This is a genomic window from Flintibacter porci (assembly GCF_041925195.1).
In the GTDB taxonomy this organism is placed as follows: domain Bacteria; phylum Bacillota; class Clostridia; order Oscillospirales; family Oscillospiraceae; genus Lawsonibacter; species Lawsonibacter porci.
This window is the reverse complement of the sequence record NZ_JBHEVB010000002.1, coordinates 226784-329989: the sequence shown is the minus strand read 5'-3', so window position 1 is coordinate 329989 and position 103206 is coordinate 226784. Positions and strand designations below refer to the sequence as shown.

The following is a 103206-nucleotide window of genomic DNA, read 5'->3' as shown; positions in this document are numbered from 1 at the left end:
ACCATCATTATGGAGAATTTCCGAACTACTTCAATTAGCTGTCTATATTGGGGTGGCCGTTAGGCCGCACAGCGGCCGCTGAGCTCCGCAACCGTGGCCGCTGGCCACCGCCGTATGCATTAAATGGGCAAACCTTTAGGCACATATAGCACCGGACACACTTTTCACTGTTGATTTTTGGATACAGGAATCCCTCATTATCCTCGATCATACCAATCGCCTCCTGCGGGCAAGCTGCGTAACATGCAGCGCATCCACAGCATTCTTCCTTATTCAGATATAAAGTAGGAATCTTTTTCATTTGAATTCTTTCCTATTCTTGGAGGTTGCGTCTTCGTTCGTGCGTGATTTCGATTGGGGATCTCTTGCCACACATCTACTTCTTTTGAGACAATTTAGAAGGCAGTGACTTCCGAATCCATTTCACAATTGCCTTCTTGATCTTCTGTTTGATTGGAATAGGTGTCGGCACGCTATACTTTCGAGCAAGGCCACTGAAACTCATGGCGGACATATCTTCGAAGAAATGATCTCTCTCATGTGGACGAGCTGTTGAACTGTAGTCAGCGCGATTCTTTCGCACACCATCTTCATAGTTCACTGTCACATAGGTAGTGCGTTCTGCAATGCAGTCAAAAAAAGCCTTTCCCTTTTCCGTCCGGACGATGACAAGGGACACTCCTTTCCCGTCGTCCATTCCTGGAATCACGCGATTGATTCCCCAAAAATCTGCCAGAGTTAAATCTGATCGTTTATGGTTTTTGGCAACGCATTTGTAGCAAGAGGGGCGTAAACAATAGTTTCTCAGAAACATCAACAGAAAGGGATCTTTATCTTTAGACAGATAAGTAGAGACATGATTGCTGTCCACTCTTTTGATTCCAAAATCATACCAGCTATCATCCTTACACCGGAAGTTCACTGAAACCATATTTGCGTTTGACTGTTCTTCGAAAAACTGAACGTACTCTTTCCACAGCTTGGGTGAAGGGGTGCCGTGACAAATTACATCTACGCAATACAGGTTTTCAAAGTCTTTCCCAAGAAAAAGCTTCAGACCATTCACCTGACAAACTGTGCCGGAAAAGAGCACTTGCATACCGGATTCAAGATCAGCTCTAACCTGTTGATATACTTTTCCTACCCTGGCCTGTAGATACTTTGACCCTCGGAGCTTAGCAAGATCCTCACGACTAATAATGCGGATGAACTCAGCAGATTTACAGTCATGCGTCATCGCTACCCCATATACAGAGCCGTTTCGACACAAAATAGATTCTGCAAGCAACGAAAAAATCGCCCCCGATGAGCTGCTGAGTCTCAACTCATCGTCTTTGGCGCACGCCGCATATGTGCAAAGTACATTGTCCATTCTAATCTCCGCTATCGACTTGGCGTGTGACTGGTTCTCGCCGAAAGTGTATGGTTGTTCTACAGCAGTTCTTAAGAAGTTCATTGAGAGTGATTTTCTGTGTTCAAATTCCTCCATTTCTTTGCAGAAAGGTGATTCTACATATGACAGGTGCAGCGGATCTACAAGCCGGTCATCCAGCCCAAACATATGCAGCAAAGAAAGTATCCGTGAATTCATTTTTTGTTTGGCTGAGCCTACAGTGCGCTCCAAAACAACAAACTTCTTATCATAGATAATGGAGAAGACAGCAGCATGGAAGGAGTCTGTAATCACATATTCCGCTTGTTGAATCAAATATATAAACTGTCCTGGAGAGACATCGTATAATTCCAAATCTGCAAAACCAGCATCAACCGCACGATAGTGTCCAGCAATGTGGGGAAAACTCACTATCTTCAGGCCCTTTGCTCGGGCAAACACCTTTACTGCTGTCCGCTGCTCTTTACTGTTGCCCAGAAAATAAGCAAGGATGTATTTCCCGCCTATCTCGTATTTTTGGATTACTTTGTCCCATTCAGCTTGCGGCAGAAGCAATGTGGGATCTAACGTCCACTCTACCGGCAGCTTTATCCGCTGCGACAAAAGCTCCTGCGCCAAACTCTCTCGCACTGAGATAGCATCAAAAGTAGATAGCGCATCAGATATATATTGCAGCTCTCGTTCAGACAGAGAATCCCTTCCAATACTTGCCGCATAGGACATTTTCCCTTTGCCTTGGGCGACAAATCGCAAAAGATATTCATCCCTCAGTTGGTCTGGATTCCATATTTGATCGCTTCCACAAATGAAAAGGTCAAATTCCTTGTTCAAGGCTACAATGGTCGAGTGTGATACAACCTCTGTGTGTGGAATTTCGTCCTCAAATTGGACGAAAGACTTATCTCGCTGGGCAAGTTCTTTTTGTATGGCCTGATCTTTCATGCTTGTCCAGTATCTGAGGTGGGCTTTCTTAACGGTATTTGTCGCGGAGTTGACCACAAAGACAACAGGATTGTTTTTTAATCTTGCTTTTCTTGGCAGAACCAGTGGGTTTTTGCAAGAGGTGCGTTCAAAGGAAATCTGTTTTGCGTCAGCGCCCATCTCCCGAAGTACGGATACCAGAGCATATGCCTGGAGCAAGCCCCCATAGTTTTTATTTTGGTGATATAGTGATATGATGCCAATTCTTTTCATTCGGGTTTGCCCCCCATCAGTTTTGAAATACGCTCAGAGCCAATCGACAGATTGGGGTTGCAGCTATTGATTCTTTTCATGAGACAACACATCGCATATTTTTTGAAGCCGCCCACCGAGCATATGGTCTGCCAAGCGAAGACATTGTGCAAATTCCGGCAGCCGATGGCAGAAGAGAAAGAAAATAAGGTTTGCACATAGGCAGCACACCACGAGCCGGACAACAACGGTACCGATCAGCGGCAAGTGAATCAAGCCGCAGGCAAGATAACTGCTCATAACGGCAAGAGCTGACACAAGCACATAGTAGCCCAGACGTTTCAGGAAAGCAGAGACATTTTTCAGCCCGAAAATCAAGCGAAAAAGATTGCTGATAAGCCACGGCCCAACAAACAGCATCGACAAAATTGTGCTGAGCACGATGCCGTATAGTCCGATATATTGCACCAGAAATATATTCAGACCAAGATTGATACCTGCGCTCACCAAAGGACGAAATCGGTCTTCGTGCCACATACCAGATGCATCTTTATAGGAATTCAGGAAGTTGTTCAGGCAATTTACAAAAAAGTAGATGACCATCAATATGACAACCCCAAAATCGAGCAATAGATCCGGCCCGACCCACAGTTCCATAAACGGCTGATAGAGGCAGAGGAAGCAGGCACTGCAAAAACCCGCCAGCCATGTGATGATGAGCATAAATGTCTGAAAATCCGAGAATACCTTTTCTCGGCTGTCTATAATCAGGCTATTACCGAGTCCTGCTCGAACAGATGTGAAGATAATGGTAATCAGCGACGTTACAGCAGTAAAAAGATAATAATAATTCTGATATACCGCCAGCGCCGTTAGTCCGAGAAAGGCGGAGATTACAATCGTGTCGGCCGAATATACAACAACTGTGCCGATCTTGGCGGTAAACAAATCGCGGATTCTATGATTGATAGATTTTTGTTCCTCTCTGGGTAATACCCCAATTGCCTTGCATTCTGGATACATGCGCTGTGCAAAAACCGCCGAGAGTATGTTGTTGAATATCTGCGCCAATAAATTGACCAAGACATACAGGTAGTAACTGTGAAAAATGGCAAGCACGATAAACTGGAGGCCATATTTCAAAGTTTCCGAAATCAAAGTTGCTTTGCTGATTACATCGGTCCGTTGATATGCCTGCAATATGCTGCTTTTATAGGCAAAAAGCCAATAGCTGAGCACCGTTATAGACAGATCAAGCAGATATAAGACATATATATTAATGTCGGCAGGGACATCTCCACTGATTAGGTTGGGGATAAAAGGAAGCAGGAGCAGGCCGAGTGCGCAAACAACGATACCGATGATACGGTAGTAGATTTTATAGAGGCGCATCAGCGCACAGATCTTTTCAATATCATCCTCGACAATCGGCTTGTACATGGAGTAGACCATCGCTGATCCTACACCAAGTTCAGCAAGGTTGAGCACAGATAAGACAGATGTAAACAAACTGTTGAGACCGAGATATTCTACGCCTAATAAGTAAAGTATCACCGTTCTCATAACGAACGGGATGACTAGTTTTACAATTTGCAGAGCGGTCCCATATACCATGTTGCGCGATGCGTTTTTGACCCGTTCTATACGCATTTCGCTTCCTCCACGCGAATATAAATTCTACCGAATCAGCAGTTTCATTTTGTCTGAATGGAGCATTTGAAGAAAAGGAACAAAACATTTGTCCATCCATGCCGTAGTAGCAGACAAGCAATCCGTTTATGAATCGCAATCTGGGAGCAGCACAAGTCATATGCACTCCAAAACGCATGATCCCCTTTGATCTGTTTTGCCAGAGATTCAAAGTCACGAACTGTATCCGATTTCATTAGAACTCTGCGAGCTGTTGAGTACAGACAACTGATTCCAAACTCGACTTTGTTCTTGCTGTATAAATAGTTATAGTTGTTGACACCCAGTTTACATGACAGCGCTCTTATTTCAGACAGCACAGTTGCCATATCCTGATAGTGCCTTAGCCCGAGGCTATGAGACAGACTGTCTCGCGAGATATGATACTCATATAAAGCATCTGCGATATACACTGCCTTGTTCGAATTGCCTATTATTTGTAAGGAAAGCAGCTTGTCTTCGCCAATGATTAACCGCCCATATTGGCGAAATGTCTCCGCACCCTGAAGAAGTTCACGGCGCGCACACTTTTGCCACAGAGCGTTGAGACTGGAGCCCGTCACCGCATCCTCCAACAATCTTGATAGCGCGGTGCCTTCAAACATTTGCCTATTGCCATATGCGGGCCTATTGTTATTCTTGGTTCCATCAGACAGCACTCGAGTATGGTTGAATAGCACCATATCTGCCTGGGTCGTCTGAATCACTGTTCGTAATCGGCGAAATATGCCAGGTAAGTATCTGTCGTCTGAATCCAGAAACATTACATACTGCCCGGTGGATGCCTGTATGCCGTCAAGCCGTGCAGCCAGCGGCCCCTCATTTCGCTTGTGAAGGACCGTGACCAATGCAGGAAACCTATCATGGTACGAATCACAAATCGCACTGCTCTGATCCGTGGCACCATCGTCTACCAAAACGATTTCAAGACTTTCCTCCCCCTGAGTAAGAACTGATTCCACACAGGCGTTTATTGTGCGTTCGCATTGATATACCGGGATAATAACAGAGAAGAACGGACAATCCTTTTTATTCATCAAAACCAAACCTTACTTCCTGCAATATGCGGTTCATCTCTTCTTTCTCTGCATCACTTTTATCCGTATAATAAGTGTCCCAGGTGTTTTTCTCCATCATTTGTCCTTTGCATTTGGCAATGTAGTCTTCGGTGGAACATACAAAACGTGCCGGATTTCCTGCTACAACACAATTGTCGGGTATGTCTTTTGTCACAACGCTTCCAGCCTCGACGATAGCATGCTTGCCTATCTGGACACCAGGAAGGATAATCGCCCCTGCACCAATAAAAGAATAGTCTCCGATCGTCACCTGTCCGACCTTGCTGTAGCCCAAATAACGTTTTGTGCTGGCATCATGGGTCAACATTCTTGCATTGGATATGGTGACATGATTGCCGATATGAATGAGAAAGCCGTGAGCCAAGTCGATATGCTTAGTTCCGATATAGCAGTCTTCTCCTACATGGACACCATGCGCCCTGAGTTCTTCCACAGAGTAGGCTCCTCCGTGTAGCTTCCGCAGCACTTTTTTTAAAAAAGACTCCACATTTTCATCCATCTCCGATTTTTGCCTACCTATTTGGCAACTTGCCGCTGGGCATGATTTCAGTTGCCAAGATTGCCAAATATAGCATGACGTAAGTAATTGAAAAGGTCATCCCTTGAAGGGTACAAAACAACAACAGAAAGACCACCAAAACCGCATAACGGAACATTCCGTTGGGGTTTGCTCTATTTCGATCAAGATTTTCTGTAACCAAGTGCAGGAGCGATAAGGTATATGCAGAAATCAAAAGGAACCCAACCAACCCAAAGTAGTAGATAATTTCCAGGAACAAGTTGTGAGTACCTCGTTCCAAAATACTTGCCGACAAACCTGCCCCGAAGAAAAATGAGCTGACAGATTTTGTGATTTCAGCAAAATACTCAACTAGAAGTTCGCTGCGGCCTGTTGTCAAATCATACAGGTTGTTTGTACTCGTGATACGATAAATGGTCACGGCAAATACCGTGTCGGAGAGTACAATACCTACTAATGCAATCACTAAAACACTGCCAAGACCAACAAGGTAGTGGCCCCCGCGAAAAAGCCTGATGATAAAGAACGCCGTAAAGGCCATCAGTACAACAATGAAGGTTTTACTGTATGTCAGTGCGCCAAGAAGCACCAAAATGCCTGTAGCCACGATGAACACCTTGCGCGTGATGTGCTGATTCATAAACAAAACCGCCAGCAAAGCAATCGAGACAAGTAGCAAAGTCATATAGTAATTCGGATCACGGAACAGGCCTTGGAAGCGGGTCAGAGAACTTCCCCAGTATGCATGGACCTCGTTTCCAAGCAAAGTTCTGATTGCAGCAGATTCACGAAAAACCAGTGCGTAGATGGATGAAAGAATCACATTCCCGCAAAAGGCTAAGGCGCTTGGGACAATCCCGGATTTTTTCTGCGTAGATAGCAACACAAATAGCAGAAGCAATTGGCTGAAGCATAACACAAAATCATTGATTGCAGTGCCTGTTCGGAGGAGCATATAATCAAACAAAATGAGCAGCAGAACAAACGATGTGTTTCCCTGTGCTCCATTTTTAATGATGTGCCATACTGCAAAAATGATACTAAGCCAAGCCAGAAGCGAAACGCGCCCCGTGGTCAGGAAAATATAAGAAACGCCAGCCAAAACACAGTAGTCGATTGCAAAAACGGACTCATCGTACCGAACAAATCTATAAATACATACAGCAAACGCCAAATAATTCAGCGCCAGAGAAACAAAAGGGGACAGATATATTAAGAGCAGGCAAATCGCCATAGACCCCACAGGATATTCCATATGAGCAATTTGAGTTTGAGGGTCCAAATCACGTCGTCTAATCTTCATTGTGCTCCCCGATCATCAATTGGAATCGCTCCATTGCAACCAAGTTTTCCGGTTTGGCGGCCGCTAAACGGGTCTTAACTTGCTCAAGAACAGATATATCTGTCAATATTTGAACCAAAGACTCGTTCAATGCCTGTTGCGTATTTTCGCATACCCAGCCAGCATTGCTATCGGTCACCATTTCCTTGCTGGATGTAGTTTCAACTGTCAAAACGGGAAGCCCTATGGCACGGGCCTCATCTATGACCATTGGTGCAGCCTCATGATATGAGGTGACAAGAAGTAGATCTGCATTCTTCATATATCTGTAGGGATTAGGCTGTTCTCCACAGAAATGAACATGATCCTGGATGCTCAATTCAGATGCCAGTTGTTTGATAGAGTCCATCCTGTTTCCGTCGCCTACCACATACAGAGAAATTGCAATCCCATGATTGATTCCATGTGCAACGGCACGAATTGCCCGGTCAACCGCTTTCTCATGTGCTAGACGCCCAACAACAAGGAGATTGAACCGGCCCGGCTCATAGGTTATGGGAGACTCTTGCGCCAAAGCCCGAATCAAATGATACCTATGGAAATTAGGGGCGGTCATACACTTGTCTTTCAGCTCTGGAATGGCTGCAAGGAAAGATTTTCTGCACCCATCCGAACACGCTGCAATCAAATCAAAATTGAGGTAAATCTTGTTGTTTTTCCTGTTATTAGCTCCACAATTGCAATAGTCACAATGGAGATAGGCGATTTTTCGTTTCGCTTTGATTTTAGTCAATACAAACTCATTGACACCGCCATAAAATGATTTAATGTTCCCATTATGCAAATAAGAGATTGCTACATCATATTCTTCAGACAGAGTTTTCTGGCTGAGAGATATGAGCCGGATCACGAAGGGGCGTCCAAATATTTTACATAGGGCAGCAAGGCTTCCTCGTATTAGCCTGTCATGAAGCCTGTTATGGCACTCTCCTTGGCTTACTCCCAAATAGCGAAACAGTGATGGACACGAAACAATCTTGACCGATTCTGGCAATTCGTCTATGTACGCTCCTGTCTTGCTAAACAGATATAAGGTGATGTCATATTGACCGGCGATCGACCACAAAAGGTTATATAAACTCTTTTGGACCCCGCCAACTTTCATATTGTTATTGACGATCACGATTCTTTTCATGTTCTTTTGTCCAGCTTTCATAAGAAATCAGAGCAGGAAAGTGTTGATAACCTTGCAACAGGAAATAAAGTTTCTCAAAAAAACTCAGTTCTGAGTCCAGCTTTTTTCCAGCCATACGCAGCATATAAGGAAAGGCCATCAATCCCAAAGAATGTCTGGCAAGTGCTCCTTTGTCAAAATAGTATTTCTCCCCGTATCCGGTATAGCAGGTAGATATGTCCTTGCTGGTTGTTGCGATAATTGCCCCATAGGAATAAATCTTCATATGCTTTTTGTAGCACTGTACGATAAAATCCGTATCCTCACCGTAAGAATACAAGCAGCCGCCTCCAAAAAGTTCAGAGAAGCGAAGATTATATTTCAAGACAGATGTCCTGCGAACAGCGATTGCATATGTACCATATTTCAAGGCATTCAAGAATGGCAATCTACCCGTTTTTGGCAGGCGGGTTTTGTACACGGCTCCATTTTTCGTATACCGTGTGCCAAATACGATCAACTCGGCGTCGGGAAGCTCCCGAAAGGCACTCTTGACAATCTCTGCTACTCCAGGTTCATATTGCAGATCATCATCTGAAAACAGTAACAGATCCTTTGATGCCAATGCGAGCGCGAAATTTCTGTTTTTCCCAACGCCTCTAGTCGCTGTTGTAAGCATTCTCACGCGGTCGTCTCCTATTTCTTGCTCGGAATATACGTAGGAGTCCGCTTGGTTTGCAAATATTACATCGCAATTACTGATATGCATCTCCTGATACTTAGAAAGGTCTGACTGATGCATCGTTGCACATAGGATTTCAATTTTTCTCTCATCAGCCATACATATCACCAATTGCCATATAATATAGGTGGCAGTCCTTCTGCGCGGGCAAATGCCCGCGCAGAAGGTATACTGCCGATGTTGAGTTACTCCAGAATCATTTTGCCATCGTCCGCAAAGACGTACTGGCCGGAGGGCAGCAGACCGTTGGTCACAGTGACCCAGTAAGTCCTGCCGTGGACCACTTCACAGTTGGAAGTCTTCACATAGTAGTAGTCCCCGTCAATCTGAATCAGGCCAGCGGCGGTACGAACGCCGTCTACATAGTAGTAGAGGCTGCCGTTTTCCTCCACGATGCCGTTCTTCACTTCGGGTTCCGGCTCAGAAGGATCTGTAGAAGGAACATTAACCATCTTACCGGATTCATCGAAGGTGTAGACACCGCTGGGAAGCAAACCATTGGTTACGGTGACCCAATAGTCTCTGCCGTGAACCACTTCACCGGTGGAGGTTTTCACATAGTAGTAATCCCCATCGATCTGGATCAGGCCTGCTCCGCAAATCGCACCGTCTACATAGTAGTAGAGGCTGCCGTTCTCCTCCACAATGCCGTTCTTCTTCTCAGTCTCCTCCGGGAAGACGATTTGACCTTGCTCGTTAAAGGTATAGATCCCCTCATCCAACAGGCCATTGGTCTTCGTGATCCAGTACGTCTGACTGGTCACGAATGCGCCGGAGGAAGTCCTGGCGTAGTAATAGTATCCATCTACCAACATCAGGCCATTGGCGATGATCACACCATCCACGCAGAAGTAGTAATTGGAGGATGCTTCATCAAAATAGATGCCGTTGATCGAAGTGTCATCAAAGTGCTTGATCACTCCGTCCGCGCCGAACACATAGTTGTTTCCGGCGGGCAGTCTCAGATCGTTGTTCTTTTCAACGAGATAGTGATCCTGCTCCTCGGTGCCTTTATAGGCTTTGCCGTCTGCAGCGAAGTAGTAGTAGTTAACCTCGCCGCTGTCCAGGACAACCCGAACCAGTCCGGCATCCTTAATTGCCGTACCGTTCTCTACCCAATAGGTATCCGCCCCGGAATCATGGAGGCCGTTCTTGTCGCTCAAGAATACGCCGGTAGAATCATCAAAGACGAACAGAGCGGTTTCGCTGCCGTCCTGGGAAACTGTCTCGTAAACGCCCTTGGCAATGTAGCCATCTTCCTTAAAATAGTATGTGCTACCATCAATGGTTTCCCACTGACCAGCAATCCTCTCTCCGTCGCGGATATAACCGGTGCCAATCTCATCAGTGAACCAGCCCTCTCCATACTGCCACTGAGCATAAAGAGTGATGTTCCCAGTAAGGGCAATCAGGGAAACACCATCCGCATAGTCCACACCGCTGCCGTCTGCGGCGGTATTCCATCCAATGAACTGGTAGCCTTCACGCGTAAAGGTGTTGGGGGTCAGAGGGGTGTCTACACCCTGAATGAAGGTCTGCGGTTCCATTGTTCCCTCACCGCCGTTGGCGTCAAAGGTCACAGTGTAGCGGACAATGGGAGTTGCGGTAAAGGTCGCTGTATAGGTGATGTCACCAGTGACAGCAGAAATCTCTGGTGTCCAGCCGCTGAAAGTATAAGAATTGCTTTCATCCGCAGCCTTGGTGGGCGTCTCGCCGTTGTACTCGGGCATAGTGCCAGCGGCCACGTTTTCATCCGTCTCAAGGATAGTGCCATCCTCGTCCACCCATGTGACGGTGTAGGAGGCGACGTTGGGGGTCCACTGGGCATAGAGCGTAGTGCTCTCGCTCAGGTTGACGGTAGCGCCATCGGCATAAGCTGTGCCGGTGCCGTCCGCAGTGGTATTCCAGCCGGAGAAGGTATAACCCTCATGGGTGAATATGTTGGCGGTCAGCACAGTGTCGGTTCCGCTCTCGGTGGTCTGGGCATCCATCATGCCCTCACCGCCATTCGCGTCAAAGGTAATTGTGATCGTCTCGGAAGCGCCTTGCAGTTTCCACATGCTATCGGAGGTATCCCAGTAATAGGTACTGCCAGCCGCAGCATCGTTGGTTGTGGTGTACTCTTCGTCAGTGCCTACATACTGGCTGCCGTTGTGAAGCTTGGCGGAGGTAATGGGAATAGTGTCGTAGTCGGTCGTGTAATCCTTGTACATGTAGGTGGCGGTGTTGGTGCCAGCGCCGTTGGTCAAAATGAACCTGCCCGTGCCTTGGCTGCTGGTAATATCCGCGCCGCCTGCGGTGGTATAGACTGCGCCGTCAGAGAGCAGGGTCCCGTTTACATCAATTCGGACATCCACCAGGTCGTTGTTGGTCCGGGTGTAGGTCCGGGTGGGCGAATAGGGTACCCGCTTGAATTTGGCGTTAGAGGCGTAGTTAGCCTGGGTCCACTCATCCTGATCATAGACATAGAGAGAACTGCCCTGGGTGATTTGAACCGTTGCGCCCTCAGCAATATTAACTACTGAGCCAGCCAGCAGGGCTACGTCCTGGGTGATCTGGGTCGTACCAGAGACCACATTCAACGTCATACAGTTGTTGATGGGCAGCACATAGTTGGCAGAGGTGACGCTCATGCCGGAGAGGGACAGTGTCAAGCTGTTAATCCGGGCATCCCCGTCTACGGTGATCTCCATCCGGTCTTGGTCGGGAAGATACTGCTTGGTAAAACTGCCGCCCTCGCTGACCGAGAACATGGCATCTGTATTGCCGATGAAGTGAACTGCCGTAGAGGTGGACATACTGGACGCATAAATTGAAGTATAGATGTATTCGTCCGCCCCGGATTCCAGAACCAGTTTCGCCTCAATGTTCTGGATGAAGTACTGGTTCAAGGGGAAAATCTTTTGGGAGTTATTATACATCCCCATTGTTGCAGAACCGCCCCGGAAGTCTGCGATCTGCATATTCTCGTATACGGTAGCCCCAGACTTAGCAGTAACGGTTCCGTTACCAGAGACATAGCCATAGACATACATGGCTCCGCCGTCGTTGATGGTGATGGAACTGCCATCATTCATGTAAATATAGCCATACTTACCATCGGGGGCACCTGCCGCACCGCCCTGGCTGTAGGCGTAATGTTTGGCGCTGACACTGATAGAGCCATCTACTGTGATGGATGCCCCTGTTTCCATAGTCAGCCGCTTGTAAACCGATGGGGTCGTCCTGATATTACCGGTTGTCGCGGGGGCAGTGGTATAACAGGTGTATGCGTCGTCAAAGGGGATCAGCAAAATAACTCCACTAGAAATAGTGTAATCACCACTGGCTAAAACACCGTCCGAGATCAGAGTGATTTTTTCAATGCCATTGGAACTTGCATACTCATTGGCATCGTTCAAATCCGTAAATTTAGCTCCAGCCACATCAAAAACCGGATTGCTCTCTTCGGTAAACACCGCTGTGATAGTCTGATCGCTGTCGAAATTCAGGGAAGCCGAGGTGTCGGTGGAAAGATAGGTGTTATTTGTTACACTGTACCAGCCCACAAACTTGAAGCCGCTGTCCGCAGTCGCACTCAAGTTGTAGGCGGTAGTAGATTGCTGGGTCTTTACCGTCTCTTCCGTGACCGCCTCACCATCCACTGTATAGCTGCCATTCTCCGCAGGCCGGAAAGTGGTGGTGGCTTGGACGTCGGCGATCAGATTCAGATTGGTAATGTCAATAGTAGTGGCATTATCGGTACTGCCAGATCCAATATAAATATTGATAGATGAACCTGCTTCAATGGTAGCCGAATAACTGCCGTTTGCTGTGACAGTGGTACCAGCCACCTGGATGCTACCGCTATTTTGGGCGATGGCGTAGTCAAAAGACAAAATTGCCGCTGTAGGCTTGTTGTTCGTGATCGTCAGCGTGGTATTGTAATGGCTGCCACTACACATACCGGCCGTTCCGATTACACTGCCGCTGATAGAGTTACCTCCAGTGACCGCCCAGCTGGAATTTGCTCCATCGTCAGTACCGGTATAGGTAGCTATAATGTCTGCGTTACTCAGGCCGGTCAGCGTACCGCTAACCGCTGCATAGGCCGGCATTGGGTAGGCTGCAAAGAAGGACAGCAACATTACCGCCGACAGCAGCAGAGAGGTGAATCGTTTCCAGATTCGTTTGATCATTCTCTCTCATCTCCTTGATTTTTTCTTGTTGCGGAGTTCTGCGTAAATACTCAGGCCGAGGCAAAGGGATAGCAGGGCCCAGAGGTGCGAAATGTGAAAAATACCGAACTGATGGTCGGAGTGCCGGAAGAATTCAACAACAAACCGGAATCCTCCATAGGCCGCCATGTAGATTGGATAAGCGGTCCCGCTGGTCTTCCGCGCAAGCACCATCCGGCCAAGCAGGAATAGCAGGATCAAGTAAAACAGGATCTCCAGTTCTCTGGTTGGCCAGCGCACTCCAGTGAGCCCAGGAATCGGCAAGCCAACACAACATCCGGCTATGATACAGTTGATGCGGGCGCACATAAGGGTAAAAATCATGCAGATTGTGAAGATGTCAAATACGTCCGCCATCTTTCGTTTGCTCAGCTTGGCACCCAACCAGTAGGCCAGAGGCATGAAGAACACGCCACCGAAGAGACTCATATTGCCCAGGCTGTTCGAGTCAAAACCCGTTTCCAGGAAAGCAAACACCGTTACCGTCAGCACACCATAGAGAGTATGACAGATGGAAATAGGCAGGGCCGCATACCACTTCATATGTAGCCTATCGTCCAAAAAACAGAGCCATGCGAAGGTGAACAGAGTGCCTGCACTTAAAAGAATCACCAGTGCGTGTTCTGCAAGGATATTTATCGTCTTGATCACCCCCCAGGTCGGGCGTATTGTTGCATGATGTCCCCCCCCCCGGGAGACCGGCTCTAGGCCAGTCTCCCCAGGGGGCGTTTTGCGTTATTCGAGAATCATCTTGCCATCATCGGCAAAGGTGTACTGCGCAGAGGGCAACAGGCCATTCGTTACGGTAACCCAGTAGGTGCGACCGTGGACAACTTCACAGTTGGAGGTCTTAACATAGTAGTAGTCCCCGTCAATCTGGATGAGACCTGCCGGAGTGAGCGTACCGTCCACATAGTAGTATAGGCTGCCGTTCTCTTCTACAATGCCATTCTTCACCTCAGGCTCGGGATCAGGATCAGGGTCAACTGTGGGAGGATTGATCATTTTACCGCTCTCGTCGAAGGAATACTGACCGGAAGGCAGCAGGCCGTTCGTTACGGTAACCCAGTAGGTCCGGCCGTGGACAACTTCACAGTTGGAAGTCTTAACATAGTAGTAGTCCCCGTCAATCTGGATGAGACCTGCCGGAGTGAGTGTACCGTCCACATAGTAGTATAGGCTGCCGTTCTCATCCACGATTCCATTCTTCACCTCAGGCTCGGGATCAGGATCAGGGTCAACTGTGGGAGGATCAATCATTTTGCCGGTCTCGTCAAAGGTATACTGGCCGGCGGGCAGCAGACCGTTGGTCATGGTGATCCAGTAAGTGCGGTCCTTCACGGCTGTACCGGTGCTGCTTTTGAAGTAGTAGTACTCCCCGTCAACCTGGACGAGACCCACACCTCCCAACACATAGCCGCCTTCAATGAGATAGATTTCGCCATCTTCATCGGTATAGAGCCCAGAGTAGTTCTCCTGCCATACTGCCGTTTCCTGATCGAAGAGGCAAAGGCTCATCTCGGTCTCGCTGCCATACTTATGGATGCGAGTGTGGAGGTCGGTCACGAAGTAGCCATAAGGCTGCTTTCCTGCATAATACTTGTTGCCGTCGATCTCCACCCAACTGTTCATGACCCACTCTCCGGCCCACTTATAGTGGTAGCCGTTTTCCGTCAGGATCAGGTCGCCACGGGTCAGAACACGGTTTGTAAAGGTGTAGTGGTAACCGGCGATGGTCTGTTCTCCATCCACCGCTTTTCCGGTAGCGGGATCGAAATAATAATACTGATCCACGCCGCCGACCGTAATCATGCGCCAACCGGTCATCAAGTTCCCGTTGACCGCGTAATACAGTTCACCTTCGATTTCGAACAATCCGGTCACTTTGCCCTGGCACACACCGTTTTCGTCGAAGCGATATACACAGGACACGGTTTCATCCTCATAGTTGGGTACGATCTGAACGCCGGTCACAGGGATGTTATCTCTGTAATAGTAAAGATTGTCGCCAGCGGTCCTCCATCCCTGCCAGATGGACTTGTCCAGAGTAAAGGTGTCCTCGAAAGTCTTGTAGGTCGTGGCGAAGTGGCCGCCCTTCTCGCTCTCATTATCGGGATTCACATAGGGATAAATGCCGTAGGTCTCCTGTGTGGAAGTCTGGCTTGCCACGTTGTAGAGGGTGCTGGAGCGCAGATAAATGTCGTAGCTCAGATCACCGGAGTTTGTAATTGTCAGGCAGTTGTTTTCGTCCCAGGCAGCGTCAGCTTTGGGAGTTGCCTTGATTCCACTGAGAATGCAGATGGGGTTTGCTGTGTCCGCTTCAATCGCAGCAGTCTGCTTCTTCCAGTTGAAGGTGACGGTGAGCGTGCTGGTCTCCGCGTCAAACTGCGTACTGGTCAGCGTGAAGTACTCATTGACCAGGGTCAGTTCTGAATAGTCGATCTCCAGAGTGGGGTCAACATTCAGCGTCACTGTCACGGTTGTCATGGTGCCTACTCGCTCTGCCAGCTGGAGCAGCAGATCCCAGGCACGGACGTTCTCCACGTCACCGCCTGCAACGAGCCCCAGCAGAGGCTTGATCCGGTCGGGAACAGGCACAGCGGTCATATCCAGCGCGAAGATATAGGAGATGTCGATCGCCTGCTCAGGATCGGTAATGTGGTAGTAAACCTCATCCGTGGTAGTAGAGTTGGTCACATCCCGATTCCAGGCGAACGAATCATCGCCTGCCATAGCCGTATCGAAGTCAAAAATCGCTTCGCCGTTTTTATAGAGCGCAATCGTCATCGTGTCGCTGATGGAATAGTCTTTGGTCAGCATGGCGGTCACAGTCACATTGCGAACGCCAGAGGATTCATCGCCCACAAAGACAAATCCCTCAATGGTTCCAGCGGTTGTGGTGCTCAGTTCAAATGTGATGTCATTTGCGCAGATAGCAACTGGATTGCCGCTGTAGGTTGCCTCGATAGGCAGAGCTACTTCAGAGCCGTATACGGCGTTGATGCCATCCTTGGTGAAATTCAATCCATCAGGCTCCACGACCTGTACCGTTTTGCTGCCCAAAACCGTCCCGTCGAGCTCCAGAGCGATTGTCAAAGTGCCGAGAGACACACCGGTGAGAATACCATCCTGCAAGGTGGCTACCGATTCGTCCGAGATGACCAGAGCTGCACCTGCGGGCAAATCTGCGGCATTGCCAGAAGCACTGACACCCAAGGTGGATACACTGACGCTAGCGCCAACCGTCAAATAGTCTGCATCAGTGGTGATCAAGGCATGGTCGAATTCTGTGGAAGACTTTGCTGTAGAGACCACCATGAGCGAGGAGCTGACCGAGCGCTCATAACCATCCGAAGGACGGTTGACTACCGTCACCTCATCCGCACCCTCTTGCTTGGCTGCATAAGTAGTGGAACCGCCGCCATCCAGGTTGATTGCAGTAACACAGCCCGCTTCCAGCATGATTTGGGCAATTTCTTCCGCGCTTCCGCCAACTGAGAACGGGAATTGACGCCCATCCAAAACCATCAGCACTACCTTGCCATCGGCGGTAATACCTACGCAGGTGCGGGATGCCCGAGAGTTATAGTAGTCAGCCGATGCGTTGACAGCAATCTCACCGTTGCGAACCAGGTAAATGCTACCGCCCACGGCTTCTTTGATTTGATCTTTATACGCCGCGTAGTCCGAAGGTCCGCCAATCATAGCAGTTCCGTCGTTCAGAATGGCAAAGAAGTTCTCGCTGCCAACGCCATGGTACTCTACGCCCTCCATAACCAAGGCACCCGCTGGAGCACCGGTGCTCATGTTATAGAAATCGGCGTTCACGCCTACAATAGGGGTAAAGTTCTCAATATACCGGTCGCTGGTGGGGTCAGAATAATTGGCCTTAGCGGCCGCCATCTGGTCGGTTACGCGGGCCATCCCCCAGGAGGAGCCATCGTTATCCTTATAGTTGGCATAGATGCTGATATCATCTCTGCTGATGTCCACGGTAGCAGTATAGAATACGATCTGCTTTTCATCCGCAGTCAGCGCATAGGAGATGTTCTGCTCAATGCCGGGGGCCAGGGTGGAATTCTCAGAGTCGAACACAGTGTAATAGGGATTCTCGGCCTCCGGGGTCTCCAGCTGCTCTTTTGCCAGCTCAAAGAGATAGTCGGCAAAAGCATAGCAGCAGGCCGTGCGCAGATCACTGTCATCCGACAATCCCCGTTCAGCCTCCAGCAGCCCCGCACCGGAATTCTCAGCGTATGCCGTATAAACTGCTTCACGGATGCTCTCCTGGGTCACAGATCCGGAAAAACGGTTTGTCAGGAAATAGACCGCCCGATCTGTATCCGAGAGCGAACTTGTATAATAGGCTTCCATCAGTCCGCTGAGGGTCGCGCTGCCGGAAAGTTTGCTCATGAAGTAGAAACTGTCCAAATCAGCATAGATGTCCAGGTAACCGAAGGAATGTGCGTCCTCGTCGTCTACGCCGAGATAGGTCGTGCGGATCTCCTGCGCCATAGCCTCTACATCTGTGGACGTAAGCTTGCCCTTGCTGTAGTCCATCAGATCACAGATGTCTCCGGCCCAACTGCCAAAGTCTGCGGAGGTCTGAGCGTTGCTGTTGTAGTAAGCGATATTCATCGCACCAAACATATGGGCAAATTCCACCGTTTGACCATTAGGAGTCTGGAACGTGCCAATTCCACGCAAAGCCTGAGCGGTCGTTGCGTTAGCGGTATCCTGCTCAACCACATAGGAAACAAACGCAGTGTTCTCTGATCCGGCAAGAATCGCCCAACTATCCGTGTTGTATTTCTCTATACCAGTGCGGACGTAGTTAATGACCAGTTCATTGGCATCCAGGCTGTTCATTGCCGCATAGTCACTGGCATACTGCTCCAGCACTTTGAGCGCCGCAAGGAAAGAGTCATAGTCGGACGCTACAGCGATTGCCGGATCAGTGATGATCTCGGCATCGGCATCCGTCCCAGTGCCAGCGTCTGTTCCGGTGCCGGTGTCTGTCCCGGTGCCGGTGTCCGTCCCAGTTCCGGTATCCGAATTGTCGGTTGAGCTTGTGTCTTGCGTTTGGGCAGAAATATTCTCTTCATCCTCTTCCGAGACTTCTGTCGCATATACTGTAGCCGGGGCCAGCATACTCAACATCATCACGGCAGAGAGGAGCGCAGAAAGAAATATACTGCCTTTCTTCTTGCTTCTCATGTCGTACCCTCCTCACTTTTATGCAAGGTGATCAATTAGATAGTTCAGATCCTCTTGCATTGCATACAATCGTTGCTGCTCTTCATCCGAAAGCATATCGCTTGGTTCTATCTCAAACACGGACATATACACGTTCCTCTTCGTTCCAGAACTATCGGTCAGTTCCCCAACTAATGCGTCCTCACTGTTGCCGATTGTTACCTGAAACATCGGGAACTCGGTCTCTCCAATCATTGCAGAGAAAGAAACAATGACAGAATCGTTTTCTACCTCCTGATTGGTCTTCAAGTAATCGCTCCATTGTTCTGGATAACACAAATCGCCGAACTCTGTGCTGATTGTGATGTATTCTGGCACCGAAGTCGCGATGCTATTTTCCTGCCCAGAAGCATCCTGACTGCCATCGGCAATCTGGGTTTCCCCCTGTTCAGTATCGTCTGGTGTGGATTGAGCATTGTTATCAATTGAATCGGATGGGTGTGGGTTGCTGACAAAGAAACCGATTGCGATACCAGCAATTAAAACAATTACGAGCAACAGGACAATAATCGGCGAAGATTTTTCTTTTTTGGTGTGTTTTCCTGACATGATTCACGCTCCAATCTGTTCAGATATAGGGTGGTTACCGTATGCTTCGAGTATACTCATCAATGATCAAGTGTTCCTGCACGTCTTTATATTCTGTGTAGGAATGCTCTAAATCCACAATCTCACCATGCGCCTTTTGCCCCCTCTCTTTCGGCGGTGTAGGAACTGTGTAGTCCCCATATAATTGAGTCAAAAACTCATGGTACGGTAGTGGAGCGGGAAAAAGATGGCCCTCGAAGTGAATCGGAACAGTTTGGAGGAACCACTCCCGTGGAAAAATATTTTTACTGTACTTTGATGATGCAGCAAAAAAGGTATGGACCATTTTTGTGCTTCTCCCACCTCTATGTATGGCTAACTTCAAAAGAAGTTGCTTTGGCATAATGTGAGAAACCGCAATAAAGGCTTTTTTTGCATTGCTGTTGGTTTCATAGCCCCGTTCATCCAACGCCTTGGCGATTACGACCTTGGAAGCTAAAAATTGCATATAACGCAGCAGTGAGTTGTCATAGAGATTGTCGCACGGGAAAATATCTATATATATGCCCATATGTGTGTCAAAGTCTTTGGGCCTATATCTTTCGATACAGGCGGTTCCATTTCTTCTCAGCTTAGAAAAGAACATAGGCCAATGGGGCGAAAACTCACTTTGAACATAGTACAGTTCCTTGTTTACCTCGTCTCTGGCGACCTCTAAAAAGCGGTCATATTCGGGACGAAGCATAAGGATATCTAAGTCATCATCCCAAGGAATAAATCCTTCGTGCCTGACTGCTCCAAGAAGTGTTCCAGCAAAGAGCATATATTTTATGCCATGTTTCGCACAGATGCGGTCTACCTCTGACAGCATCTCAAGCATCATGAGCTGATGCGCTCTTAGATTTTGTTCCATTCAATCCGACCTATCTGAACCGCGCCGAATGCGCGCGTATTTCTGCAAATTACGCCATGCGTATGCAGTAAAATAACGAATGGAATCTAGCCGCTTGATTCCAACAACCTTGTAGGTGTTCCATTGCATCTTTGCCGCGCGGAGTTTATTGCCCGATTTGCTGTGCTTTCCGATGCGGTAAATTAACAGTGGTTCATCAATTCCAATTGCGTATGGCTCTTCCTTTAGTATCTTGAGCCATGTCGCATAATCCTCATGAATCATAGGGTCGCTTATCATGGGATGAAGCAACAGCGTTTCTTTTTTAGCCAACACTGATGAGCAGGAAATGAGATTCTGCCTTAGAAGTTCCTCATAACCGATGCGTTTGGGGACGGGAAGCGTGTACTGGTAGAAATGGTCATTCTCATCAATGAAGGCTGATCCGGTAAAGCAAATTGAGCAGGCTGGAGCCTTTTGCAGTGCTTTATATTGTTTTTCAAGTTTGCCTGACTGCCACATATCGTCACTGTCCAGAAAGGCAATCAAACTGCCCAGAGATGCTTCAACACCATGATTGCGGGAACAAGACACTCCAAGATTGCCCACATTTTCGATAATGCGAATTCTAGGGTCTTGTTTTGCATATGCTATAGCAATCTGCAAGGTGCGATCCGTGGATGCGTCATCCACAACAATCAATTCCAGCTTTTTATAAGTCTGGCACAAAACAGACTGAATCGACTGCGCAATGGTTTTCTCTGCGTTGTATGCAGGCATCACAACGGATACCAAAACATCCTCCCGAATATGTTCGCCCATTTTACCGAGCCCCTTCGTGAGTAAAAACCAATTTGACTGTTTTGAAAATACACCATAAGTCCATTAAAACTGATTGTTTTTGGATATACTCTATATCATAGACAATTTTCTCTTCTGGCTTTAATTCATACCCTCCATTGACCTGTGCATAACCAGTGAGTCCGGGTTTAACCAGCAACCGTTTGCTAAAGCCATGAATGTAAGTCTCAAATTTTTCGTAAAAGCACGCGCGCTCCGGCCTGGGCCCCACAAAGCTCATCTCGCCTTTCAAAATGTTCCACAGCTGTGGAATCTCATCTAGACGCGACTTTCGGAGAATCCTTCCGAGCTTTGTGCATCTGGGGTCATCTTTGTCGGCCCACTGCGGTCCGTTCTTTTCGGCGTCCACTCGCATCGAACGAAATTTGAAAATTGTAAACGGCCGTCCATCCTTCCCGAGCCGTTCCTGCCGGAAAAGTGCTGGACCAGGAGAATCAATACGAATAAGGAGGGCAATAATCAACATAGGAATCGCCAGTAAGGCCAGTACTACCAATGACATGACAACATCAAATGTCCGCTTTGCAAACAAATAGAGCCTGCTAATCCTTATTTCAGGAATAATTACTTTAAAGCAGGCCGACTGCCCCTGGATCTCAGGAAATTGAAGAGGTTCGGCTACAGACATATTTTCTGTTTGTCTGGACTCTCTTTCTACAATCGCGGCGTCCATTCGTCATCCTTCTCTCGTAGATCATCAATAGTCCTGCCTAAAATAAAAAGCCAGCAAGAGACATCATTGACTCTTACTGGCGTGATGGCATTTTTCGCAGAGTATGACACTCTGCGATACAGCGAAAACAACCTTCCCGCCTACAACACGAGTGTATTCTACCACATTCGACATGGAAAGACAATAGATTTTGATTGAATATAAAGCGGCTTTATAAAAGCTTCCTGCTTGTTTTTTGCGCTTTTGGGTAGACATAGCGTTTTCCAAAGCTATTCGCAGTCAGCCAATAGTCTGTATTGATAGAATGAAGCCGGTGGCACTAATCACAGAAAGGAAGGATGTAACCATGCGAACCGGCGAAAATATATTCAAAAGGCGAGATGGGCGATGGGAAGCCCGATACCACAAGGGGAGAGATTCAAACGGAAAACTGATATACGGGTTCTGCTATGGAAAAAGCTACTCTGAGGCAAAGGCACGGGTCGAAGAGGCAAAACAGCAGACATCTTTTTTCATTGGAACCAGTACTGAACTCCCGCGCAAGCCATTTCGCTACTACTGTGAGGAATGGTTGAAGGCCAACCAACTCCGCGTCCGTGACTCGACACACGCGAAGTACCGTTCTGCGCTCAAAAAGCATATCATTCCAACATTGGGCTGTTTCTTTCCGAATGAACTGACTTCAAAAATGGTCAGCGACTTCAGCCAGTCAATGCTTTATGAGGAAGGGCTCGCTCCAAAGACTGTGAAGGATGTTTTGCTTGTACTTCATTCAGCAATTAAATATACTAGCAAGCACTTTGCGGGCAAAATGGGCGAAATTGAAATCATTTATCCCAAAGTAGAAGAAAAACCTGCGCGTGTATTATCGGTGGCAGAACAGAAGAAGTTGACAGAGTACCTCTTAACAGATACGGACCGTTGCAAACTCGGTGTTCTTCTTTCCTTGTGGACGGGCCTGCGTATTGGAGAGCTTTGCGCTTTGCGTGGAAAAGATATTTCGCTCTGCGATGAAACGATCCACATTGAAGCAACCATACAGCGAATAAGACGGCCGCGCTCTGGAAATGGTCGGGCTTCCAAAACGTCCGTTGTCATTGGCCCACCGAAAAGCAAGGCTTCTATCCGTTTGATTCCATTAACAAAGTCAATGCTGGAACTGTACCGGAAAATGTTGCCGCTGCAAGATGATGAGTTTATCTTATCAGGAACCGTGCATTATCTGGAACCTCGAGCACTTCAATATAAATTCAAAAAATATATGGACGACTGTAGCTTCAAAAATGTACACTTCCACACTCTGCGGCATACCTTTGCTACTCGCTGCATTGAAGCCGGAGTAGACGCTAAAACCCTGAGCGAAATTCTTGGGCATTCAAGTCCGACGATTACAATCAAAAAGTACGTTCACTCTTCTATGGACATGAAACGTAAAAACCTGGATAGACTGGATGGTCTTAATTTCCTGTAAGCAGTCAAAAGAATTGTCAGACACCTACAAAAGCCGTGCTACCAGCGATATTTTTCCGAAGATCGCAGAGTGTCATACTCTGCGATTTTTTCTTTTTAGCTCACCGGACATTTTTCCTCATGCGTTATCTTGCGATTTCATCCAACAATGCAATCTGCCTAAATAATTCTACTATAATTTAACCGCAAATGCAATCTGCATTTGCGGTTTGTTGATGAAAAAAGGGGGACTACATATAATTAATTTAGACTAGGCAGAGGTGATGGGTGTGCAACCGGAAATTGACTACTTCAGAATTGGCCAAAGGATTAAAGCGGCTAGATTGGAAAGCGGCTTGAATCAGGCTGAGCTAGGCAAACGTGTAGGTTGCTCAAACAATCACATGAGCCATGTTGAGACCGGACAAACGAAAGTTTCCCTCTCTATGTTGTTGCGCATCTCTTATGTTCTAAAGAGAGATCTAAATTACTTTTTACTTGATACCCCATATGCCGAGAGAGAAAGCATCCTAGATGATGAAATATCGAAAAAATTGGAGCGGTGTAATCCTGCAACCCTTTTGGCTGTGAATAAGATGATTGAAGTTCTTTTAGAACAGCAGGATGCATTTCTCTCAGGCATAGAATCACACTCTGAATACTGATTATCGGTTTTTGGTTCATTAGACTTGATAAGCTCACTATTTTCAAAAATTAGACCTAGATTTCAGAAAGAGATATAAAGCTCATCGGACCATACCACATGGTCTGATGAGCTTTTGTCGCTGTTAGAGTTTTCTTTAAGAACAAGAAAATACGGAAGGATTTTTCTATGTTCCCAATATAATTTTTGAATTTATCTTTGAGATAAGAAAATACCGATGGCTAACGCCACCGCCTGTTTTTGGGGCGCGGACAGTCAAAGCACTGTCCGCGCCCCATTTTCTTTCGACGGTATTCCCCTGTATTTGCTGGGCTTTTCTGGCAAGTATAGCGGAATGCCGTCGAGTTTTTTATGGGGATTTCCTCATAACAGCCCGATGGACGGCTGATTTTGAGAAAAATTTATATTTTTTTGAGAAACGGCCTGTTTTTTGTCCCGGATGCCGTTCTCCGCCTCCGTTCGATTCACGAGTCCACAACGCTTGAATCGAAACGGAGGTACAGAATGAGTTTTAACTATGGGCGCGAAAAGCGCAAATTCGATCAGGAGTGGGAGCGCCTGCAAGCGGAGTATGAAGCGGCGGGGATGGATGAAGCGTCCATTCAGGAAATGAAACAGTACGACTGGAAGTGGTTTTGCAGCCAGAGGGTCTACAATGACCGGGCGCGGCCGCTCCCGTCCGAGTGTGTCCAAGAGGCGGCGGGACCGTCTGCGCCTCTTCATAAATGCGACAGCTTTCATACGGACGACGGCTTCCAGAGCCGGTACGGCTGGATTCTGAATGTGGAGGACGAGGGCCTGTCTCAGCGGCTTCAGAAACTCGCCCCGGAGGATCTGGAGCTGGTGACGCTGCTGGTCATTGACGGCTACCGCCAGGCCGATATTGCCCGTATGAAGGGATGCTCCAGGAACGCTGTCTATAAGAAATTGAAAAAAATTAAAAAACTTTTGCAAAGTGGGTGACAAACGGCCCTTTCCAACGCCTATATAGTGAGGGGCGTAATATCACCTCCCTCGCCCGCACATTGAAAACCGAATACACAGCATAACAGGTACATAACCCGTGTATGAGCGAGTACAGAGCGCCGCGAAGATGGAAGCAGCCGGGAGGTGATGGACAAGCTGCTTCGGAGCGATCTACGATTCTGTACACCGGATGGTGGCATATCCGGCGCGACGACTGCGCGGGGGCTTAAAGATACTTTCTCACGACCTCCCACGGACTAGAGGAGGAACCCTGCGGCACACGTTGCGAACGACGCTGCGGAGTTATGACAGCCGCGCCAGCGGCGGCCTGTTCTGCTCCCTGCGCCAGGGGTGCGTGGCAAATATGGCGTTTTTACAATTAAGAATAGAACAACGCAGCTGCGCTGTTCTGGCTGGCTTCATCTCCAGGACCGCGCAGCTGCTTTCTTTTAAGTGAATTGGGACAACCTGTTGTTTCATACGCTGGTAAACATGGTTTGTTTTGAAACGGGAGGTGCGTCTTTATGGAGAAGCAAACCACACCGGTGACCTCTTACAAAGAGGTCAGAATTGGAAACACGCTATACCGTGTGACGAGCTTTTTCTCCGGGGAAAAAGACCTGGGGAAAACGCTGGAACAGCTGGCCGTGCGGCGCGCCATGTCAGAAGGAGCCGCTCCTTCCACCATTCGCCCCGGCCAGGCTGTTTGACATTCTGCCTCTCGGCAGATCTGCCGTATCCTTGCGCGGCGATGGCTCTTTCCATACAATAATGGCGCAGGGAGTTCCCTGCGGAGCCACTTCGCCGCACGGGGTATGAATCTGGATGGTCGGGAGGTAAAACAAAGATGATCGAAACGACATACAACGTGGGCATCTACTGCCGCCTTTCCAAAGACGATGAGCGAGACGGAGAATCCGTCAGTATCGAGAACCAGAAACTGCTGCTGCAAAACTATGTGCGGCAGCGCGGCTGGAACGAGTACGACGTATATATTGACGATGGGTATTCCGGTACGAATTTTGACCGCCCCGGCGTCAAGCGGCTCATTGAAGATGCCAAGGCAAAGCGTATCAACGTGATCCTGGTCAAAGACCTGTCCCGCTTTGGCCGCAACTACATCGAGTTCGGACAGTACACAGACTATCTGTTTCCGTCCCTCGGCTGCCGGTTTATCGCATTGAATAATGGAATCGACACCATGAGCGACAACGGAAGCACCGATGTCATGTGCTTTTTGAACTTATTTAACGAATTTTATAGCCGCGACACCAGCAAGAAGGTAAAAGCGGTCAAAAAAGCCTGCGCGGAGAGTGGGAAGTTCATGGGGACATATCCCGCCTACGGCTACCGGCGGGACCCCGCCGACAAGCATCACCTTGTCGTTGACGAGGAAACCGCGCCGGTGGTGCGCCGTATCTTCGCCATGCGGGCATCCGGCATGGGCTTTCACTCCATCGCGGCAAAGCTCAATGAGGAAGGCGTCCTCTCTCCCGGTATGCTGTACTATCAGCGCAAGGGGCAGAGCGATCCCCGCCATGTCAACCATAAATGGGCCGATCAGACGGCAAAAAATATCGTCCGCAACGAGGTCTACATCGGCAACATGGTTCAGGGGAAAAGCGGCACCCTCTCCTACAAATCCCGCAAGCTCATCAGTAAGCCGGAGGACGAGTGGATCAGGGTGGAAGGCACCCATGAGGCCATCGTGTCCCGCGAGGTATGGGATACGGTTACAGCCATTGACCGTAAGAAAGTGCGGAAAAGCGCCCCTTCCGATGGAAACCGGAGTATCTTTACTGGCCTGGTCTACTGCGCGGACTGCGGATTTAAGATGCGCAACCATATCGAACGGTTTACCTACAAGGACGGCAGGCCGGGGCGGTACAGTTCCTTTATCTGCGGCAACTATTCGCGCAGCGGCAAAAGTGCCTGCACCGTCCATACCATCTATGAAACGGTGTTGACCCAACTGGTATTGGAGGACATCCGGGAAAAAGCCCGCTTCGCGGAGCATGACCCGGAGCAGTTGGCGCAGCAGATCATCCGGCTCAAAGAAAAGGAAGCCCGCAGCCGCCTTTCCTCCTATGAGCAGGAGCTGAAAGCAGCGTCTGCGCGGCTGAAGGAGTTGGAGCGGCTGATGCAGAATCTCTATGAGGACAAATGCGCCGGGACCATCCCGCAGACTGTATTCCAGACCCTGATGCGCAAATATGAAGCGGAGCGGGCGGAAAAAGCTGAGGCGGTCCCAGAGCTGGAGCGCAGGGTCAAGGCCCACCAGGAGAACCAGACGGGCGCGGACCGCTGGCTGGAAGTTATCCGCCGCTACACGGAGATTACAGAGCTGGATGAGACCATCCTGTTTGAGCTGGTGGACCGTATTGAGGTGGGTGACACCCGGAAGGTCCACGGCCTGCGGGTATGCGACATCAAGGTATATTACCGCTATGTCGGCAATGTGGACGATGCGCTGGCGCAGGAAAGGAGGCGGCAGTTTGAAAAAGCAATATAAAGTCGGCATCTACTGCCGCCTGAGTGTAGACGATGCCTCCAATTCTGCAAAAGCCAAGCACTATATCCCCGGCGATGAATCAACGAGCATTGAAAACCAGTATGCGATCCTCTCAAAATTTGTCATGCTCAACGGCTGGGTAGAGGTCAAGACCTACCGGGATGACGGATACAGCGGGGGCAACTTCCAGCGCCCAGGCTTTTTGGAAATGCTGGAGGATGCCCGCCACGGCCTGATTAACCTGATTTTGGTCAAAGACCTCTCCAGGCTGGGGCGCGACTTTGTGGAGGTAGGCCGGTACACGGACGTTATTTTCCCTGCACTTGGATGCCGGTTGGTTTCCGTTCTGGATTGTCTGGACAGCGAGGGCGACAACACCGATATGCTGCACTTCCGCAGCCTGATGAACGACTACCACCTCAAGGACCTGTCAAGCAAAATCAAATCGGTGCTGTACGCCAAGAAGAAAAGCGGCCAGTATCTTACCGCCTATGCTCCATACGGCTACCGCAAAAGCGCGGATGATAAACATCGTTTGGAAATTGACGAGGAAGCAGCCGCTGTGGTGCGCCGTATCTTCCAGATGCGGTATTCCGGCATGGCCTATGGAAAAATCGCCGCCGCGCTGAACAGGGACGGAATCCTCCCACCCCGCTGGCATTGGGAAATGCGCTGCGGGAAGGGCCACTGCAAATACTCCAAGCTATGGGCCTACGCCACAGTGCGCAACATCCTGAATGATGACGTATATCTCGGCACGATGACTCAGAACTGCACCGGTTCCCGGTCCTACAAGGATAAAACCATGATCCGAAAACCGGAATCGGAATGGATTTGCCATGAAAACGCCCATGAGGCAATCATAGACCGTGATACCTGGGATGCGGTCCAGGAAAGGAATCAGGCAGTGAAACAGAGCTCCGTCAACCGGACCCCGCCGCAGCCCGCACTCTTTAGCGGCAAACTGGTATGCGCCGATTGCGGACATCCCTTAGTGGCCACCCGTGAAACCCAGCGCCGTAAGAACGGCAGCGTGAAGAAATATGTCTCCTATTTCTGTTCCTACTTTGGGACGACCGGACATAGCGCCTGTTCCTGGCACCGGGTCTATGAGATGTCGCTTTCCACCATCGTCCTGAATGAAATTCGGGAGTATGCGGAAGCGTTGTCGCTGGATGAAGCCGCCGTATTGGACAAGCTGAAGCGCCGGATCGTTTCTGCCAACGCAGCCCAGCAGAAGGATACCCGGCAGGAAATCAGCGGGCTCCGGCGTCGCGTCGGGGAACTGGAACACATGATTGCCAGGCTCTATGAGGATAAGATCAACGGCATCCTCAGCGAGGATTCGTTTGCCGCCTTAATCCAGAAAAACGAGCAGGAGCGGATTCAAAAATCGCAGCGTCTGGATGAGCTGCTGGCCTGTGAGAAGAAGGCCGAACAGGATATTGCAAATATCCATCAGTGGGCCGGGACCATCCGGCGCTACCTTCATTTGCAGGAGCTGGACCGTGAAGCGGTGGAGGAACTGATCGACCACATTGAGATTGGAGAACGGACTGTTGTGGACGGACAGCGCCACCAGGACATCAAAATCTTCTACCGCTTTGTCGGGCAGTTTTGACAGAGCGCAAAAGAGCCCGCCTGCATCAGCAGGACGGGCCAACAAGAAGTCAGACATTCTATTGTACGAAACAATATGCGATTGGCATACGTTGCTTTGTCGAAAAGGGGAATTTCAGCAGACGACCTTTCCCAAGTACCTCGTGTTCTTCATAATATTTTTGAACGGGGTGAAATCGTCCTCGCCTTCATCGCTGTCTACGCCGTCGGAAACGGCCACCAGCCGTATATCGTGAAGCGGGAAAAATTCCTCGGTCAGCTTGCCGACCTCAATATAGTTGCGCCCCAGCCTGGACAGGTCTTTGACGAACACCGCCGAGATATACCCTGCCTCGATTGCGGTCAGCATTTTCTGAAGACCGGGACGCTTCATGGTCGTTCCCGTGATGCCATCGTCTACAAAGAAAACCGTGTCGGTGTATGATAATACGGGCAAAGGTTTGAAGCAATTCTGTATCCGAACACCCTGTTTTACAGGCGGTGCGCTCCACCATGACTTTGAGAGACGGCAGATCCATTTTTTCTGCATGCTGGACACGATCACGGAGCGCCTCATTCAATGGCCGACAGCCGTTATAGCCCCGATTGGTTGTTATCACCGCAATAAAATCCGGGTGCCGGTGGATGATACGGGTAGGAAGGTTGATGCTTCCATCCGGCTCTAGCGCTGAGTTTAACGCCATTAGAACAGCCGCATCCCGAATTACTGTAGGCTCTTGTATTTCCAGCAACCAACCGTTTTCATAGCACAGCACATCAGCGTCCCGCCGCTGCTCCCGGCCCGTGGTGGCCTTGTACTTGGCCTTGGAGAGCAGGAACTCGGCGTCGGCAGTCATGTGGTCGCAAGCGTAGGCAGAAATCAATTCGCCGCCCTCGGTCTTGTCCGGGTTTTTACCGTAGTCAAAACGGTCTTTCAAAGATTGGCTAATGGTTTCTCCCTTGCTGATTTTGTGTTTTTTGAAATAGGTTGTGGCCGTAGGCAGCCCTCCTTTCCATACGACAAACGGCGGCTGTTACCAGCCGCCGCAGGGTGCTTTGGGACAAGTTGTCCCGAGGTAGCCTCGTCATCGGTCATGTTGCGGACGATACAGGGCATATTGACAAACCCGGCCAGCTCACTTGCCCGTTGGCGGCGGTGTCCGGCGATGATCTCATAGCCGCCGCCTTCACGGGGACGCACCAGCGCAGGCTGATTAACACCAGCCGCCTTGACTGACTCCACCAGCCCCTGCATTTCCGCATCGTCACGGACACCAAAGGGATGATTTTGGAAAGGGTGCAGCTCCGAAAGATTGAGATAGACAATTTCCTCTTTTTCGGCTCGGGTAGCGTCACGGGGCTGGGCGGGCTGTTCCGGCTCGGTGGGAGCAGTGGCCTCCTCCTTGGTAGCCGGGGCTTTACTTTGGGACATTTTGTCCCGCTTGGACTTTTCGGTCTTGGTGGGAGTAGCCTTGTCTTTCTTGGCCGGGTCAGTCTTGCCGGGGACCGCCTTGTCACCCTTGGGCGGGCGACCACGGCGGGGGTGATCCGGCTTTTTGCTCTCCTTGTCGGGCAGGGCAGCCTCCTTCGCCGGGGACTTGGTCTTACCCGCCTCCTCACGGGCGGTGGCGAAATCCACCACCTTACCAGAGAAAGCCGGGGCGAGATCGCCCTTATCCGGGATGACTGTCTGCTGGGCCTCCTTTTCAGCCGGGCCAGGATCAGTTACAACCGGCTCCATCTCATCGGGAGTGAGCATAAAAGGTCCCGGAGGATCGAGGACAAATTCTCCCATTTCAAATAGAGCAGCTTGGCCTTCGTGTTCCAGAATTGCCGTTTCCTCAGCAGTCAGTACAGGACCGGAACCAGCGCTGCCCAGCATGGTGGCCTCGGTGTGAGTTTCCACCTCGGGGCTGATATTCTTTTTATCGTCTGCCAATGTCAAACCTCCTTTTTGCGAAATGAAAAAAACCAGCACGATGGCTGGCAGCAGACACGTGACTCCTCCTTTCAAGTTGTGGTATATGAAAAGGCCGCCCATAGTCTCACTCGGGCGGCGCAATTTTCCATTTTCACAGTTTCCACCTTCTTGCAAGAGAAATAATTGTAGAAGATGTTGGCTTTTGTGCTATAATGAAGTAAAAAGCGGAAAGAGTTCAACTCTTGCAAGCATCACTACAGGCAATCTGCATTCGAAAAATGGGGGGCCTCCTATGGGAAATGACGAAAAAACAGATGCAACAACATTTGCAGAAAAGCATCCTCGTTTGAACTTTTTGCTGGGGCTATTTTTGATTTTGCTTCTCGCAGCAGCATCTGGCTTAACTGTCTATATTGCAGGAAAGTATACTGTTGATGGCATAAGGACAGCTGTAGACTGGTTAGCTTCTCTTGCGTCAAAACTTGACGCAGTAGTAATAGTTTCACTTATTACGGGTAGCGTATCTATTATAGGCGTTTTGATTAGTTCAATTATTGCCAAACGTATTGAGTACAAGAAAAGCCGGCAAGAGTACCTTGCAAAAAAGCGAGAGGAACCATACGGACAATTTGTGGATATGGTCTATAAAATTCAGCAAAACACAAAAAAGCCTAATAGTTATACAGAAGCTCAAATGCTGACTGACCTATCCAAATTTTCAAGGCAGATCACCCTTTGGGGATCTGCTCGCGTAGTAAATAAGTGGGTAAAATTTCGAGAAAATAGTTCAAACCCTGGGCTTGCGCAAAAGAATTTGTTGCTAATGGAAGAAATAATGAATGAAATGAGAAAAGATTTGGGCTTGAAAAAAGTAAAAAAAGGAAACCTCCTGGCATTTTTCATCAATGACATTAAAAGCGCACTTAAGGCAATGAAATAGTCTTAAAGCAGAACACTCATATTGAAGCTATCTTTTGCGCTGATTTTCTCTGCTATATCCGAAACTATTTGATTTTTGATACTATAAAATCAGATTATTCCAAAATATAACAATGGAGGACGTTAAGCATGAGCGCTGGTATTTGTATAATGAACAAAAACGCCATAGCGTTAGCCGCTGATAGCGCAGTTACCATTGGACAACATTTAGCCATTCACAATTCTGCAAATAAACTTTTTGCACTTTCAAAAATAGCGCCTGTCGGGGTTATTATTTATTCCAATGCTGAACTAATGGGCGTTCCAATGGAACTTATCATTAAGCAATACAAATCCAAACTAAAAAATAGAGTTTTTCCGAATCTCATAGACTATGTTTCTGATTTTTTGAGATTTCTCGTGTCAGAGTCCAGCTTGCTTCATTTTCCTGCAAACGAGAACTCTTATGTAAAAAGTGTATACACCGATTTGTTATCTGGTCTAAATGGAGACTACCAGCTCTCTATTCAACGGAAAATAAATGAAGTTCAGAGAGATCTCACGGAGCAGGAATTAAAAGAAATACAGATTGAAGCAGTAAAAGCAACGCTTTTGTTTGTTGATCAGTTGCCCGCCATACCCGATTTAGAGCTTTGTAATTACATTAGAGCCATATATAATGATGAAATCAAGCAATACATATCAGCACAGTTTCCTTGGATTGTGGAACCGCTATTTAGTGAACTTGTCGAAAAAACGTGTCTGGTATTTGACAAGAACTTTATGCGAAACGGATATGTTGGATTGGCTTTTGCTGGTTATGGAGAAAACAATATATTCCCCCAGATGTTGCATTTACACATATCCGGAATAGCGAACAATATGGTAAGATATGCTACTGTTGAAAATATTTCTATTTCTGAAGAGCAAATGTCCACCATTACCCCTTTAGCTCAGACAGATGTAATGCAAACTTTTTTGTTTGGTATCAATGATAGCTTTATAAATGACATTGCAAAAGAGCTTCCCAATCAAATCCAAATTGGGGTTAATGGAATAGCCGATTCATTTTTTGCTGAAAATAAAAAACAATCAGTCCAGCAGGAACTTAGTAGAATCACATCAAATATTATAGAACAAATAGTTCAAAAAGCACAGCAACAGTATTTGCTTCCTATTACTCAGTCTGTAGCAACACTCCCCATAGAAGAACTGGCCTTATTAGCAGAGTCAATGATTAATATAACCTCTTTGCGGCGAAAGGTTGCATTGGATAATAATATAGGAACTGTCGGTGGGCCGATTGATGTTGCAATTATTTCAAAATGCGATGGTTTTATTTGGCTGAAACGAAAGCATTATTTTGATCGTGCCTATAATCCTCAATACTTCTATTCGCACTATATGCTATCAGAAAGTGAGGATGTAAACAATGGAACGTAAACCAACCCAACAGTATCTTAATTACCTTGTTTCAACACATGTTGATGTGCCAACTGATAATATTTATACAGATCAATCATTGAGAACTCTGCACCTAAACTCTACTTCTACTTCAATGGCATTTCCATGTGGCATCACATCAAGATTTATACAAACAAATCTATGTGCAGATAATAGCACAAGAAATGATAGTGGGGTTTAATCACACTCAAAAAGCAAACTCTCGCTGTCTATAAACAGATTTAGGCGGCGAGAGCTTGTATAAGGATAAAAACCTCTTGCTTGCTGCGCTAAAACCATTGATATGACTGGATTTTTCCAGATCCTATAATTACACTCGGACCAAAAAGAAGGACACGACGTGAGTCGTGTCCTTCTTTTTGAGTTTGCCGCCTGACATTCCGGTTTTGCCGCTGAAAAAACGGAAATAAAGCGGTTACTCACGAATCTCAATGGCTTGAACAGGGCAGCTCTCCGCGGCTTCCTGAGCAGGAGCCTCCTGTTCCGGGAAGATCTCGTCCCGGGCAGCGGCTACGCCTTCCTCCGTCATCAGAAAGACGTTGCCGCACATGTTGACACACAGGCCGCAGCCGATGCAGTTGTCGTTGACATGGACGGTCAAAACGCATACCTCCTTTCCCTGTTTGAGGTAGTATTTCCCCAACTTCCAGGCTCATACTGTCCTTCTGGAGAAAATAGACAGAAAGAGCGGAAAATTTAGAGAAAATCTGTGCTTGACGTGGCCTTGACAACATGCTATAATTCCAAATTGCGGTGGTAGGGGCAATCTGCCCTTTTACCCGATGAAACGCCCCTGGCAACGGGGGAGAGGAGGGCACCGAATTATGATCGAGCAACTCAAGCGGGAAAACAAGGTGGTGGGCGCCAAGCAGACCCGCCGGGCCTTGAAGGACCACCGGGCCAAACGTGTGTATATGGCCCAGGACGCAGACCCCCGTATTCTCCAGCCTCTGGTACAGGAGGCGGTGCGCCAGCAGGTGCCCCTGGAGCAGGTGAGCACCATGAAGGCACTGGGGGAGGCCTGCGGGATCGCTGTGGGTGCGGCCATCGCCGCCCTGGTGTGATCGCAAAACTTTTTTGGTTTTAGCAGAATAAGGTCCCCCTTATTTTGTTAAAATAAATACCATGTCCCACAAGGGACAGATTTCAGGAAAGGAGGAAAATCATGCCTACTTTTAATCAGCTGGTTCGCAAGGGCCGCGAGCAGGTGACCTATAAGTCCACTTCTCCCGCCCTCCAGCACGGCCTGAACACCCTGAAGAATCGCCAGACCGATCTGCCTTCTCCCCAGAAGAGAGGTGTCTGCACTGCCGTTCGTACTTCTACTCCTAAGAAGCCGAACTCCGCTCTGCGTAAGATCGCCCGTGTGCGTCTGACCAACGGCTACGAGGTCACCGCTTATATCCCTGGCGTGGGCCACAACCTGCAGGAGCACTCCGTGGTTATGATCCGCGGCGGCCGTGTTAGGGACCTGCCCGGTGTGCGTTACCACATCATCCGCGGCACTCTGGATACCCAGGGCGTCAACGGCCGTATGCAGGCTCGTTCCAAGTACGGTGCCAAGCGTCCCAAGGCCGGTAAGAAGAAGTAATCCAAACCGGATACTTCCCCTGTCAGTCCTAAGAGGCTGACCACTGAGATTGCATTGTGCGTTTGCGCAAGGCAAGCTGCCTTGCCGAGCGTTTACCTATATATATGGGAAAACCTCGGACAGGCATTACACGGATTGCAAAAAGCAGTTCGAGTACCTATGATTTCTATATTATTATAAGAAGGAGGGAAGCAAAGTGCCCAGAAGAGGAAATGTACCCAAGCGGGAGGTTCTGCCCGATCCGCTGTATAACTCCGTTTTGGTTACCAAGCTTACCAACAGCATCATGCTGGATGGCAAGAAGGGCGTGGCTCAGAAGGTGGTCTACGGTGCCTTCGATATCATCAAGGAGAAGACCGGTAAGGAGCCCATGGAGGTTTACACTCAGGCTCTGGAGAACATCATGCCCTCCCTGGAGGTCAAGGCCCGCCGTGTGGGCGGCGCTACCTACCAGGTGCCTATTGAAGTTCGTCCCGAGCGCCGTCAGACCCTGGGTCTGCGCTGGCTGACCAGCTATGCTCGCAGCCGCGGCGAGAAGACCATGAAGGAGCGTCTGGCTGGCGAGATCATGGATGCTGCCAACAACCTTGGCGGCGCCGTGAAGAAGCGCGAGGACACCCACAAGATGGCCGAGTCCAACAAGGCCTTCGCTCACTATCGCTGGTAATTTAGAAGGAGACAAAGTATGCCTAGAAAAGTTTCTTTGCAGAATACCCGAAACATTGGCATCATGGCTCACATCGATGCTGGTAAGACCACTACTACCGAGCGTATCCTTTACTACACCGGCGTAAACTACAAGATCGGCGAGACCCACGAGGGTACCGCCACCATGGACTGGATGGCTCAGGAGCAGGAGCGCGGCATCACCATTACTTCCGCTGCTACCACCTGTTACTGGACGGGAACCAAGAATCAGTTCCCCCAGACCCGTCTGAACATCATCGACACCCCGGGCCATGTGGACTTCACCGTTGAGGTTCAGCGTTCCCTGCGCGTGCTGGACGGCTCTGTTACCGTCATGTGCGCCAAGGGCGGCGTAGAGCCCCAGTCCGAGACTGTTTGGCGTCAGGCTGACGACTACAAGGTCCCCCGCATGATTTACGTCAACAAGATGGACATCATGGGCGCTGACTTCTACAACGTGCTCAACATGATCCACGACCGTCTGAAGTGTAATGCGGTGCCCATCCAGCTGCCTATCGGCAAGGAAGAGACCTTTAAGGGTATCATCGACCTGGTTGAGATGGACGCGGACATCTACTATGATGATCTGGGCAAGGACATGCGCGTGGAGGAGATCCCCGCTGACATGATGGAGCTGGCTCAGGAGTACCGCACCAAGCTGCTGGACGCCTGCGCCGACGTTGACGAGGAGATCATGATGCTGGTTCTGGAGGAGCAGCCTGTTCCTCAGGACATGATCCGTCGGGCCATCCGTAAGGCCACCATTGATAACCTGATGGTTCCCGTGGTGTGCGGCACCTCTTACAAGAATAAGGGTGTCCAGAAGCTGCTGGATGCTATCGTGGACTATCTGCCTTCTCCTGTTGACATCCCCGCCATCAAGGGTGTGAACCCCGAGACCGAGGAAGAGGAGGAGCGTCACTCCGAGGACGAGGGTCCCTTTTCCGCTCTGGCCTTTAAGATTGCCACCGACCCCTACGTGGGCCGTCTGTCTTTCGTGCGTGTGTACTCCGGTGTGCTGAGCACTGGTACCACCGTGCTCAACTCCACCAAGAAGCAGAAGGAGCGCATCGGCCGTATTCTGCAGATGCACGCCAACCACCGTGAGGATATCGAGTGCTGCTATTCCGGCGACATCTGCGCCGTAATCGGCCTGAAGAACTCCACCACCGGTGACACTCTGTGTGATGAGAAGCACCCCATCATTCTGGAGTCCATGGACTTCCCCGAGCCCGTTATCCGCGTGGCTATCGAGCCTAAGACCAAGGCTGGTCAGGAGAAGATGGGCATCGCCCTGATGAAGCTGGCCGAGGAGGATCCCACCTTTAAGACCTACACCGATGAGGAGACCGGTCAGACCATCATCGCCGGCATGGGCGAGCTGCACCTGGAGATCATCGTGGACCGTCTGCTGCGTGAGTACAAGGTCGAGGCCAACGTGGGTGCTCCCCAGGTTGCCTATAAGGAGACCATCAAGAAGAGCGTGGAGCAGGATACCAAGTATGCCCGTCAGTCCGGCGGTAAGGGCCAGTACGGCCACGTCCGCATCACTGTGGAGCCCAACGAGTCCGGTAAGGGCTATGAGTTCCTCAATGAGATCACCGGCGGCGTCATCCCCAAGGAGTATATCCCCGCTGTCGACGCTGGTATCCAGGGTGCCATGCAGGCCGGTGTTCTGGCTGGCTATCCCGTTGTGGACGTGAAGGTCCACCTGACCTTCGGTTCCTACCACGAGGTCGACTCCTCTGAGATGGCCTTTAAGATTGCCGGTTCCATGGCCTTCAAGGAGGCCTGCCGCAAGGCTCAGCCTATCCTGCTGGAGCCTATGATGAAGGTTTCTGTCATTGCTCCCGACGAGTACCTGGGCAACGTCATCGGCGACCTGAACAGCCGCCGCGGACAGATCCAGGGCCAGGAGAGCCGTCCCGGCGCTACCCAGATCGACGCTCTGGTGCCTCTGGCCAACATGTTTGGCTATGCTACCGACCTGCGTTCTTCTACTCAGGGCCGTGGCCAGTACTCCATGGAGCCCCACAGCTATGTGGAGATTCCCAAGAGCATTGCTGAGAAGATCATTGCCGAGCGCGGCCGCAGCCAGGAGTAATTTTTGCTCCTGGGGCTCCGCACCCGGGAAATTAGGCTTGCAATTATGGCCAGAATAAGATAAAATAGCCCTGATATGCAAGACCCATTTTATTTATGTTTGATTACTGCAATATAAGGAGGAAATTCTAATGGCTAAGCAGAAATTCGAGCGTACCAAGCCCCATGTCAACATCGGCACCATCGGCCACGTTGACCACGGCAAGACCACTCTGACCGCCGCCATCACCAAGTACCTGGCTATGCAGGGCAAGGCCCAGTTCGAGGACTACGCCAGCATCGACAAGGCTCCCGAGGAGAAGGAGCGCGGCATCACCATCAACACCGCTCACGTTGAGTATGAGACTGACGCCCGTCACTATGCTCACGTTGACTGCCCGGGCCACGCCGACTATATCAAGAACATGATCACCGGCGCTGCTCAGATGGACGGTGCTATCCTGGTTATCGCTGCTACCGACGGCCCCATGGCTCAGACCAAGGAGCACATCCTGCTGGCCCGTCAGGTGGGCGTGCCCGCTATCGTCGTGTTCCTGAACAAGTGCGATCAGGTCGACGACGAGGAGCTGCTGGAGCTGGTCGAGATGGAGGTCCGCGAGACTCTGGACAAGTACGAGTTCCCCGGCGACGAGATCCCCATCATCAAGGGTTCCGCTCTGAACGCTCTGGTTTCCGAGTCCAACGATCCCAACGCTCCCGAGTATGCTTGCATCAAGGAGCTGATGGACGCTGTTGACAGCTATATCCCCACTCCCGCCCGTAACGAGGATCTGCCCTTCCTGATGCCCGTTGAGGACGTGTTCACCATCTCTGGCCGTGGTACCGTTGCTACCGGCCGTGTGGAGCGTGGCGTGATCAAGACTGGTGAGACCGTGGAGATCGTCGGCCTGTCCGAGGAGAAGAAGTCCACCGTCGTGACCGGTCTGGAGATGTTCCGCAAGACCCTGGATTACGCTGAGGCTGGTGATAACGTCGGCGCCCTGCTGCGTGGTATCGCCAAGACCGACATCGAGCGTGGCCAGGTTCTGTGTAAGCCCGGCTCCATTCACCCCCACACCAAGTTCGTGGGTCAGGTGTACGTGCTGACCAAGGAAGAGGGCGGCCGTCACACTCCCTTCTTCAACAACTATCGTCCTCAGTTCTACTTCCGTACCACCGACGTGACCGGCATCATCACCCTGCCCGAGGGCACCGAGATGTGCATGCCTGGCGATAACGTCGATATGAAGGTCGAGTTGATCACCCCCATCGCCATCGAGAAGGGCCTGCGTTTCGCTATCCGTGAGGGTGGCCGTACCGTGGGTTCCGGCGCTGTTATTGAGATCGAGGAGTAATTAACAACTCCCTATGCCGCCCGGCTTTTGCCGGGCGGTTTTTATATGGGTGACCTTCCGCGGCAAAAGTGCTGTTATCGAGATCGAGGAGTAATTTTGCTCTCCCTAAGCCCCCTGCCATTTGGCAGGGGGCTTTTCTTATGGGCGGCCTTCTGCGGGAAAGGTGCCTTAAGATCGAGAAAGTAATACTTATGTTCTTGAATCCCCCTGTCATTTGTCAGGGGGATTTTTCTTGACACAGAAGGTTTAGTGTGATAAACTTCAAATAGAAAGTGGGTTTATCAATATAAACCTAAAAAGAAAAATTGGTTGCAGAAACAGGAAAAATGCAGAGTGAGGGTAAATAAGCAGGAAACAAGTCTTAAATGTAATTAAGCAAAATTGACAAAATATAAAAATAGGAGCATGATAAAAATATAAAAAAGACACAAAGGAGTGAGCCGGATATGACGATCGATCGTGAAACAGCTCTGCACGCCTCCCGGAAGTTTCGCTTAATGCGCACTGGGAATATTGTGACTCTGGTTTCCCTGGCGGTGATCCTCGCAAATGCAATTCTTGCTCTTATGATTGTATGGAGCAATCCATTCGCCTTCTTTGTGACCGGGGGAATGGGACTGATTACGTTCTTTGTGCTGCTGAGCGGGATCGCGGCGGTGGTTGGCGGTATTATGTATGTGGTAGGACTATATGGACTGCGAGATGTCCGGCCGGAGTATAAAGATGCTTTTCTTTGTGAAATTGTATTGATTGTGCTGACAATTATCGGAGCCTTGGTGGGCTCTGGAAGCGTATTGGGGCAGATACTAAGTACTATCACAACCTTGGGAACTTTGGTGGTGCTGTGGCTGGTTATTTTGGGAACCCGACATCTGTTGGAAAACCTGCAGCAGGAAGAAATCCTGCGTCGGGGAAAAATTCTTTGGTGGCTGAGTGCTGCATCGACCATAGTGGCATGCGGGTATGCACTGATTCCGACGCCCTCAGTCATAGACACGGGAGCAATTATTTTACTGGCAGTTGGCGTAGTGATTTCTGTCTTTTCGCTGGTGGCAGCAGTGTACTATGTAAACTATTTGGGGCGGGTGGTCAATACCTTGGAGGGCCAGACCCTGGAACAGGCAGTGGAAGCACTGGAAGAGGAATAATGTGGTGTGCATAGCAGAGGGGCGGCTGGAGTCAGCCGCCCTTTTTGTAGGATGTGAAAAAAAGGGTTGACAAACCAAAAGGCCGTGCATATAATAGCACCAACAAGTAAATCCAATCCAAACCTATGAGAAAGAAGAGTAGCCGGTGCAGCAAACCCAAAGAGAGTCCTGGGTGGTGAGATCAGGGCGGGGCGCGGCCGAGTGAATGGTCTTTCGAGGGCGGCTTGAACGGGCAACCTAGTAGATGCCGACGGGGACCCACCCGTTATCCATCGGGCACGCGTGATGGCGCGTGAAGCGAGCGGACGTGAAAACGTCAATTTGGGTGGTATCGCAGGAGTCAGGCTCTTGTCCCATGTGGGATAAGGGGCTGTTTTTTTATACCCGCAAGACTCCAAATCAAGGCCGTTGGCAGCGGCCCCTCCATCGTCCACCCAAACAAATTTCGGCCAAATGGCCAATTATGGAGGTAACATTATGAAAAAGAACAACGTGGTCAAGAAGTTTGCGGCTCTGTCTCTGTCCTGTGCCATGGCATTGTCTCTGGCGGCCTGCTCCGGCGGCAACGCTGGAACGTCCAATTCCTCCGGATCTGGGAGCACCTCTGGCTCCGGAAATGGGGATGGATATAAGATCGCGGTGGTTCGCCAGCTGGACCATGCGTCCATGAATGAGATCCGGGACGCCATTACCGCTGAGCTGGATGCCAAGGAAAAGGAACTGGGCGTGGAGATCGAGTACAAGGACTTCAACGGTAACAACGATACTTCCACTCTGGCTCAGATTGGCGCGGAGATCATCGCCGGCGGCTATGATGCTATCGTTCCCATTGGTACGCTGGCAGCTCAGCAGATGGCCTCTACCGCCCAGCAGACCCAGACCCCGGTGATTTACGGCACGGTCAGCTACCCCGAGGTAGCCAAACTGACTGGCATTCCCTACGTCACCGGCACCAGTGACGCACTGAATGTAGAGCTGCTGCTGGATATGATGTTGGCCCAGAATCCCGAGGTCAAAACCGTGGGTCTGCTGTACTCCACCTCTGAGGTAAACAGTGCTCCTGCTATTGAGGACGCCAAGGAATACCTGGACGCCAAGGGCATCTCCTATATTGAGAAGACCGGCAACACCTCTGACGAGATCATCGCCGCGGTCAGCTCTATGCTGGATCAGGTAGACGCAGTCTTTACTCCCACCGACAATGTGGTGCAGGCGGCTGAACTGGCCATTGCTCCCATGCTGGCTGAGGCGGGGATTCCCCACTATGCGGGCGCTGACTCCTTTGTCCGCAATGGCGCTTTCGCCACCTGCGGCGTGAACTACACCGACCTGGGTACTCAGACCGCTGACCTGGCCCTTCAGGTGCTCCAGACCGGCGAGTTCCCCGAGTTTGTTACCGTCTCCGGCGACATTATCACCGTGAACACCGATACCGCGAAGACCCTGGGCATTGATTACTCCATGTTCTCTGACATGGGTTCCCAGGTGGTAGAGGTTCAGACCACCCAGGACTAACCTGCAAAGGATGTTACATTTTTATCCGCCATCCCTCCGCTGAAATGCGGAGGGATGGCCTGTCCATTGAGAGGAGCGATTGCTGTGGTTACCGTACTTCAAACCGCACTGGAAGCGGGTTTTGTCTATGCGCCGGTGGCGCTGGCTCTGTTTCTCAGTTTTTCCATTTTAAACATTGCCGATATGACCACAGATGGGGCTTTCGTTCTGGGCAGTGCAGTGTCGGCTATGATGTGCCTGGCAGGTCACCCGATCCTGGCCCTGCCTGCCGGAATGCTGGCCGCGGCGCTGGCCGGATTTGTGACGGCATTTCTTCAGACAAAGTTATCTGTTCCATCTATTTTGGCAGGAATTATCACCAATATCGGCCTGTACAGCATCAATCTGATGGTAATGGGAAAGAGCAATCAATCCTTGTTTATGGCCGATACCATCTACACCATGGCCAATGAGGCCGGTTTTGCCGGAAGCTGGTATAAGCTGACAGTGACAGCGGGAATTGTGATTGTGGTGGCAGTTCTGCTGGTGCTGTTTTTGGGGACCCGGCTGGGTCTGTCCATCCGAGCCACCGGTGACAATGCAGATATGGTGCGGGCTTCCTCCATCAATCCTACCTTTACGATTACCGTCGGCCTGTGCGTAGCCAATGCGCTGACCGGCCTGTCCGGCGCGATGGTGGCCCAGTACAGCACCTTCGCCGATGTGAACAGCGGAACCGGCATGGTGGTGCTGGCTCTGGCCGCCCTGGTCATCGGCGAGACCCTCATCGGAAAGAGCTCTATGGCTCGCGGTGTGGTGGGCGTCATCGCAGGCAGCATCATCTATCGCTGCATCTACGCAGCCGCCCTGCGCTTTAATGTTCCCGCCGACTACATGAAGCTGGTCTCCGCCATCATCGTGGGCGCCGCCATTGCCGCTCCGGCCGTGCGTCGTTGGACTGCATTCCAGATGCAGAAGCGTCGGGCCATTGCTGCAAGAAAGGAGGAGCAGTAACCATGGGGAAACTGGAGATGAAGAATCTGACCAAGACCTTTAACCCCGGAACCGTCAACGAAAAGACGGCTTTATCCGGGCTGAGTCTAACGGTAGAAGATGGAGACTTTATTACCATCGTGGGCTCCAACGGTGCAGGAAAATCCACCCTGTTTCACGCCATCGCCGGCGTGTTCTATGTGGATGGCGGCTCCATTGTGCTGGATGGGGAGGATATTACTTACAAGCCGGAGTACCGGCGCAGCCGGGAAATGGGCCGCCTGTTTCAGGACCCCATGCGTGGTACGGCTCCCCACATGACCATTGAGGAGAATTTGGCGCTGGCCTATCTCCGTACCGCCAAGCACCAGAACGCCTTTTTCAGCCGCACCAGCAAGGCGGACCGGGCCTTTTTCCGGGATCAGCTGGCCCGGCTGGACATGGGGCTGGAAGACCGGATGCGCCAGCCGGTGGGGCTGCTCTCCGGCGGCCAGCGCCAGGCTCTGACGCTGCTGATGTCTACCATGGTGCCGCCTAAGGTGCTGCTGCTGGACGAGCACACCGCCGCGCTGGACCCCGGCACTGCGGAGAAGGTGCTGGAGATCACCAAGCAGGTGGTCCGGGAGCACAAGATCACCACCCTGATGGTGACCCACAACATGCACCAGGCCCTGGAACTGGGCAACCGCACCTTGATGATGGATCAGGGACGGGTGGTGTTTGACGTGGCAGGGGAGGAGCGCAGCACCCTCACCGTAGACGACCTGCTGGCGAAATTCCGCCAGGGAGCGGGAAAAGAGCTGGATAACGACCGAATCCTGCTTTCCTAAGAGAAAATTGCCTGTGGAGGGCGGCTATGCCGCCCTCCACGTTTGTACGAAAAGGAAAAATAATCTTCCAGCCCCTTGCAATCGGAACGGGGCTGTGGTATATTAAGTAAAGAATTATGGTAGTATTGGCTAGAGTGGGGTTTCGGCTCCGCTCTTTTTGATTGACCAAATGGGCTCGACTACCGCCGGCCAGCGGAGCGCCCAGTGCAGTTTGGAGGTTTTTGACATGGCAAAAGTGACCGAGATGGCGGCCCAGCTTGCCCAGCCCTTCGTGGAGGCGGCGGGCTGCTCCCTGTGGGATGTGGAATATGTAAAGGAGGCAGGGGAGTGGTATCTCCGCTTCTATATTGATAAGGATGGGGGCGTGTCCATCAACGACTGCGAGGCGGTCTCCCGCCCCCTGTCCGATGCTCTGGATGAGGCCGACCCCATTGAGGGCAGCTACACCCTGGAGGTGTCCTCCGCCGGAGCGGACCGGGCGCTGAAAAAGCCGGAGCACTTCGCCCAGTTCCAGGGCGCTGAGGTGGAGGTCAAACTCTACCGGGCCCGGGACGGCCGGAAGGACTATGTGGGGCTGCTGGAGTCCTATGAGGACGGAGACGTGACCCTGAATGTGGGCGGCGCGCCCATGAAATTTGAGAAGAAAGAACTGGCGCTGGTACGGCTGTACCCCCGCTTCTGAGAATAGTAGGAGGAGACCGACGTGGCTAAGAGAACAACGAAAAAGGTCAATAGCAACGAGCTGGACGGACAGGAATTTTTTGCCGCCATTGCTCAGATCGAGCAGGAGAAGGGCATCAAGCCCGGCTATATGATGGAGAAGATCACCCAGGCTCTGGTATCGGCATACCGCCGGGACCACGAGGGCGTGGGCGATAATCTGATCGTGGACGCCAACCCCGAGACCAACACCGTCCGCATGTTCCTGAAGAAGGATGTAGTAGAGGTCGTGGACAATCCCAACACCGAGATCAGCCTGCAGGAGGCCAAGGCCGCTCTGCCCCGGGCCGAGCTGGGCGATGTGGTGCGCATTGAGGTCAAGCCCAAGAGCTTTGGCCGCATTGCCGCTCAGACTGCCCGCCAGGTCATCATCCAGGGCATCCGCGAGGCCGAGCAGGGCATGGTGTACGACGAGTTCTCCTCCAAGGAGCACGAGCTGCTCACCGGCGTGGTTACCCGCATCGATCCCCGCAACGGGGCGGTCACCCTGCGCATCAGCTCCGGCTCTGAGTTCACCGACGCCTATCTGGGCGCCAATGAGCAGGTCAAGGGTGAGAGCTACGTGGAGGGCCAGCGCCTGAAGGTGTACATGGTGGAGGTGCGCAAGGCCACCAAGGGCCCCCAGGTCATTATCTCCCGCACCCACCCCGGTCTGGTCAAGCGCCTCTTTGAGCTGGAAGTGCCTGAGATCTACGACGGCACCGTGGAGATCCGGTCCATTGCCCGTGAGGCCGGTTCCCGCACCAAGCTGGCGGTCTGGTCTGCCGACCCCAACGTAGATCCCATCGGCGCCTGTGTCGGCCCCCGCGGTCAGCGTGTCAACACCATCGTGGAGGAGCTCAAGGGCGAGAAGATGGACATTATCAAGTACTCCGACGATCCTGCCGAGTACATTGCCGCTGCCCTGTCTCCCGCCGACGTGGTCAGCGTGGAGCCTCTGCCCGACGGCAAGAGCTGCCGCGTGGTAGTGCCCGACGACCAGCTGTCTCTGGCCATCGGTAAGGAGGGCCAGAACGCCCGCCTGGCCGCCAAGCTCACCGGCTGGAAGATCGACATTAAGCCCGCCTCCGCTCCCCTGGAGCCCATCGAGGAGATCCAGCAGGAAGAGTTGGAGGACGACGCTCTGGTGGCTGAGGAGCCTGTGGAGAGCGAGGAAGAGTAATCCATATCAATTTTGTCATGAAAGGGGTGAGATCTGTGCCCAAGAAGATCCCCATGCGCCAGTGTGTTGGCTGCCGGGAGATGAAGCCGAAAAAGGAACTGATCCGGGTGGTCCGTTCTCCGGAGGGGCAGGTGTCCCTGGATTTCCGGGGAAAGCTGCCTGGGCGGGGGGCCTATGTGTGTCCCAATCCCGCCTGTCTGGCCAAGGCCAAAAAGTCCAAGGCGCTGGAGCGGGCCTTTTCTGCCCCCCTTCCTGAGGAAGTATATCAGGCGCTGGAAGAACAGATGAAGGAGGTGCCCCAGGATGCCCAATGATCCCATTCTCCACCTGCTGGGCCTGGCCCGTAAGGCGGGACGGCTGGAGATCGGCGAGGAGCCGGTGGGCGCCGTCTGCCGGGCCCGTCAGGCCCGCCTGGTGCTGCTGGCCAGCGACGCAGCCGCCAACACCAACCGCCGGGCCGCCCATTTTGGCGAGGCAGGCAACGTCCTGTGGCTGGAAGTGCCCTACTCCAAAGCGGAACTGGGCTTCCACCTGGGCCGCGGCTCCTGCGCCATGCTGGCCATTACCGACGCGGGGTTTGCCGCGACGGTGACCGAGAAGCTGGCTGCCCGGGACCCGGAGCGCTACGGACCTGCCGCGCAGCAGCTGCGGCAGAAGGCGGACCGGGTGCTCCAGCGGCAGAAGGAGAAACGCCAGCACGAGAAAAACCTGCAAAACGGAAAGAAAAAGCCCTGGGCAGTACCAAACCCCGCCCAGAAGAAAAACGCCGCTCCCAGTGGGCAGCGCAAAGGCAAAGGGGAGTCCTCCGGCGCGCCGGAAACACGTTCTCCCCGGTCCGGAAGCCCGCGCCCGGGCCAGAAGCATCGACCCGGCCCAGGCGGCCGCAAGCTGTCCGGAACATTCCGGCACAAACCCTAAGAAACGAGGTGGCTCCCGAATATGATGATCAAATATCCCATCCACAAGGTGGCCAAGGATTTTAAGAAGGGGTCCAAGGAGCTCCAGTCCAAGGAGGTCATGGACATCCTGACTCAGTATGGGCATCCGCCCAAGAACCACATGCAGCCCCTGACTGACCAGGAGCTGTCCCTGGTGTTTGAATATCTCACCCAGCACAATCAGGTGGACTCCATCCAGTCCATTTATGAGGATGTGTACCACGAGCCCGCCGCCGCCAAGGCGGAGGCCCCCAAGGCCGCCCAGAGCAAGCCTGTCCAGCAGGGTAAGCCCGCCGGACAGCCCAAGCCCGCCCAGCAGCAGAACAAGGGCGGCAATGCCCAGGCCCGGCCCCAGCAGGGCCAGCAGCAGGCGGCCCATAAGCCCCAGGCGCAGCAGAGCCAGCAGACCGTGTCTCAGCCCTCCAGCCGTGTGCCTACCAAGAAGGTGGTGGACACCCGCGGCGGCGGCGCGGTGAATCTGGATAAGTATGACGAGCGTCTGGAGTCCTTCACCGACCAGCGTCAGCAGGACCGGGGCGGCAAGGAGAAGTTCCAGAACCGCAACGCTCAGCGTCAGCGCGGCCGTCAGCAGGGTCCCGGCAACAAGCGTAAGCAGGAGGAGCAGGATCGTCTGCGCCGTCTGCAGCTGGAGATTGCCAAGAAGGCTCCGCTGAAGGTGATGATCCCTGACGAGATCGGCGTGGGCGAGCTGGCCAGCCGCATGAAGAAGACCGGCGCCGAGGTGGTCAAGACCCTGATGAAGATGGGTGTCATGGCCTCCCTCAGCGAGATCATCGACTATGACACCGCTGCCCTGGTTGCTATGGAGCTGGGCTGCAAGGTGGAGAAGGAAGTCGTTGTTACCATCGAGGAGAAGCTCATCGATACCACCGAGGACAAGGAAGAGGATTTGATCCCCCGCGCTCCCGTTGTGGTGGTTATGGGCCACGTCGACCACGGCAAGACCTCTCTGCTGGACTATATCCGCCACGCCAACGTGGTTTCCGGCGAGGCCGGCGGCATTACCCAGCACATCGGCGCCTATCAGGTGGATGTGAATGGCAGCCCTGTTACTTTCCTGGACACCCCCGGCCACGAGGCCTTTACCGCCATGCGTGCCCGCGGCGCCATGGTCACCGACGTAGCCATCCTGGTGGTGGCCGCTGACGACGGCATCATGCCCCAGACCGTGGAGTCCATTAACCACGCCAAGGCCGCCGAGATTCCCGTGATCGTGGCCATCAACAAGATGGATAAACCCACCGCCAACCCCGAGCGCATCAAGCAGCAGCTCACCGAGTACTCCCTGGTGCCCGAGGAGTGGGGCGGCGACACCATTATCTGCCCCATCTCCGCCAAGACCGGCGAGGGCATCGACAACCTGCTGGACATGGTGGTCCTCACCGCTGAGATGCGGGAGCTGAAGGCCAACCCCAACCGCTCCGCCCATGGCGCTGTCATCGAGGCCCGGCTGGACAAGGGCCGCGGCCCTGTGGCCACCCTGCTGGTGCAGAACGGTACCCTGCATCAGGGCGATGTGATCATTGCCGGCACTGCTGTGGGCCGTGTCCGCGCCATGACCAACGACAAGGGCCAGAAGGTCACCGAGGCCGGCCCCTCCGTCCCCGTGGAGATCATCGGTATGGGCGAAGTGCCTGAGGCCGGCGATGACTTCCACGCTGTGGCCGACGAGCGCATGGCCCGGGAGCTGGCCGAACAACGCAAGGCAGAGCAGAAGAGCAGCATGAACAGCAACGTGGGCAAGGTCACTCTGGAGGATCTGTTCAGCCAGATCCAGGCCGGTGAGATGAAGAACCTGAACATCATCGTCAAGGCCGACGTGCAGGGCTCCGCTGAGGCGGTGAAGTCCTCCCTGGAGAAGATCTCCAACGAGGAGGTCCGGGTGCGGGTCATCCACTGTGCCGTGGGCGCCATCAACGAGAGCGACGTCATGCTGGCGAGTACCTCCGGGGCCATCATCGTGGGCTTCAACGTCCGCCCCGACGCCAACGCCAAGGACAGCGCCGCCCGGATGAAGGTGGATATGCGGATGTACCGGGTTATCTACGACGCCATCAACGAGATCGAGGCGGCTATGAAGGGCATGCTGGCTCCCAAGTTCAAGGAAGTGGACCTGGGCCGCGCCGAGGTGCGCAACGTGTTCCGCATCACCGGCGTGGGCATGGTGGCCGGCTGCTACGTGCTGGACGGCAAGATGCAGCGTAACGCCCAAATGCGTCTGCTGCGTGACAACATCGTCATCTATGACGGCTCCATTGCCTCCCTGCAGCGCTTCAAGGATAGCGTAAAGGAGGTTGCCGCCGGCTACGAGTGCGGTATCACCTTCGAGAAGTTCCAGGATATCAAGGAAGGCGACATCATCGAGGCCTTTGTGATGGAGCAGATCGAGGTATAATACCGCGCGAGTACCCCGCGCAGCGGGGCGCGCCTTTTGGCACGTAAAATCGAAGCCGCAGGCTGAGATTTGCGCAGGGCGAATTCACTTCGCCCGAGCATTTGAAATCAAGGGGTCCACGCGGGATGGAACATCCCGTGGGGAAGTGCGGTATCACCTTCGAGAAGTTCCAGGATATCAAGGAAGGCGACATCATTGAGGCTTTCGTGATGGAGCAGATTGAAGTTTAAAAGATAATTTGACCCAACGACAGGGCGGGCGTTTTCGCCCGCCCTGTTTTGACTATAAGGAGGAGTTTTTATGGCTTCCAATCGTATCGGCCGTATCAACGAGGAGATCCAGCGGGAGCTGTCTTCCCTGATCCCCACGGTAAAAGATCCCCGGGTGACCGGGATGATTTCTGTGACGGCGGTGGAGACCACCCCGGATCTGAAATATGCCAAGGTCCACATCAGTGTGCTGGACAAGTCCAATGAGGCCCAGGTGCTCAAGGGCTTGAAGTCGGCGGGCGGCTATCTGCGCCGGGAGCTGGGCCGCACCCTGAACCTGCGTAACACCCCCCAGCTGTCCTTCGTCCCTGACGATTCCATCGACAAGGGCGCCCACATCCTCAGCATGCTGCGGGACCCCAACGTGGTCAAACCGGTGAATCCCGACAACCACTACGGCGAGGACCAGGAGGACGAGGAATGAGCACGCTGACCTATGAGCAGGCCGCCCAGCGGCTGCTGGAGGGAGACGGCTACCTGATTCTTACCCACGTGCGCCCCGACGGGGACACGGTGGGCTGTGCCGCCGCCCTTTGTACCGCCCTGCGGGAGCAGGGGAAGGAGGCGTATGTCCTGCCCAACCCGGAGCTCACCGCCATCTTTGCCCCCTATCTGGAGGGCCTGCTGGCTCCTGAGGGATACCAGCCCAAGAAGGTGGTCAGCGTAGACATGGCGGCCCGGGGCTTGTTCCCGGAGAATGCCCAATGCTATCTGGAGAAGGTGGACCTGGCCTTTGACCACCACCCTTCTCAGGAGTTTTTTGCCAAGGAGACCTGCCTGGACGCAGGCCGGGCTGCCTGTGGTGAGCTGATGTACGATGTGATCCGCCAGTGGGGAAGCGTGAGCCAGGCTGTGGCTCTGCCCCTCTACGTGGCGGTGTCCACCGACACCGGCTGCTTTGTCTACTCCAATACCTCTCCGGCGACCCACGCGGTGGCTGCCGCCCTGCTGGAGACGGGAATCGACTTTTATCCCATCAACCGCCGCCATTTCCGTACTCGCTCTCTCAAGCGACTGAAGCTGGAGGGAATGCTCACTTCCGGTATGGAAGTGTTGGACGAGGGAAAACTGGCCATTGTCACCCTGACCCTGGACATGATTGCCCAGGTGCAGGCCAAGGAGGAGGACCTGGACGACATTTCCGCCTTTGTGGGCGGGGTAGAGGGGGTCCACACCGGGGTCACCATCCGGGAGCTGCGCCCCGGCGTGTGCAAGATCTCTCTGCGTACCGAGCCCGGTGAACTCAACGCCAGTGCGGTGTGTGCCATTCTGGGCGGTGGCGGACATGCCGCTGCGGCCGGAGCCACCGTAGAGGGCGACCCCGCCTATACCCGGAAGGTGCTGGTGGAGGCCATCCGCCAGGTACAGAGCCAGGGCAAGTAAAGGGAGGACCCATGCCAAACGGAATCATTGTGATTGATAAACCCCAGGATTGGACGGCGTCGGAGCACGCCCTGTTGGAACGCCCCTTCGCCAAGGCAAAGGGGCTTATCCAGGCGTGCGGCTCCTCCTTTTCGCGTCGCACCCGCTTTGCTGGGCTGCGCCGCGAGGAAAGGGGGGCCTGCTATGCCTAATGGAATTATTGTAATTGATAAGCCACAGGACTGGACATCTATGGATGTATGTGCCAAGCTGCGGGGCCTGTTCCACGAAAAGCGGATCGGCCACGCCGGAACCCTGGACCCTATGGCTACCGGCGTGCTGCCGGTATTTGTAGGCCGGGCCACCCGGGCGGTGGAGTTTGCCAGTGAGGGGGATAAGGAGTACCTGGCCGGACTGCGCCTGGGCACCGTCACCGATACCCAGGATACCTCCGGCCGGGTGCTGGAGGAGCATCCCGTCTCAGTGACTCGGGAAGAATTAGAGGCGGCGCTGGCCCCCTTCCGGGGCGAAATTCAGCAGCTGCCTCCCATGTACTCCGCCATTAAGGTAAACGGGAAAAAGCTGTATGAATTGGCCCGGAAGGGCCGTGAGGTGGAGCGCAAGCCCCGGGCCATCACCATCCACTCCCTGGAGGTGGAGGGCCAGGAGAGCGCCACCGACTTTCTTATCCGGGTGCGCTGCTCCAAGGGGACCTATGTGCGTACTCTGTGCCACGACATCGGCCAGGCTCTGGGCTGCGGAGGGACTATGTACTCCCTGCGGCGGACCATGGCGGCCGGTTTTACCTTGGAGGACGCTCTGCCTCTGGAGCAGGTACTCCAGTCTGAGGATCCCGCGAGCCTGCTGCTGGGGGTGGATGCCTACTTTGCCGGCCGCCCTGTGCTGATCCTGAAGCCTGCGGCAGAGAAAAAGGTGCGCAACGGCATGACACTGGTGCTGCCTGATGCGCCCCCTGCCGGGGAGTATCGGGTATACAGTGAGGCAGGAGAGTTTCTGGCTTTGAGTCGGGTCTCCCAGGGAAAGCTCATTACCATCAAGAGCTTTTTCCAGGTTTGAGGGAAATAAGGAGAGGATACTTTTGAGCAATACCAAACGGGTGATCGCCCTGGGTTTTTTTGACGGGGTGCACAAGGGCCACGGAGCCCTGCTGTCCACCGTGACGCGCCGGGCACAGGAACTGGACGCGGCGGCCTGCGCCTTCACCTTTGACCGCAGTCCCACCGCCGCCATCACCGGACAGGTGGTGCCCCTGCTCAGCTCGGTGGAGGACCGTGTGTGGCTGATGCGCAGCTGCTACGGCATCCAGGAGGTCATCGTGTCCAGCTTTGACGGCATGATGCGCATGGACTGGCAGGATTTTATTACAGAATATCTCATCAAGCAGCTGAATGTGGTCCATGTGGTGGCCGGTCACGACTTCCATTTCGGCTATATGGGCAAGGGAAACCCCCAGCGGCTCAAGGAGACCTGCGAGAAGCTGGGCGTGGGCTGCGACATTATCGGCAAGGTGGAGCAGGAGGGCATCACCATTTCCTCCACCTATATCCGTACCCTCATCGCCCAGGGGGAGATGGAGCGGGCCGTGGACTTTTTGGGCCATCCCCATGTGCTTACCAACCGGGTGACTCACGGTAAGAAGATCGGCAGCTCGTCCCTGGGCTTCCCCACGGTGAACTTGCGTATCCCTGCTCCGGTGATCGTTCCCGCCTTTGGCGTCTACGCCACCCGAGTGGTGGTGGATGGAGAAAGCCATATGGCGGTGACCAATGTGGGGGTGCGTCCCACGGTGTCCGATAACGACGGGCGGGTGACGGTGGAAGGGTTTATCCTGGACTTTTCCGGTGACCTGTACGGCAAGGAGCTGCGGATGGAGTTTTACAGCTACCTGCGTGGAGAGAAAAAATTCCCCTCTCTCCAGGCTCTGGCCGAGGAGATCGGACGCAACGCCCAGCAGACCCGGGACTTCTTTGCCGCCCATCCCCAGATGTAAGGAGGGACTGCCATGCAAGGAGAAACTATGCGCTACAACCGGATGCATCTGTTTTTCTGGCTGTATGCTGCTGTGCTGGCCCTGGCGGCCGTCCTGTTTTCCTCACCGCAGGAGATTTTGACCGGACTGCGCACCATCGTATTGACCGAGGACTCCCTGATCACCGACTATGTGCTGATTGCCGGTCCGGGTGCCGCGCTGATGAATTCCGCCCTGGTCACCGCAATTTCCATCGTACTTTTGAAGCTGTCCCGGGAGCCGTTTAACGGCTTCTCTCTGGTGGTGATTGGGCTGATGTCAGGCTTTTCCCTGTTCGGGAAAAACTGTGTCAATATCTGGCCCATTCTGCTGGGTACCTGGCTATATGCAAAGAGCCGGCGGGAGCACTTTGGCAAGTATATTTCCGTAGGACTGCTGGCCACCGCCCTGGCTCCAGCGGTGAGTTACATCTCCCTGGACAACGGCTGGGGAAACCCGGTGGCAGGACTGATCACCGGCGTGATCATCGGCTTTATCATGCCGCCTCTGTCTGCCTATACATATAAGATCCAAAACGGCATGAACCTGTATAACGTGGGCTTTGCCTGCGGTCTGGTAGCCTTCCTGCTGGTGCCCCTTATCAGCTCTATGGGAGCCACCCCCACCACCCAGTACCACTGGGCAAAAGGGTATGACCTGCCCTTTGGCGCGGCGCTGGGCATGCTGTGTGTTGTTCTGATCCTGGGCGGGCTCTTCGCATCAGGAAAGCCGGTTTGGGCCGTCTGGGCGGGATACCGCCGTCTGCTGACCACCAGCGGCCGCGCTCCCAGCGACTATCTGCGTATGTTTGGAGCGGGGCCTGTGCTGGTGAATATGGGAGTCAACGGCCTGATCGGCATGGCTTTCGTACTGGGCGGCGGCGGCGAGCTGAACGGTCCCACCGTAGGCGGGATCCTCACCATCATGGGCTTTTCCGCCTTTGGCAAGCACGTGTTCAACATTGTACCCGTCATGGCGGGCGTGTTCCTGGGCAGCCTGGTGATGCACTGGGAACTCAGCAACCCATCCGTGCAGCTGGCCTGCCTGTTCTGCACCACCCTGGCACCCATTTCGGGCTACTTTGGCTGGCCCTATGGTGTTTTGGCTGGGTTTATTCACTCTTCCGTGGTGCTGTACACCGGCAGCCCTGTGGCGGGAATGAATCTATATAACAACGGTTTTTCCGGCGGCCTGGTGGCCACGGTGCTCTACCCGGTAATCATTGCCGTGTTCCAGCACCGCAAACCCACTCTGGTGGATCAGGACTACTTTGATTCCATGGAGCATGACGAGCCGGTAACGCCTCCGCCTGCCCATCAGATCACAGAGGAAAAAGAGGTATAAAAAATCTGGAGCATTTCCCAGCGGAATGCTCCAGATTTTTTACTGCCATTTTGCCAGAACCCTTTGGACCAGCTCCGGGGAGAGCTGCGGGAAGGGGGTGATGGGAACAGGTTCCAGGTCGTAGGGGCCGATGGCCTTCTCAAAGGTCTGCACATCCCGCCAGGCTCCGTCCACATAGCCGGTATTACGGCAGATGCCTGCGTCCTGAAAGCCCATACTGCGGTGGAGCCCCTCACTCTTCTCATTGGGAACGGTGACGATGCCGTACACCGTGCGCACTCCCTGGATAGCCAAGAGCTCCATCAGGGCACCATACAGCTTCCGGCCTACTTTTTGGGAGGTGTGGCCCTGGGCCACATAGACGGACAGCTCGGCACCCCACTGATAGGCGGCCCGCTCTTTGAAGCGGTGGGCGTAGGCGTAACCCACGGGAGTGCCATTCTCCTCCCAGACCAAATAGGGGTAGCCTTCCAGTGTATGGGTGATCCGGTCCTGAAACTCCCGGGGCGAAGGGAGCTCATACTCAAAGGTGATTGGGGTATGAATATACTGCCCATAGATACCCACCAGCGCGGGGGCATCCATTGGGGTAGCCAGTCGCAGTGCCATAGGGAATCCCTCCTTGTTCCTGGAGAGTATACCACCTTTTTGGCCCGGCGTAAAGTTCAGCACAGACCCTCCAGCAGCTTCACGTTGCCCTGGAGCCGCTCGTCCTGGGGCTCCAGAGCGAGAGCCGTCCGGGCTGCCTCCAGAGCAAGTTGGGGTCGACCCGTGTGGAAGTAGGCCTGGCAGCGCAGGTCATAGGGCAGCGCTCCCCAGGCCCTGGCCTCGCAGATGTAGGTACGGGGACGTTTCCCAATGGCCAGAGCTTTTTGGGTAAAGTAGAGTACCCCATCCCACTCCTCCTGGGTGTAGAGCAGCAGGGCCAGCTCCACCAAGGGTTCCCGCAGATGGGGGACTTCCGCCGCTGCCCGCAGGTACCAGCGAAGCGCCTCCTCGGGCTGCCCCTTGTGCTCATAGGACTGGGCAATAAACCGCATAGAGGCTGCCCGCTCATCGGCCCAAGTGGCGCTGGGCATGGCCAGGTGCTGTGTCAGGGTGCGGATGCAGTCGTCCCAGCGGCCGTGGAACAGGTACTCCCGGCCCAGATAGTGGACACTGCGGTCGTCCTGAGGTGCCTCAGCCACTGCCAATTCCAGAAGAGGCAGGTACTGGGCCCGGGATTTTTCCGGATCCGGGTGGTGGTCCAGCTGGACTCCCTCTGCCGAGACTTTTAAGCCCGGCTGTCCAGGCCCCATCCACTCCAGGACCTCATGTACCGGATGGACCCAACGGTAGCCGTGACGGGCATGGATCTTTTCATACCAGAAGACCACACCCTCACCTCCATCCGGGCGAAAGCTCCAGGTGTAGCGGTAGGTGGCCTGGGTAGTACCAGGGATCCAAGCGGACTCCAGGGCTTTTCGCCAGCCGGGATGGAATACTTCGTCCAGGTCGGTGCAGACGCAGATATCTGCGTCCGGGTCTATCAGATCCAGAGAGCGGTTGCGGGCCACATCAAAGCGCCAGGGACAGATGGTCTCCACCGTCACCTGGGCGCCCAGTGCCCGGAGCCGCTGCACGGTATCGTCGGTAGAGCCGGTGTCCAGAACCACGATCTGGTCGGCCTCAGACATGGATTTTATCCAGCGGGATACAAATTGGGCTTCATTTTTGCAAATAGCATAGACAACGATCTTCATGGTGTGCCTCCTGTGGCAGCTGTGTGCCGGAAAGTCAAAGAGGGAGCGGAGCATGGGCTCCGCTCCCTGGATGAGGGCAGGGTGATTTGCTTACGTGGGAATATCACCCAGGCGGGTAATGTCAAGGGCAATGGCGCTGGCCTGGTATCCGCTTCCGGTCGGTACCACCTGGAGAGTGGTAGGTGCCTTGGAGACAACCAGAGGAACGGAGAAGGACTGGGGGGTGGAATCCCCTGTACTTTGGAAATTGTAGGGCACAGAGGCACCGGGGACGATACTGCCGTCAGATTCCAGAGAAGTAACGATATTGGCAGGGAAGGAATCACTGTCAGCAGGAGACAGAACACCATGGAATTGCACAGAGTAGACGCCGGGCTGATTGATGGTGAAGTCCGAACTGCCCGCGGTGTGCGAAATATCGGTGCCGTAGCTCAGTGCATTACGATCAAATTCCAACGGATCGCCGGAGGCTCCGGATTGAGTGGGGGAAGAGTAAGCAGACAGCAAGCTGACAGGCGGAGTGGTCCCGGTTGGACCCTGTGGGATGGTAAAGTCCAGGATCGCGTTCTGGGGGGTACCAGAGTTGGTTACCTTAGCATCAGTACCGGGATCACCTGTGGTAACTGTGCCAACGGCGAAGGTTGCGGCAGTTCCTGCAGCGCCCTCGTTGCCGGCAGGGCCAGTAGGGCCAGTGGGACCGGTAGCACCGGCGGGGCCTGTGGCGCCAGCAGGACCAGTCGCACCGGCAGGCCCGGTAGGACCGGTGGGGCCAGTTGCACCGGCAGGGCCAGCAATGCCCTGAGGACCAGTGGGACCGATAACACCAGCAGTACCCTGAGGACCAGAGGGGCCAGTTGCACCAGCGGCGCCCTGAGGACCAGTGGGACCAGTCGCACCGGCGGTACCCTGAGGCCCAGTGGGGCCAGTCGCGCCAGCAGCGCCCTGAGGACCGGTGGGACCGATGGCACCAACAGCACCCTGAGGACCGGTGGGGCCAGTCGCACCGGCGGCACCCTGAGGTCCGGTAGGACCAGTGGCACCAACGGCACCCTGAGGCCCGGTAGGTCCGGTTGCGCCAGCGGCGCCCTGAGGACCGGTGGGACCGGTGGCACCAGCGGCACCCTGAGGTCCAGTGGGCCCGGTCGCGCCAGCGGCGCCCTGAGGTCCGGTGGGGCCGGTGGCACCTACCGGTCCGGCGATGCCCTGAGGCCCAGTAGGACCGGTTGCGCCATCCGGACCCGGATAGCCCTGAGGTCCGGTAGGACCCATGGGACCGGTAGGTCCAGGAGAACCGGCCGGTCCGGCAGAGCCTGCAGGACCGGTTGCCCCGGCCGGACTCGTTGCTCCAGTCGGACCAGTGGGACCGGGGCAGCAGGGCGGACAAGGGGGCGGGCAGGGAGGAGGACAGGGAGGCGGGCAGTGGGACGACTGACACCCACCGGTGAGGTGGGCTACCACCTCGCCCTGTCGGCTCCACTCCCTCTGAGAGGGATAATAATGATTCATAGCAAGTTCCTCTTTCCGCAAGACTGTGGCTATGCCACAGTCCATCCTATGCGCCAGAGGGAAAAATGTCCCGGGTGCCTTGCCCGGAAAGGCGGGATGTGGTACAGTTTGTACAGAAATGAAAACGGACAGGAGGAATTTCCATGCACGCATTTACCTTTTCTCTTCCGACGCAAATTGTATTTGGTCCCGGTACTGAAACAGAGACCGGCAAGCTGATTGCCGGGCAGGGCGGCCACCGGGTGCTGGTGGTATATGGCGGACAGAGCGCGGTGCGCAGCGGGCTGATTGCCAAGGTGCAGGCATCTCTGACCCAGGCGGGACTGGAGCAGGACACCTTTGGCGGCATCCACCCCAATCCCCGGCTGTTCCAGGTCCGGGAGGGTGTGGAAAAGGCAAAGGCAATGAATGCAGATTTCATTCTGGCGGTGGGAGGCGGCAGCGTCATCGATGCCTCCAAGGCCATTGCTTTGGGTGTGGCCAACCCGGAGGCCGACCTGTGGGATTTCTGGCTGCGCAAGCAGCCGGTGGAGCGCACCCTGCCGGTAGGTACGGTGCTTACCATCTCCGCGGCCGGCAGCGAGACCAGCGACTCCGCTGTTCTCACCCGGGATGATACCCTGGAGAAGCGGGGGCTGAGCAGCCAGCTCTTCCGGCCTCGCTTTGCGGTGATGGACCCGGAGCTCACCTACACCCTGCCGCCCTATCAGATTGCCTGCGGCGTGGTGGATATGATGATGCACACCCTGGACCGCTACTTTACTTCCGTCACCGACAATACCCTCACTGATGAGATCGCCGAGGGTGTGCTGCGCAACGCGGTGCGCTGGGGAAAGAAAGCGGTCTCCACTCCAAACGACTACCAGGCCATGAGCGAGCTGATGTGGACTGGAAGCATCTCCCATAACGATCTCACCGGCCTGGGCGCGCCCAAGGATTTTGCACCCCATCAGTTGGGTCACGAGCTCAGCGCCAAGTTTGACTGCGCCCACGGGGCCTCTCTGTCCGCCATGTGGGGCAGCTGGGCGGCCTACTGCTGGAAAGAGAACCCCTCCCGCTTTGCCCAGCTGGGCGTGAAGGTGTGGGGGCTGGAGCTCAACGGCGGCAGCATCCAGGATCTGGCACAGCGGGCGATCATGCAGACGGTGGACTACTTCCGTGCACTGGGTATGCCCACCTGTCTCAGCGAGCTGGGCTGCCCCATCCAGACCGAAGAGGAGCTCCAGGACCTGGCACGCCGGTGTACCTTCTACGGAGCCCGTACCATCGGCTCCTTCCGGGTACTGGGTTATGAGGATATCCTGGCCATCTATCGCATGGCCAACCACTAAACCTTTACAGCCCCCGCCTTTTCTGGCATAATGGAGAAAACAATTCGTTCAGGAGGCGCGCTATGAAGCAATATGTCATCGCCCTGGACCAAGGGACCACCAGCAGCCGCTGTATCCTCTTTGACCGGGAACAGAACATCGTGGGTGTGGCCCAGCGGGAATTTACCCAGATCTACCCCAAGCCCGGCTGGGTGGAGCAGGACCCCATGGAGATCTGGTCCAGCCAGTCTTCGGTGCTCACAGAGGTGCTGGCTCAGACCGGTATTGCCCCCACCGAGGTGGCCGCCATTGGCATTACCAACCAGCGGGAGACTACCATCGTCTGGGACAAAGCCACCGGCCGCCCTATCTACAACGCCATCGTCTGGCAGTGCCGCCGTACCGCATCTCTGTGTGAGGAGCTGAAGGCGGATGGGGCCTTTTCGGACTACATCAAGGAGCACACCGGCCTGCTCATCGACGCCTACTTCTCCGCCACCAAGCTCAAGTGGATTTTGGACCATGTGGAAGGAGCACGGGAGCGGGCCAGAGCCGGGGAACTGCTGTTTGGAACCGTGGACTCCTGGCTGGTGTGGAAGCTGACCGGAGGAAAGGCACACGTCACTGACTACACCAACGCCAGCCGCACCATGCTCTTTGACATTCAAAATCTGTGCTGGGACGAGGAAATCTGCCGCCGTCTGGATATTCCTATGGAAATGCTGCCCCAGGTGTGTTCCTCCAGCCAGGTGTACGGATTTGCCAATCTGCAGGGGGTGGAGGTGCCCATTGCAGGCATTGCGGGAGACCAGCAGGCCGCCCTCTTTGGCCAGGGCTGTTTCCAGCCCGGAGAAGCAAAAAACACCTATGGAACCGGTTGCTTTTTGCTGATGAACACCGGAGAGCAGCTGTGCCGAAGTGAAAACGGTCTGCTGACCACCATTGCTATTGGCCTTAATGGTCGGGTGCAGTACGCTCTGGAGGGCTCGGTTTTTGTGGGCGGTGCGGTGATCCAGTGGGTGCGGGATGAGCTGCGGTTTATCTCTGAATCCCGGGATGCGGAATATTATGCCTCCAAGGTGCCCGACACGGGCGGAGTCTACCTGGTGCCCGCCTTCACCGGATTGGGTGCGCCATACTGGGACATGTATGCCCGGGGCGCGTTGGTGGGGCTGACCAGAGGGACCAACCGGGATCATATCATCCGGGCGGCTCAGGAGTCTATCGCCTACCAGAGCTGGGACCTGGTGGATGCCATGGAGAAGGACACCGGGATTCCTCTCAGTGCGTTGAACGCCGACGGCGGAGCCAGCCGGGACAAGTTTTTGATGCAATTCCAGGCAGATATCCTCAATAAGCCGGTGCGCCGCCCAGTGATCCGGGAGACCACCGCTCTGGGGGCCGCCCTGCTGGCCGGACTTGCTACCGGGGTTTGGAGCAGCCAGGAGGAGGTCAAAAGCCGGATGAAGACGGACAGCCTGTATGAGCCCGCCATGGATGAGGCCAAGCGGCAAAAGCTGCTCCGGGGCTGGCACAAAGCGGTGGGCCGCAGTTTGGACTGGGCCGAGCCGGAGGAATAAGAAGACGGAGGCAACATTTTGAGCGAGATATTCATTCCCACCATGTTATTTTGGGAAAACGGAAATACCTGGTATGGAAGCCTGGGAAATACCCGGTTTTATGCCGCTCCTCAGGAGGAGCAGATCCATGTGCAGCAGTGGCGGGGACCGCTGACCAAAGAGCTGAGCGAGATCGAGGCGGAGGCCGACTTTCCTCTCAGCGAGGAGGGCCTGGCTGAGATGACTGCCTGGCTGGAGGCGCGCAGCGCCGAGATCAATACATAAGTAAAAAATGAGCCGCTGGAGAAACCTCCAGCGGCTCATTTTTTCAGGCTTATGCGGTTTTTTGTGCCCAAACCGGGGCGTGCAGCGGGGGCTGGAAGCCCTCGAAAATCACCGAGAATCCCTCGCGCTCCAGCTGTTCCATCTCCCGGGGGCTGCGCACCGTCCAACCGAACATTTTCAGCCGGTGGAGCTTACGGCAAAGCCACACGGAAGGTACCCAGCGGTGCTCCTGACGGAAGGAGATAAAATCGGGTCGGGTGAGGAAGTTGGAGAGTAGATTGGTCATGGCAAAGGCCTGCCAGGCCTTCAACTCGCCCCGGCAGCGCCAGAAGTTTTCGGACAACTGGCCCCGGCAGATGTCGGGGCGGTGACGGGCAAGCCACAGCAGTACGCCGGGGTGGAAAGATTCGATGCAGTAGTTGACCCGATACTGATCCAAGGTGCGTACCGCAGTCTCCACCAACTTTTTCACGTCAAAGTAGTCGGCTTTCAATTCCACCAGCAGGGGAGGACCGTCCTGAAAGACCTCCAAGACCTCCTCCAGCAGAGGAATCTTCTCCTGGGTCCCTTCCAGACGGTAACTCTTAAGCTGTGGTACTGTCAACTGCTCAACAATGACATCCGCACCGGCGGTGCGAAGAAGGCTTTTGTCGTGGATCACGGCCAGACGGCCATCCTTGGTAAGGTGGACGTCCAGCTCGATGCCGCACTGAAAGGCACGGGCCCGGCGAAAGGCCGCCATGGAGTTTTCAGGCACGCCCTGGGCAGGATCATGCAGCCCTCTGTGGGCATAGCGGAACCGGCGCAGTACTTCCCACTTAGGATGGTTATGGCGGCCACGGGTGGCAAAGATCCAAAAGACGACCAGCGCGATGGGGGTACAAAGGGCCGCAATGCCGGCAAAAAAACCCATTGGAATCTCCTCCTCTCCAAGGTGGGTCCTCCCAGATCTCTCTCATTTTATTCTATCATTCCCCGAAACGGGTGTAAAGTGACAATCCGGTATCCAAAAGAGAATAGAAAAATCAGCCCTTGCTGGCCTCCAGGACCTTCCAATAGTCCTCATAGTTTTCTTTGAGCAGGCGGGGAGTATCCAGGCCGTAGGGGCACTTGGAACTGCATTTGTTGCAGTGCAGGCAGGTCTCGATCTTCTTCATCTTCTCCTGCCACTCCTCGGTGAGCCAGCCGGCGGCGGGAGCGCGGCGCAGCATGAGGGACATGCGGGCGCAGTTGTTGATCTCAATCCCCATGGGGCAGGGCATACAGTAGCCGCAGCCCCGGCAGAAGTCGCCGGAGAGCTCCTTGCGGTCGTGGTCAATGACCGCCTGTCGCTCGGCTGTCATGGCGGGAATCTCCTGAATGCAGGAGAGGAACTCATCCAGTTCCCACTGGTGCTGCACGCCCCAGATGGGCAGAACGGTGGGCTGCTGCTCCATAAAGGCAGCGGCTACCATGCCGTCCCGGATGAGGCCGCCCGCCAGGCCCTTCATGGCGATAAAGCCCATATCGGCCGTCTTACACTTGTCCACCAGCTCCTGTTCCTGAGGTCCGGCCAGGTAGCTGTAGGGGAACTGGAGGGTCTCATAGAGGCCGGAGTCGATGGCCTCGTGGGCCACAGAGAGGCGGTGGTTGGTGATGGCGATGTGGCGGATCTTGCCCTGCTTTTTGGCCTCCAGAGCGGCGTCATACAGGCCGTCCTCTCCGCCGGGCTTGGGACAGAAGGCGGGGTTGTGGAACTGATAGACGTCGATGTAGTCAGTCTGGAGCATGCGCAGGCTCTCCTCCAGATCTTTCCACATGCCTTCGGCGGTGGTGGCACCGGTTTTGGTGGCGATGTAGACCTTGTCCCGCATGCCGGCAAAGGCAGCGCCTACCTTCTCCTCGCTGTCGGAGTAGGCCCGAGCGGTGTCAAAGTAGTTCATTCCTCCGTCATAGGCACGATGAAGCAGAGAAACGGCATCCTCTTTGGAAATGCGCTGAATGGGCAGGCAGCCAAAGGCCTGCTTCTGCGCTTTGATTCCGGTTTTTCCCAGTGTAACAAATCCCATGGTAAGTCCTCCTCATAGGTGCTTTCTTATCTTTATTAAAAAACCTTTGCCTGGCCCTGTCAAGAGCAGGAAGGAGAAATGAAGGTAAAAAGAGGGGAGACGCAAATGCGTCTCCCCAGAGGCGAAACGAAGTTTCGCAGGAAGTTCTTTTGCTTACTTTTCTTTCAAGAAAAGTAAGTTACATGGACTGAAGCTGCTCCTGGAGCTTGGCCACCAGCTCGGTGAGCTTGACGGCGCGCTCCTTCTCAGCCTCTACGACATGAGCGGGAGCCTTGTTGACAAAGCCGGGGTTGTTGAGCTTGGTGTTCAGCTTCTCCAGCTCGGCGCTGTTCTTCTTCAGCTCCTTCTCCATGCGGGCCTTTTCCTTCTCCATATCCACCAGCTCGGCCAGAGGCATGGACAGCTGAGCCACGTGGGTGACCACGGTGACGGTGCCGGCGGCCTCGGGAGCCACGCCGCTGTCCACAATGGACACCTCGCTGGCATAGGCCAGCTTCTTGAGGAAGGGGATACCCAGCTCAAAGACGGCCTTCTCGCTGGTGGCCACGGTGAGGTGGGCCTTCTTGGAGGGGGGCACGTTCATCTCGCTGCGGCGGGTACGCACGGCACGGATGGCGTCCATGATGAGCTCCATGGCCTTCTCTTCCTCGGGAAAGTTGCGGCTGTCGCTGACCTGAGGCCACTGGGACAGCATGAGGAAGTCGCCCTCGTGGGGCAGAGCCTGCCAGATCTCCTCGGTGATGAAAGGCATGAAGGGGTGCAGCAGCTTGAGCATGTCGGTGAGGACATAGCACAGCACCTGCTGAGCACGGACCTTGCTGTCCTCGTCGTCGCCCTGGAGGCGGGTCTTGGTCAGCTCGATATACCAGTCGCAGTAGTCGTCCCAGATGAAGTCGTAGATCTTCTGCGCGGCCACGCCCAGCTCGTACTTGTCCATGTTCTCGGTGATCTCGCCGATGGCACGGTTGAGCTTGGACAGGATCCACTTGTCCTCCAGCTCCAGCTTCTCGGGCAGCTCACACTTGTCGATGGTCAGGTTCATCATCAGGAAGCGGCTGGCGTTCCAGATCTTGTTGGCGAAGTTGCGCATGGCCTCGCACCGCTCGGTGTAGAAGCGCATGTCGTTGCCGGGGCTGTTGCCGGTGACCAGGTTGAAGCGCAGGGCGTCGGCGCCGTACTTCTCGGCGATCTCCAGGGGATCGATGCCGTTGCCCAGGCTCTTGGACATCTTGCGGCCCTTGTCGTCGCGAACCAGGCCGTGGATGAACACGGTGTGGAAGGGAGGCTGCTTGGTCTGCTCGCAGGCGGAGAAGATCATGCGGGCCACCCAGAAGAAGATAATGTCGTAGCCGGTAACCAGCACGTCGGTGGGGTAGAAGTACTTCAGGTCCTCGGTCTCCTCGGGCCAGCCCAGAGTGGAGAAGGGCCACAGGGCGGAAGAGAACCAGGTATCCAGTACGTCGGGGTCCCGGTGGATGTTCTTGGAGTGACACTTCTCACACTCGCAGGCATCCTCACGGCTGACGGTCATGTGACCGCAGTCGTCGCAGTACCACACAGGAATCTGATGGCCCCACCACAGCTGACGGGAGATACACCAGTCGTGGACGTTCTCCATCCAGTTGAGGTAGGTCTTGGAGAAGCGGTCGGGGACAAACTTGGTCTCGCCCTCTTCCACCACGCGGATGGCCTCCTTGGCCAGGGGCGCCATCTTGACGAACCACTGGGCGGAGATGATGGGCTCCACATCGCTGTGGCAGCGGTAGCAGGTGCCCACGTTGTGCTGGTGGGGCTCAACCTTCACCAGATAGCCCTGCTCCTCCAGGTCGGCCACGATGGCCTTGCGGGCCTCGTAGCGGTCCATGCCGGAGTACTTGCCGTAGCCCTCGACCACCTTGCCGTTGTCGTCCAGCACGCGGATGGTCTCCAGGTTCTGGCGCAGACCGACCTCAAAGTCGTTGGGGTCGTGGGCGGGGGTCATCTTTACGCAGCCGGTACCGAACTCCATGTCCACGTACTCGTCAGCCACGATGGGCATCTCACGGCCCACCAGGGGCAGGATGCACTTCTTGCCCACGATGTCCTTATAGCGCTCGTCGTCGGGGTGGACGGCCACGCCGGTATCGCCCAGCATGGTCTCAGGACGGGTGGTGGCCACGATGACATAGCGGCCCTCCTCGCCCTGGATGGGGTAGCGGATGTGCCAGAAGTAGCCGGGCTTGTCCTGATACTCGACCTCGGCGTCGCTCAGAGCAGTGACGCAGTGGGGGCACCAGTTGATGATGCGGCTGCCCTTGTAGATGAGGCCCTTCTCATACAGGCTGCAGAAGACCTCACGCACCGCCTTGGAGCAGCCCTCGTCCATGGTGAACCGGGCGCGGTCCCAGTCGCAGGATACGCCCATCTTCTTCTGCTGCTTGACGATGCAGTCGCCGTACTTGTGCTTCCAGTCCCAGACACGCTCCAGGAACTTCTCGCGGCCCAGGTCGTAGCGGGTCAGACCCTCCTTGGTGCGCAGCTCCTCTTCCACCTTGATCTGGGTGGCGATGCCGGCGTGGTCCATGCCGGGCACCCACAGGGCGGCGTAGCCCTCCATGCGCTTAAAGCGGATGAGGATATCCTGCAGGGCGCAGTCCATGGCGTGGCCCATGTGCAGCTGGCCGGTGACGTTGGGGGGAGGCATGACGATAGTAAAGGGCTTGCGCTCCGGGTCACGGTGACCCTTGAAGCAGCCGTTTTTCTCCCAGGTCTCATAGACCCGGGACTCGACTTCCTGGGGCTCATAAACCTTTGGCAGTTCTTTTTTCATGGGTGTTGTAACACTCCTCTGTTGTGTGCTCCGGCAGGGCCGGGCGGGGTTCGGCTCCGGGCAAAAAAATCGCCCTGAGCCTTGAAAGGCTCAGGGCGAACGAAACGTCCGTGGTACCACCTGAGTTCGGACCGGAGGTCCGCGCTCTGACCCGGTAACGGCGGGAGCCGCCGTCCCTTACTGCGACTTGGGGGACGGAGCTTGGAAGCCACCTTCACCTGCTTTGGGGGGAGACTCGCACCGACCGTCTCCTCGCTGTGCCGCCTGGGCAGGCTACTCCTCTTCCGCAATGCTTTTACAAAATAACATTATAAAGAGGCGGTTTCCAAATGTCAATGGGGAACTTCACTCACTTCTTGTCAAAATACTCCCGGGTCAGGCGAATGACCGTGCCGGACAGGAGCAGCAGGCCCACCAGGTTGGGGATGGCCATCATACCGTTGAGGGTGTCGGAGATGTTCCACATGAGGGTGCCGGAGCCCACAGAGCCCACCACGCACATAAGGACAAAAGCGATTTTGAAGATGACGTTGACCACCTTGTTGTTGTTGCTCAGGTAACCCCAGCAGCGATCGCCGTAGTAGCTCCAGCCAAGAATGGTGGACAGGGCGAAGAACAAGAGGCTAATTTGCAGGACTGTGCCGCCGATGGTGCCGGGGAGAATGGCGTTGAAGGCCGCCGCTGCCGCCGCGCCGTTGGAGGCGAAGGAGCTGAGGTCATACTCCAGAACGCCGGAGAGGAGGATGGCCATGGAGGTAAGGGTACAAATCACGATGGTGTCCACAAATACCTCGAATACGCCCCACATGCCCTGCTCTACCGGCTCCTGGGTGTCGGAGGCGGCGTGGGCCATGGGAGCGGAACCAAGGCCGGCCTCGTTGGAGAACACGCCCCGGGCCACGCCCTGCTGCATGGAGATCATAATCGTGTAGCCGGCCACACCGCCGCCGATCTCACGGGGCTCCAGGCTGAAGGCCTGAGTGAAGATAGAGGCCAGAGCGGCGGGCACGTCGGTGATGCGCAGGACGATAATGGCCAGACCGGCCACGATGTAGAACATGGCCATAAAGGGCACCAGATAGGAGGCAACCTGGCCGATGCGCTTGACCCCGCCGATGACGACGATGGCGGTGAGGATGGCCAGGATGATGCCGGTATACAGGGGATCCAATCCAGTGAGGGACTGCACTGCGCCGGCGATCTCGGTGGACTGGGCAATGTTGCCGATGCCGAAGCAGGCGATACCGCCCAGCAGGGCGAAGAGGATGGCCAGCCACTTCTGGCCTGCGCCCTTCTCAATGTAGTACATGGGGCCGCCGTAGTGGGCGCCCTTCTCGTCTACCTGACGGTATTTCACGGACAGCACGATCTCAGCGTACTTGGTCATCATGCCAAAGAAGGCGGAAACCCACATCCAGAACACCGCGCCGGGACCGCCGACAAAGATAGCGCCGGTGACGCCGGCAATGTTGCCGGTACCCACCGTGCCGGCCAGAGCGGTAGATACCGCCTGGAAGGGGGTGAGGTTATGCTGGCTGCCGCTCTTTTTCTTATCCTTGGAAAACAGGGTGCCAATGGTGTTGCGCAGGATGAACCCAAAGCGCCGGGCCTGCAGCCCCCGGGTGCGGAAGGTGAGGTAGATGCCGGTGCCAACCAATAAAACCAGCATGATAGGACCCCAGACCACGCCGTTTACCGCACTGTTGATGGCTTCGATTTGTGCAAGCATTGTGATCCCTCGCTCTCGTGTTTCAGCGGAACACACACATCCGCTGTGCCCGTGTAAAGGGCTAAAGATACTCCACATTATAGCGGTTTTTGAGGAGAGATGCAAGCAAGAGATCTTTAAAATGCAAAAAAGGACGAAAAATGGGAAAAATAGGAGAAAACTCTACAAAATATGCAAAGGATGTCCGTCCAGCTGCACCACCTGGTCGGCCAGGGAAAGTACCTGAGTCTCGTGGCTGGACAGCAGAACCGGTGTGCCCAGCTCCCGCAGAAAGGTCATCAGCCGCTTTGTGCGTTCCGGATCGATGCCGGTAAAGGGCTCGTCCAACAGGTAGAGTTTTCCACCCAGAGCCAGACAGCGCACCAGAGCCAGCCGGCGGCGCATTCCGCCGGAGAGAGCAGCGGGGCGGCGGTGTTCCTCCCCCTCCAGCTCCGCCAGGGCAATCCAGCGGGGGACCTCATCCCAGCGGCTGCGGGGCAGTATGTCGGTGAGGTGCTGCTCCACCGTGCGCCAGGGGAAAAGCCGGTCCTCCTGAAAGAGAAAGGCGGTCTCGGCGGGGGTGATTCCCTCCACCTGGCCGCTCTGGGGATGTTCCAGTCCGGCAATGACCCGCAGGAGGGTGGTCTTTCCACAGCCAGAGGGGCCGGAAAGGGCCGTCACTCCCTGGGGAATTTTTAGGGAGAAGCGGTCCAGCACCTGCTTTTCCCCAAAAGAGAGGGTCAAATCAGTGACCTGCATGGGACGCACCTCCTTTCCAGCGCCGCACAGCGGCAGCCAGGAGCCACTCCATGGTCAGGCTCAGGGCCACCACCACCGCCGTCCAGGCGAAGAGCGTGGGGATCTCCAGATAGAATTTGGCGTTGTAGACCTCGGTGCCGATGGCTTGGCGAGGGGTACACAGCACCTCGGCAGCCACCCCGGACTTCCAGGCAAGGCCCATGCCTGTGGTAACGGCGGAGAGAAAATAGGGCTGGATGGAGGGGAGGTAGATGAGCTTGACCTTCTTCCAGCGAGAGAAGCGGTAGGCTCTCCCCAGCTCCAATAGCTGCCGGTCTGCTTGGCCAATGCCCTGCTTCACGTTACTCCACACTACCGGCAGCACCATCAGGGTGACGATGACCATGGGGACCGTAGAGCGGTACACCGCCAGCATGACCAAGAGGATGAAGGATACCACCGGGACGGCCCGGATCATGCGGATCACAGGGGAGAAGAGAAGGTCGGCCCAAGAGCAGGCACAAGTGAGGGCGGCCAGCAGAGCGCCCAGCAGAGTGCCCAGCACCATGCCGGCCAGGATGCGGCCCAGAGACAGGGCAATGGTACACCAAAATTCGCCGGTGACGCAAAGAGCAGCCAGAGTCTGGACTACGGTCCAAGGGGTGGGAAGGAAGATGCCCAGCTTCTGCTTCTGGGCAAAAAAGGCCGCCAACTGCCAAACCCCCAGCCAAAAGGCCGGGGGCAGCAGATAAGTCAGAAATTTACGCCACGCCATAGTAGAAGCTGTCGTAGGGCATTCCGCCGCCGATGGAGGCGGGATTGGCCTGGAACAGAACGGAGAAGTAGCCCTCCACCAGGTCCTTCATCTCCTGACCGGAGGCAAAGGTGAGGTTGCACTGGGGAATGGCCGCAGCGGCGATGGCAGCGGAGGGAGTGATCTTATACTGGGCCACCAGTTCACTGGCAGTATCCACATTGGCCTCGTCCTTCATGTAGTTGATGGAGGCCTCATACTCGGTGAGGAAGTCGGCCACAGCCTGAGGATTCTCCTCGATAAACTCGGTGCGGGCCACCACGCAGCCCATGGCCAGGGAACCGTTGCCCAGCTCGTCCCAGGCGTCGGACAGGGAGATGGCCTGCTTGATCGCGGAGTCCTTGGCCATCAGAGCGGTGGCAGCGGGAACGGGGAGCATACACACGGCGCTGTCGGAGGAGATCATTTTGGCGGAAACCTCTTCGGCGGTGAGCCACTCAATGGTCACGTCCGTGGCGGGGTCCACGCCGTTCTGGGTGAGCAGATAGTTGAGAATGTACTCAGGATTGGCGCCCTTACCGGTGGCGTAGATGGTCTTGCCGGACAGGTCGGCCAGGGAGGTGACGCCTACATTCTTGTCCAGGATATACAGCACACCCAGGGTGTTCACCGCCAGCATCTGGATGGAGCCGTCGCTTTGTGCGGCAAGATTGGCGGCCACATTGGTGGCGATGGCGGCGATGTCCACCTCGCCGGAGGTGAGAGCGGTCTGGATCTGGCCATTCTCGGTGACCACCTCGGCATTGTAGTCGTTGAGGGTGGTACCCGCGTCGTTGTCAGAGAGCAGCTTGGCCGCACCCACACCGGTGGGGCCGGAGAGGACCATGAAGTCTACCTGGGTGCGGTCCTCGGTGTTCTGACTGGTGGACTGGGAGGTGCTGTCCGAACCGGAAGCGGAGCCGTTGCCGGTATTTTTAGGACCGCAGCCTGCCAGAAGGGACAGGGTGAGTGCAGCGCACAGGAGCAGAGAGAGTTTGCGTTTCATAATATCTTCCTTTCGTTTTGAAACTACAAGGTTACAGGACGGACTGGAGGGCGGGGAGGCTGGGAACTTCAATGGTCTTCCCTGAGCGGCGGATGAGATCCGCCTGTTCCAGTGCGTCAAAGGCCCGGTAGAGGGAAGCGCGGCTGAGTCCCAGCTGCCGGGCAAGATCGGTGGCAGAGATGTTGACCGGACCGTCCACGGCATTGGCCAGCAGATAGCGGGCCAGCTTGCCTTCCGATCCCGACTGGGTCACCGACTGGAGCCGCCCGGAGAGAAACCGGATGCGGCCGGAGAGATAGCGCAGGTAGTTGCGGCGCAGCAGAGGTTCTTCCCCCAGCAGACGGTCCACCGTGGCCTGGGGAAAGAAGATGGCCCGGCAGGGGGTGTGAGCAGTGAGAGTAGTGGCGTAGTCGGGGGCGTCGTTATAGAGAGCGGCGGCTCCGAAGAGTTCTCCAGCCTCCAGGGTGCTGACTGACAGCGCACCATTGGTCACCCTGACCTGCCCGGAGAGCAGTACCCCCAGACAGCGGAGAAAACGGTGTGGCTGGTAGAGTACCTCACCAGCGGAAAAATCCTGGACCCAGGCATCTTCCGACCCGGCAACGCGCAGCACCAGTGCCTCATCCCCGCCCAGAAGCAGGGGGCAGCGGCTCAGCAGGGAACGCTCGGCCGCGGTAAGCTCCGTCACAGGGGACACCTCCAAACTGTCTTATTTGAGACAGAATGATCATACCACGGTGGAGTGCCCCGGTCAAGAAGAAAAAAGACCGGAGCGACTGCTCCGGTCTTAAAAAATGAAAAGAATTAAGGGTTGTTGAGATCCAGCCGGGATTTGAAATATCCGTCGGCGCAGTAGATGGCGGCGGCGGGGTTATTGCCTGTGGCCCGGTCCTTGGCCACCAGGGTGGTGACCAGGGCTTTGGAGTATTTATAAAAGAGGGAGTCGTGGCCTACACACAGGCCCAGGCAGATGTTGAACTGGGTGCCCTCCTTGTTGAGCAGCTCCGCCTGGGCGATGGGGTTGCACATCACCTCATAGGTGCCCGGGCGTACCCGGTACTCAGCCGGTACTCCGGCACGGTCCTTGGGGATGGAGCCGGTCTTGCAGATCACCGAGGAGACCTCGAAGCCGTTCTGTCTTAAGATGCGGTCCACAATGGCGGCCTCCTTATGAAGTCCCGCGCAGAAGGCCAGGCCCAGCTTGGTGTAGCCCATCCGCTTGGCAAACTCCACCGTCTCCCGCAGACGGGGCCAGCGGCAGTAGCCCGCCGCTTCGATGACGGCGCTGGTGACAAAGAAATCGTGGTTCTCCGGCTTAAAGTATTCCTCTAAAAGCTGCTCAAAAAAGGCCGGATCCTGCATAGGACAGTTCTTGGGCATCTTGTCCAGCTGTCCGGAGCGGCAGGCCTCGATGGCACATTGGGCGCAGGTGAACATCCTTTACCCCTCCTTTTTCTCAAGAGAAGCCAGATAGGCAGCCGGGCCGCTCTCGTACAGGTCGCCGCCCTGGGAATCCAGAATTACCGTAAGGGGGAAGTCCTTTACCTCCAAACGGCGGACGGCCTCACAGCCCAGATCCTCCCAGCAGATGACCTCCAGTTCTTTGACGCTCCCCGCCATGAGTGCGCCCGCGCCGCCCAGGGCAGCCAGGTACACCGCACCGTTGCGCACCACTGCGTCTTTGACCGCCTGGTTGCGCTTGCCCTTGCCGATCATAATGGACTGGCCCAGGTCCAGCAGGCGGGGGGAGTAGGCGTCCATCCGTCCGCTGGTGGTGGGACCGGCGGAGCCGATGACCTGCCCGGGCTTCTCAGGAGTAGGACCTACGTAATAGATGGCACTGCCCTCCAGAGGGAAGGGCAGGGGCTCCCCGGCGTCCAGCCGCTCCATGAGCCGCTTGTGAGCGGCGTCCCGGGCGGTGTACACCACCCCAGAGAGCAGAACCGTATCTCCGGCCCGCAGGGGAGCCAGATCCTCCCGGGTGACGGGAGTGGTCAGTTTATATTGCATGACATGGACCTCCTTTACAGCTCTTCCGTGGCCCGGCGGGTCACATGGCAGCTCACATTGACGGCCACCGGCAGTCCGGCCACATGGGTGGGCGCGGTCTCAATGGACAGCCCCAGGCAGGTGGTCTGCCCGCCGAAGCCCTGAGGACCGACGCCCAGAGCGTTGACGGCCTCCAGCAGCTCGTTCTCCAGCTGGGCATAGTAGGGGTCGGGATTGGGCTGGTCGATGGGACGCAGCAGGGCGTGCTTGGCCAAATAGGCCACCTTGTCAAAGCTGCCGCCGATGCCGATGCCCAGCACGATGGGGGGGCAGGGGTTGGAGCCGGCCAGACGTACGGTCTCGATGACAAAGTTCTTTACGCCCTCCACGCCGTCGGCGGGCTTGAGCATCCCGAGACGGCTCATATTCTCGCTGCCGAAGCCCTTGGGAGCCACAGTGAGAGTACACCGGTCTCCAGGGACCAGGCGCACGGTGATGGCGGCGGGGGTGTTGTCCTCGGTGTTTACCCGGCGCAGGGGATCGCCCACAATGGACTTGCGGAGATACCCTTCGCCGTAGCCCTGGCGCACGCCCTCGTGAATGGCGGCCTCAAAGTCGCCCTCAATGTGCACATCCTGGCCCAGTTCCACAAATACGCAGGCCATGCCGGTGTCCTGGCAGACGGGCATGTGGGTCTCCTCGGCCAGCTTCATGTTGTCCCACAGCAGGCCCAGGGTCTCCTTAGCCAGGGGCCAGGGCTCCGCCTTGCGCTGCCGGTCCAGAGCGGCGACGATATCGGCGGGCAGGTAGGTGTTGGCCTGGATGCACAGGCGAGCCACCGCTTCCGTGATGGCGGCGGCTTGGATGGTACGCATACACATTCCCTCTTTCTTCGCGTTTTCTCCATTGTATCAAAACTGTGACTGCTTTTCCAGCTGTAGCGCGACAAGTTTTTTGAGAAATTAGGACAGCATACTTGAGAAAAAACGGGCCAATCTTAGAAGCATTTCCGAGCCTGCTCGCTTGCGTCAACCGCCCCCCAGAAGCACGGGAGCGGCACACGCAAGAGGGCGGGCTCAAAGCATACGAGAGGAGCGACGAATAGCCGCCCCTCCCGTGCTTTTTGCCCTCTTGTGGGTTAGGTTAGCGGGCCGACTCTCCGCCCCGGCTGTCCATGAGGTGCTTGATGTACCGGGCGACCGTCTTGATGCTGGGGTAGTTCTCCCAGCCCCGGCCCTCGGCGACCTCCTCGAACTTCTCGTAGAGCATTTCGATCGTGCCCAGGTTGGACGCGAAGCGCCGGTCGAACCATATATTTTGAATGAGCGCCTTTTGCTCGTCCGTGAGGCTCGGGAAGGTGGCGGTCGCCTTCGGCTTCCGACACAAGGACAGCGCCCGGAAATAGTCCCGGCTCTGGCCGTCCTCCTTCTCCATCTTGAGGGCCCAGGCGTTCGCCTTGAGGATGTTGTCGACGTAGCGGTAGAGGGTCGGGAGACTCACTCCCAGGCCCAGCGCGTACCGCTCGGCGTAGGCCGTGCGGTCGGGGCCGTCGTAGTCGATGAAGTCTTGCACCCTCGCCGCCAGCTCGACGGCCTCGTAGAACGCCTTCTTGTGCTGCTCGGTGTAGTGGTTGAGGTCGACGCCCACATACCAGGGCGCGGACTCTGTTCGCTTCTCTATGACGACATCCCTCCCGTCTATCTTCTGTGCCGCCCGCCACGCCTTTCGGCCCTTGGCTGTGAGGGAGTCGACGGAGACGAGCACCTGCTCCTTGCCGCCGTTCTCCTGGGGCTGCATTTTGGTCTTGTACTGCTGGGGGTTTCTCTGAACCCGCTTTTTAATGGTGTCGTAGCTGATACCCTCGAAGGCTGCGGCCTCCTTGAGCCCGATGAATACGTCCGGCACTCCTGTCCCTCCCTTCCTGGTGTTACGCTGCCGTTACCTTCTCGACCTTCCGGGGGTCGAGGTTGAGGGCCGCGATGATCGCCGTGAGGTACTTCTCGCCCGACCGGACGCCGTAGAGAATGTAGCTTAGATACTGCGGCGACGTGCCGATCTCGGCGGCGAGCTGCGTCTTCGTCTTGTCCTGGTCGGTGAGCGCCTTGACGACGAGCTTCCCCAGGGGGCAAAGTTTACCGTTGCTTTTCACCGCTGTCCTCCTTCCTGTGTAGTGGTTCTTGGATTTACTTCCGGTTCCTCCATGCGGTCACGGCCAGCGCTCCCACGGCCAGCAGGGCCAGCAGGAGGCCCGGCGGGCCTACCCAGTCGGCGGCGATCCAGAATCCAGCCGCCGCCAGGAAACCCAGCCCCACCGCCGCCATGGAGGCGAGCAGCGTCGCCAGATAGTCCGCCGCGAAGCGCCGGGCCCGGGCGAGCCGCCGACCGCCCGCGAGGAGCCGTTCGAGCCGGGCCTCTCTCTCAAGCAATTTGAGAATAAGATCCAGCGCCGCGAGGTCGGCTTCCGCCTTCCAGAACGCCGCCTCCTGCCCAGGCCGGGCCCGCATAGGGGCGCGGGGTTCTCCCGCCGCCCGCTTCTGCCGGAGCGCCTCATAGGCCCGGGCCTCTGCGCCGACCCGGTCGGCCTCGACGCTGCTCTCTCGGTCTCGGATACGGTCGACGAGCCCATAGAGCGCCCCGAGGGCTTTCTCCCGAGCCCGGAGATCTCGCCCGTCGGCCTCGTTCGCCAGCCGCTCGAGGGAGCACTTCTCACAAACCGCGTCGAGCTCCTCTTGCGGCATCTCCGGGCGGCGGTGCCGACAAAGCTCGTCGCACACATAGGCGAGGAGCTCCTCCGGCTTCTTGGGGAGCGGCCCCGGGGCCTCCCCGAAGGTGTCCGGGAGGACGTAGCAGTCTTCCCGATCCAGAAGGCCCAGGTCGCGGAGGGCGACCTTGTAGCCGTAAAGCTCATGCGCTGCCGTGCGCTCGTCCACGTCCTTATAGTGGGCGCTCGCGACCTGCCCCCGGAGGACGTTCTCCCATCCGGCGATCATCTGCTGCGCGTCGACTTCTTCCTCCTCGGTGGTCTCGTCGGTCTCCTTGACGATCGTGACCTTGACCTCGGGCTCCTCGGCGTCGAGCTCCGACTCGAGGCCCCGGGCCAGCTCCACGGCCTCCTCCATGCTGCCCGCGTTGTCGTACTCCATCGCGCCCCGGTCGATGTCCAGGATGCCGGTGTAGAGCTCGGCGTCGATGACGCCATACTCGCCGAGGGCCGTGCCCTCATACTCCCGGAGCTCCCGGGCGTTGAACTTGACGACGAGGTAGCCGTTGATCTTCTTCATCTTTCTCATGCTGCTGTTCCTTCCTTTCTGTGTGGGGGTCACTGTCCCAGCGCGGGGACGACCCGGATCGTGTTTGTGTGCTTGTGGAGGAGGATGAGCTCCCCGTTCTGCTTCTGCTTCACGACGAGCCAGTTCTCCGGCGAGAGGCCCGCTCGCCCGAGCCTGATCTTCTGCTTCCTGGTCGGCTTCCTGCCGTTCCTCATGGTCGGCCTCCTTTGCGTTTTGACGTGGCATGTGGTAGAGTAAAAGCGGGCGGCGAGAGCCGCAAACAATGAGAGGGATTTCCATTCGCAAGAAAATGAGCCGCTTCGGGGGCGTGCCACCGATCCCCGAGGCTTTGATTGATGCCGCTTTGCGGTGTTCACGTCCCGAGGCGGAGGTTCGCCAAAACCTCCGGCCCCGGGGGGTTGCGGTAGAGCGAAAGCGGGCGGCGAGGGTCGCCTATTATGAAAAAGAATATCCTCGCCGAGACCCTGGGGAGTCGCACCTCCCTCAAGGGCCTTGTTTCCGAAGTCCTTAGAGCGAATACCTACATCCGGTGGGAGCTCGTCTCCGCCTCTTGCGAGGGGGAGAGCTGCCGCGCCGAGTTCGTCTCCCCTGCTGGGGAGCCGGGCCTTGTCTTCTGCCTTGCCGCCGAAGTCGGGCCTCCTGGGTTCCGTTCTCATATCTCGATCCGCCGTCCCGATGACGTGGACGCCTTGAATAAATTGAGCGTGTAAAGGGGGTGAAGGCCCTCGCCGCTCGCTTTTACTCTACCGCCGCCTCCTTTGGTCTTTCCTTTTGGTGGGTGGTGTGCTATGCTTGATTTGCTTAAATTTTTAATCTACAAAAAGTATAACTCGGAAGTCCGAGTAAGTCAAGGATTTATTCGGCTATCCGAGTAAAAAACTCGATTATCCGAACGGAGGTACTTATGGAAACTATCGGAAAACGGGTTCGCGCTGCGCGTCAAGAACTCGGTCTAACAATGAAGCAACTGCACGAACAAACGGGCCTTTCTACCGGCAATATAAGCGATATTGAGAACGATCGAAACACTCCCTCGGTCTCCTCGCTTGTCGCCCTGGGGAGAGCCCTTCGTCGATCTCTGGATTGGCTGCTCACAGGGGAAGAAGCAAGCGCTCGGAGTAACGAGTCCCCTTTGACGTGTGACGGTGTCCCCCTGTCCCAAATGGAGACCGACCTCCTCGCCATGTTTCGACTCCTCCCTCCGGCGCACCGCGAGGAGGTTTTTGAGCTGGTGCATTTCAAATACAAGAGGGAAGTCGAGGAGAAAGAAGAATCTATTTACTCGACATATTTCGACGGGAGCGAGGACGAAAAAAGCGGCCCCGCTGGGAGCCGTGAGGCCCGCGACGGAACCGCCTAATTTTTTGCCCTGCTATGATTAAAAACTAAATCAAAATGCTGTCACTTTGCCCGAGCATGGATAAACCGCCCAGAACGCCCGGAAACCCCGGTATTTCTGGCAAAGTGACAGGGTGACACGATTTCGCTCAAAATGTCACTTTGAAAAGGGCGGGTTTTGCCGTGCCTGGGCCCGATCGCCGCCGTCGTCGTAACGCCTGGAATAACAGCTCGTAACGCCTCCGCGCCGCCGATCCGAGCCGCCGAACCCCTGTTTTTGACCCCAGCCGTTAATTTTTGCACGGTTTAACGCCCCGTTTGCACGGCTCGCCCGCTTGCCTTCCGGGGCCGTCTCTGCTATACTGTGACCATGGGCCGCGAAGCCCGTCCTCTTTGTCTGCTGCTGTGACTTCCGGGACGGGCCGAGCGGCCCTCTTTTTGCCCTCAAATGCCCTTGTTTCAAGGGTTTCGCCCCGTTACTGGTCAATATGTCCCAGCCGCGCCGCCGCCGTTGTGGGGCCTTCCAGGGCTCCCCAGGGCGTGAAAAAAGGACGCCGACCGCGTCGACGCCCTCGTCTCAAGTTGTCTGATAAAGCCGGGCCGGATCAATGCCCTGTCCCGGGTGAAAATGCCCTGTTTCCCGCACAAATAGCGGGTTTTCTCGCGGTCTCCCGTCCTGTCCCGGTTTATCCCGTGTTTCTCAATTACGTTGTCCCCGTACACCAGCAGAGGGCAAAAAAATCCCGCCGGGAGTTCCGGCGGGATTTTCGATCATTGTGGGAAGGGAGCGGAGTAGTCAAAGGTTCCGTAGGCGGAGCGGATGGGGCCGTAAGCGCCCAAAGAGCCCAAACCTCCCAGGTCGTCGATGGAGCGGAAGGGGTAGTGGAGTAAAGAGGTCTGGCGGCGGAGAAAGAGATGGGTGAAGTCGTAGTAAGGATAGTCGTTTCCTCGCTCTAAGTGTTCGCTGGCATCTGCGGTATAGGCCAGATAGCCGCCTAGCGTGGTAGCCTTTTGGGGGATGGAGAAGGAGAAGTAAGGGGAGTAGTGGAGGTGTCCCAGCCGCTCCAGCTCTTCCTCATACCACCACTGCTGCGCCTCGTTGAGTTCCTCTGCGGTCTGTCCGCCGGCCAGCTGTACCTGGGGATGGGAGAGGTAGGCAGTCTCCCCTTCCTGCCAGAACAGGGCGGCGGTGTAGTCGTCGTGAGCATCGTTGCCCGACACATCCAGGGAGAACTGTTCCTGGAGCCGCAGGGAGGGCAGGGTGTTGTACCGGAAGAAGGAGTACCAACGCACCTGCCCCTGGGGGAGAAAGACCAGCCACACGGAGAAGCGGGCCTGGGCGTCGTCCAACTGGACAAGAAGATCATTTCCTTCGGTCTGGGGGACTATGTTATCGGTGAGATTCAGGTCGCTCCAGGACCCGGTCTCCACGGCGTAGGCGTCCTTGCAGCGGGTAAGCTCTGCCTCGTCCAGAGTGTCGGCCAGTTCCTGGGGCAGGCCCAGCTCTATCAGATGGTCCCGCACCGCAGTCTGTTCCCCGGCCAGGGAGGCGGTGACTTCCCGGGCCTCTCCGGTGGGCAGACGGCTGCTCAGCCATAGGGCGGGGAGGCTGGCCAGCAGCACCAGAAGAAAAACGCCCAGCACGAAGCGCTTGCCCGGCACCCGCACCGGCGCGGGTACGATGTCATAGCCCTGGCCGACCAGGGACTCACTTTGGCGGAAGATACAGACCAGCAAGTAGATCTGGAGCACGATGACGGTAATACCTCGGCCATAGTGGAGAAGGGGGTCGGTAATGGTCTGACCGAAGAAAAGACTGGGTTCTGTGGCAGGCGCCAGGGTGGACCACAGGGCAATGGCCAGAGACAGAAGGTAGGCGACCAGTCCCCGGCCCAGCCAGTCCTTAGGCTTTTCTCCCGTGATCGAGACGAAGCGGCGGCGGATACCGGCACGCAGGGCGAAGAGAATCACCGCGTTGGCAACCACCATCAGGGCTGTCAGGGAGTTGTTGAGGACTGTATTTTGCGTGACTTGTGCCATGATTGGGGTGGCTGTCAGAATGTCATAGGCTATGTGGATAACCAGCAGAAAGGCAGACAGGCCCCAGCACAGAGTAAACCAAGGGTCGCTTTTCCGCAGGGAACGGTAGCCCAGATAGAGGAGGGTGGCTCCCAGCAGGGGCAACAGGTACTGGAGGGAGAAGAATTCAAAGCGAAAGGTGATCAGCACTATGCCCCAGATGATCTTACGGATGGAGGCCTGCCAGGGGGTATAGTCGTGCACCTCCGGAGCAGGGGGAGGGAGTTGGGACATCTCGTCCATCAGCTGGAGGTCAAATTCATCCGGCTTCATGTGGCGTCACCTCCTAACAAGGTTTGCAGGCGTTTGCGGATGCGGTAGAGCTTCCCCTCCACGGCTCGCTCCGTGGTGCCCAGCTCGGCGGCGATGCGGGCGGTGGACTGGAGATAGTAGTACTTGCGGTAGAAGAGGGCGCGGTCCCGGGCGGACAGCTTGTCCAGTGCCTCCTGCAGACGCTGGATCCGCTCCTTTTGAAGCACCTTCTCCTCCGGTCCGGGTGTGGGATCGGGACGGCGGGGGTCCAGCTCTTCCAGAAATCCGCGGCGGTGCTGGGCACGGAGGTGGTCGTAGGCGGTGTTGCGGCACAGGGCAGTGAGCCAGGTGGTGGGGCTGGCCTTCTCCCGGTCATACTGGTGACGGCCCTCCCACAGCTTGGCGCGGACCTGGGCCAGGCAGTCCTCCTGGTCCTGAGGATCGGAGAGCATGCCGCTGATGATGTAGCGCAGCATGCCGTCGTAGTGGGCCAGCAGATGCTCCAGAGCCTCGTGGTCGTCCTGGCCCAGACGCTCCATCCATGCCCATAGGTCCATGTCCTCACCTCCTGGTTGTTGTTTCTATTGGTATATACGCGGATTGACGGGAAATCCCACGAAAAAATTTGCCCCGGCCGATGATCTCAGCTCGGGGCAAAGGAAATTAAAAGGGGAGAAGCGGTCCGGCGGCGGTAAACACCGCACCAAAGACCAGAGCGGGCAGCATATTGGCCACCTTGAACTTGGTGCCGAAGCACAGGTTGACGCCCACACAGAAGATGAGCATGCTGCCCAGGAAGGACAGATTGTCGATAACGGGCTGGCTGAACACGGGGGAGAGGAGCCCGGCGCACAGAGTGACCGTTCCCTGGAGCACTCCCACCGGCAGAGCGGAGAAGATGGCCCCCTTGCCGTAGGTAGAGGCAAAAATCATCACAATGAGAAAGTCCAGAATGGACTTGGTGTACAGGGTGGAGGGGTCGCCGGACAGGCCGTCCTGGATAGAGCCCACAATGGCCATGGCACCGATGCATACCACCAGAGAGGCGGTAACAAAACCCTGGACAAACTGGTTGTCGCCTCCCTTGCGGTCGGCCCGGGCTTTCAGCCACACGCCCAGCCGCTCCATCTTGCCGTCAAAATCACAAAATTCGCCGACCAAAGTACCCAGTGCCAGAGAGAGGATCATAAACAGAGTGTCCCGGGTGCTGACGGTGGACAGTCCCCCGTCGGAAATTACCAGCATCCCGCACAGGGCTCCGCCTGCGCCAATAAACAGGGTGGCCAGCCCCAGGGAGCGGATGACGCTGTCCTGAACAGACTGCTTCAGCCCGCCTTTGGCCAGCAGACCGATGCAGCCGCCCACCACGATGGCCAGCACGTTGGCGATGGTACCCATGCCCACCATAAAAACACCCCCAAAATCTGCTGCACTAATCATTTAGTATAGCAGGTTTCAGGGGGATGTAAAGAGAGAACGTCAGGAATCGTCGTCCAATAGCACGCCTGCGGCGGATTTGGCCAGCAGTCCCAGCGTGCGGGCGATGCTGGTGCGGGTGCCCTCGTCCAGGCGGGTGAGGCCCTGAAAGACGGTGTACAGATTTTTGGGCTGGGCCAGGTCATCCAGGGAGCGGGCTTGTGTGCCCGCCAGAGCCTGATACAGGCCGTCCAGGAAAACTTCCCGGTCCGTTGGAGTGAGGGCGTCCAGCCAGGTTTTTACCGCCTGGTCCAGTTTTCGGCTGCCCTGCGTCACCTGATCCACCACCACAAAGCCGCCGCCCTGCACCTCCCAGGAGTAGGGATCGTGCTGGAAAATGCCAAGCTGGCGGCTCTTGATGACGGTGTAGGGGTCCTCATGCTCCAGCAGCATCCCCACCACCGAGGACTGGGGAACAAAGGAGTGGATACGGGGGATGAGTTCCAGATAGCCGGGCGCAGTGAGCACCTTTTTGGTAAATCCGGGGCCGTCGTTGTTGTACACCGCTTTGACCCGGTCCCGTACTGTGGGGGAGGCCAGGGCGGCGGCGTAGACAGCCAGATTACCGCCCTTGGAATGGCCGCCCAGAATAACAGGACCGGGGCTGTGGGCGCCCCAGGCGGTGAGGTAGTCCAGCGCAGCCTGCTGAGCTGGGACAGTGTCCAGAAAGCTCATGTTGAAGTCCTCTTTCCAGCCTACCAGAGTGGAGTCGGTACCCCGGAAGGCCAGAAAGGTCTCTGACTGGCTCACCCGGATGGCCAGTGCGGCAAACTGAGTCTCCCGCTGGGGAGAGAAGATATCCTGGTGAAAGGTGAGCGTCAGCCCGGAAAAACGGGGAGCGTCTATCAGGGCACGGAGGAGCTTGCGGTCGTTGTCACACCGTACCCGATCCTCCGTAGAAGATTCCGGAAGGGAGAGGAAAGCCTGGGCGGCCTGGGCCAGAGGCACACCGGGACCGGGCCGCTGGGGGACCAGGTCCTGAAAATGGACGTAGGCCAGGGTGGATAAAATCAGCGCGTCCACCGGATTCAAAGGAACTTGGGCAAAGGGGATGTCTCCCCGCCAGTCCAGGTAGTCAAAGATGGTACCCACAAAACTCCTCCTTGTTGGATGGTGATTTCATGATAGCAGGGCGGGGTGTCAAAGACAAGAAAAAATGCCCGGAACGGGAGATCCCGTTCCGGGTGGAAAGGAGAGAGGCTCACGCCAGGCCCAGCAGCAGATAGGCTGCGGTGCCTACCACGCCAGAGCCGAAGATGACGGCGATGGCGCTGGGGCGGAACTTGCGCAGGATAAACAGGGCGCCCGCAAAGATCACGGCCTCGATCCAGCGGAAATTGGAGAGAGCCACGTGGGCCAGGTCGGACTGGAACACACCCAGCAGCAGGATGGACAGTCCGGCGGAGGCGATAAGGGCGACCACCGCGGGGCGCAGGGCGGACAGAACGGTCTGCACGCCGCTGAAGCTGCGGTACTTGTAGTAGAAGTGGGCCAGAGCCAGGCAGATGCAGAAGGAGGGGATGATGCAGCCCAGGGTGCACAGCAGCACGCCGGGGATGCCTGCCAGGCGCATGCCTACGAAGGTGGCGGAGTTGATGGAGATGGGACCGGGGGTCATCTCCGCGATGGTGATGAGGTCGGTAAACTCAGCCAGGGTCATCAGGCCGTGGATGTCTACGATCTGGTTCTGGATGAGGGGGATGGCGGCGTAGCCGCCGCCCACACTGAACATGCCTACCTGAATGAAGGCGAAGAACAACTGGGTGAGGATGTTCATTTACGCCACCACCTTTCGATTGCTGCGCAGCTCCATGGCCAGATCCACCAGGCCGACTACCAGGCAGCACAGGATCACGATCATGGCGTCCACGTCCAGGATGACCTTACCCACAAAAGCGGTGGCCATGAGGATAATGTAGAGGGTACGCTTGGTGGCGATCACGTTCTTGGCCAGGTTGATGACCACGTCGAAGATGACCGCCGCCACACCGGCTCGCATGACCTGCAGAGCGATGGCGATAATGCGGTTGGAGCGGAACTGGGTGTAGAAAACAGAGATGACCGAGATGATGATCATGGGGGGGAGGGCGGTGCCCAGAATGGCAACCAGGGACCCGATCACTCCGTACATCCGGTACCCGAGGATCACCGAGGCGTTGATAGGAATAGGACCGGGAGAGGACTGGGCGATGGCGGTGATGTCCAGCATCTCCTCCTCCTCCAGCCACTGAAGATCTTCCACGAATTTCTTCTTCATCAGGGATACGATGACAAAGCCGCCGCCGAAGGTGAAAGCGCTGAGCAGGAAGGTGGCCTTAAACAGCTGCCACAGCATCCGTGCCGGGTTCTCTTTCGTTTTCATAACAAGTTGTTTCCCCTTTCGTACTCTCTTTTTCTGAGGTGGCCTTATCATAACATACTTTTTCCATAATGAAAAATTGTTTATCTTTATTTATATATAAATCTATGTTATGATAAAAGCAGGAGGGATACCCATGCTGGATTTTCGAATGGATACTTTTCTGGCTGTGTGCCAATATATGAACTATACCCGGGCTGCCGAAGCGCTGAACATCACCCAGCCTGCCGTCTCCCAGCATATCCGCTGGCTGGAGGAGCAGTATGAGGCGCCGCTGTTCACCTATGCCAACAAGCGCCTCTCCCTGACCCGGGAAGGAGAGCTGCTGCGGAGCATGGCGCTGACGGTAAAGCATGATGAGCAGATGCTGCGCCGCCGCCTTCACGATCCGGGACCTGGAGCCCACCGCCTGGTTTTCGGCGTGACGCCTACCGTAGGTATGTCGCTGATCCCGGAGCCTCTGGCCCGGTACCACCGGCTGTATCCCGACGCGCCCATCTCCATACGGGTGTCTAATACGGAAAGTCTGTGCGCCGCCCTGGACCAGGGAGAGCTGGATTTTGCCATCGTGGAGGGCTATTTCTGTAAAAGCGACTACGATTCCCTTCTCTACCGGCGGGAACCCTATCTTGCGGTGTTCGGGGCAGAGTATCAATTTGAGCGGGAGCCTAAAGTGCTCTCCGACCTTCTGGGGGAGACTCTGGTGGTGCGGGAGCCGGGTTCCGGCAACCGGGAGATCATCCGCCGGGCGCTGAGTCGGGAGAACCGGTCGGTGGAGGATTTTCGCAGTGTCATTCAGGTCAGCGACATGAATGTATTGAAAAAACTGCTGCTGCTGGGCTGCGGGGTGGGATTTCTCTATCAGGCTGCGGCTCAGCCTCAGCTGGGACAGGGGCTTTTGCGGGCTATTCCCTTGGAGGATTTTCAGGAGAGCCATGATATCACCTTCCTGTGGCGCAAAGGCAGCGTCTTCGCCCAGAGGTACCGGCAGCTGTTTGAACTGCTCTCTCCCCAGGACATAGAGGGAGAATCGTGTGCAGCAGGTGATTGACAGGGGAAAGGGATTCCTGTATGCTAGTATCTGTAAAAGAATGTCCAGGATCGGCTGTACAGCAGAGGAAGGTGGGGAAGCCTTCCGGGTCCTTTGGACATGCGGCAGATTTTATGCCCGGTGCTGCATGAAATTGCGGTACGGAAAACAGGGAGGTTATATTATCTATGAGTGAAAACAAGATTCCTCAGAGTGAGATCACCCGGGTCAAGGGCCTGGGCTTTTTGTGGGACAAGCGGACTGCCGACCGCTTTAATGGCCGGGTCATCACCCGCAACGGAAAGATTACAGCCGAGGAGTGCGCGGTGGTAGCTGAGGCCGCCAAGAAGTTCGGCAGCGGCGAGATCGCCATGACCACCCGCCTGACCATGGAGATCCAGGGTGTTCCCTTTGAGAACATCGAGCCCCTGCGTCAGTATCTGAAGGAGCAGGCCGGTCTGGAGACCGGCGGTACCGGCGCCAAGGTGCGCCCGGTGGTCTCCTGTAAGGGTACCACCTGCCAGTACGGCCTCATTGACACCTACGCTCTGTCCCAAAAGATCCATGAGCGTTTCTTTGTGGGCTACAATCAGGTGAAACTGCCCCACAAGTTCAAGATCGCCGTGGGCGGCTGTCCCAACAACTGCGTCAAGCCCGACCTGAACGACGTGGGCATCGTGGGTCAGCGGATCCCCCTGATCCACCCTGAACTGTGTAAGGGCTGTAAGATGTGCGAGAAGGAGTGCCCCATGCACGTGGCCAAGGTCGTGGAGGGCAAGGCTACCATCGACCCCAACACCTGCAACCACTGCGGCCGCTGCATCCGCAAGTGCCCCTTCCACGCCATTGAGGCCCAGACCACCGGTTATCAGGTCTATCTGGGCGGCCGCTGGGGTAAGCGCACCGCTATGGGCCGCTGCCTGGATGTGATCTTCACCAGCGAGGAAGAAGTGCTGAACATGGTGGAGAAGTGCATGCTGCTCTTCAAGGCCTACGGCGAGCCCAAGGAGCGCTTTGCCGATACCGTCACCCGTCTGGGCTTTGACGAGGTCAAGAAGATGCTGATGTCCGATGAGCTGCTGGAGCGTAAGGACGAGATCCTGGCTCAGTAACATCAAAATAACGCAAAAAAGTGCCCCAGGCTATTGCCTGGGGCACTTTTTATACATAAATTACTTGCCGCAGAAGTCCTTGGCGACCTCCACGATGTGCTCCGCGGAGAGACCGAACTGCTTGAGCAGAGCGGCAGCGGGACCGGAGTGGCCAAACTCGTCGTTGACGCCGATTCGGCGCACAGGGGTGGGGCACTTCTCGGCCAGAACACCACAGACAGCCTCACCCAGGCCGCCGAGGATGTTGTGCTCCTCACAGGTGATGATCTTGCCGCACTCCTTGGCGGCCTTCAGCACCAGTTCCTCGTCCAGGGGCTTGATGGTAGCCATGTTGATGATCCGGGCGGAGATGCCGGCCTCGGCGAGGATCTTGCCCGCCTCAATGGCCTCGGCGACCATCAGGCCGTTGGCGATGATGGCCACATCGGTGCCGTCCTGGAGCACCTCGCCCTTGCCGATCTCAAAGGTGTAGCCCTCTTCCTCGTGGAACACGGGGACAGCGGCGCGGCCAAAGCGGATATAGACAGGGCCCACATACTCGTAGGCGGCCTTCACCATGGCACGGGCCTCCACATCGTCGGCGGGGGACATGACCACCATGCCGGGGATGGAGCGCATGAGGGCGAAGTCCTCACAGCACTGGTGGGACGCGCCGTCTTCGCCCACGGAGATGCCGCCGTGGGTGGCGCCGATCTTCACGTTCAGGTGGGGATAGCCGATGGAGTTGCGCACCTGCTCAAAGGCGCGGCCGGCAGCGAACATGGCAAAGCTGGAGGCGAAAGGCACCAGTCCCATGGTGGAGGCACCGGCGGCCACAGCGATCATGTTGCCCTCGGCGATGCCGCAGTCAAAGTGACGGCCGGGGAAAGCCTTCTGGAAGGTGGCGGTCTTGGTGGCGCCGGCCAGGTCAGCGTCAAAGACGATCAGGTTGTCGTGCTCGGCACCCAGCTCCTTCAGAGCGTTGCCGTAGCTGTCACGGGTTGCGATCTTTTTCACGTCTGCCATCTTACATCGCCTCCACTTCTGCCAGCTGAGCCTTCAGCTCCGTCATGGCCTTCTCGTATTCCTCGTCATTGGGGGCCTTGCCGTGCCAGCCAGCCTGGTTCTCCATGTAGCTGACGCCCTTGCCCTTGGTGGTCTTCATCACGATGGCGAAGGGCATGCCCTTGGTCTCCTTGGCCTTGGCAAAGGCGGTCTCCATCTGGTCAAAGTCGTGGCCGTCAATCTCAGCCACTTCAAAACCGAAGGCCTTCAGCTTCTCGGGGATGGGGTAGGGGCTCATGACGTCGGCGATGTTGCCGTCGATCTGCAGGCCGTTGTTATCGATGATGACGCACAGGTTGTCCAGCTTGTAGTGGTGGGCCAGCATAAAGGCCTCCCAAACCTGGCCCTCCTGGATCTCGCCGTCACCCAGCAGGGTGTATACCCGGCAGTCCTTGCCCTGGTACTTGGCGGCCAGAGCCATGCCGGCGGCAGCGGAGACACCCTGGCCCAGAGAGCCGGTGGACATGTCCACGCCGGGGGTCTCGTTCATGTTGGGGTGGCCCTGGAGGTGGCTGCCGATGTGGCGCAGGGTGAGCAGGTCGCTCTCAGGGAAGAATCCCCGCAGCGCCAGGGCGGCGTACAGGCCGGGGGCAGTGTGACCCTTGGACAGGACAAAGCGGTCCCGGTCCTCCCACTTGGGGTTCTTGGGATCCACGTTCATCTCTTTAAAGTACAGGTAGGTAAACAGGTCAGCGGCGGACAGGCTGCCGCCGGGATGACCGGCCTTGGCGGCGTGGGTTCCCTCAATAACACCCATGCGCACCTTACAGGCGGTGGCCATCAGTTGCTTTTTTTCTGCTGCGGTCAAGTAGATCGCTCCTTTCATACGCATTGGCTTCCGTTGCATAAAAAGTGGACTGGAGGGCCAGTCCCGCAGGGTCCGAAACAAAAGGGCACCAAGCCCCCACGGAATGCTCCGAACAGATGGAATGTATGATAAGTTTCTGGGTTTATTATAGTGCGTGACGGAGAGTGGTGTCAACCTTGAGGTGGCCTAAGAGGCAGAAAAATCCCCCGGCAGGGCAAAATACCTCACCGGGGGATGGCAGTTAACGGAAATAAACCAGGGGATCTTTGGGGGGCTCGGCCTTTTCCACGGACTGGGCATAGAGCACCACGCCCTCACCCTCGTAGACGGCGGCGTGCTCCCAGCGGATCTGAGCGGTGACGGTGACCCACTCCCCTTTGCGCAGGGAGCGGCTGCGGTCATATTTGCACAGGAAACCGAAGAAACGGATGTCGTCCACACAGCAGGTCATGGCGTTGCGGCCGGGAATGAAGGTGCCCTTGGGCAGCTTCATGCTGGTCATGGCCTGGGCCTTGAAGGTGACGGTCTTGCCCTCGTAGCGCTCGGGGTGGTCCTGGATGTCAATATACCAGATGCCGTAGTCGTCGTCCTCCAGCTCCAGGTGGTCGCTGTCCAGAGAGTAGGGGAGGATGTCCTCCACCTCCAGCTCCTCGCCCCGCTCGTCCTCAAAGACGATCTCGCACATGCGGTTGACCGCCCGGATGGACCGCTTCCAGCCCGACAGAGGCATGTCCGGGGTGCAGCGGTTGAAGAGCACCATGTCTGCCTCGGACACCTGGTCCACGATCATGGACTGCATGTTGGTGCGGTACATCTCAAAGGTGGTGGCGTCGATGACGTGGATGGCCTGGTACAGTCCCCACTCCCGGGGCAGCTTCAGGTCCCGGAGGATCTGGATGGGCCACATGCCGTTATACTCCAGCAGGACGCGCTCGGGCTGGTAGCGCCGCTCCACCTCGTCCAGAAAGTCGCGGGTGAGCTGGGACTGGTCCTCCACCGGCACCAGACGGCAGTTGCGCTTGGACAGCTTCTCCTGGTCGTACTCCTCCTCGCCGTCCTCACAGCGGATGAGCACGGTGCGCTGGCCGTCGTTGAAGTAGTCCATATTCAGGGTGTCGATGAGCAGGGTGGTCTTGCCGCTGTCCAGAAAGCCGGTGATCAAATAGAGAGGAATTCGGGAATCAGGCATGTTCCGTCACCTCACGCCAGGAGGAACAGCTTCTCCAGCTGCTCCTCCTTGAGATCGGAGCCGATGACGCACAGACGGCCGGTATAGTCGGCAGCGCCCTCCCGGATCTGGAACTCGCCGGGCACCAGGTCGAAGTGCAGCCAGGTCTGGCCGTCGTCGCAGGGCAGGATGCCCTTGGCACGGAGGATCACGCCATAATCCTCGCCCATGGCCAGGGCGGACAGGGCGTCCTGGAGATCTTCGCGGCTGTACTTCCGGGGCGTCTCGCGGCCCCAGGAGGTGAACACCTCGTCGGCGTCGTGGTCGTGGTGGTGATGGTGGTGCTCATGGCCCATATCGCAGGCCAGGCAGGCGTCACAGGCAGCCTCGTCGCAGCTGTGGTCGTGGTCATGCTCGTGGTCGTGGTGATGGTGGTCATGGTCATGATCGTGGCAGCCGCAGTCGCAGTGCTCGTCGTGGTCATGGTGGTGATGTTCGTCCTCTTGCTCATGATCATGGTGATGATGCTCGTGGTCGTGATCATGGCAGCCGCAGTCGCAGTGCTCATCATGCTCATGGTGGTGATGCTGGTGGGCGATCTCCTCCATCAGCTCCTGGGCCAGAGAGTGGCCGCCCTCCATGGCGGAGAGGATCTGAGCACCGGTGAGCTGGTCCCAGGGGGTGGTGAGGATGGCAGCCTTGGCGTTTTTGTCCCGCAGCAGCTTCACGGCGGTGTTCAGTTTGGCCTCGTCCATCTTCTGAGTACGGGAGAGGAGAATGGCGCTGGCGTGCTCCACCTGGTTGTTGAAGAACTCGCCGAAGTTCTTCATATAGATCTTGGCCTTGGTGGCGTCCACCACGGTGACAAAGCTGTTGAGGTGCAGATCAGGGGCCTCGGCCTGGACGCGCTCCACAGCGGCAATGACGTCGGACAGCTTGCCCACGCCGGAGGGCTCGATGACGATGCGGTCGGGGGCGTAGTCGGCCAGAACCTGCTTGAGGGCTGCGCCGAAGTCACCCACCAGAGAGCAGCAGATGCAGCCGGAGTTCATCTCGGTGATCTCCACTCCGGCGTCCTTCAGAAAGCCGCCGTCAATGCCGATCTGGCCAAACTCGTTCTCAATGAGCACGATCTTCTCGCCGCGGAACACCTCGTCCAGCAGCTTCTTGATGAGAGTGGTCTTGCCGGCGCCCAAAAAGCCGGAGACAATGTCGATTTTTGTCATGGTGAATTCGTCCTTTCTACTGTAAAACGATAAAAATTATACATTCCAAAGCAGGCCGGAAGCCCGCAGAAATTGGCAGATCAGGTGGGCGGCCTGGTCCCGGGTGGCGGGAGCCTGAGGAGCGCTGAGATCCAGCTCCACCCCCAGAGCGGACAGACGCCAGGCGGGGGCCTGAGCCCAGTCGCTCAGACCGGCATAGGCAGCCTGCTGGCCGGAGAAAATGGGCTGGTCGGCCATAGCGTAGCCGTCCATACAGGCCCAGGAGGAGACAGCCGAGAGAATAGTGACCAGCTCCTCATAGGTGAGGCTGTCCTGGGGAGCAAAGCTGGTGCTGCTCCGTCCGGCCAAAAATCCTTTGGCCACCATGGCATCCACCGCCTTGGTGTACCAGGCGTCGGAGGGGACGTCGGTAAAGCCTGCCGAGCCGCTCTGACGCAGATTCAGGGCAGAGGCCAGCAAAACAGCAAATTCGCCCCGGGTGATGGACTGCTCCGGCCGGAAAGAGCCGTCCGGGAAGCCGCCCAGCAGCCCATAGGCGGACAGGGTGGCCACATCGTTGGCATAGTCGCACTGATCCAGATCGGTATAGTCCCAGCGGCAGTCGTAGCTCAGCCCAGAAGCCTGAGCGGCCTGAGCGGGGGTGACGGCGGTCCACTGACTGCCTCCGTCACCCTGGCTGAGCTGGGCGGAGGGAGGCAGGGCCTCCAGCAGCTGGTCAAAGGCATCCCGGTATTCCTCTTGGGCGGCCTGCTCGCCGGAGATGTAGAAGGTACAGCCGGCAAGCTCCAGCTTCCAGTATTCCTGGCTGTTCTGGGGCTGCGCAGCCGTGAGCAGCAGCGCCGCAGCTGGAGCATACTCCTGGGAGATCATGAGGGTGGGCAGTACGCCGATGGTGTCGTTGGTGGCACCGTCGGGAGAGAAAAAGCGGTAGGAGGTGATCTTCAGAGCGTCCCCGTCAAAAAGGCCGGGAGCAGACTCCTCATCCAGCACGATCTGGGCGATACCCTTGCCATAGGTGCGGCCGCCCACAGCGATTCCGGCGCGGTAGTCCCGGATGGCGGCGGAAAACAGCTCAGAAGCGCTGGCAGAATTGCCGTCGGTAAGGATGATGAGCGGCTGGTCGGTCCGGTCAGCATAGTCGCTGCTGCTGTAGACCTGAGTGTATTTCCCATCGCTGTCCCGGAAATAGGTGATATTGTGTCGGCCAATAAAGCTGCCAACGCTGTCTGCGGCGGCATTGGTGGAGCCGCCGGGATTGGAGCGCAGGTCCAGAAGAATGGGGCGGTCCAGATTGTCGTATTGGGCCAGCGCCTGGGAGATGGTTTCTGCGGTGGTGTCACCGAAGCTGATGCACTCGATCACGGCCACCCCGTCCACCAGAGAGTAGGTGACGATGGGCACCTGTACCTTCCGGCGGGTGAGGGTCAGCTCCCGGGTGGAACCCGTTTTGCCGGAGAGGACGGTCAGCGTGACCCGGGAGCCCTCCTGACCGGTCAGGGCAGAGGACTGCTCCGAGGCGGTGACGGGCACTCCGTCAATGGACTGGATGCAGTCGCCCTCCTCCAGTCCGGCCTGCTCCGCCGGGGAGTCGGGGAGAATGGACAGAATCAGAAAACCGTGTTCCGTGACTTCCTTTTGAATGGACACGCCGATCCCCACCAGAGTTTCCCCGTTGACCGAGTTCAGGAAGGCACTGTACTCCTCCTTGGTCATGTAGACGGTGTAGGGGTCACCCAGGGCCTCCAGCATGGAGTCCAGATCCTCCTGGGCCAGAACGGAGTCGGGAATCTGGTCCACATAGAATTGTTCCAGAAGAGCACCGGCCTGTTGGACGGTAAGGGCGGAGACGGGAGTCAGGCACAGGGAACACGCCAGAGCCACAGACAGGCCGGCAGAAAAGATACGTTTCATAGGTAAAACTCCTGGTCCGTAGAAATGGCACGCCGGATGCCACAAGGGGGTGGCATCCGGCGCGATGGATCGGTTAGATTTTGGGGGTGCGGTAGGTCATTTCATCACGCTTGGGGCCGGAGGAGACCATGGTGATGGGGGCGCCGATGTGGGCCTCCAAAAAGTCCACATAGTCCTTGGCCTGCTGGGGCAGGGACTCGTAGTCCTTGCAGCCGCGGATGTCGCACTTCCAGCCGGGCAGAGTGGTGAAGACGGGCTTGGCCTTCATCAGCAGGGGAGTGACAGGGAAGACGTCGGTGACCTTGCCGTCGATCTCGTAGCCGGTGCAGACCTTGATCTCGTCCAGGTAGCCCAGCACGTCCAGGCAGGTGAGAGCCACCTTGGTGGCGCCCTGCACCATGCAGCCGTACTTGGTGGCTACGGCATCAAACCAGCCCACACGGCGGGGACGGCCGGTGGTGGCGCCGAACTCGCCCTTGTCACCGCCGCGGCGGCGCAGCTCGTCACCCTCCTCGCCCAGCAGCTCGCTGACGAAGGGCTCGGTGTGGGAGCCCACGGAGGAGGAGTAGGCCTTGGTGACGCAGATAACATCCTCCACCGCAGTGGGGGGTACCGCAGCGCCCACACAGCCAAAGCCGGCCAGCGTGTGGGAGGAGGTGGTCATGGGGAAGATGCCCAGGTCGGGGTCCTTCATGGAGCCCAGCTGACCCTCCAGCAGGATGGTCTTGCCCTCCTTCAGGGCCTGGTGGACAAAGCCCACCGCGTCGCCCACGTAGGGACGGATCTCCTCGCGCAGCGTGATCAGCTCCTGGAACAGCTCGTCCACATTCAGCGCGGGCTTGTGGTAGAGGTGCTCGAAGAGTACGTTTTTCAGGGAAACAGCGGCAGTCAGACGCTCCTTCAGCCGCGCCTCGTCAAACAGGTCGCACACCTGGATGCCGATCTTGGCGTACTTGTCGGAGTAGAAAGGGGCAATGCCGCTCTTGGTGGAGCCGAAGGCCTTGCCGGCCAGACGCTCCTCTTCATAGGCGTCCTGCAGGGTGTGGTAGGGCATGAGAATCTGGCAGCGCTCCGACACGATCAGGTTGGGCGCAGGCACGCCCTGATCGGTGAGGGATTTCAGCTCGTCCACCAGCTTGCGGATGTCCAGTGCCACACCGTTGCCGATGATATTGGTGATGTGGGGGTAGAAGGTGCCGGAGGGGAGGATGTGCAGAGCAAAACGGCCATAATCATTGATGATGGTGTGGCCGGCATTGGCACCGCCCTGGAACCGGATGACCACATCAGAGGTCTCCGCCAGCATGTCGGTGATCTTGCCCTTGCCCTCGTCGCCCCAGTTGGCGCCTACGATCGCTTTTACCATAATGTTACCTCCGTGAACCGGGATTCGCAACCGAAAAACGGATTTGCCTTATCCGGCTCATAACGCAACAACCATATTATACTTCCTTTTTTTTCGGGACGCAAGAGCCAATCGTGTAGAAAAAAGGGGAGCTTTTGTGAATGATTTGCCAAAAAGGAGAACTAAGGGGCGGGGACCACATCGGGGGCCATCAGGTTCAGGCCCTTTTGCAGCAGTTCAGCCGAAAGCTTCCCCTGACCGTAGGTGATCAGATTGCCCGGGGCGTCAATAAAGATAGAGAAGGGGAAGGAGTTGATACCGTAAGTTGAAATGGCCTGGTAGTCTACGTCGTAGTACACCGGGAAGGTAAAACCCGCCTCCTTCAGGTAGTTCTCCGCCTTTTCCCGGGTGTCGTTCATGGCCGCGCCCACATTGACCAGCACGAAGTGGATCTGGTCCCCGTACTGCTCATACAGAGCCTGGATGTCGGGCATCTCCTGCTTGCAGGGGGAACAGGTAGAGGCCCAGAAGTTGAGGAAAACAGGTTTATCCCCTAAAAAGTCGGACAGCTGTACCGTATTGCCCTGGGAATCCTCCATGGGAAAGGAGGGAGCGGGGTTCGTCTGCTGGGAAGAGGAGGAAGAGGAAGAAGAGGAGGCGGGGCCCTCCGACTGGCTGGGCTCATTGGCTAGCTGGCTGTTCTGCACGCCGGGAGCCAGGCGGGTGTAGAGAAATCCGGCGGCGGCCAGAATTACCACCAGGGCGATGCCTAAGATGACAGTGGATTTTTTACCCATAATGAAGTACCTCCTTAGACAAGGCGGGAGAGCAGCGTGCCCATGGTGCCGGTGGCCATGAGGATACCCACTACGATGAGCAGTCCGCCCGAGACGACATTGATAATAGAATAGTGGCGCTTGATCCAGTCAAAGGCAGTTTTCAGGGACTGGATGAGCAGGGCGCTGGCCAAAAACGGGATGCCCAGGCCGGCGGAGTAGCACAGCAGCAGGAGGATCCCCCGCAGGGTAGAGCCCTGCTGGGAGGCCAGTACCAGGGCCGAGCCCAGGAAAGCCCCTACGCAGGGAGTCCAGCCCACGGCAAAGACCGCGCCGAATATCAGAGCGGAGAAAAAGCCCATATCATGGCCCACGGAATAGCCCTTGGAGCCCCGGAACAGGGACAGGCGGAACACACCAAGGAAGTTAAGGCCGAAGAAGATGACGATCAGACCGCTGGCGATGTTTACCGCCTGCTGGTGCCGGGTGAGCAGCGCGCCGATGGAACCGGCAAAAGCGCCCATGGCCACAAACAGCAGCGTAAAGCCCAGCACAAAGCCCAGAGCATTTTTCAGCACCCGTCCCCGGGAGGCATCCGGCTGTCCGCCGGCAAAGTAGGACAGGTAAATGGGCAGCATGGGGAGCAGACAAGGGGAGATGAAGGTGATGAGACCTTCCAGAAAGGTGACAAGATAGACCATGGAATTCCTCCGGTTTGATTACTGAGATGAGCGGGAAGTCAGGCGCTGCCGCAGGGCGGACAGCAGGTCTCCGGCCAGCGCGCCAAGCAGCCCTCCCACCAGCATGGAGTAATAGGGGGTGGAGGTGAGAGGGCAGGTCCCGGTGGCACACAGGGTGAGACGGTAATAAAGGTATCCCCCTGCCAGGCCAAGGGCGATAAAGATGAGCCCGGCGGCGTTGGAGCGCAGAAACGAAAGAACTTGCTTCATGATAAAAACCTCCTGTGGGTTTGTCAAGAAAAATCGGTTTGGATAGGGTAACCATACCACAGTGAAATCGTTCCCTCTGTGACAGGGTCACAAACCTCTTGCCCCAGGAAGAAAAAACAGTATAATAAAGGAGAAACAAACGATCCCCGGAGAGAGGAGCCCGCTATGAATACCCTGACCCCTGAATCCCTGTCCTTTTGGCATCACCTCACCCGGCAGCAGCAGGAGACCTTGCTGAGCTGTGTGCAGCGGGCGTCCTATGCTCCCGGACAGATCATCCGCTCCCCGGATACCGACTGCCTGGGAGCTCTCCTGATCCAGAGCGGTGTGGTGCGCATCTACCTGCTCTCAGAGGACGGCCGGGAGGCCACCATCTCCCGCATGACGGAAGGGGAGGTGTGTGTGCTGTCCGCCTCCTGTATGCTCAATGCCATCACCTTTGATGTACAGATCCAGGCCGAGACAGCGGTGGAGGTGCTGGTCATCCCCATTCAGTATCTGTCCGTTTTGATGAGGGAGAATATCTATGTAGAGAATTTCATCTACAAGGCGGCGGCCCAGCGGTTCTCCCACGCCATCCGGGCCGTGGAACAGATGCTCTTTTATACCCTGGAGCAGCGGGTGGCCTCCTATTTGCTGGAGGAGTCCCGGCGGCTGGAGACCGATACCATTCAAGTTACCCAGGAGCAGCTGGCCCAGGCCATCGGCAGTGCCCGGGAGGCGGTGACTCGTACCTTAAAGAAACTGTCCGCTGCGGAGACGGTGGAGCTGTTTCGGGGCGGTGTGCGTATCCGGGACCGGAAGGGGCTGGAACGGCTGGTAGAGCGGGGCGGCTTGTAAAATCACAAAAGGAAATGTAAAACCGGGGCGGTTCCCATTAGGAAACCGTCCCGGATCTTTTTTGCCTGCGGCAGTATGAAGAGAAGAAAAAACGGGCTGATTTTACATTGAAACCAGATAGGATGGGGTTCTTTTGATGAAAAGTGACCAAATTCCTGGTAAATATGAGATTTTACGTGGATTTAACACAAAGGGGCTTTTTCATTTTACATGGTTTTTTTATACTGAGACACGCAAAACGGGAAACGGATTGCACAGTACTTAAACGAAAACGAACCAAAGGAGAATGATGAATATGAAGAAGCTTACTTGCCTGGGCCTATCCCTTGCTCTGGCCCTGGGGCTGTTCACCGGCTGCGGCAGCAGCAATCAGGATCAGGGCAGCGGCTCCGGTTCTCAGAGCAACACCAACGGCTCCTCCACCGTGGAGCTCAGCGGCACCGTGAATACCGACGGTTCCACCTCCATGGAGAGCGTGGTCAAGGCCCTGGGTGAAGCTTTCATGGAGCTCAATCCTGGTGTGACCGTGAACTACTCCGGCACCGGTTCCGGCACCGGCATCCAGTCCACCATCGACGGCACCTGTGACCTGGGCCTGTCCTCCCGTGCTCTGAAGGATGAGGAGAAGCAGAACGGCGCGGTAGAGAATATCGTGGCTCTGGACGGTGTGGCCGTGGTCATCAACCCCGCCAACGGCGTGGAGGACCTGACTGTGGAGCAGATCGCTCAGATCTTCACCGGTGAGATCACCAACTGGTCCGAGCTGGGCGGCACCGACGGCGAGATCGCTGTGTTCGGCCGTGAGGCTGGTTCCGGCACCCGCGGCGCCTTCGAGGAGATCGTGGGCGTAGAGGATACCTGCAAGTACACCAACGAGTACTCCTCCACCGGCGACGTGATCGGTAACGTGGCCTCCAACCCCAACGCCATCGGCTACGCTTCCCTGTCCGCTGTGAATGACACTGTGAAGGCTGTGAAGGTCAACGGTGTGGCTCCTTCCGAGGACACCGTGAAGGACGGCTCCTATGAGATCCAGCGTCCCTTCGTGATGGTCACCAAGGAGGGTGCTGAGCTCTCCGAGGCTACCCAGGCTTTCCTGGACTTCGCCATGAGCGCGGATGCTGCCGACATCATTGCTGCTGCCGGTGCTGTGTCTCCCAAGGGCTAATTCCTGAGAAACATGAAAACAAGCCCCCGGTCCCCGGGGGCTTGTTTTAAATCAATGTCTCCCCTCTGCCATATTCCTCAGTTGACACGGGGACATGACATAGCTCGTGTCTCAGTGTCAGCTGAGGAGACAAACGAAAAGAAAAGGTTGAGTGATATGAAAAAAGAGCAAGTCATTGGAAATCAGGGCGGTGTGCGCCGGGCGAAAGACGCCATGGAATGGATCATGAAGACTCTTTTTATGATCTGCGGATTTATTGCCATTGCCTTTGTGCTGCTGATTACCGTTTATCTGATCATTTCCGGTCTGCCTGCTATCAAAGAGGTCGGTCTTATTGACTTCCTGTTTGGCACCCGTTGGGCCTCCACCGACAAGACCGATCCGGCCTACGGCATTCTGCCCTTTATCCTGACCTCCATTTACGGCACCGCCGGCGCCATTATCATCGGCGTGCCCATCGGATTTATGACCGCAGTATTTCTGGCCAAGGTAGCGCCTCCCAAGGTGGCATCGGTGATCCGTCCGGCGGTGGATCTGCTGGCTGGTATCCCTTCGGTGGTGTACGGTCTGGTGGGTATGATGATCCTGCTGCCCGCCATCCGGGAGTTCTTCCATATTCCCGCCGGCGACAGCCTGCTGGCTGCTATCATTGTGCTGGCTGTTATGATCCTGCCCTCCATCATCTCGGTGTCTGAGACCGCCCTGAAGGCGGTGCCCAAGGAGTACGAGGAGGCCAGCCTGGCTCTGGGGGCCACCGAGCTGGAGACCTACTTCCGGGTCACCGCTCCTGCTGCCAAAAGCGGCATTGCTGCGGCGGTAGTGCTGGGCGTGGGCCGTGCCATTGGCGAGGCCATGGCCATCCTGATGGTAGCCGGCAATGTGGCTAACATGCCCTCCATGCTCTCCAGCGTCAAGTTCCTCACCACGGCCATCGCCAGTGAGATGAGCTATGCTGCTGTGGGAAGCCTGCAGCGAAATGCTCTGTACTCCATCGGTCTGGTGCTGTTCCTGTTCATTATGTGTATCAATGTGATCCTCAATGTGTTCCTGAAACGGGACAAGGAGGCGTAAAGGATGACGAATACTATGACTACGACTTCTGCCACTCAGACGGCCAGTAAGGCCAAAAGTAAGCTCTCTCCCCGCCGCCGTGTTTATGAGGTGGGGATGCGGACCCTTCTCTATCTGTCTGCCGGAGCGACGGTTCTGCTGCTGCTCTTTCTCATCGGGTACATCTTCTATCGGGGCCTGCCCAACCTGAACTGGACATTTTTAACCAGTCAGGAGAGTGTGCTACGGGGTACTGACGGTATCCTCCCCGCCATTCAGAATACCATTTACGTTATCATCGTGACTCTGATTTTTATCCTGCCTCTGGGTGTAGGTGCGGCCATCTACCTCACCGAGTACGCCACCAACCACAAGCTGGTAGCGGCCATTGAGTTTGCTACCGAGACTCTGGCCGGCATTCCCTCCATCCTGTACGCCCTGGTGGGTATGCTGGTGTTCTGCCAGGTTATGAATCTGGGCAAGACCCTGCTGGCCGGCGCGCTCACCTTGGTCATTATGACCCTGCCCACCATCATTCGAACCACCCAGGAGTCCCTGAAGACTGTCCCCCAGAGCTACCGGGAAGGCTCCCTGGGCCTGGGTGCGGGTAAGTGGCACATGATCCGTACCGTGGTGCTGCCCTCCTCTGTGGACGGCATTGTAACGGGCTGTATCCTGTCCATCGGCCGCGTGGTCGGTGAGTCCGCCGTACTGATGTTTACCGCCGGCATGGGCACTACCCTGCAGAACTTCTTCAGTTCCGGCGGCCTGCTGGACAGCTCCGGTGCGACCCTGACTGTGGCTTTGTACGTCTACGCCAAAGAGCGCGCCGAATTTGATCTGGCCTTCTCGGTGGCGGTGGTGCTGCTGATCATCACCTTTGTCATCAATCTGGCCGCAAAATTTGCCGGCGGATATTTGAGAAAGAAATAAACCTTCTGAACTTGGATAGGGAGATACAATATGAACGAAAATGTCATTTTACAGGCCGAAAACCTCAACCTGTATTACGGAGAAAACCACGCGCTGAAGGATATCAACATCGAGATCCCTGAGCACCAGATCACCGCTCTCATTGGTCCTTCCGGCTGCGGCAAGTCCACCTTCCTGCGCTGCCTCAATCGGATGAACGACCTTATTCCCATTGTGAAGATCAACGGCTCTCTGCTGTACCGGGGGGAGGATATCTACGCGCCTGGCCAGGATGTCACTGATCTGCGCAAGCGCATCGGTATGGTCTTCCAGAAGGCCAATCCCTTCCCCATGTCCATCTACGACAACGTGGCCTACGGCCCCCGTACCCACGGCATCCGCAGCAAGGTGAAGCTGGATGAGATCGTGGAGGAGTCTTTGAAGGGCGCAGCCATCTGGGATGAGGTAAAGGACCGGCTGAAAAAGCCCGCCCTGGGCCTCTCCGGCGGCCAGCAGCAGCGTCTGTGCATCGCCCGCGCGCTGGCAGTTAAGCCCGACGTGCTGCTCATGGACGAGTCCACCTCCGCTCTGGATCCCATTTCTACCTCCAAAATCGAGGACCTTGCCACCGAGCTGAAAAAGGATTACACTATCATCATGGTCACCCACAATATGCAGCAGGCCGCCCGTATCTCCGACAAGACCGCCTTCTTCCTGCTGGGTGAACTCATCGAGTACGGCGACACGGAGCAGATGTTCTCCATGCCTCAGAACAAGAAGACGGAAGATTACATCACCGGGAGGTTCGGATAATGCGGGACAGATTCAACGAACAGCTGGAACAGCTGAATGTAGAGCTGATCAAAATGGGAGCTTTGTGCGAGGAGGCCATTTCCGCCGCCGCCAAGGCTCTGCTGGAAGGAGACGCCGCCCTGCGGGAGACTGCCTGCGTTGCTGAGCGGGAGATCGACCAGAAGGAGCGGGACATCGAGAGCCTGTGCATGAAGCTGCTGCTCCAGCAGCAGCCGGTGGCCCGGGACCTGCGCACCATCTCCGCAGCGCTGAAGATGATCTCCGACATGGAGCGCATCGGCGACCAGGCCAGCGATATTGCCGAGATTACCCGGGACATTGAGGATAGCCCTGTGATTTCCCATGTGCCCATCGCTGAGATGGCCCGCAGCACCATCGGCATGGTCACCGACAGCATCGACTCCTTTGTGCGCAAGAACCTGGGCCTGGCTCAGGAGGTCATTCGCAAGGATGACGAGATCGACCGCATGTTCCTGGAAGTCAAGGACGAACTCATTCGCCGCATCGGCCAGGGAGACAGCGGGGAGACCTGTATGGACCTGCTGATGATCGCCAAATACTTTGAGCGCATCGGCGACCACGCCTGCAACATTGCTGAGTGGGTGGAGTACTCCCTCACCGGACAGCACGGCGATATGTGAGCTTCCCGGAAGGGGAGCGGAGGAGAGGTAAACGCACGTGATCTATATTTTAGAGGATGACGCCAGCATCCGTAAGCTGGTGGTCTATACCTTACAGAGCCAGGGCATGGAGGCCCAGGGCTTTGACCGCCCCTCCCAGTTTTGGGAGGCCATGGAGAAGGGCAGTCCTGAGCTGGTGCTGCTGGATATCATGCTGCCTGAGGAGGATGGCCTGCAGGTGCTCAAACGCCTGCGCTCCATGCCCGCCACCAAGACCCTGCCTGTTATTATGCTCACGGCCAAGAGCACGGAGTATGACAAGGTGCTGGGACTGGATGAGGGGGCGGATGACTATGTGGCCAAGCCCTTCGGCATGATGGAACTGATGGCCCGTGTACGCACCGCCCTGCGCCACGCAGGGCAAAACCAGCCCAAGGAAAAGACCTACTCCCTGGGAAGCCTCTTTGTGGACCCCGAGCGGCACATCGTCCGGGACGGGGATCGGGATGTCACCCTGACGCTGAAGGAGTTTCAGGTTTTGTGCCTGCTGTTGGAGCGGGCCGGTACCGTATTTACCCGGGATCAGCTGCTCAACACCATCTGGGGCTATGAGTTTGACGGCGCCAGCCGGACCGTGGACGTACATATCCGTACCCTGCGTCAGAAGTTGGGCAAATCCGGCGACTGCATTGAGACGGTGCGGGGCATCGGCTACAAGATCAGTGCCGACTGACCGGCGGAGGGATAGAAGTTGAAGAATATGACCGCCAAATTATTTCGAAATTCCACGGCAGTAGCCGTCTCTGTGATGGTGCTGTCCATTGCCCTGTTTTTGGGGATGCTGTACCAGTACTTCAGCAACCAGCTGATGACCGAGCTGGAGACGGAGACCTGGCTGGTAGCCCAGGGCGTGGAGCTCAACGGGATGGACTATCTCACCGGGCTCAACACGGAAAACCGGGTGACCTGGGTGGATACAGACGGTACTGTGCTCTATGACAGCCAGGCCGACGAAACTGCCATGGAGAACCATGCCGACCGGGAGGAGATCCAGCAGGCGATGACCGGTCAGTCCGGTACCGCCCGGCGCTACTCCTCCACCCTGGCCCAGCAGACCCTGTATGCCGCCCGACGGCTCAATGACGGCACCGTGATCCGTGTGGCCAGCGCGCAGCAGACGGTGGTGACCCTGCTGCTGTCCATGGTACAGCCGATTTTGATCATTCTGGCTCTGTCGCTGCTGATTTCGGCCGTGCTGGCCTCCCGAATGGCCAAGCGAATCATTCGCCCCATTGTCAATCTGGACTTGGAGCACCCGGAGGACTGCGACACCTATGAGGAGCTGACCCCCCTGCTCTCCCGCATTAAGCACCAGAACGATACCATCCAGCAGCAGCTGCTTCAGCTGCAGCAGAAGCAGCAGGAGTTTGCCGCTTTGACGGAAAATATGTCCGAAGGCTTTCTGCTGATGGACCGGCATGGCCATGTGCTCTCCTACAATAAGGGCGCCCTGAACCAGCTGGGTGCTCAGGCGCCGCAGGGAGAGGTGAATGCCCTGGTGCTCAACCGCAGCGAAAGCTTCCGCCAGGCGGTGGATGAGGTGCTTTCCGGCCACCGCAGCCAGCAGATGCTGCGTCTGAATGGCCGTTGCTGCCAACTGCTGGCCAACCCGGTCATGCAGGGTGAGGAGCAGATGGGCGCGGTGATGGTCCTGTTGGATGTCACTGAGCAGGAACAGCGGGAGGACCTGCGGCGGGAGTTTACCGCCAACGTCTCCCATGAGCTGAAGACCCCGCTGACCTCCATCTCCGGCATTGCGGAGATCATGCAGAGCGGCATGGTAAAGGCGGAGGACGTACAGGGCTTTGCCAGCGACATCTACCAGGAGGCCCAGCGTCTCATTGCCCTGGTGGAAGATATCATCCGTCTGTCCCAACTGGACGAGGGTGCGGTGAACATGGAACGGGAGGATGTGGACCTGTTCCAGCTCTCTCTGGAGGTGACAAAACGCCTGGAGAGCGCCGCTCAGAAAAATGATGTGACCATCAAGACCATGGGGCGTTCCGTCCAGGTCCACGGTGTGCGCCGGGTGCTGGATGAGATGATCTACAACCTGTGTGACAACGCCATCAAGTATAACCGCCGGGGCGGCACGGTAGCCGTCACGGTAGGCCCGGTAGAGGGCGGCGTAGAGGTTTCAGTGGAGGATAACGGCATCGGTATCCCCGCTGAGAATCAGAACCGGGTATTTGAACGGTTCTACCGGGTGGATAAGAGCCACTCCAAGGACATCAGCGGCACTGGATTGGGCCTGTCCATTGTAAAGCACGGCGCGGCCCTCCATGACGGACAGATTCGTCTGGAGAGTACTCCGGGCAAGGGCACCACAGTGACTTTGCTGCTGCCCCAGGGCTGAGCGCATAAAATTGAATTTCCTGGGAACCTTTTTTCTTGGAAGGCGTCAAAGAAGATGAAACGGGCCGATAATTAGTCCGTTCAGAACAAGAAAAAAGGAGACCACCCATGAAAAAATTGTTTGCCAGTTTGGCTTGCGCCGCGCTTTTGATCACTGCTCTGACCGGCTGCGGACAGAAGACCGGCAGCACCCGTACCCCGGAGGAGCTGACCCAGCTGTACAGCCAGGCCATCACAGAGAGCGGGGGCGAGATGGTGGAATATAACCCCGTCATTACCCAGATCGACGACGAGAATGAGATCAATGGTATGATCCTGGAATCCATGGGCCTTAAGGCAGAGGATATGACCGCCTTTGGCGTCAGCGGTTCCATGATGAGTGTGAAGGCCTATGGCATTGCTGCCGTCATGCCCGCTGAGGGCAAGGAGGAGGCCGTGAAAGAGGGCCTTCAGGGCTTCATTGACAAGCAGAAGACGAACTTTGAGACCTACCTGGCGGACCAGTATGCTGTGGCAGAGAATGCCCGCCTGGAGACTCTGGAGGACGGCACGGTGCTGATGGTGATGTGTGAAGGCTCCGATACGGTGTTTGACCAGATCCGTACCGCTATTGAGGCGTAAAGCCGGATCGTCCGGAGCGCACCAAGCATCCAACCCAAAAACCTGCCTTACCGGCCGGCGGCATTGTCCGCCGGCCGGTTTTTCTTCCCTGTCAGCTAAAAAAGAGCGGGAAAAGGCAGGGACTGGATGAAGGACTTTTCTTGCTCGGCGCTTGACTTGTGGCGGGGGATACATTATATATAATAGAGCCTGATAGAGCCTGAAGCGTCTTTTGAAGCGGCGTTCAGGGAAAAAAGAGCCGTGAGAACGATAAAAATTCCTTCCCAATTGGTTGGGCGGAACTCACTGCCGGGAGAAAATCGTTGACTTGAATATCCTGGGAGGGTATGCTATATTAAGGTCTGCCGAATCGGCCCCGGGAAGGGATACCCTGCGTCAATGGGATATTTTGTTGAAAAACAGCCCTTTTTTGCCGTTTTTTCTTGGAAAAGCTGGGGCGTACAGGGATATCGGCCAAATTGAGGCCGAAGGAACAAGCCCAAAAGGGAGACGTGTGCAGCGATGCAACTTCATAGAAATAAGCGAAAGAGTATTAACCCCACCCGTTACATCGTATTGGGTTTTGGGGCCATTATTCTGTTGGGCACACTGCTGCTGCATCTGCCCATCTCCGCCCAGGACGGACAGATGACTCCATGGCTGACCTGTCTGTTCACCGCAACCTCCGCCACCTGCGTGACTGGACTGGTTTTGGTGGATACGGCGATACACTGGTCGGTATTTGGTCAGGCAGTTATTTTGCTGCTGCTTCAGTTAGGCGGATTGGGGTTTGTTACCCTGATCTCCATCATCCCCTTTGCTCTGCACCGTCGTATCGGCTTGTCTCAGCGCCTGGTGATGGCCTCGGCCATGAACCTGGACCGGGTAGCCGGAGTGGTGCGAGTGGTGCGCCACGCCCTGCTGGGCACAATGCTTGTGGAGGGGATCGGAGCGGTCCTGCTGGCCATTCGGTTTGTGCCTCAGTTTGGACTGCTGGGTATTTGGTTTTCCATTTTTCACAGCATCTCTGCCTTCTGTAACGGTGGCTTTGATATTCTGGGCCTTTACAGCGGCCCCTACTCCAGTTTGGCGGCCTATCAGGGCGACCCGTTGGTGCTGGGCACCATCATGGCCCTCATTGTGATAGGCGGTTTGGGCTTCTTCGTGTGGGAAGATGTGATCCAGAAGCGCTGCTGGAAAAAATTAACTCTTTATAGTAAAATGGTACTGGGCATCACCGCCTGCCTCATTGTTTTTGGCGCGGTCTATTTTGCCTGCGCAGAGTGGGAAAACCCCGACACGTTGGGGAGCATGCCCCTGTGGCAGCGGCCTCTCAACGCCTTATTCCAGTCGGTTACCCTGCGCACGGCGGGCTATGCCACCTTTGATCAGGGAAAACTGCTGGAAGGCTCGGCGGTCATGTCCATTCTGCTGATGCTCATCGGCGGCTCCTCCGGCTCCACAGCGGGCGGATTGAAGACGGTGACGGTGGGTGTGTTACTGCTGGCCCTGCGGGACGGTCTGCGGGGACGGGATCAGGTCGTCTTCCGGGGCAGACGGATTCCCGGCCGAAAGGTCCTGGACGCCATGACCCTGGCGCTGACCGTACTGCTGCTGTTTTTGAGCGCGTCTATGCTCCTGTCCCTGATGGAACGGGTGCCCTATGTGCAGGCGGCCTTTGAAACGGCATCTGCTATGGGTACGGTGGGTGTGACCATGGGTATTACCCCCGGACTGAGCGT

General features: G+C 55.9%; 96 protein-coding genes, 1 pseudogene and 2 other annotated features (1 of these 99 running past the window's edge). Of the genes and pseudogenes, 45 read left to right on the top strand and 52 right to left on the bottom strand.

Annotation, left to right across the window (positions count from 1 at the left end; translation table 11 throughout):
• Positions 1–34: 34 nt before the first annotated feature.
• The 15 genes from ACEVJL_RS03460 to ACEVJL_RS03390 form a co-directional block, all read right to left on the bottom strand.
• Positions 35–301: a 4Fe-4S binding protein gene (locus ACEVJL_RS03460; RefSeq protein ID WP_374736873.1), complete on the bottom strand. Its 267-nt coding sequence runs from the start codon at positions 299–301 to the stop codon at positions 35–37.
• 75 nt (positions 302–376) lie between these two features.
• Positions 377–2587, bottom strand: a complete 2211-nt coding sequence (locus ACEVJL_RS03455) for a polysaccharide pyruvyl transferase family protein (RefSeq protein WP_374736872.1) — start codon at positions 2585–2587, stop codon at positions 377–379.
• 63 nt (positions 2588–2650) lie between these two features.
• Positions 2651–4216, bottom strand: coding sequence for a lipopolysaccharide biosynthesis protein (locus tag ACEVJL_RS03450; protein ID WP_374736871.1), 1566 nt, complete (start codon positions 4214–4216; stop codon positions 2651–2653).
• 44 nt (positions 4217–4260) lie between these two features.
• A complete protein-coding gene (locus tag ACEVJL_RS03445; RefSeq protein WP_374736879.1) occupies positions 4261–5292 on the bottom strand; it encodes a glycosyltransferase family 2 protein in 1032 nt (343 codons plus the stop codon).
• Positions 5285–5833, bottom strand: a complete 549-nt coding sequence (locus ACEVJL_RS03440; protein WP_374736870.1) for an acyltransferase — start codon at positions 5831–5833, stop codon at positions 5285–5287. Before ACEVJL_RS03440 ends, ACEVJL_RS03445 begins: the two co-directional genes overlap by 8 nt.
• A 13-nt stretch (positions 5834–5846) precedes the next feature.
• Positions 5847–7157: an O-antigen ligase family protein gene (locus ACEVJL_RS03435; protein WP_374736869.1), complete on the bottom strand. Its 1311-nt coding sequence runs from the start codon at positions 7155–7157 to the stop codon at positions 5847–5849.
• On the bottom strand, positions 7147–8331 hold the full coding sequence (locus ACEVJL_RS03430) for a glycosyltransferase (protein ID WP_374736868.1): 1185 nt from the start codon (positions 8329–8331) through the stop codon (positions 7147–7149). The genes ACEVJL_RS03435 and ACEVJL_RS03430 overlap by 11 nt, the downstream gene beginning before the upstream one ends.
• Positions 8306–9151 (bottom strand): glycosyltransferase, encoded by an 846-nt coding sequence (locus tag ACEVJL_RS03425; RefSeq protein WP_374736866.1) that lies wholly within the window; start codon positions 9149–9151, stop codon positions 8306–8308. The genes ACEVJL_RS03430 and ACEVJL_RS03425 overlap by 26 nt, the downstream gene beginning before the upstream one ends.
• Before the next feature lie 86 nt (positions 9152–9237).
• Positions 9238–13230, bottom strand: coding sequence for an InlB B-repeat-containing protein (locus ACEVJL_RS03420; protein ID WP_374736865.1), 3993 nt, complete (start codon positions 13228–13230; stop codon positions 9238–9240).
• Positions 13231–13236: 6 nt separating this feature from the next.
• Positions 13237–13812 (bottom strand): prolipoprotein diacylglyceryl transferase family protein, encoded by a 576-nt coding sequence (locus ACEVJL_RS03415; protein ID WP_374736864.1) that lies wholly within the window; start codon positions 13810–13812, stop codon positions 13237–13239.
• Positions 13813–14004: 192 nt separating this feature from the next.
• Positions 14005–18483, bottom strand: coding sequence for a phosphodiester glycosidase family protein (locus tag ACEVJL_RS03410; RefSeq protein WP_374736863.1), 4479 nt, complete (start codon positions 18481–18483; stop codon positions 14005–14007).
• 18 nt (positions 18484–18501) lie between these two features.
• Positions 18502–19071 (bottom strand): hypothetical protein, encoded by a 570-nt coding sequence (locus tag ACEVJL_RS03405; RefSeq protein WP_374736862.1) that lies wholly within the window; start codon positions 19069–19071, stop codon positions 18502–18504.
• A gap of 34 nt (positions 19072–19105) precedes the next feature.
• A complete protein-coding gene (locus ACEVJL_RS03400) occupies positions 19106–19963 on the bottom strand; it encodes a LicD family protein (RefSeq protein ID WP_374736861.1) in 858 nt (285 codons plus the stop codon).
• Positions 19964–20764, bottom strand: coding sequence for a glycosyltransferase family 2 protein (locus ACEVJL_RS03395; RefSeq protein WP_374736860.1), 801 nt, complete (start codon positions 20762–20764; stop codon positions 19964–19966).
• Between the two features lies 1 nt (position 20765).
• Complete coding sequence (locus tag ACEVJL_RS03390; protein WP_374736859.1) at positions 20766–21476, bottom strand: sugar transferase; 711 nt, start codon at positions 21474–21476, stop codon at positions 20766–20768.
• 346 nt (positions 21477–21822) lie between these two features.
• Between ACEVJL_RS03390 and ACEVJL_RS03385 the strand changes: the two genes are divergently transcribed.
• The 6 genes from ACEVJL_RS03385 (at position 21823) to ACEVJL_RS03360 (ending at position 28688) form a co-directional block, all read left to right on the top strand.
• A complete protein-coding gene (locus ACEVJL_RS03385; RefSeq protein ID WP_374736858.1) occupies positions 21823–22947 on the top strand; it encodes a tyrosine-type recombinase/integrase in 1125 nt (374 codons plus the stop codon).
• Between the two features lie 262 nt (positions 22948–23209).
• Positions 23210–23590, top strand: coding sequence for a helix-turn-helix domain-containing protein (locus tag ACEVJL_RS03380; RefSeq protein WP_374736857.1), 381 nt, complete (start codon positions 23210–23212; stop codon positions 23588–23590).
• Between the two features lie 503 nt (positions 23591–24093).
• A complete protein-coding gene (locus ACEVJL_RS03375) occupies positions 24094–24552 on the top strand; it encodes a sigma factor-like helix-turn-helix DNA-binding protein (RefSeq protein ID WP_374736856.1) in 459 nt (152 codons plus the stop codon).
• A 527-nt stretch (positions 24553–25079) separates the two neighbouring features.
• Positions 25080–25265, top strand: coding sequence for a hypothetical protein (locus tag ACEVJL_RS03370; RefSeq protein ID WP_374736855.1), 186 nt, complete (start codon positions 25080–25082; stop codon positions 25263–25265).
• A gap of 137 nt (positions 25266–25402) precedes the next feature.
• On the top strand, positions 25403–27067 hold the full coding sequence (locus ACEVJL_RS03365; RefSeq protein ID WP_374736854.1) for a recombinase family protein: 1665 nt from the start codon (positions 25403–25405) through the stop codon (positions 27065–27067).
• Entirely contained in the window at positions 27051–28688 is a 1638-nt protein-coding gene (locus ACEVJL_RS03360; RefSeq protein ID WP_374736853.1) for a recombinase family protein, read from the top strand. The genes ACEVJL_RS03365 and ACEVJL_RS03360 overlap by 17 nt, the downstream gene beginning before the upstream one ends.
• Positions 28689–28802: 114 nt before the next feature.
• On the opposite strand, the gene ACEVJL_RS03355 is transcribed toward ACEVJL_RS03360, so the two are convergent.
• The 3 genes and pseudogenes from ACEVJL_RS03355 to ACEVJL_RS03345 all read right to left on the bottom strand — a co-directional run bounded on the left by ACEVJL_RS03355 (position 28803) and on the right by ACEVJL_RS03345 (position 30605).
• Positions 28803–29225, bottom strand: coding sequence for a recombinase family protein (locus ACEVJL_RS03355; RefSeq protein ID WP_374736878.1), 423 nt, complete (start codon positions 29223–29225; stop codon positions 28803–28805).
• Positions 29107–29670 (bottom strand): annotated as a pseudogene (locus ACEVJL_RS03350) (hypothetical protein); the annotation flags it as partial. The gene ACEVJL_RS03355 and the pseudogene ACEVJL_RS03350, both read right to left, overlap by 119 nt.
• Positions 29601–30605 carry a ParB N-terminal domain-containing protein gene (locus tag ACEVJL_RS03345; RefSeq protein WP_374736852.1) on the bottom strand — a complete coding sequence of 335 codons (1005 nt, stop codon included), beginning with the start codon at positions 30603–30605 and terminating at the stop codon, positions 29601–29603. The pseudogene ACEVJL_RS03350 and the gene ACEVJL_RS03345, both read right to left, overlap by 70 nt.
• Positions 30606–30879: 274 nt before the next feature.
• Between ACEVJL_RS03345 and ACEVJL_RS03340 the strand changes: the two genes are divergently transcribed.
• The gene (locus ACEVJL_RS03340) at positions 30880–31527 is read left to right on the top strand and encodes a hypothetical protein (protein WP_374736851.1); all 648 of its coding nucleotides are present in this window, start codon (positions 30880–30882) and stop codon (positions 31525–31527) included.
• A 128-nt stretch (positions 31528–31655) separates the two neighbouring features.
• Positions 31656–32948, top strand: coding sequence for a hypothetical protein (locus ACEVJL_RS03335; protein ID WP_374736850.1), 1293 nt, complete (start codon positions 31656–31658; stop codon positions 32946–32948).
• A gap of 436 nt (positions 32949–33384) precedes the next feature.
• On the opposite strand, the gene ACEVJL_RS03330 is transcribed toward ACEVJL_RS03335, so the two are convergent.
• On the bottom strand, positions 33385–33570 hold the full coding sequence (locus tag ACEVJL_RS03330) for a ferredoxin (RefSeq protein ID WP_008981141.1): 186 nt from the start codon (positions 33568–33570) through the stop codon (positions 33385–33387).
• 223 nt (positions 33571–33793) lie between these two features.
• Here ACEVJL_RS03330 and ACEVJL_RS03325 point away from each other — a divergent pair, with 223 nt between their 5' ends.
• The 20 genes from ACEVJL_RS03325 (at position 33794) to ACEVJL_RS03230 (ending at position 53389) form a co-directional block, all read left to right on the top strand.
• Entirely contained in the window at positions 33794–34033 is a 240-nt protein-coding gene (locus tag ACEVJL_RS03325) for a L7Ae/L30e/S12e/Gadd45 family ribosomal protein (protein WP_374736848.1), read from the top strand.
• 101 nt (positions 34034–34134) lie between these two features.
• Positions 34135–34560 carry a 30S ribosomal protein S12 gene (gene rpsL, locus ACEVJL_RS03320; protein ID WP_374736846.1) on the top strand — a complete coding sequence of 142 codons (426 nt, stop codon included), beginning with the start codon at positions 34135–34137 and terminating at the stop codon, positions 34558–34560.
• 196 nt (positions 34561–34756) lie between these two features.
• The gene (rpsG, locus tag ACEVJL_RS03315) at positions 34757–35227 is read left to right on the top strand and encodes a 30S ribosomal protein S7 (protein WP_008981138.1); all 471 of its coding nucleotides are present in this window, start codon (positions 34757–34759) and stop codon (positions 35225–35227) included.
• 18 nt (positions 35228–35245) lie between these two features.
• Entirely contained in the window at positions 35246–37351 is a 2106-nt protein-coding gene (gene fusA, locus ACEVJL_RS03310; RefSeq protein WP_302667752.1) for an elongation factor G, read from the top strand.
• 130 nt (positions 37352–37481) lie between these two features.
• Positions 37482–38684 (top strand): elongation factor Tu, encoded by a 1203-nt coding sequence (gene tuf / locus ACEVJL_RS03305; RefSeq protein ID WP_008981136.1) that lies wholly within the window; start codon positions 37482–37484, stop codon positions 38682–38684.
• A 446-nt stretch (positions 38685–39130) separates the two neighbouring features.
• Positions 39131–39832 (top strand): hypothetical protein, encoded by a 702-nt coding sequence (locus ACEVJL_RS03300; RefSeq protein ID WP_374736845.1) that lies wholly within the window; start codon positions 39131–39133, stop codon positions 39830–39832.
• A gap of 116 nt (positions 39833–39948) precedes the next feature.
• Positions 39949–40191, top strand: a binding site (T-box leader).
• A 118-nt stretch (positions 40192–40309) separates the two neighbouring features.
• Positions 40310–41347, top strand: coding sequence for an ABC transporter substrate-binding protein (locus ACEVJL_RS03295; RefSeq protein WP_374736844.1), 1038 nt, complete (start codon positions 40310–40312; stop codon positions 41345–41347).
• Positions 41348–41401: 54 nt separating this feature from the next.
• Positions 41402–42340 carry an ABC transporter permease gene (locus ACEVJL_RS03290; RefSeq protein ID WP_235396924.1) on the top strand — a complete coding sequence of 313 codons (939 nt, stop codon included), beginning with the start codon at positions 41402–41404 and terminating at the stop codon, positions 42338–42340.
• A gap of 2 nt (positions 42341–42342) precedes the next feature.
• A complete protein-coding gene (locus ACEVJL_RS03285; RefSeq protein WP_374736843.1) occupies positions 42343–43149 on the top strand; it encodes an ABC transporter ATP-binding protein in 807 nt (268 codons plus the stop codon).
• 226 nt (positions 43150–43375) lie between these two features.
• Positions 43376–43831, top strand: coding sequence for a ribosome maturation factor RimP (locus ACEVJL_RS03280; RefSeq protein ID WP_110440305.1), 456 nt, complete (start codon positions 43376–43378; stop codon positions 43829–43831).
• A gap of 21 nt (positions 43832–43852) precedes the next feature.
• Positions 43853–45031 (top strand): transcription termination factor NusA, encoded by a 1179-nt coding sequence (gene nusA, locus ACEVJL_RS03275; protein ID WP_008981130.1) that lies wholly within the window; start codon positions 43853–43855, stop codon positions 45029–45031.
• 35 nt (positions 45032–45066) lie between these two features.
• Entirely contained in the window at positions 45067–45345 is a 279-nt protein-coding gene (rnpM, locus tag ACEVJL_RS03270; RefSeq protein ID WP_008981129.1) for an RNase P modulator RnpM, read from the top strand.
• Complete coding sequence (locus tag ACEVJL_RS03265; RefSeq protein ID WP_235396919.1) at positions 45335–45949, top strand: L7Ae/L30e/S12e/Gadd45 family ribosomal protein; 615 nt, start codon at positions 45335–45337, stop codon at positions 45947–45949. Before rnpM ends, ACEVJL_RS03265 begins: the two co-directional genes overlap by 11 nt.
• A gap of 21 nt (positions 45950–45970) precedes the next feature.
• The gene (gene infB, locus ACEVJL_RS03260) at positions 45971–48385 is read left to right on the top strand and encodes a translation initiation factor IF-2 (protein WP_374736842.1); all 2415 of its coding nucleotides are present in this window, start codon (positions 45971–45973) and stop codon (positions 48383–48385) included.
• Between the two features lie 300 nt (positions 48386–48685).
• Positions 48686–49078 (top strand): 30S ribosome-binding factor RbfA, encoded by a 393-nt coding sequence (gene rbfA / locus ACEVJL_RS03255; RefSeq protein ID WP_008981125.1) that lies wholly within the window; start codon positions 48686–48688, stop codon positions 49076–49078.
• Positions 49075–50037: a DHH family phosphoesterase gene (locus tag ACEVJL_RS03250; protein ID WP_374736840.1), complete on the top strand. Its 963-nt coding sequence runs from the start codon at positions 49075–49077 to the stop codon at positions 50035–50037. Before rbfA ends, ACEVJL_RS03250 begins: the two co-directional genes overlap by 4 nt.
• Positions 50038–50048: 11 nt before the next feature.
• Positions 50049–50228, top strand: a complete 180-nt coding sequence (locus ACEVJL_RS03245) for a hypothetical protein (RefSeq protein ID WP_008981123.1) — start codon at positions 50049–50051, stop codon at positions 50226–50228.
• Positions 50221–51093: a tRNA pseudouridine(55) synthase TruB gene (truB, locus tag ACEVJL_RS03240; RefSeq protein ID WP_374736839.1), complete on the top strand. Its 873-nt coding sequence runs from the start codon at positions 50221–50223 to the stop codon at positions 51091–51093. Before ACEVJL_RS03245 ends, truB begins: the two co-directional genes overlap by 8 nt.
• 22 nt (positions 51094–51115) lie before the next feature.
• Entirely contained in the window at positions 51116–52027 is a 912-nt protein-coding gene (gene ribF / locus ACEVJL_RS03235) for a riboflavin biosynthesis protein RibF (RefSeq protein WP_008981121.1), read from the top strand.
• Positions 52028–52039: 12 nt separating this feature from the next.
• The gene (locus ACEVJL_RS03230; protein WP_302667759.1) at positions 52040–53389 is read left to right on the top strand and encodes a DUF1576 domain-containing protein; all 1350 of its coding nucleotides are present in this window, start codon (positions 52040–52042) and stop codon (positions 53387–53389) included.
• Between the two features lie 39 nt (positions 53390–53428).
• Here ACEVJL_RS03230 and ACEVJL_RS03225 read toward each other — a convergent pair whose 3' ends face one another.
• The 3 genes from ACEVJL_RS03225 to ACEVJL_RS03215 all read right to left on the bottom strand — a co-directional run bounded on the left by ACEVJL_RS03225 (position 53429) and on the right by ACEVJL_RS03215 (position 56637).
• A complete protein-coding gene (locus tag ACEVJL_RS03225; protein WP_020989741.1) occupies positions 53429–53998 on the bottom strand; it encodes a GNAT family N-acetyltransferase in 570 nt (189 codons plus the stop codon).
• A gap of 56 nt (positions 53999–54054) precedes the next feature.
• Complete coding sequence (locus tag ACEVJL_RS03220) at positions 54055–55131, bottom strand: tetratricopeptide repeat-containing glycosyltransferase (RefSeq protein WP_374736837.1); 1077 nt, start codon at positions 55129–55131, stop codon at positions 54055–54057.
• Positions 55132–55221: 90 nt separating this feature from the next.
• Complete coding sequence (locus ACEVJL_RS03215; protein WP_374736836.1) at positions 55222–56637, bottom strand: collagen-like domain-containing protein; 1416 nt, start codon at positions 56635–56637, stop codon at positions 55222–55224.
• A 143-nt stretch (positions 56638–56780) separates the two neighbouring features.
• On the opposite strand from ACEVJL_RS03215, the gene ACEVJL_RS03210 reads away from it, so the two are divergent.
• The 3 genes from ACEVJL_RS03210 to ACEVJL_RS03200 all read left to right on the top strand — a co-directional run bounded on the left by ACEVJL_RS03210 (position 56781) and on the right by ACEVJL_RS03200 (position 59791).
• Positions 56781–57968 carry an iron-containing alcohol dehydrogenase gene (locus ACEVJL_RS03210; RefSeq protein ID WP_374736835.1) on the top strand — a complete coding sequence of 396 codons (1188 nt, stop codon included), beginning with the start codon at positions 56781–56783 and terminating at the stop codon, positions 57966–57968.
• 62 nt (positions 57969–58030) lie between these two features.
• Positions 58031–59527 (top strand): glycerol kinase GlpK, encoded by a 1497-nt coding sequence (glpK, locus tag ACEVJL_RS03205; RefSeq protein WP_325207513.1) that lies wholly within the window; start codon positions 58031–58033, stop codon positions 59525–59527.
• 18 nt (positions 59528–59545) lie between these two features.
• Positions 59546–59791 (top strand): hypothetical protein, encoded by a 246-nt coding sequence (locus ACEVJL_RS03200; protein ID WP_325207514.1) that lies wholly within the window; start codon positions 59546–59548, stop codon positions 59789–59791.
• A 49-nt stretch (positions 59792–59840) separates the two neighbouring features.
• Here ACEVJL_RS03200 and ACEVJL_RS03195 read toward each other — a convergent pair whose 3' ends face one another.
• The 15 genes from ACEVJL_RS03195 to ACEVJL_RS03125 all read right to left on the bottom strand — a co-directional run bounded on the left by ACEVJL_RS03195 (position 59841) and on the right by ACEVJL_RS03125 (position 74366).
• Positions 59841–60704 carry a glycerophosphodiester phosphodiesterase family protein gene (locus ACEVJL_RS03195; protein ID WP_374736833.1) on the bottom strand — a complete coding sequence of 288 codons (864 nt, stop codon included), beginning with the start codon at positions 60702–60704 and terminating at the stop codon, positions 59841–59843.
• Positions 60705–60816: 112 nt separating this feature from the next.
• Complete coding sequence (locus ACEVJL_RS03190) at positions 60817–61839, bottom strand: aldo/keto reductase (RefSeq protein WP_235396897.1); 1023 nt, start codon at positions 61837–61839, stop codon at positions 60817–60819.
• Between the two features lie 178 nt (positions 61840–62017).
• Positions 62018–64648, bottom strand: a complete 2631-nt coding sequence (locus ACEVJL_RS03185) for a valine--tRNA ligase (protein WP_374736832.1) — start codon at positions 64646–64648, stop codon at positions 62018–62020.
• Positions 64649–64736: 88 nt separating this feature from the next.
• Positions 64737–64947: a binding site (T-box leader), on the bottom strand.
• A 50-nt stretch (positions 64948–64997) separates the two neighbouring features.
• Positions 64998–66377: an alanine/glycine:cation symporter family protein gene (locus ACEVJL_RS03180; protein ID WP_374736830.1), complete on the bottom strand. Its 1380-nt coding sequence runs from the start codon at positions 66375–66377 to the stop codon at positions 64998–65000.
• 162 nt (positions 66378–66539) lie between these two features.
• A complete protein-coding gene (locus ACEVJL_RS03175) occupies positions 66540–67115 on the bottom strand; it encodes an ATP-binding cassette domain-containing protein (protein ID WP_374736829.1) in 576 nt (191 codons plus the stop codon).
• Positions 67102–67869 (bottom strand): ABC transporter permease, encoded by a 768-nt coding sequence (locus tag ACEVJL_RS03170; RefSeq protein WP_008981105.1) that lies wholly within the window; start codon positions 67867–67869, stop codon positions 67102–67104. Before ACEVJL_RS03170 ends, ACEVJL_RS03175 begins: the two co-directional genes overlap by 14 nt.
• Positions 67856–68893 carry an ABC transporter substrate-binding protein gene (locus tag ACEVJL_RS03165; RefSeq protein WP_374736828.1) on the bottom strand — a complete coding sequence of 346 codons (1038 nt, stop codon included), beginning with the start codon at positions 68891–68893 and terminating at the stop codon, positions 67856–67858. Before ACEVJL_RS03165 ends, ACEVJL_RS03170 begins: the two co-directional genes overlap by 14 nt.
• Positions 68894–68924: 31 nt before the next feature.
• Positions 68925–69581 carry a Crp/Fnr family transcriptional regulator gene (locus ACEVJL_RS03160; RefSeq protein ID WP_302667353.1) on the bottom strand — a complete coding sequence of 219 codons (657 nt, stop codon included), beginning with the start codon at positions 69579–69581 and terminating at the stop codon, positions 68925–68927.
• Positions 69582–69697: 116 nt separating this feature from the next.
• Positions 69698–70330, bottom strand: coding sequence for a DUF1847 domain-containing protein (locus ACEVJL_RS03155; RefSeq protein WP_008981102.1), 633 nt, complete (start codon positions 70328–70330; stop codon positions 69698–69700).
• Between the two features lie 3 nt (positions 70331–70333).
• Positions 70334–70903 (bottom strand): Fe-S-containing hydro-lyase, encoded by a 570-nt coding sequence (locus ACEVJL_RS03150; protein ID WP_374736827.1) that lies wholly within the window; start codon positions 70901–70903, stop codon positions 70334–70336.
• Positions 70904–70917: 14 nt separating this feature from the next.
• Complete coding sequence (locus tag ACEVJL_RS03145; protein ID WP_235396883.1) at positions 70918–71757, bottom strand: fumarate hydratase; 840 nt, start codon at positions 71755–71757, stop codon at positions 70918–70920.
• Positions 71758–72025: 268 nt separating this feature from the next.
• Entirely contained in the window at positions 72026–72787 is a 762-nt protein-coding gene (locus ACEVJL_RS03140) for a hypothetical protein (RefSeq protein WP_374736826.1), read from the bottom strand.
• 22 nt (positions 72788–72809) lie between these two features.
• Positions 72810–73031, bottom strand: a complete 222-nt coding sequence (locus ACEVJL_RS03135) for a helix-turn-helix domain-containing protein (protein WP_374736825.1) — start codon at positions 73029–73031, stop codon at positions 72810–72812.
• Positions 73032–73065: 34 nt separating this feature from the next.
• On the bottom strand, positions 73066–74172 hold the full coding sequence (locus tag ACEVJL_RS03130) for a hypothetical protein (protein ID WP_374736824.1): 1107 nt from the start codon (positions 74170–74172) through the stop codon (positions 73066–73068).
• 29 nt (positions 74173–74201) lie between these two features.
• Positions 74202–74366: a DUF6906 family protein gene (locus ACEVJL_RS03125; protein ID WP_374736823.1), complete on the bottom strand. Its 165-nt coding sequence runs from the start codon at positions 74364–74366 to the stop codon at positions 74202–74204.
• 243 nt (positions 74367–74609) lie between these two features.
• Between ACEVJL_RS03125 and ACEVJL_RS03120 the strand changes: the two genes are divergently transcribed.
• Together ACEVJL_RS03120 and ACEVJL_RS03115 are read left to right on the top strand one after the other, a co-directional pair.
• Positions 74610–74882 (top strand): hypothetical protein, encoded by a 273-nt coding sequence (locus tag ACEVJL_RS03120; protein ID WP_156113797.1) that lies wholly within the window; start codon positions 74610–74612, stop codon positions 74880–74882.
• 194 nt (positions 74883–75076) lie between these two features.
• Entirely contained in the window at positions 75077–75532 is a 456-nt protein-coding gene (locus ACEVJL_RS03115) for a helix-turn-helix domain-containing protein (RefSeq protein WP_374736822.1), read from the top strand.
• A 749-nt stretch (positions 75533–76281) separates the two neighbouring features.
• Here the strand turns inward: ACEVJL_RS03115 and ACEVJL_RS03110 are convergent.
• From ACEVJL_RS03110 to ACEVJL_RS03085, 6 genes are all read right to left on the bottom strand, one after another.
• A complete protein-coding gene (locus tag ACEVJL_RS03110; protein ID WP_374736821.1) occupies positions 76282–77862 on the bottom strand; it encodes a hypothetical protein in 1581 nt (526 codons plus the stop codon).
• A complete protein-coding gene (locus ACEVJL_RS03105; protein WP_235396879.1) occupies positions 77859–78398 on the bottom strand; it encodes an RNA polymerase sigma factor in 540 nt (179 codons plus the stop codon). Before ACEVJL_RS03105 ends, ACEVJL_RS03110 begins: the two co-directional genes overlap by 4 nt.
• 106 nt (positions 78399–78504) lie before the next feature.
• Entirely contained in the window at positions 78505–79248 is a 744-nt protein-coding gene (locus ACEVJL_RS03100) for a DUF554 domain-containing protein (protein WP_302667349.1), read from the bottom strand.
• A gap of 72 nt (positions 79249–79320) precedes the next feature.
• Entirely contained in the window at positions 79321–80409 is a 1089-nt protein-coding gene (locus ACEVJL_RS03095; RefSeq protein ID WP_374736819.1) for a DUF2974 domain-containing protein, read from the bottom strand.
• 109 nt (positions 80410–80518) lie between these two features.
• Positions 80519–81094: a chromate transporter gene (locus tag ACEVJL_RS03090; RefSeq protein ID WP_110440326.1), complete on the bottom strand. Its 576-nt coding sequence runs from the start codon at positions 81092–81094 to the stop codon at positions 80519–80521.
• Entirely contained in the window at positions 81095–81679 is a 585-nt protein-coding gene (locus tag ACEVJL_RS03085) for a chromate transporter (RefSeq protein WP_374736818.1), read from the bottom strand. It lies immediately after the preceding gene.
• Positions 81680–81812: 133 nt separating this feature from the next.
• On the opposite strand from ACEVJL_RS03085, the gene ACEVJL_RS03080 reads away from it, so the two are divergent.
• Both ACEVJL_RS03080 and ACEVJL_RS03075 read left to right on the top strand, forming a co-directional pair.
• Positions 81813–82727: a LysR family transcriptional regulator gene (locus ACEVJL_RS03080; RefSeq protein WP_374736816.1), complete on the top strand. Its 915-nt coding sequence runs from the start codon at positions 81813–81815 to the stop codon at positions 82725–82727.
• A gap of 167 nt (positions 82728–82894) precedes the next feature.
• Positions 82895–83818, top strand: coding sequence for a 4Fe-4S binding protein (locus ACEVJL_RS03075; protein WP_374736815.1), 924 nt, complete (start codon positions 82895–82897; stop codon positions 83816–83818).
• Positions 83819–83878: 60 nt separating this feature from the next.
• Here ACEVJL_RS03075 and ACEVJL_RS03070 read toward each other — a convergent pair whose 3' ends face one another.
• The 9 genes from ACEVJL_RS03070 to ACEVJL_RS03030 form a co-directional block, all read right to left on the bottom strand.
• Positions 83879–84823 (bottom strand): transketolase family protein, encoded by a 945-nt coding sequence (locus ACEVJL_RS03070; RefSeq protein WP_008981090.1) that lies wholly within the window; start codon positions 84821–84823, stop codon positions 83879–83881.
• Position 84824: 1 nt separating this feature from the next.
• The gene (locus ACEVJL_RS03065) at positions 84825–85688 is read right to left on the bottom strand and encodes a transketolase (protein ID WP_374736814.1); all 864 of its coding nucleotides are present in this window, start codon (positions 85686–85688) and stop codon (positions 84825–84827) included.
• Positions 85689–85911: 223 nt separating this feature from the next.
• Positions 85912–86859: a TIGR03943 family putative permease subunit gene (locus tag ACEVJL_RS03060; RefSeq protein WP_235396869.1), complete on the bottom strand. Its 948-nt coding sequence runs from the start codon at positions 86857–86859 to the stop codon at positions 85912–85914.
• Positions 86860–86870: 11 nt separating this feature from the next.
• On the bottom strand, positions 86871–88064 hold the full coding sequence (locus ACEVJL_RS03055) for a CobW family GTP-binding protein (RefSeq protein ID WP_374736813.1): 1194 nt from the start codon (positions 88062–88064) through the stop codon (positions 86871–86873).
• Between the two features lie 36 nt (positions 88065–88100).
• Positions 88101–89975 (bottom strand): S41 family peptidase, encoded by a 1875-nt coding sequence (locus tag ACEVJL_RS03050; protein WP_374736812.1) that lies wholly within the window; start codon positions 89973–89975, stop codon positions 88101–88103.
• Between the two features lie 73 nt (positions 89976–90048).
• Entirely contained in the window at positions 90049–91341 is a 1293-nt protein-coding gene (locus ACEVJL_RS03045) for an adenylosuccinate synthase (RefSeq protein ID WP_235396863.1), read from the bottom strand.
• Between the two features lie 161 nt (positions 91342–91502).
• A complete protein-coding gene (locus tag ACEVJL_RS03040) occupies positions 91503–92117 on the bottom strand; it encodes a TlpA family protein disulfide reductase (RefSeq protein ID WP_235396861.1) in 615 nt (204 codons plus the stop codon).
• Between the two features lie 14 nt (positions 92118–92131).
• The gene (locus ACEVJL_RS03035; RefSeq protein ID WP_374736811.1) at positions 92132–92797 is read right to left on the bottom strand and encodes a cytochrome c biogenesis CcdA family protein; all 666 of its coding nucleotides are present in this window, start codon (positions 92795–92797) and stop codon (positions 92132–92134) included.
• 18 nt (positions 92798–92815) lie between these two features.
• A complete protein-coding gene (locus tag ACEVJL_RS03030) occupies positions 92816–93046 on the bottom strand; it encodes a DUF6132 family protein (RefSeq protein ID WP_151076086.1) in 231 nt (76 codons plus the stop codon).
• Positions 93047–93211: 165 nt separating this feature from the next.
• Here ACEVJL_RS03030 and ACEVJL_RS03025 point away from each other — a divergent pair, with 165 nt between their 5' ends.
• The 10 genes from ACEVJL_RS03025 to ACEVJL_RS02980 form a co-directional block, all read left to right on the top strand.
• On the top strand, positions 93212–93886 hold the full coding sequence (locus ACEVJL_RS03025) for a Crp/Fnr family transcriptional regulator (protein WP_374736810.1): 675 nt from the start codon (positions 93212–93214) through the stop codon (positions 93884–93886).
• Between the two features lie 295 nt (positions 93887–94181).
• A complete protein-coding gene (locus ACEVJL_RS03020) occupies positions 94182–95054 on the top strand; it encodes a phosphate ABC transporter substrate-binding protein (RefSeq protein WP_374736809.1) in 873 nt (290 codons plus the stop codon).
• Positions 95055–95210: 156 nt separating this feature from the next.
• On the top strand, positions 95211–96125 hold the full coding sequence (gene pstC, locus ACEVJL_RS03015) for a phosphate ABC transporter permease subunit PstC (RefSeq protein WP_020989727.1): 915 nt from the start codon (positions 95211–95213) through the stop codon (positions 96123–96125).
• Between the two features lie 3 nt (positions 96126–96128).
• The gene (pstA, locus tag ACEVJL_RS03010) at positions 96129–97037 is read left to right on the top strand and encodes a phosphate ABC transporter permease PstA (protein ID WP_008981078.1); all 909 of its coding nucleotides are present in this window, start codon (positions 96129–96131) and stop codon (positions 97035–97037) included.
• A 30-nt stretch (positions 97038–97067) separates the two neighbouring features.
• Positions 97068–97829 carry a phosphate ABC transporter ATP-binding protein PstB gene (gene pstB / locus ACEVJL_RS03005; RefSeq protein ID WP_374736808.1) on the top strand — a complete coding sequence of 254 codons (762 nt, stop codon included), beginning with the start codon at positions 97068–97070 and terminating at the stop codon, positions 97827–97829.
• A complete protein-coding gene (phoU, locus tag ACEVJL_RS03000) occupies positions 97829–98470 on the top strand; it encodes a phosphate signaling complex protein PhoU (RefSeq protein ID WP_302667339.1) in 642 nt (213 codons plus the stop codon). The genes pstB and phoU overlap by 1 nt, the downstream gene beginning before the upstream one ends.
• Before the next feature lie 37 nt (positions 98471–98507).
• Positions 98508–99182, top strand: coding sequence for a response regulator transcription factor (locus tag ACEVJL_RS02995; protein ID WP_110440334.1), 675 nt, complete (start codon positions 98508–98510; stop codon positions 99180–99182).
• 27 nt (positions 99183–99209) lie between these two features.
• Positions 99210–100865 carry an ATP-binding protein gene (locus tag ACEVJL_RS02990; RefSeq protein WP_374736807.1) on the top strand — a complete coding sequence of 552 codons (1656 nt, stop codon included), beginning with the start codon at positions 99210–99212 and terminating at the stop codon, positions 100863–100865.
• Between the two features lie 107 nt (positions 100866–100972).
• Positions 100973–101485 carry a DUF4358 domain-containing protein gene (locus ACEVJL_RS02985; RefSeq protein WP_008981073.1) on the top strand — a complete coding sequence of 171 codons (513 nt, stop codon included), beginning with the start codon at positions 100973–100975 and terminating at the stop codon, positions 101483–101485.
• 501 nt (positions 101486–101986) lie between these two features.
• Positions 101987–103206, top strand: the 5' portion of a protein-coding gene (locus tag ACEVJL_RS02980) for a TrkH family potassium uptake protein (RefSeq protein ID WP_325207937.1). 136 nt of this gene lie beyond the right edge of the window; 1220 of the gene's 1356 nt are visible here — the first part of the coding sequence; its start codon is at positions 101987–101989; the stop codon falls past the right edge of the window.

What these genes read in the sequence shown, in the direction of transcription:
- ACEVJL_RS03460 (WP_374736873.1), bottom strand. Translation starts at nt 301, where the DNA reads ATGAAAAAGATTCCTACTTTATATCTGAATAAGGAAGAATGCTGTGGA.
- ACEVJL_RS03455 (WP_374736872.1), bottom strand. Translation starts at nt 2,587, where the DNA reads ATGAAAAGAATTGGCATCATATCACTATATCACCAAAATAAAAACTAT.
- ACEVJL_RS03450 (WP_374736871.1), bottom strand. Translation starts at nt 4,216, where the DNA reads ATGCGTATAGAACGGGTCAAAAACGCATCGCGCAACATGGTATATGGG.
- ACEVJL_RS03445 (WP_374736879.1), bottom strand. Translation starts at nt 5,292, where the DNA reads ATGAATAAAAAGGATTGTCCGTTCTTCTCTGTTATTATCCCGGTATAT.
- ACEVJL_RS03440 (WP_374736870.1), bottom strand. Translation starts at nt 5,833, where the DNA reads ATGGATGAAAATGTGGAGTCTTTTTTAAAAAAAGTGCTGCGGAAGCTA.
- ACEVJL_RS03435 (WP_374736869.1), bottom strand. Translation starts at nt 7,157, where the DNA reads ATGAAGATTAGACGACGTGATTTGGACCCTCAAACTCAAATTGCTCAT.
- ACEVJL_RS03430 (WP_374736868.1), bottom strand. Translation starts at nt 8,331, where the DNA reads ATGAAAAGAATCGTGATCGTCAATAACAATATGAAAGTTGGCGGGGTC.
- ACEVJL_RS03425 (WP_374736866.1), bottom strand. Translation starts at nt 9,151, where the DNA reads ATGGCTGATGAGAGAAAAATTGAAATCCTATGTGCAACGATGCATCAG.
- ACEVJL_RS03420 (WP_374736865.1), bottom strand. Translation starts at nt 13,230, where the DNA reads ATGATCAAACGAATCTGGAAACGATTCACCTCTCTGCTGCTGTCGGCG.
- ACEVJL_RS03415 (WP_374736864.1), bottom strand. Translation starts at nt 13,812, where the DNA reads ATGAAGTGGTATGCGGCCCTGCCTATTTCCATCTGTCATACTCTCTAT.
- ACEVJL_RS03410 (WP_374736863.1), bottom strand. Translation starts at nt 18,483, where the DNA reads ATGAGAAGCAAGAAGAAAGGCAGTATATTTCTTTCTGCGCTCCTCTCT.
- ACEVJL_RS03405 (WP_374736862.1), bottom strand. Translation starts at nt 19,071, where the DNA reads ATGTCAGGAAAACACACCAAAAAAGAAAAATCTTCGCCGATTATTGTC.
- ACEVJL_RS03400 (WP_374736861.1), bottom strand. Translation starts at nt 19,963, where the DNA reads ATGGAACAAAATCTAAGAGCGCATCAGCTCATGATGCTTGAGATGCTG.
- ACEVJL_RS03395 (WP_374736860.1), bottom strand. Translation starts at nt 20,764, where the DNA reads ATGGGCGAACATATTCGGGAGGATGTTTTGGTATCCGTTGTGATGCCT.
- ACEVJL_RS03390 (WP_374736859.1), bottom strand. Translation starts at nt 21,476, where the DNA reads ATGGACGCCGCGATTGTAGAAAGAGAGTCCAGACAAACAGAAAATATG.
- ACEVJL_RS03385 (WP_374736858.1), top strand. Translation starts at nt 21,823, where the DNA reads ATGCGAACCGGCGAAAATATATTCAAAAGGCGAGATGGGCGATGGGAA.
- ACEVJL_RS03380 (WP_374736857.1), top strand. Translation starts at nt 23,210, where the DNA reads ATGGGTGTGCAACCGGAAATTGACTACTTCAGAATTGGCCAAAGGATT.
- ACEVJL_RS03375 (WP_374736856.1), top strand. Translation starts at nt 24,094, where the DNA reads ATGAGTTTTAACTATGGGCGCGAAAAGCGCAAATTCGATCAGGAGTGG.
- ACEVJL_RS03370 (WP_374736855.1), top strand. Translation starts at nt 25,080, where the DNA reads ATGGAGAAGCAAACCACACCGGTGACCTCTTACAAAGAGGTCAGAATT.
- ACEVJL_RS03365 (WP_374736854.1), top strand. Translation starts at nt 25,403, where the DNA reads ATGATCGAAACGACATACAACGTGGGCATCTACTGCCGCCTTTCCAAA.
- ACEVJL_RS03340 (WP_374736851.1), top strand. Translation starts at nt 30,880, where the DNA reads ATGGGAAATGACGAAAAAACAGATGCAACAACATTTGCAGAAAAGCAT.
- ACEVJL_RS03335 (WP_374736850.1), top strand. Translation starts at nt 31,656, where the DNA reads ATGAGCGCTGGTATTTGTATAATGAACAAAAACGCCATAGCGTTAGCC.
- ACEVJL_RS03325 (WP_374736848.1), top strand. Translation starts at nt 33,794, where the DNA reads ATGATCGAGCAACTCAAGCGGGAAAACAAGGTGGTGGGCGCCAAGCAG.
- rpsL (WP_374736846.1), top strand. Translation starts at nt 34,135, where the DNA reads ATGCCTACTTTTAATCAGCTGGTTCGCAAGGGCCGCGAGCAGGTGACC.
- fusA (WP_302667752.1), top strand. Translation starts at nt 35,246, where the DNA reads ATGCCTAGAAAAGTTTCTTTGCAGAATACCCGAAACATTGGCATCATG.
- tuf (WP_008981136.1), top strand. Translation starts at nt 37,482, where the DNA reads ATGGCTAAGCAGAAATTCGAGCGTACCAAGCCCCATGTCAACATCGGC.
- ACEVJL_RS03300 (WP_374736845.1), top strand. Translation starts at nt 39,131, where the DNA reads ATGACGATCGATCGTGAAACAGCTCTGCACGCCTCCCGGAAGTTTCGC.
- ACEVJL_RS03295 (WP_374736844.1), top strand. Translation starts at nt 40,310, where the DNA reads ATGAAAAAGAACAACGTGGTCAAGAAGTTTGCGGCTCTGTCTCTGTCC.
- ACEVJL_RS03290 (WP_235396924.1), top strand. Translation starts at nt 41,402, where the DNA reads ATGGCCTGTCCATTGAGAGGAGCGATTGCTGTGGTTACCGTACTTCAA.
- ACEVJL_RS03285 (WP_374736843.1), top strand. Translation starts at nt 42,343, where the DNA reads ATGGGGAAACTGGAGATGAAGAATCTGACCAAGACCTTTAACCCCGGA.
- ACEVJL_RS03280 (WP_110440305.1), top strand. Translation starts at nt 43,376, where the DNA reads ATGGCAAAAGTGACCGAGATGGCGGCCCAGCTTGCCCAGCCCTTCGTG.
- ACEVJL_RS03265 (WP_235396919.1), top strand. Translation starts at nt 45,335, where the DNA reads ATGCCCAATGATCCCATTCTCCACCTGCTGGGCCTGGCCCGTAAGGCG.
- infB (WP_374736842.1), top strand. Translation starts at nt 45,971, where the DNA reads ATGATGATCAAATATCCCATCCACAAGGTGGCCAAGGATTTTAAGAAG.
- rbfA (WP_008981125.1), top strand. Translation starts at nt 48,686, where the DNA reads ATGGCTTCCAATCGTATCGGCCGTATCAACGAGGAGATCCAGCGGGAG.
- ACEVJL_RS03250 (WP_374736840.1), top strand. Translation starts at nt 49,075, where the DNA reads ATGAGCACGCTGACCTATGAGCAGGCCGCCCAGCGGCTGCTGGAGGGA.
- ACEVJL_RS03245 (WP_008981123.1), top strand. Translation starts at nt 50,049, where the DNA reads ATGCCAAACGGAATCATTGTGATTGATAAACCCCAGGATTGGACGGCG.
- truB (WP_374736839.1), top strand. Translation starts at nt 50,221, where the DNA reads ATGCCTAATGGAATTATTGTAATTGATAAGCCACAGGACTGGACATCT.
- ACEVJL_RS03230 (WP_302667759.1), top strand. Translation starts at nt 52,040, where the DNA reads ATGCAAGGAGAAACTATGCGCTACAACCGGATGCATCTGTTTTTCTGG.
- ACEVJL_RS03225 (WP_020989741.1), bottom strand. Translation starts at nt 53,998, where the DNA reads ATGGCACTGCGACTGGCTACCCCAATGGATGCCCCCGCGCTGGTGGGT.
- ACEVJL_RS03220 (WP_374736837.1), bottom strand. Translation starts at nt 55,131, where the DNA reads ATGAAGATCGTTGTCTATGCTATTTGCAAAAATGAAGCCCAATTTGTA.
- ACEVJL_RS03215 (WP_374736836.1), bottom strand. Translation starts at nt 56,637, where the DNA reads ATGAATCATTATTATCCCTCTCAGAGGGAGTGGAGCCGACAGGGCGAG.
- ACEVJL_RS03210 (WP_374736835.1), top strand. Translation starts at nt 56,781, where the DNA reads ATGCACGCATTTACCTTTTCTCTTCCGACGCAAATTGTATTTGGTCCC.
- glpK (WP_325207513.1), top strand. Translation starts at nt 58,031, where the DNA reads ATGAAGCAATATGTCATCGCCCTGGACCAAGGGACCACCAGCAGCCGC.
- ACEVJL_RS03195 (WP_374736833.1), bottom strand. Translation starts at nt 60,704, where the DNA reads ATGGGTTTTTTTGCCGGCATTGCGGCCCTTTGTACCCCCATCGCGCTG.
- ACEVJL_RS03190 (WP_235396897.1), bottom strand. Translation starts at nt 61,839, where the DNA reads ATGGGATTTGTTACACTGGGAAAAACCGGAATCAAAGCGCAGAAGCAG.
- ACEVJL_RS03185 (WP_374736832.1), bottom strand. Translation starts at nt 64,648, where the DNA reads ATGAAAAAAGAACTGCCAAAGGTTTATGAGCCCCAGGAAGTCGAGTCC.
- ACEVJL_RS03180 (WP_374736830.1), bottom strand. Translation starts at nt 66,377, where the DNA reads ATGCTTGCACAAATCGAAGCCATCAACAGTGCGGTAAACGGCGTGGTC.
- ACEVJL_RS03175 (WP_374736829.1), bottom strand. Translation starts at nt 67,115, where the DNA reads ATGCAGGTCACTGATTTGACCCTCTCTTTTGGGGAAAAGCAGGTGCTG.
- ACEVJL_RS03170 (WP_008981105.1), bottom strand. Translation starts at nt 67,869, where the DNA reads ATGGCGTGGCGTAAATTTCTGACTTATCTGCTGCCCCCGGCCTTTTGG.
- ACEVJL_RS03165 (WP_374736828.1), bottom strand. Translation starts at nt 68,893, where the DNA reads ATGAAACGCAAACTCTCTCTGCTCCTGTGCGCTGCACTCACCCTGTCC.
- ACEVJL_RS03155 (WP_008981102.1), bottom strand. Translation starts at nt 70,330, where the DNA reads ATGTTCACCTGCGCCCAATGTGCCATCGAGGCCTGCCGCTCCGGACAG.
- ACEVJL_RS03150 (WP_374736827.1), bottom strand. Translation starts at nt 70,903, where the DNA reads ATGCAATATAAACTGACCACTCCCGTCACCCGGGAGGATCTGGCTCCC.
- ACEVJL_RS03145 (WP_235396883.1), bottom strand. Translation starts at nt 71,757, where the DNA reads ATGCGTACCATCCAAGCCGCCGCCATCACGGAAGCGGTGGCTCGCCTG.
- ACEVJL_RS03130 (WP_374736824.1), bottom strand. Translation starts at nt 74,172, where the DNA reads ATGAGAAAGATGAAGAAGATCAACGGCTACCTCGTCGTCAAGTTCAAC.
- ACEVJL_RS03125 (WP_374736823.1), bottom strand. Translation starts at nt 74,366, where the DNA reads ATGAGGAACGGCAGGAAGCCGACCAGGAAGCAGAAGATCAGGCTCGGG.
- ACEVJL_RS03120 (WP_156113797.1), top strand. Translation starts at nt 74,610, where the DNA reads ATGAAAAAGAATATCCTCGCCGAGACCCTGGGGAGTCGCACCTCCCTC.
- ACEVJL_RS03115 (WP_374736822.1), top strand. Translation starts at nt 75,077, where the DNA reads ATGGAAACTATCGGAAAACGGGTTCGCGCTGCGCGTCAAGAACTCGGT.
- ACEVJL_RS03110 (WP_374736821.1), bottom strand. Translation starts at nt 77,862, where the DNA reads ATGAAGCCGGATGAATTTGACCTCCAGCTGATGGACGAGATGTCCCAA.
- ACEVJL_RS03105 (WP_235396879.1), bottom strand. Translation starts at nt 78,398, where the DNA reads ATGGACCTATGGGCATGGATGGAGCGTCTGGGCCAGGACGACCACGAG.
- ACEVJL_RS03100 (WP_302667349.1), bottom strand. Translation starts at nt 79,248, where the DNA reads ATGGTGGGCATGGGTACCATCGCCAACGTGCTGGCCATCGTGGTGGGC.
- ACEVJL_RS03090 (WP_110440326.1), bottom strand. Translation starts at nt 81,094, where the DNA reads ATGAACATCCTCACCCAGTTGTTCTTCGCCTTCATTCAGGTAGGCATG.
- ACEVJL_RS03085 (WP_374736818.1), bottom strand. Translation starts at nt 81,679, where the DNA reads ATGAAAACGAAAGAGAACCCGGCACGGATGCTGTGGCAGCTGTTTAAG.
- ACEVJL_RS03080 (WP_374736816.1), top strand. Translation starts at nt 81,813, where the DNA reads ATGCTGGATTTTCGAATGGATACTTTTCTGGCTGTGTGCCAATATATG.
- ACEVJL_RS03075 (WP_374736815.1), top strand. Translation starts at nt 82,895, where the DNA reads ATGAGTGAAAACAAGATTCCTCAGAGTGAGATCACCCGGGTCAAGGGC.
- ACEVJL_RS03070 (WP_008981090.1), bottom strand. Translation starts at nt 84,823, where the DNA reads ATGGCAGACGTGAAAAAGATCGCAACCCGTGACAGCTACGGCAACGCT.
- ACEVJL_RS03065 (WP_374736814.1), bottom strand. Translation starts at nt 85,688, where the DNA reads ATGAAAGGAGCGATCTACTTGACCGCAGCAGAAAAAAAGCAACTGATG.
- ACEVJL_RS03060 (WP_235396869.1), bottom strand. Translation starts at nt 86,859, where the DNA reads ATGCCTGATTCCCGAATTCCTCTCTATTTGATCACCGGCTTTCTGGAC.
- ACEVJL_RS03055 (WP_374736813.1), bottom strand. Translation starts at nt 88,064, where the DNA reads ATGACAAAAATCGACATTGTCTCCGGCTTTTTGGGCGCCGGCAAGACC.
- ACEVJL_RS03050 (WP_374736812.1), bottom strand. Translation starts at nt 89,975, where the DNA reads ATGAAACGTATCTTTTCTGCCGGCCTGTCTGTGGCTCTGGCGTGTTCC.
- ACEVJL_RS03045 (WP_235396863.1), bottom strand. Translation starts at nt 91,341, where the DNA reads ATGGTAAAAGCGATCGTAGGCGCCAACTGGGGCGACGAGGGCAAGGGC.
- ACEVJL_RS03040 (WP_235396861.1), bottom strand. Translation starts at nt 92,117, where the DNA reads ATGGGTAAAAAATCCACTGTCATCTTAGGCATCGCCCTGGTGGTAATT.
- ACEVJL_RS03035 (WP_374736811.1), bottom strand. Translation starts at nt 92,797, where the DNA reads ATGGTCTATCTTGTCACCTTTCTGGAAGGTCTCATCACCTTCATCTCC.
- ACEVJL_RS03030 (WP_151076086.1), bottom strand. Translation starts at nt 93,046, where the DNA reads ATGAAGCAAGTTCTTTCGTTTCTGCGCTCCAACGCCGCCGGGCTCATC.
- ACEVJL_RS03025 (WP_374736810.1), top strand. Translation starts at nt 93,212, where the DNA reads ATGAATACCCTGACCCCTGAATCCCTGTCCTTTTGGCATCACCTCACC.
- ACEVJL_RS03020 (WP_374736809.1), top strand. Translation starts at nt 94,182, where the DNA reads ATGAAGAAGCTTACTTGCCTGGGCCTATCCCTTGCTCTGGCCCTGGGG.
- pstC (WP_020989727.1), top strand. Translation starts at nt 95,211, where the DNA reads ATGAAAAAAGAGCAAGTCATTGGAAATCAGGGCGGTGTGCGCCGGGCG.
- pstA (WP_008981078.1), top strand. Translation starts at nt 96,129, where the DNA reads ATGACGAATACTATGACTACGACTTCTGCCACTCAGACGGCCAGTAAG.
- pstB (WP_374736808.1), top strand. Translation starts at nt 97,068, where the DNA reads ATGAACGAAAATGTCATTTTACAGGCCGAAAACCTCAACCTGTATTAC.
- phoU (WP_302667339.1), top strand. Translation starts at nt 97,829, where the DNA reads ATGCGGGACAGATTCAACGAACAGCTGGAACAGCTGAATGTAGAGCTG.
- ACEVJL_RS02990 (WP_374736807.1), top strand. Translation starts at nt 99,210, where the DNA reads ATGACCGCCAAATTATTTCGAAATTCCACGGCAGTAGCCGTCTCTGTG.
- ACEVJL_RS02985 (WP_008981073.1), top strand. Translation starts at nt 100,973, where the DNA reads ATGAAAAAATTGTTTGCCAGTTTGGCTTGCGCCGCGCTTTTGATCACT.